Genomic DNA, 115343 nt, shown 5'->3' with positions numbered 1-115343 from the left:
TTTTTCCGAGGCGATATGGTACCGTTTTGAGGTCGAAAATAAAAGCGGGACCAGTGAGTGGTTTCTCGAAATCAAGGGCGGTTTCATGCACGAGCTTACCGTTTATCAGCTAAGTGCAAATGGGAAAGTGCAATCTTTGACACTAAGCGGGGACCACCGTTCCCGTAAGGCGCCCGTATTTTCTAACAATGTGATCTTTCCCATAACGCTGTCCGATGATGTAAAAAATGAAATTTACATCCGAGCCACGAGTAAAACCTTGATCAGGACTTCCATGCAACTGTGCACGATGCAGCAGTTGTATGAAGACACCTTGTTTGGGTCTTACGGGGACGGCTTTTTTACGGCCATTGCCGTCGCTTTGTTGTTGTACAACCTGTTTGTGTATTTTTCGCTTCGGGAAAAAGTATATCTCTATTATATTGGCTATATTTCTACAGCCATCTTGCATACGAATATCGTGGCGGGCCATCTGCAAATTTTTGTGCCTTGGGTCGATTGGATCAATACCACAACCATACTTCCGATAATTTCGGTGTTCAGTATTCTGTTCACCAATTCCTTTCTGCAAACCCAGCAATACGCGCCATTCATTTATAAAATACGAAAACCGCTTATGGTCATTTGTATGTCGCCGTTGTTCTGTTATGCTTTCGGATGGTACAAATTGGCCATCCTATTGGCGGCGATATTGATTTTCACTCTTTTTGTTTATTGGATTCTGGCAGGTTTCATCGCCTATAAAAATGGTTTTGCCCCTGCGGTTTATTACCTGATTGGTTTTGGGGCGCTGGTGGCGATGAGCGTGGTATTTGAATTCAAAATGAGGGGTTTTCTTGAAGAAAATTATTGGACCGATTCGTCTTTGTTTATCGGTGCGGCCATAGAAGCGGTCATATTGTCCTTCGCGTTGGCCGATAAGTTCAATTTTTATAAAAAAGAAAAAGAGCGGTTGCAGGAGGAAGCCTATCTTCAAGCGATTCATTTTTCGAGGGAGTTGATCAATATGCAGGAGGCGGAGCGCAAAAGAATAGCCTCTGAATTGCACGACAGCCTTGGGCAGAAATTGGTGCTGATCAAAAACAAAATTCTGCGCAGCACACCGTTTAAAGCCAATGCGCCGCAACAACCCGATGATACATTGAGCCACAATGTAGCAGAAGCCATTCAGGAAATCAGGAATATTTCGTATGCATTAAGACCCTATCAATTGGATTTGCTGGGACTGACCAGTTCGGTCAAAAGCATGGTGTCGGAAAGTTTCGATGTCGCGCAGATAGATTACACGATCAGTCTGGATAACATTGATGCCCTCTTTGACAATGAAGGGCAGATCAATGTTTACCGGATCATACAGGAATGCATCCACAACATCATTAAGCATGCGCAGGCAAAAAATGTAGCGATTGCCATAAAAAGTCAGGACAATGGTGTTAAAATAGCCATCAGCGATGACGGTATCGGTTTTGACACCAATGAAAACCATACAGGCTTTGGGCTCAAGGGAATCAAGGAGCGGTTACAGATATTGGGAGGCACAATGGCCATTGCTTCGCGGAAAAACGAAACTGCTTTTGAATTTCTGATTCCAGGCAAAAAATAATCAAGCCATGAACATCGAAAAAGTAAAAATATTAATAGCCGATGACCATCCCATTTTTTTAAAAGGGTTGCACGAAGTCATCGACGATGTAGAGAACCTGCAAGTGGTTTGCAAAGCAGACAATGGCATTGATGCGATTGCGGCTGCTTTGGCCAACGAGCTTGACATTGCCATCCTTGACATCGATATGCCCGGTGCAAACGGACTACAAGTGGCCGAACAAATTCTGGCCAAAAAGCCCGGTGTTGCAATCATCCTTCTCACAATGCACAAGGCCAAAGATACTTTTCTGAAAGCGTTGGAAATCGGGATATCGGGTTACGTATTGAAAGAAAATGCGGTCATGGACATTATCAACGCCATTGCGGCCGTCAATAAATTTCAGTCCTACATCAGCCCTGAAATGTCCTCATTCCTGCTCAAGAATCAAAATAGAAATCGCAATACTGCCGCTTCGCAACTCGAGTCGCTTACACCATCTGAGAGGAAAATAATGGAGAAAATTGCACAATACAAATCGACCAAGGAAATAGCCGAAGACTTATTCGTGAGCGAGAAGACCGTTTCCAACCACCGCATGAATATTGCAAAAAAGCTCGAACTCAGTGGGAAAAACAGCCTGCTCCGCTTTGCGATCGAACACCTAAACGCTTGAGATAAGCAATACTACCCATAAATTTAAGCAGCAGTGCCCATTGTGTCGTTGTCGCAATGGAAATAATTTTGTACCCAACAAAGAAGGGGTGTGAAATCAAAAAACGATTTCCAAAATTCTCCAAACTTTCAAATCTGACTGGTCCATTGAAGACAAAATGTGCTTTGATGATGCCCGAAATGTGCTGCGAAAACAGCAATCATAAGTTTAAATCTCAATCAACAACAGTTAAATATTTTAAAAATGAAAAAATTAGCAACAGTATTCTTATTATTGAATGTCCTCCTGGCTTCCTGCTCAGACGATGACAACCGCCCGACACCCGATGCGGCACAGCCGGGAAAACCGTACACGGTCAGCGGAACCGTCAAGGACGGATCGGGCAATCCCATTTCAAATGCCAGGATCAGGATCGAAAACCCCAACGGCAACAACATCCACTACACCACAACCAGCAATAATGCCGGGCAATACAGCATTACCGTCAGTGCGATTGGCGGATACAAAATATATGCATGGAAAGAGGCCACGACAGAAAACGCGACCTATCAGGTTCGGTTGGGAATGGAAAGTAATTCAGATTATGATGCTTTCAACGTTCCGGCCAGCGGCGTCACCAAAAATTTTGTATGGAAATTAAACGGCAGGATACCAGACAGGGTAGTGAGCAATGAAAACGGGAGTGGGTATTTTGGTGGAACGGTCAAGTTCATCAATTACAATTCTTTTTCCGACCAGATGGCGCCGGGAACAGAGGTTACCATTACATTAACTCCGGCGGCCGGTGCCAAATTCCTCGACGGCACATCTGCTGCGGGAAGAACCGTGGAAAAACGATTCACGATCGTCGACGGTGTCGGACAGGCTTATTACATCAACGATATTCCTGCAACCCAATACACCATTACGGCAACCTGCAGGAAAGACGGCAGCAACAAATTGGTATACATCGGCGCGGGGAACCCCGATGCTTTCACCCCGAATGCGGAATATTATTTCAGGCCGGAAAGCGGTTCGGGCTCTTATGAAAGCGGACTCGGTTCGCCCAACGAACATTATTTCTATATGAGAATGATGAGCAACTAACATTTTTTCTGATGATGGAAGCAGGTGGGCGTATCTTTACAACTGCCTGTTTTTTTTATTTTTTTTCCAGTCCGTTAGAAAATTTAATTAAAAATTGGTGGCAGTTTCACAACTTCCACGTACTTTGTGTGAAAAAACATGAAATTCGGACAAGTAGAAAATCCAGAAGCAATCGATTTCAAGTTGCCGGCAGATGCGCCACAAACCAGAACCATTTTAGGCAAACACAAGAACGAGGCGCCATTTGAAGCCTATGTCGGTTGTGCCAAATGGAACCGCACCGACCTCAAGGGGTTTTATCCGCGCGGTACGAAGGATGAACTCACCTATTACGCGACGCAATTCAACTCGATTGAACTCAATGCCACCTTCTACAAAATGCCCGACTGGCAGCAGGTCGAGACCTGGAAAAACAAAACCCCAGATGGTTTCAAGTTTTTTCCCAAACTCACCGATTTGATCAGCCATTACCGCCGTTTGATCGATGTGAAGGAGCCGGTCGACAATTTCTGTAATGCCATCAGCAATTTCGAGGAAAAGCTTGGGATGGCATTCCTGCAATTGCACGACAACTTTAAACCCAAAGACTTTGATCGGTTGGAAAAGGTCTTGAACGAATTTCCGAAAGGCGTTCCGCTGGGGGTCGAAGTGCGCAATGCGGAATGGTTTGCTGCGGAAAATCAAAACCGATTTTGTACGTTGCTCGAAAAGAACGAAATGTCCAACATCATTGTCGATACGGCCGGAAGACGCGATATGCTGCACATGCGGCTGACTTCGCCGGTGGCGTTTGTGCGCTATGTAGGAGCGAATCATCCGACCGACATCCAAAGATTGGACGAATGGGTTGCCCGAATCGAAAAATGGAAAGACGAAGGTTTGCAGAAACTTTATTTCTTCGTCCACCAGAATATCGAAGTCGAATCGCCCTTGTTGGCCGAGCATTTTATCAAAAAGATGAATGACAAACTCGGGTTGTCGTTGCACATTCCTGCGAGACAACATACACAAAAATCAATGTTCGATTAAATTATAAAGCCACAAATTCACGAATTTCAAATTGTAAAATTCGCGAATTGCTTTGCCCGTTCGCTGCGCTTGTGCCGTGGCCTTTATTTTTAAAATTAAACGGCGATTGAAGTCATTGCCTTGAGTTCGGCGATGGTTTGCGTCGGATTTTCGGCTTTAAAAACGAAGTTTCCGGCCACCAAAACGTCTGCGCCTGCCTCGACCAAAGCCACTGCATTTTTGCTGGTTACGCCGCCGTCAATCTCGATGATTGTATCGGCACCGTTGCGCGTAATGATTTCCTTGAGCTGTTTGATTTTCTTGTAGGTGTTTTCGATGAACGACTGTCCGCCAAAACCGGGATTGACGCTCATAATACACACCAAATCAATGTCGTTGATCACGTCTTCGAGCAAACCGACATTCGTATGCGGATTGATCGCAACGCCAGCTTCCATGCCTTCCGCCTTGATGGCTTGCAAGGTGCGGTGCAAATGCGTACAGGCTTCGTAATGCACGGTCAGTACATTGGCGCCCAAATCAGCGAATGTCTTGATGTAGCGGTCTGGATCGACAATCATCAAATGCACGTCGATGGTTTTCTTGGCGTGTTTGGTAATGGCTTCGAGCACGGGCATCCCGAAAGAAATGTTCGGGACGAAAACGCCGTCCATGATGTCGATGTGGAACCAGTCGGCTTGGGAATTGTTGACCATTTCGATATCGCGCTGGAGGTTGGCGAAATCGGCGGCTAAAACGGATGGGGCAATGATGGTGTTTTTCATGTGAGTTGTGTAGTTGTTGTAAATTTCATGATTCGAAATTCGTTAATCGGCATTCGACCTTGATTTTTTTTGCAAATATAAGTTTTTTGAATGATGCCCGACGAATAGTGAATTTAGAAGTTTTCTTTTGCGTTAGGGATAGAGGCAAGCACCGCGTGCAGCCGATAGCCCGGCCGAAGGCAACGCCCAAATTTTAAACTATGTTAAGTGGCATTAAGTCTTAATTTTCTTAATTTCTTAATTGGTTGAAAAAAGAAAAATGTTGGTTAGGGAAGTTGATAAAAAACAAAACTCCGGTAATCAGCCGGAGTTTCAATCATCAATCAAAAAACGAACAGTTAATCAGACTGTTGTTGCGGTTATATAGAAAATTCTGTGCCAGAATTTCTTGAAATCGTTTTCGTTCAGGTTCCAAACATAAACAATTATTTTATTTGTACCTACAAATTTTAAAAATTTAACCTAAATAAGTCTTTAAAATCTTACTTCTTGAGGTATGTTTGAGTCTTCGAATCGCTTTTTCCTTGATTTGACGGACACGTTCGCGGGTCAAATCGAAGGTTTCGCCAATCTCCTCGAGCGTCATCGGATGCTGGTCGCCAAGGCCAAAATACAAACGAACGACATCGGCTTCACGCGGAGTCAAAGTCTCCAAAGAGCGCTCGATTTCGGTACGCAAAGATTCGTGGATCAATTCGCGGTCCGGATTTGGTGATTCACCCGAACGCAATACGTCGTACAGGTTGGAATCTTCACCTTCAACCAATGGCGCATCCATCGACAGGTGACGCCCGGAATTTTTCATCGACTCTTTTACGTCATTGACAGTCATGTCAAGCTCTTTCGCAATTTCTTCGGCACTCGGTGGGCGCTCGTTCGATTGCTCGAGCAAAGCATACATTTTATTGATCTTGTTGATCGAACCGATTTTGTTGAGCGGCAAACGAACGATACGCGATTGTTCGGCGAGTGCCTGCAAAATCGACTGGCGAATCCACCAAACGGCGTAAGAGATGAATTTGAAACCGCGGGTTTCGTCAAATCGTTGTGCAGCTTTGATGAGACCCAAATTTCCTTCGTTGATCAAATCGGGGAGGGTGAGTCCCTGATTCTGGTATTGTTTGGCTACGGAAACCACGAAACGCAAGTTCGCCTTGGTGAGCTTTTCAAGTGCTCTTTGGTCTCCGGCTTTGATTTTTTGTGCTAATTCCACCTCTTCGTCAGCGGTGATAAGGTCGACTTTCCCAATTTCTTGTAAGTACTTGTCTAAGGATGCAGTTTCCCTGTTGGTTACCTGCTTGGTAATTTTGAGCTGTCTCATGTTTTTTTGTCTCCTTTGTTTAAAGTGTACTTGGCTTGTACGTAATGGTATGGTAAAAAGTTACAAAAAAATTTTTAAAGCGCAATTTTTTTAAAAAATACTACCGAACTTCGAAATAATCCCTGACATAAACCGGGTTGCCTGTTGCAGAAAACCCTTGAAGGATAATTTCATAAGTACCGGATACATCTGATGTATAATACGAATGTACGGATTCGCCATCGTTCAGTTTTATTTCGGGTTCCCAAAGCAATTGCGTACGGTAATCGGGGATGCGTTTGTTGGCATCGGCGGCATAATCCGGATTGAAATATTTTTTGGATTGAATCGGACGGAAAAGTACCGTGTTCTGGATGAACCCGCTTTGGGGTAAAGCAGGGAAATCGGCATTTCGGGTGGTAAAACTGATGATGCCGCCAAAAGTCTTCGGTCCGTAAATGTAAGGCGCATTGACCAGCGCCACCTTGGAGAAATGGGCGGCCGGAAAGTCAAAAAGCAAATTTAAATCTTGGATCAGTATGCCGTCTACCAGTACCAATGGCGGTCCGTAGAGCGCATTCTCGGTGTAATAATCCTTGAGAAACACCTGGTAATGGTCTTTTGTCTTTTTGTAGTTTACCTCCTCGAGGACTTCGGTAATGGTTTCCTTGATGGTCGGGAAACGGGTATAATTGTCCAGGATGTATTCTTTCTGCAAGGAGTCAAAGAAAGGAACCGTTGCAACCGGAAGCGGAACACTGTCCTTTTTTTGGTCGATGTAAGCGTTTTCAATTTGGCTGGCCACCATCCTTTTCTCGATGGAGTTGCGCCAAGCAGGGTTGAGTCGGAAGTTGTCGGGAAAAACCAATGAAGTCAAATCAATGCTCGGGACAGGGTCCAGGACAATCGCATACTCATTTCGGTCCTCTCCCACAATTTGCACCACACTGTTGCGGGCAGGAAGGTTCTTGTCGAGGACAAAAATAAAACCGCCTCGGGCATCGGTAGAGACCAATTTGAACGCAAATGATGCGCCTGGAATGGAAAGCGCCACCGTTTTATGGGACACACTTTTGCCATTGTTGGAGGTGATTTTTCCGGAAACGATTTCCCCGCGAAGTTCAGGCACAAACCGGGCACTGACCTGGGGTTTCTCGTTTGTATGAGCGGTAGCAAAAGTGACCGTGTTTTGGGATTGGCCGTATGGCAGCTCATCTACCTTTCTGACCGACAACGCATAATGGCCGATTGCGTCATGCCCGGTAATCTTGAGGTTGACTTTTTCCCTCAAACCATAGATTTTCTTTTCGGGATGCAGCGATAGCACTTCGGAGGTGACCACAGCGGGCAATTCCTTTCTGGACCGGGCGGTGTCGCTTTGGATCTGTACAGAAGCGGTTGCATACGGATTGATGATGGCGATATCGGTTTCAAAAAAACGATTCCCGTCGCCCAGCATCCATCGGGTAAAGGCAATCAATTTATAGGAGCCGCTTTTGAGCGTAGTGGGTATAAAGCAATCGCCGTTTCCAATGCCGTTTTCGAGCATTATTTTTTGGGTAGATACGACGTTTCGGTTCCGGTCGACCAATTGCAGATAGGCCACTTTGCTCAATGGACTGAATTGGTTGTTGTTTGCCTGGAGACAATACAACTGATAGTACAAAGTTTCTCCGGTTACCAATACCTGGGCATTGGTCTGTACAAACAGATTTTCCCGCCCAATCAAAGCATTGTTTTTTTGGGCCGAAAGCAGGTTTGCGGCAAGCAGCAATAAAAAGCCAAAATATCTCATCAGTCTTCCCAAAATGGAGGTATTACGTTAGACGAAAAAAGCGTACAGTCGCCACAAGGCGCAGCCGACATTACATAAGAAGGTTCGTCACCCGATACATAAATCAACGATTGCGTTTGCAACCCAGAAACCACTGCAGCGCCACGGCATTGCGGATTGCCGGGGCCAAAGCAGAAAAGATAAGTCGACGTCCCGCATTCCACCACATAAGGCGGTAAATCTTCCCCGGGAAACAAATCGGCATAATTGAAAAAAATTCTTTTTGAAGAAACCGAAGCCACCTCAAAAAAACCGATGATTTTTTCATCGGGATTGTCAACCGATTTTAAATTGCCGTAAAAGAAACCGGGCTGGTTTTGCGACAGGATGTTGCCACCCGAGCTTGAGACTTCCTTGAGCGTTTTGTAAAAAGTATAGGCGGCCAAGTTCTGCACATATTGGCGGACCAAAATGCTGTAGCGGTGCGAAATGATGTAGCTCTGGTCGCTGATGAACCGCACCGGAAAATCAACGCGGTCTTCGCTGAGTTCATTGGTGGAGGTCAATATAATGTCATCCGATTTTTTGGTGCTGTAGCAAATTTTGGTGTCGAGATTCTCGCGCGGAACAATGGTCACTCCGTAAGTCGATGGCGGCCCGGGCGTGGGCGGCGGCACGAGCACCAAACTGAATTCAGACCAGGTCGGGGCAATAATCTTGTAGGTTTCCTCATATTCGTACCGGTAATATTTGGAAGTGTTGTTCGGGTCAAAACTGTTTGTCCTGATTTCAACGCCCCTTTCGCCTTGGCTGTTGGTCACCACAGCAGCCTTGAGCTCCTGGATCGGGTTGACCGTCGTTAATGTTTCCGGAGTCGAACGATAGGTTTTTCCCTCACGGGTGATGATGGTCAATCGATAGGATTTTCCCGCAAGGGCTTGAAATGGCTCGACCGAGGTGTATTTTTCCCCATTTTCAACAAATTCGTATTCAACGCCATCGCTGTCGGTGACATAAACCACCGCATCCGATTCGACGGCCGCTTTGGTTTCCTCGAGACGGAAGGTGCGTGTGATCCTGATTTCCTGCGTTTTCAATTCATTGGTCACCGTGCCCTCGACAACCAAAGCGCTTTCAAAATTATTGGTCTGCAAGGCATAAGGGTCGGTACAGCCCACGAGCGTCAGGCAGCAGCATACCAAGAAAAATATATTTTTAAAGAAACTCTTTTCCATTGGACTAGAACTTAAAGTTGTACGTGATGGTCGGCACCGGAACTGCAAAAATCGAAGTCTTATACGCCTTGATTTCGCCGTTCTTGGTCACGAAATAAACCGAATACGGATTGTTGCGTCCCAAGACATTGTAAACGGAAATATTCCAGAAACTGTGCGCCAGTTTTTTGATTTTGTGGTTGCCCTCGATGTTGATGCCGATGTCCAAACGGTAATAATCAGGAATGCGGAAAGCGTTTCGGTCGCTGTACAAAGTGTATTCGGCGTTGCCGTAAACGTATTTCCCGATCGGGTAAGTGATCGGCCTGCCGGTCTGGTACACAAAATTGCTCGACAAACTGTAGCGCTTGGTGAATTTGTAATTGAGTACGACGCTCACATCGTGCGGTTTGTCGAAATTGGCCGCGAAATATTTGCCGTTGTTTACGGTTTCTTCATTGAATGCGCCCTTTAATTTGACGAAACTGCGCGAATAAGTGTAGCCAATCCATCCGTTGAGCCTTCCGATTTGTTTCTTGAGCAAAAGCTCCACGCCATAGGCTTTTCCTTCCCCTTGCAACAATTCGGTTTCTACATTTTCATTGAGCAGCAATTCGGCGCCCACCTTGTAGTCGAGGATGTTTTTCGATTGCTTGAAATAACCTTTCGAGACTGATTTCATACACATCATCGGCCAGATTTTGGTACAGGCCCAGTGAAAATTGTTGGGCGCGCTGCGGCTTGACGTTGGTGTCCGAAAGTTTCCAGGTATCGGTTGGCGATTGGGTCGTATTGCTCGATAAGAGGTGCAAATACTGGAATGTCTTGTCGTAACCGAACTTGACCGACAAATCCTCCATGAGGAAATAACGCGCGGCAATACGCGGTTCCAAACCGCCGTAGGTCTTCATGACTTCATTGTTGCCATAGGTTTTGGTTTCAACCACCGAAGCGTCGCTTTTGGGTTTGCCTGCTTCATACACACGCTGCTGCGAATCGCCCAAAGCCGCGTAGAACGAATAACGCAGGCCCACATCGATCAGCAATTTTTCATTGACTTTGTAACTGTCCGAAACATACAGGGCAGACTCGAGTGCCTTTTCCTTCTGGATGCGTATCGGTACCAGCAGTGTTTCTGGATGGATCGGATCCAGATCGCCGGGGTTGATGCCGTAGTATTTGGAAGAAAGCCCGTACGAAAACTTGTGTTTGGCGTTCATCTGGTAATTCATCTTGAGCATCATTTGCGTTTCGTTGACGCGGTAACCGAAATCGAACGCCTCGCGGCCATTGTTCTCATAATCGATTCCGAATTTGTACTCGGTATTGGTCAGGATCAGGGCTCCTTTGTTTTTGTCATTGAAGGCGTGGTTCCATTTGAGCGAAACCAATCGGTTGCTGTATTTGTACAACGAATCCGAACTGATGCTGAACGAGTCGTGGCTGTAATACACCGTCGATTCTATCGCGTTCTTGTCGTTGATCTTGTGGACGTATTTGAGGATTCCGTCGTAAAATCCGGCTTTGCTGTTTTTGAGCGACTCGTCGTCGAGTTGTTTGAGGATCCAATTCGAATAGGCCGCCCTGCCGCCTACAAGCAAACTCGATTTTCCCTTGACGATCGGCGTGCTCAAACTGATGTTGCTCGTCACCGGACCGATGCCCGCTTCGCCCATGAATTTCTCGGTGTCGCCATTTTTGGTCGAGATGTCAAAAACCGATGACAATCTACCGCCGAATTCCGCCGGAATGCTGCCTTTGTAAATATCGACTTTCTTGGTCGTGTACGGATTCAAGGCCGAGAAAAATCCAAAAAAGTGCGTCGGATTGTACAGCAAGGCGTTGTCGAGCAAAAACAAATTCTGGTCTTCCTTACCGCCGCGCACGTTAAATCCTGCGGCGCCTTCCCCCGCGGTTTTGATTCCAGGAATGGCGATTGCGACACGCAAAACATCCCTTTCGCCGAAAATCAGCGGTACATTTTTGATGCCCTCGGCCTCGATCGTTGTCACGCCGGTGACAGCAGTCCGGATGGCTTGGTTTTTCTTGCTCTTTACGTTGACTTCCTCGATCATGTTGACTTTTTCGGTGACCCCGAAGTGCAGCCTTCCGTTGCTGTATACGACAATCTTGCGCGTGACTTTCTGGTGTCCGACCGATTCTACCGATAGGGTATGGATGCCCGTCGGAAGTTGCAAGCTGTAGTTTCCATTGGCATCGGTGACCGTACTGATTTTCTTTCCAAGTACGCGGATGCTGATGTTGGCGACCCCTTCTCCCGACTGGTTGTCGGTAATCGTTCCAGATATAGTGTAGGATTTGCTTTCGTTCTTTTTGTTTTCCTTGCCGATGAAGGCGATGCGATTCTGCTGCCCGCTGCTGATGGAGTCATATTGCTGACGGAAAACCGGTTTGTTGATGCCTTCTTCCGATTCTTGGGCGGATGTGTCTTGTCCAAAAAACTGATCGGGCAAATGGTCATAAATGACGCTGTTGCGGGTCAATATCACGCGGTTCCCGTCGACATAAAAATTGAGCGTGGTATTGCTTACCAAGGTTTGCAACACTTCGCTGAGCGGTGCATCGTTGAAATTTCCTGAAACGGTTCCGTTGTCTTCCTTGAGCCAGTTTGGATCGAAATAAAACTGGACATGGGCCACCTGTTCGATTTTCTCGATGGCGGCCATTCGGCTTAGATTTTCAAAGGATGCCGTAATGCGTTGGTCATTTTCCTGCGCAAAAACAGGAAATTGGGACAGGACCAAAAGAAACAAAAGTATTTTCCTCATCGGTTTCCGTTTTGGGTCAGCGATTGCAGGTGCTGGATCAGGTTCTTCATGAATTGCTTCGGATCGGTGCTGCGCAGGTTGCCGTTGGCCTCGTAGAATGCAGCAATGTTCTTTTGAAAATCTGGAAAAACCGCAACCACAGAGCTTTGCGATTGGATGGCATACCAAACCCCGTTGCGTTGGAGTACAAAACTTTCAGCGGGTGTAAATTTGCTAAACGTCCCGTCGCTTCTTACAATTTCCTGACGCTCTTTCTGGTGTTTGACGTACAATTGACATTGTGCCCCCACGGCGACTTCTTCATAAAAACCTTTGGCCAGTGCCCGAGCCCCGTCATAGCGATTGAGGTTGACGAATTTTTTTCCATCCATCTCAAAATAATCCACCTTGCTGGTAATGAGGTTGATTCCCGTGTTGTTGTTCTGGCCGTCTACTTTGGCGATGAGATTGTCCAGGTAAAGGTCGTACTTGAGCGGGTGTCCGGGATACCATTGCCCATCATAGAAAACATTTCCAGCCGAATATTGGTCAAGCAGGTAACGGTGGGAATTGTTGGCAGGCTTAAAAAGATTGCTATGGATGGTTCCGTTATTGATTGCAAGATTTTTTTGGCCCACCTGATTGTCGAAAGTTTCAAACCACCCGGCACTGGGTTGGTTTTGGGCTGGCATTTTAAAAAAAACAAGCAGAAGAATGGAAATCCAAAGACCGTGCTTATGGATGGAGAATTTCATAGGGCAAAAACGTAATGTCTGATGGTATAACTTTGATTGCTGATGGCATAAAGATAAAAAAAAGACTACAAAATCAATCTGGATTGACTTTTTTAACATGGCCAGCAAAAGTTAAAAAACAAAAACCCGATTTAAATCAATAAATCGGGTTTTGCTATCGGAAGAAAATATTATTCCTGCGGGGTTTCGCCTGAATCTCTATTTTCATTGTTTTCCTTTCTTTCCGGACGCGGTCCACGGTCGTCACGACGGTCGTTGCGTGGGCCACGGTTGTCGCGGCGGTCGCCATCGCGTCTTGGTCCGCGGTCGCCGTCACGTCTTTCCGGACGCGGTGCGTTTTCATCGCGTGGCGGACGTGGCAAGAGCGCTTTTTTGGATACGCGTTCTTTTTTGGTCTTCGGGTCGATACCCATGTATTTCACTTCGAGTTCGTCGCCGAGGTTCACCAAATCGGTTACATTTTCGGTACGTTCCCAAGCGAGTTCCGATACGTGGAGCAGGATTTCGTTTCCTGGAGCGTCCATGTATTCTACGACCGCACCAAAATCCATGATCTTGATGACCTTCACTTTGTAAGTCTCGCCGATTTGCGGTTTGAACACCAAAGACTCGATTTTTCTGAGAACCATATCGATGCCTTCCGGAGAAGTACCGAGGATTTCGATCATACCCAGGTTGTCGGCTTCGGTCACTACAATCGTAGTTCCTGAATTCTTCTGCAACTCCTGGATTACTTTTCCACCTGGTCCGATGAAGGCGCCGATCAAGTCGGATGGGATAGAAGCCATGATGATTTTCGGAGCGTGACGTTTCACATCTTCGCGTGGCGTTTCGATCACTTCGGTCAATTTACCCAAGATGTGTAAACGGCCATCGCGTGCCTGCGACAACGCCTGTTCCATAATCTCATAACGCAATCCGTCGATCTTGATGTCCATCTGGCAAGCCGTGATACCGTCTGCGGTACCGGTTACCTTGAAGTCCATGTCGCCCAAGTGATCCTCGTCGCCCAAGATGTCCGACAATACCGCGAAACGCGCACCATCGGTGATCAATCCCATGGCGATACCCGAAACCGGCTTGGTCATTTTGACACCGGCATCCATGAGTGCCAAAGTTCCGGCACAAACCGTCGCCATCGAAGACGAACCGTTCGATTCCAAAACCTCAGAAACCACACGGACAGTATAGGGATTTTCTTCAGAAATCATGTTTTTCAAAGCACGTTGCGCCAAGTTTCCGTGACCGACCTCACGACGGGAAGTTCCGCGCAATGGCTTGGCTTCACCGGTTGAGAACGGCGGGAAATTGTAGTGCAGGTAGAATCTTTCTTCTCCTTGCTCAGACGGTGCGTCGATGATGTTCGCCTCGCGTGAAGTTCCTAAAGTGACCGTAGCCAAGGCTTGGGTTTCCCCACGTGTAAATACGGCCGAACCGTGTGCACGTGGCAAGTAGTCGATTTCGCACCAGATCGGGCGGATTTCGGTAGTCTTACGACCATCGAGACGCAAGCCCAAATCGAGGATGACGTTGCGAACGGCTTCTTTCTGTGATTTGTACAGATATTTCGAAATCAAGTCGCCATTTTCGAGCAATTCTTCTTCGGTGAATGCAGCGAGTACTTCGTCCTTCACGGCAGAGAATTTCTCTGAACGCTCGTGCTTGGCCGAAGCTTCCTGTGCGATGGCATAATATTGGTCATACGACATATCGTAGACTTTCTTCTTGATGTCGTTGTCTGTTCTTTCCTCTTCGTATTCGCGGATGTCTTTCTTTCCGAAAGCAGCCTGCAAACGCTTTTGTGCAGCGATTTGAACCTTGATGGCCTCGTGCGCGAATTTGATCGCGTCGACCATTTCTTTCTCTGAAATCTCTTTCATCTCGCCTTCGACCATCGCGATCGAATCTTCAGAGGCACCGATCATCATGTCGATGTCAGAAAGCGCCAATTGCTCAGGGCTAGGGTTGATGACGAACTGCCCGTCTACACGGCCAACGCGTACTTCAGAAATCAAGGTTTCGAATGGAATGTCAGACAAAGCCAGCGCCGTTGATGCAGCCAAACCGGCGAGTGCATCAGGGATTACGGTTTCGTCGTGCGACATGAGTTGGATCATCACCTGCGTTTCTGCATGGTAATCATCTGGGAATAAGGGACGCAAAACGCGGTCAACCAAACGCATGGTCAATACTTCCTTGTCGGAAGGACGCGCTTCACGCTTAAAGAATCCGCCCGGGAAACGACCCGCTGCGGCAAATTTTTCACGGTAATCTACCGTGAGTGGTAAAAAGTCCACGCCTGGACTTGCTTTACGGGCAGAGACTACGGTGCCAAGCAACATAGCGTCTCCCATGCGTACTACTACTGAACCGTCGGCTTGTTTGGCCAATTTTCCGGTCTCGATCGAGATGCTTCTGCCATCTCCCAAATCGATTACTTCTTTTGTAACTTGTGGAATCATAAGTTATTTTTGATGATTAAACAATGGGTTTTAGTTGTGTTGTAGTGTTGTAGTTGTTGTGTAGTTATCTAAAACCCAATGAAAAACCATTACTTTTTTCCGTTCCGGAATCCACTTTGGAAACCGGTGTATTTGTAAGAACGTAAAAACAAAAAGAGGCGCGTTTGCACCTCTCTTTGATTATTTTCTGATATTCAATTCTTTGATGATCTCACGATATCTGTTGATTTCAGTCTTTTTCAGGTAGTCGAGAAGGCTTCTTCTTTTACCTACCAATTTCACGAGCGAACGCTCTGTGTTGTAATCGTGACGGTTCTTTTTCAAGTGCTCCGTCAAGTGGTTGATTCTAAAGGTGAACAAAGCGATTTGTCCTTCTGCAGATCCTGTGTTTTCTGCTTTTCCTCCGTGTTTAGCGAAGATTTCAGCTTTTACTTCTGATGTTAAGTACATGCTAATATTTATTTAAATGATTATTATGTATCGAACTGGATTTTCCAATTCGTGCGCAAAGGTAATTTTATTTTTTGGAATTGCAAACGTTTTGAATGTCGTTTGTCGGATTTTGAAAATATTTTTTGTGGCGTTGCCGCAGTAGAAGTTTTTTCTTTCAATTTAAAATTTGATGGTTGCGGCCGCGCTATTCGCTGCAATCTTTTACTGCCTCCACTATGCTACGGCAGCAAAAGGATTTTCGCTGCTATCGCTAACGCGGTCGCTGCCGCGAGGGCCTTCTTTTGTCTGGCAACAAAAGAAGCAAAAATGCCGGGCGCACAATCGTTCGGCGACCAGCTCGTTTTCGATGGCTAAATCAAAAGAACTCGCTTCGCTCAGACAGCTTTTGATTTTACGCCATCTTCAAACTGCTGGTGCCCGCCTGCCACGATTGAATCGCGCTGACCTCACGAGGAACGTCTTGTTATAATTGAAAAATTGTAATCCGCTTTATAAGGGAATTGTGCGGTTTAAAAAGATTGTTATAAGAAAGATTGAAGCATAGCCCCGATAGCAACGGAAATCCTTTTGCAAAAAGGATTACCCGAAGCGCAGCGCAGGGAAATCTCTTTTTGTCAAAAGATTGCAGTGGAAAGCGGGAAACAGCTCCTTAGAACAATTTCGCAATACCAGCATTCACAAACTCCAGAAAACGCTCATCGGCTTCATCAAATGCGTCAATGAGGTGTGAATCGATGTCGATTTGCCCAATGTTCTGGCCGTCCACGAAAAGCGGCACGACGATTTCCGATTTGACGGTGATGCTGCAGGCGATGTAGTTGTCCTGCGCCATGACATCGGGAACGACGAAGTTCTGGTTCGAAACCGCGACCTGTCCGCAAATGCCTTTACCGAAAGGAATCACGGTATGGTCGGTGGGTTCGCCCGCATAAGGGCCGAGAATCAGTTCTTCTTTGTCGCCGTTGCGGAAATAAAAACCCACCCAGTCGTAATAGTCGATGTTGTCGCGCAACAAATGGCAAATCTGCAGCAATTTGTCGTCGCGCAATTGGTTTTTGTGGTGCAAAATATCGGTCACTTTGGGCATTAATTCTTCGAGCGTCATGATGTTAAATTTTATCCCTACAAAAGTAAACCATCGGCGCAACTTAAAATTATATAAATTTGTTAAAAAACCGTTTTGACCGCATACCTCACCAAATACAAACCTTTTCTGCTTTTCCTCGGGAAATTCCTGCTGACGTATGCGTTGCTGACGTTTGCCTACCAGATGTATTTGAACCAGTTCGATAAGGCGCATTTCGAAGTCGACGGTTTTACGCGATCGGTCGCTGGGCAAACCCAAAAAGTACTCGCTTTTTTTAATGCAGATGTGGCTACCGAACCGCATCCCGAACAGGCGAGCATCAAATTGCTGTACCAAGGGAAATTCGTCGCGCGCATCGTGGAAGGTTGCAATGCGCTCAGCGTCATCATCTTGTTCATCTCGTTTGTTGTGGCGTTCAGCGGAAAATTCAGGACGACGGTGCTGTTTATTTTTGGCGGCGGCATCCTGGTCCATGTGCTCAATATTGGCCGGATTGCGATTTTGGCTGCGGCGTTGCATGCGTATCCCGAGCACGAAGAACTGTTGCACGGTGTGGTGTTTCCACTGTTTATTTACGGTGTGGTTTTTATTTTATGGGTCGTCTGGGTCAATAAATTCTCGTTGTATGCTGAAAAACCTGTGGAAAAATCGGCTTAAGATCGGTATCGCGTTGCTGCTCGTTTTTTTACTTGCGCTCGTGCGTATTTATGAGCACGCATTGTTTTACGATCCGTTTGCGTATTATTTCGAGGGCGACTACCTTAATTTGACCTTTCCCGAATACGACGGTTGGCAATTGTTCTGGAGCTTGACCGAACGTTATTTCCTCAATACGATCATTTCGCTCGCGATTATTTTTGTGCTGTTCCGCGAGGTGCCCTTGGTCAAATTTGCGGGAATTTTGTATGCGGTATTTTTCGTGGTTTTGATGGCTTCGTTTTTCGGATTGATCACATTTTCCGGTAGCGAGAACAACTTTATTGTCTTCTACGTCAGGCGTTTCTTGATCCAGCCTTTGTTTGTTTTGTTGTTTGTTCCGGCGTTTTACTATCAAAAACGAATGGCAAAAAATAACATTTCTTAAACAAGTCTGTTTTGTTTTTTGGGTACATTTGCAACATGAAACTTAAAAAATGCACCAGTTTGTTATTGGCTTTGCTCGTGTTGTTCTCGAATGCGGGGCTGGCTTTCAACGTGCATTATTGCGGGGGTGAAATCGCCAAGATTTCTTCGGTCTATGCTTCGGATAATGCTTCCGCAGACGGGAATCCGATGGCCGAACGCGCCTGCTGCATCGCCAAGGCGAAAGAAAACAAAACCTGTTGCGACAACAAAATCATCCAATCCGAAAAGAAATCGGATGTCGTGGTCAAGACTTTTTCGTTCCAGATCGATGCGCCTTTCGTGCTCCACCAATGGAATCCGCTTGTTTTCGTTCCGGTAGCCGAAGTTACGATTCCGCAAACCACTTCTTATTACTGCGATGCGCATGCGCCGCCGCTGTATCAACTGTATTCCCAGCTTATTTTTTACGCCTGATTTTTAATGTTGTCTTAGGAACGGCCCGATTCGTTGCGGCCGAAATCAAGTTCAATCATTAAAAATCAAATTATGCATTATAGAATCACAGTGCTTTTGCTGTTGTTTTCGATGTTGGCCACCGCGCAGGAAGAAGTCAAACCCGACACCATCCAATCGGTCAAAATCGAAGGCTCGCGCAAAAGCCTCAGAAAATCCACCACGGTGACGGCCAATACGATGGTCATGACGAGCCGTGAACTGCTCAAGGCCGCGTGCTGTAACCTGGCCGAGAGTTTCGAGACCAATCCGTCGATCGATGTCAATTTCGCCGATGCGCTGACGGGAACCAAACAAATCAAGATGCTCGGGCTCACGAGTCCGTACCTCATGGTCACCGAGGAAAACATCCCGTCGGTGCGCGGCGCCTCGCAAGCCTACGGCATGACGTTTACGCCCGGCACTTGGGTCGAGAGCATCCAGGTGACCAAAGGCGCGGGTTCGGTGGTCAACGGTTTTGAAAGCATTTCGGGCCAGATCAACACCGAATTGCTCAAGCCGATGAACGACATCCCGTTTTTCCTCAATATGTACGGTTCGACCGATTCGCGTTTTGAGGCCAATGTGCATGCGAATCAGAAATTGTCCGACAAATGGGCTACTTCCTTGTTCCTGCACACCAACGCGCGGCTGTCCAAAAAAGACATGAACCACGATCATTTCCTCGACAATCCGCTCGGCAAACAGGTCAACGTGATGAACCGTTGGCAATATGCCGATCCCGAAAAAGGCTGGGTCAGTTTCATCAATTTGCGTTACATGAACGACGAGAAACAAACCGGGATGGTCGAATTCGATCCCGACCAGCACAAGTTTTCGACACACCACTGGGGCTCGGAAATCAATACCGAACGTTTCGATATTTCGACCAAAATCGGCTATGTGTTTCCCGATGCGCCTTACCAGAGCATCGGTTTCCAGAACGCATTCTCGAGCCACGACCAGGATTCGTATTTCGGGTTGAATGTGTACGACATCCGCCAGCAGAGTTACTATTCGAACCTGATTTTCAATTCGATCATCAACAACACGATGCACAAGTTTGCGACGGGACTCAATTTTACCTATGACCGTTATGAGGAGTTCGTCGGTGTGCCGAACATCAACCGCGATTTCGATCGCATCGACAATTCGATCGGGGCGTTTTTCGAATACACTTATGACAACAACGACAATTTCAGCCTGATCGCGGGCGGACGCGTCGACAACCACAACCGATTGGGGACTTTCGTCACGCCGCGTCTGCATTTGCGGTACAACCCGTGGGAAAAGGGAACCTTTCGCGCTTCGGCGGGCCGCGGGAAAAGATCGGCCAATATTTTTGCCGAAAACCAGCAGTTGTTTGCGAGTTCGCGCGTGTTCGATGTCTTGAATACGAAAGGAAAAATTTACGGACTCGATGCCGAGATTGCGTGGAATTACGGCATTTCATTCAGCCAACAATTCCTGCTTTTCGGTAAAAATGCCGATGCCGGATTCGATCTGTACCGCACCGATTTCCAAAACCAAGCCGTAGTCGATTTGTATGCGAGTCCGCAACAGGCGTTGTTTTACAACCTCGACGGCAAGTCGTTTGCCAACAGTTTCCAGCTCGATTTCAATTACGAACCCATCAAGCACCTGAACCTGCGCACGGCCTACAAGTATTATGACATCCAAACCGATTACCTGAGCGGCACCTACCAACGTCCGTTGCAGGCCAAGCATCGCTTTTTTGCCAATGCCGAATTCGCGACGCACATCGACGACAAAGGCCACCGTTGGAAATTCGATTTCACCTACAACTGGATGGGCGCGCAGCAGTTGCCGTACACGGCGACCAATCCAGAATCCGACCGACTGCCGGAATTTTCGGGTGCGTTTTCGCTCATGAATGCGCAAATTACACGTACCTTTTCCTCGACGTTTGAAATGTACATCGGCGGGGAAAACATCGGGAATTACAAACAGGACAAAGCCATTTTGGGCGCCGAAGACCCGTTTGGGAATACGTTCGATTCGTCGATCGTGTATGCGCCGGTTTTTGGGCAGATGTATTATGCCGGACTTCGGTTTAAGATAAAATAATTAGAAAATTAGAAAATTAGAAAATTAGAAAATTAGAAAATTAGAAAATGAAACATTTAATCATCATATTGCTCGTGTCGGTTTTTGGAATGTCGGCACAGGCGCAGGAAAAAAGCAAGAATGCCAAATATTCGTTTGAAGTCAACGGCAATTGCGACCAATGCAAAAAAAGAATCGAGAAAGCGGCCTATTCTGTTTCGGGTGTCAAAATGGCGGTCTGGGATTTGGAAACGCACCAGCTCAACGTGATCCTGAACGAAGAAAAAACCTCGGTTGCCGAAGTCAAGAAAGCCATCGCCAAAGTCGGCCATGATACCGATGAATTTAAGGCCACCGACGAAGATTACACGAACCTGCACCACTGCTGCCAATACGAAAGAAAGCCATGATGAAGCACACGTATACAGTCACCGGAATGACCTGCAACGGTTGCCGGATTGGGGTAGAAGACAAGCTCAGCCGTATTCCGGGCGTGGTCCAGGCAACGGTCAATCTCGAAAAAGGAGAAGCCGAGATCGAGATGAAAACACACATTTCTACGGGTGCGTTCCAAAATGCACTCGGTGACAAATACAAGATTTACGAAAAGAATGAGGCGCTTTCGCTGCCGATGGATTTTGGGATGGAACAGCAAAAGTCGGAGTGGCGGCAATTGTTTCCGCTGTTCCTGATTTTCGGCTACATCACGGCCGCTTCGGTTTTGATGAACTGGAAAACATGGAGTGGACATCATTTCATGCTCGATTTCATGGGACTGTTCTATATCGTATTCAGTTTCTTCAAGATGCTCGATCTCAAGGGTTTCCCGGATTCGTTCCGGATGTACGATCCGCTGGCCAAGAAAATTCCGGTTTATGCGACGGTTTATCCGTTCATCGAAACCATTCTTGGCCTGATGTTCTTGATGCATTTTGAGATAGCAATCGCGCTGTATGCCACGGTTATCATTCTGGGAATCACAACGTTTGGCGTAACCAAAGTGCTGCTCGACAAGAAATCGATCCAATGTGCCTGTCTGGGTACGGCTTTAAAACTGCCGATGACCAAAGCCACGTTCATCGAAAACAGCATCATGATTGCGATGGCGCTTGTGATGATTTTGCAGACTTTTTAAGCGTTAAGAAAACCTAAAAGTCAAGCGATAAATTGCGGTTTGCGTAAATTATTCTTACTTTCACAGGCTCAAAATAAAACAAGCAGAAACCCATGGACAATTTCGAATGGACCCAATTATTGAATCCCGAATTTTACATCACTCTAAAAGTCGGGGGCATCGAATGGGGTCTGTACATCGTGACCTTTATCGTTTTTGCCGAAACCGGATTGTTCGCGGGATTCTTTTTACCGGGCGACAGTTTGTTGTTTCTTTCCGGAATCTACAGCCGTGATTTGATCGAGAATGTCGTTTCGATCCCGAGCGATTTGGTCAATGTGACCTTGCTTTCGACGATTATTGCTGCTGCGGGAATACTGGGCAACATGGTGGGTTATTGGTTTGGCGCCAAAAGCGGCTATTACCTGTTCAAAAAAGAAGACAGCTTTTGGTTCAAGAAAAAATACCTGTTGCAATCCAAGGATTTCTTTGAAAGATACGGCGGGAAAGCCATTATTTTCGCGCGTTTCCTACCGATTTTCAGAACCTTCGCGCCTATCGTGGCCGGCATTGTGACCATGGACAAGAAGAAATTCATGTTCTACAACATTTTGAGTTCTTTCCTTTGGTCTTTCGTTTTGGTTTTTTCAGGACATTATCTTTACGGGATGTTTTTGGAGAAATTCGGCATCGACCTCAAGCACCACATCGAGTACATCGTCATCGGAATTATTCTGATCTCTACGTTTCCGGTGTTTATGAAATTGATCAAGAAACAGAAACCGGCAGTATAAAAAAGAAATCCGTTAGTTCGCTAGCGGATTTTTTTTTTTAACATTAGACTGCTACGGAATTTCTAAAAGATGCGTTTCCGAAATCATGTTGCCATCCGCATCCATCCCTTCCATGACCACACAAACCGATTTCTGGTACAGGTTGGGAATCGAAAAACTGAAACTTCCATTCTCATCGGTATCGATCATCGGATTCCAAAAGATGGTTCCGAGTTTCTGGAAACCTTCCTCACGGACATTGTCGTATTTCGGATTTTGGAACGGCGTATGCCGCTGGAACCCATTCTTGATGACTAAGGCAGGAGAGCCTGTCGGTGAAACTTCGTAAGAAGAACCTTGTTTGGTGTAAACCTTAATCACGCCACTGGAACCGCCTACCGACACATCGTTTGAATGTTTGTTCAGGTAAATCTCATCGATGCGCGCCAGCGTATAATTTTCAAGGACATCAAAATTAGAAACCATTACATCATCTATAAAAACGACCGGACTCCGCGCCGGTGATCCTCCGGTTACGCCACCGCCGCTGGTGCGGACCATTACACTGCCGCCCAGGCCATAACCATTGGTTCGCCTGACGGTTTCTGTACGCGAGACCTGCGGACTTGTGGTGGTGCCCGGTATGCCCATTTGGCTGTAAATCATTACCGATCCTTCTGCGCGGCTTACCGAAAAACCATTGGCGCCGATGTAACCCAATAACGATTTGGGCGCATCGGCATCGGTAACCTTATAACCGCGGGCGGTCATATTGCCCATACGGTTGCGGTACTTGAGCTTGTTTTTTTTGTTTTCGATTGTGATGCTGTCCAGAAGAATTGAGTTTTCAATCTTGGGAAAAGGCAAAGAACTTTCATAAACAATCGGTGTTGCACAATGCTTGACCGGGGAAACAAACGCTTTAATCAGGCGGCGGTTGTTGTTCAGTATTTGGAAACCCATTCGTTGGCCCAATATTTTTCCGGTCTTGTCTTTGGGCAAAAAGTAGATCTTGGCAGAATCGATGGCCAGCAAATTCTTGAAGATGAATTCGTTTTGCGCATCCGGACTGGTAAATTCGTCAAAACCCAACGACGTCGATTTCATGTTGATCTTGAAAATATCGGTTTTTTTAGTGTCCGAATTGATGATGCCTTTGACGGCCAGGCCAAAATCGGAATCGTACTTTTTTTGCGGAGGCGCTGTCATTATCTGTTCCCAGTCGTATTTGGGCTTTTCGGTCAGTAGTACGTGGTCGAGTTCGTAATGCTTCTTTCGGTTGAAATCACGCAGGTAATATCCCAAGTGGCCCACAGGCTCCTGCAAGTAAGCATCGAAAGCCATGCCTGCTTGGATCGGTTTGTCGGGCGATTGATTGACCGAAGCCGCCGGGACCACTGAAATACTCATTGTTCCCGCCCGAATGCCGGACGCACCGGTAATCTTAATCTGGTCTTGATTTTTTGAGACAATGTTCAGCAGGCTCTTCTGCGGCACATCTAAAGGGTCATAAATAACGCGTTGGGCGAGCAGTTTCGCATTCGAATCCACGAGGAAAAAGGCATTGAGCCCGCCAGCTACCTCGCTGCGCTGGATGGCTAGGCTTTGCTCAAAAACACCGACAGGGAATTGCAAATCGATGAAATTGGCACCGCCGTTTTGCTGAATGACCAAGGTCAGTGTTTGGAGGGAGGTATGGGTAGCCGGGTTGGTCTTGACCTTGACCATGACCTTGTCCTGGACAATGCAGTTGTTGGCCGAAAAAGTAAAGCCGGTGGCCGACGGAAGCGGAAGCAATCGCTCTTGGCTAACACCGTTGGCCTTGAAACGGATGCGGTAGCGTTGCAGTTCGGCGTTGTAAACCTCAAAGCGGCCATAGCCGAACTGGTCGGTCGAAGTGGTGGCCAGCACAGTTCCTTTGGTGTCGATGACCTCAATACCGCCCAAGGCAATGCCCAGTCCGGAGCAGTCGGCCACGCGAAAACCGATGGTATTGGAAACACCGGCAAGAAAAACACCGCTTTCGGGAAAAAACTGTACGTCGATTTGATCGTAATTGATTTTTTGTTGCCAGCCGATGGTTTTGTCTTGTGTATTGAGCAAGGTAATGCGGTACACCGAAGATTCGTCTTCCGCAAAATTGTTCATATAATTTGTAAAGGCTTGGATAAAATATGTCCCCGATTTGATGTCGTCGGGAATGTTGAAGTAACCGTCGAATAAGCCGTTTTCAGCGAAATACAATTGCGAACCTACTTTCTGTCCATTTTCATCCAACAGGTTCAGGTAAACATTGGTGGTGTTGTGCGTCGGCTGGTTTTTTTTCTCGACAATATACCCTTTGAACCAAATACGGTCGTTGGTTAGGTAGATGTTTTTATTGAGATGCAAATGGATGTTTTCGCGGTCGAGCGCAAAATATGATTGGAGTGCGGTTGCCATTTTCTGGTGCAACGGATTCGGTGCCGGTTGTTGTGCGTATACGGACAAGGCAAGCAGGCAAATCATGGTTTGCATGTAGAATCGAAGACGGGTCATGTGTATTGGTTTGGTTGTGACGAATATAGTATTTCCCAGCCAAATCCAATACAGAAAATCTAGACTTAATGTTAAAAAAAATCCCGTTTCAATCGAAACGGGATTTTTATTTGTATCGGTTTTGATCTTACATCATACCGGGCATGCCACCGCCCATCGGCATTCCGCCTGCAGGGGTATCTTCTTTGATGTCGACCAATGCACATTCGGTGGTCAGGATCATTCCCGAAACCGAAGCGGCATTTTCGAGAGCCACACGCGTTACTTTTTTAGGATCGATGATGCCGGCCTTGAGCATGTCGACGTATTCATCGGTTTTGGCATTGTATCCGAAATCTTTCTTGCCTTCGGCTACTTTGGCCACGACAACCGAACCTTCGAGACCAGAATTCTCTACAATTGTACGCAATGGCGCTTCCACGGCACGCGATACGATTTGGATTCCGGTCGCTTCGTCGGCATTGTCGGTCTTGATCGAAGCCAATACGGTTTTGGCCCTCAATAAAGCCACACCGCCTCCGGCAACGATTCCTTCTTCGACGGCCGCACGGGTGGCGTGCAGGGCATCGTCCACACGGTCTTTTTTCTCTTTCATTTCCACTTCAGAAGCGGCGCCCACATACAATACAGCCACACCTCCGGCGAGTTTGGCCAGACGTTCCTGCAATTTTTCGCGGTCGTAATCAGAAGTCGTGGTTTCCATCTGCGACTTGATTTGGTTGATGCGCAGCTTGATGTTGTTGGCATCGCCGGCACCGTTTACGATCGTCGTATTGTCTTTGTCGATGGTTACTTTTTCGGCTGTTCCGAGCATTTCCAAAGTCGCGTTCTCCAAAGTATAGCCGCTTTCTTCCGAAATCACGGTTCCGCCCGTCAAAATAGCGATGTCCTCGAGCATGGCTTTTCTACGGTCGCCAAAACCAGGAGCCTTAACCGCGGCGATTTTGAGCGCACCGCGCAATTTGTTCACGACCAAAGTAGACAAAGCTTCGCCGTCTACGTCTTCGGCAATGATGAGCAAAGGTTTGCCCGATTGCGCCACCGGTTCGAGTACCGGAAGCAATTCCTTGAGCGAGGAAACTTTTTTGTCGTACAACAAAATGTAAGGTCTTTCGAGTTCGACTTCCATTTTATCGGTATTGGTCACGAAATAAGCCGACAGATAACCGCGGTCGAATTGCATCCCTTCCACGACATCGACGTAAGTCTCGGTTCCTTTGGCTTCCTCCACGGTGATGACACCTTCTTTGCCTACTTTGGCGAATGCCTTGGCAATCAATTCGCCGATGGTTTCGTCGTTGTTGGCCGAAATAGAAGCAACCTGCTTGATTTTTTCAGAGGAGCTGCCGACTTCCTTGGCTTGTTTGCCCAGATCGGTAACGATGGCTTCAACAGCCTTGTCGATACCGCGTTTCAAATCCATCGGATTCGCTCCGGCAGCGACGTTCTTGAGTCCTTCTTTGACGATGGCTTGAGCGAGAACGGTAGCGGTTGTCGTTCCGTCTCCGGCCAGGTCATTGGTTTTGGAAGCGACTTCCTTGACCATTTGCGCGCCCATGTTTTCGAGGGCATCCTTTAATTCGATTTCCTTGGCTACGGTCACCCCGTCCTTGGTCACGTTTGGTGCACCAAACGATTTGCCGATGATGACGTTGCGGCCTTTCGGGCCCAAGGTTACTTTTACTGCATTGGCCAATGCGTCCACGCCGCGCTTGAGTCCGTCGCGGGCTTCGATGTCAAATTTTATATCTTTTGCCATGTTTTATTTGTTGAATCGTTAATTTATTTTATACCGTTCGGTCTTTCGGCCTCGGGTGTTGCATCGTTTAATCGGTTAGATGATGGCAAGAATGTCATCTTCTCTCATTATTAAATAATCTTTGCCTTCGAGTTTGAGTTCGGTTCCGGCATATTTTCCGTAGAGCACGGTGTCGCCTACTTTTACGGTCATGGCATGGTCTTTTGTTCCATTGCCCACCGCTACGACAGTTCCTTTTTGCGGTTTTTCTTTGGCCGTATCGGGAATAAAAATACCTGAAGCAGTTTGGGTTTCGGCTGCGACAGGTTCGATTAAAACGCGGTCTGAAAGTGGTTTGATGTTTAAAGCCATAGGGTTTGTATTTTGTGTTAACTAATTTTCGGGTTCGCCTTTGTCAGAAATTGTGCCATCGGCCCAAAACTGACATTTTGTTAAAAAAAATGCCAGCGTGGTGACAAGCTGGCATTTTCTATGGGTATCGTTTACCGATTATTTTTTTTCGGTCTCTGCAGGTGTTGCTGCTGGTTCTGTAGTGGCAGCATCAGTTGTTGCAGGAGTAGCGGCAGCCGGTGTAGCTGCGGCAGGAGTTGCCGGCTTAGGCGCAGCAGTCTCGGTGGCGTCATTTCCAATTTTTGAACTGTTGTCGTTCAATGCTCCGGTAAAACTCAAGCTCGACAACATGATCAAAACGATCAGGATGGTTCCCAAGGTCCAAGTACTTTTGTCGAGGAAGTCGGTTGTCTTTTGAACACCGCCCAACATTTGAGATCCGCCCAAAGTAGAAGATAAACCACCTCCTTTAGGGTTTTGAACCATGATCACGACGATCAACAGGAAACAAACGATGGTGATGAGCACCAGAAAAATTGAAAAAGTATCCATTTTGTATTAAGTATTATTTTGTTGTAAATTCTTGATATCTAAAATTCGGTCTGCAAAGAAACTACTTTTTTCCGGATATTTCAAAATTAAAATTTCATAAGCTTGAATTGCCTTGTGATATTTTTTTTGTTCGAGGTATACCCGTGCCAAAGTTTCGGTCATCAAATACGAATTGTCAGCACTGCTGGGCTCTACAATTACACTCGGTGTCAATGGCGCGTCGTGTTTGACCGGTGAGATTTTTGGACTGGTTTGGATAAAACGGTCAATCAACTCGTTTTTTTTTTGTTTCTCCAGGTCGGTTTCGGAGAAATTTTCTGCTGCGGGAATCAGGTTTTCGATTGCCGTCTCTGCTGCCGTTACAGCATTTTCCTCACGTACAATCGGTTTGAATTTCGAGAGTTGCAGCCACTCCTGGAACGAATGTCTTTCGTCCTTCGAAAACTCCAATGGTTTGCCGATTTCAAGGTTTTGTTCGGCCTGGGTTTGGTTGGGAATTTCTTCGGGAATGATGTCCGTTTGCGTTGTTTGCGCTGGTTCAGAAGAATCAATAACTGTTTCGGGCTGCATTTCGGAAGCCAGTTCGGCAGGAATGATCTCCGGGATTTCGGCTGTTTCATCTGTAACCGATGCCGTGATTTGATTGTCGGCAGCAATTTCGGTTTCTGAAAGGATTTCTGTTATGGCTTCTTCGGTCGTTTCTTGTGCCCATTCCTCTTTGGCATCCGTTTCGGTTGGTGCCGTGGTGCTTTCTTCCGATGCAACTGCTGGCCCGGCCGGTTCGCCATCGGTACCGGTTACCGGAATCCAATCGTCTGCCGACGGAACTTCTTCGGTCGTGGCGTTCATGCTCGAATCTACGACCATTTCTTCCTGTCCCGCTTCTTTGATCGAAGACAAGATCGATTGTTCGACGGTGTTTTCGCGGATTTCCAACTTGGGTTCTACGAGTTCAATTTCCTTGACCGGAATCGCCGCGATTTCAGACAATTTCTGGTCGAGTAAATCGTTCTGGATCGAGGTAAAACTTTCCGAAGTGATGAAATCGAACAACACGCTGCGGTCGGCCGTATGCGCGGCGGTGACCTTGAGTACGTAATTGTACTTGAAGCTGTTCTGGTTGTAAAGTCCTTTGAGGTAAAGCGCGCGCGCACTTTGGAAATAAGGGAATTCCTGGACGATTTTTTCCAATACCGCCGTCTGCTTTTCATTCACAGCATCGGGCTTGTTCATCAAATAAATATATTCTGTTATATTCAAAATGTGATCGGTATCGGGTTAGTGAAAGCAAATTAACGAATAAAGTTCGCCAATTCAAAATTTACCATTTGGCAAATGATTCGTTGAAAATATCCTGCGTAATCCGTTCGAGCACCTCGTCGATGGCTGAGTTGAGCGGTGCGCCAACCAACTGGGTCGTGCCCGAATAATCGTAGAAAAAAGAGAAGCGTTTTTCAAAATCATCGGCTTCCTTGTTCTTGTTGGTGTAACGCACATTGACCGTGATGATCAGTTTGGTTTGCGCCGCACGCTGGTCGGCCGTGGCCGTAGTCGGCTGGAACCGGTAATCGACAATTTCGCCTTCGTATACCAAATCGCCACCGGTACGTACCAGGTTCAGGTTGGTTTGGTTCTGGATCAAATCCTGCAATTTGAGCGTAAACGTACGGTCGAGCCCGGGTTCCACCAAAGGCGCATTGTTGAGGAAATAATTGACCTGGAAAGTTTTGGCGTCGATTTTTCCCGTCGTTCCGGTAAAGTTGTACACCCCACAACCGTTCAGGCTGATCGCGGCGACCATTAAAATCAGGAATTTGATGTGTTTCATAAGGTGTAAAGATACAAATGTGGCTTTATATATAGGTGTACCGAAATTACAAATCGAATTGTTTGATCTTGCGGTACAAGGTGCGCTCCGAAATACCGAGTTCGTCTGCCGCGGCTTTGCGTTTGCCTTTGTTTTTCTCGAGCGATTTCTTGATCATTTCGATTTCCTTTTGCTCGAGGCTCAGTGTTTCTTCTTCCTCGATGGTTTCGGCGAAAGAATAATCGTCCTCGGGTTCGTGCGTATCGATGATCGGTTGTTTGTTCTGTACCGGAAGAACCGACAATTCGTGCGGTTCGACAAAGTCGATTTCACTGTCGTCCTGTCGTCCGTAGATTTTCTGGATCAGGTGCGGATTGGTTTCCTGAACTTTCGACGCGCCATTTTTCATGAGTTCGAGCGTCAATTTTTTCAAATCATTGAGGTCGCTTTTCATGTCGAACAACACGCGGTACAAAATATCGCGCTCGGTGCTGAAATCGCTTTCCGATTTTTTGCCCGGAATCACCGAAGGCAGGTTCGAGCCTTCCTCGGGCAGGTAACTTTGCAAGGTCGTCCCCGAAATGTCGCGGTTGGTCTCGAGTACCGAAAGCTGTTCGGCCACGTTGCGCAACTGGCGGATGTTGCCGCCCCAACGGAATTTCTGCAACAGGTTCACCGCGTTTTCATCGAGCCGCAAGGGCGGCATTTTGTATTTGTGCGCAAAATCCGAAGCGAACTTGCGGAACAGCAAATGGATGTCATCCTGGCGTTCGCGCAACGGGGGCAGGTTGATTTCGACGGTACTCAAACGGTAATACAAATCCTCGCGGAATTTGCCTTTCTGGATCGCGTCGAACATATTGACATTGGTTGCGGCCACGATGCGTACGTTGGTTTTCTGCACCTGGGACGAACCCACCTTGATGAATTCGCCGTTTTCGAGCACGCGCAACAGACGCACCTGGGTCGTGAGCGGCAATTCGCCTACTTCGTCGAGGAAAATGGTGCCGCCGTTGGCTACTTCAAAATAGCCTTCTCGGGTGCTGGTCGCGCCCGTAAAAGCGCCTTTTTCGTGCCCGAACAATTCGCTGTCAATCGTGCCTTCGGGAATCGCGCCACAGTTCACGGCAATGTATTTCCCGTGTTTGCGGTGGGAGAGCGAGTGGATGATTTTGGGAATGCTTTCTTTCCCCACACCGCTTTCCCCGACGACCAATACCGAAATATCGGTCGGGGCAACCTGTATGGCCTTTTCGACGGCGCGGTTGAGTTTCGGGTCGTTCCCGATGATTTCAAAACGTTGCTTGATGGCTTGTACTGATTCCATAACTGTAATTGTAAAGTGTTCGGAGACTTACTTTAATTTGGTTTTGATGGGCAATGTGCCGAGAAGCCTGCGGATTTCCTTGTATTGTGTTGGATCCAAATCGGCTTTTCGGATCACGAGCGCTTTTCTGGAAGCGATAAACAATAAGAAATACGCGTTGGTTTCGGTAATTTTTTTCAAATCTTTCCAGAAATATTTGATTTCGAAACTTTCTCCTTTTTCCTGGAAATAGTCATTGGTGATGATGAAACGGATGTCTTCCTTAATCCGGGGTTGGTCGAAAATGGTTTTTTTGACATGTTGGTATACCGCGTAAACCATCATCGCCGGAAAAAGCAGCAGCCAGAGCAAGATGGGCCCGATGTCCGAAAATGTTGATTGGGGATCGAGCAAAACAACCAACAGCATGAGTACAAACGAAGAAACCAAGATCCAATAAATCGGGCGGTTCAAGACTAATCCGAGTGAAACCTTGAAATAATCCTTGAACAAGATTTGCGGTTTGATGACAATTTCTTCCATATTAATTCATTTCAGAATAGCCGACCGCTTTGCCGATCAAGGTGCCGCTGGTGCAACTGGTAATCTCGACGTTGACGAAATCGCCAATTTTGTAATTTTCCTTTGGGAACACGACCATAAGGCTTTGTGAATTGCGTCCCGACAAATCATTTTCGGATTTCTTTGACACCTTTTCAATCAGGACTTCTACCGTTTTACCGACATACATTTGGGTGCGCTGGCCTGAGTGTTTGCGTTGCAAATCGACGATTTCCTGCAAGCGGCGCAGCTTGGTTTCTTCGGGCACATCGTCTTCCATTTTCCTGCCGGCCAATGTGCCGGGTCTTTCAGAATAGGCATACATATAGCCGAAATTGTATTGGACGTATTCCATCAAATCCAAGGTGTCCTGGTGGTCCTGCTCGGTTTCGGTCGGGAAGCCGGCGATCATGTCCTGCGTGATTTCGACATCGGGAATAATATTCCTAATCTTATTAATGAGTGTAATGTATTCCTGGCGCGTGTGCAGGCGGTTCATCAGTTTGAGGATGCGGTCGCTGCCCGATTGTACAGGCAAATGGATGTGCTTACAAACATTCGGGTATTTCGCGATGACGTGCAAAACCGGTTCGTGCATGTCCTGCGGATTCGAGGTCGAGAAACGGATGCGCATTTTGGGGAATGCCACGGCCGCCATTTCGAGCAATTGCGCAAAATCGACTGCGGTCGCCTTGGCCATTTCGGAGGCATTGACAAAGTCCTTCTTGAGACCGCCGCCGTACCACAAATAACTGTCGACATTCTGACCCAATAAAGTGACTTCCTTGAATCCTTTGTCCCACAAATCCTTGATCTCGTCCATGATGCTTTGCGGCTCGCGGCTGCGTTCGCGTCCGCGCGTAAACGGCACGACGCAGAACGTACACATGTTGTCGCAGCCGCGCGTGATCGACACAAAGGCGGTGATGCCGTTGCTCATCAGGCGCACGGGAGAAATGTCGCCATAGGTTTCTTCTTTTGAAAGGATCACGTTGATCGCGTCGTTTCCGGCTTCGACTTCTTGCAGCAAATTCGGTAAATCTTTGTAGGCGTCGGGGCCAACGACCAAATCGACGATTTTTTCCTGTTCGAGGAATTGGCTTTTGAGGCGTTCGGCCATGCAGCCCAAAACCCCGACTTTCATTTTCGGGTTCTGGCGGCGCTTGACGGCATTGTATTTTTCGAGGCGTTTGCGGACGGTTTGTTCGGCCTTGTCGCGGATGGAGCAGGTATTTACGAGCACCAAATCAGCTTCTTCCAAAACAGAAGTTGTGTTGTAGCCGTTGGTCGCCAAAATGGAAGCCACGACTTCGCTGTCGGAAAAATTCATCGCGCAGCCGTAACTTTCTATAAAGAGTTTCTTTTTGTTTTCGGGATTGTGTTCGAGAACGAGGCTTTCACCTTGTTTGCTTTCTTCAATAATCTTTTCCATAAACACTTTTAAAGCGGGATTTCGTCAGTGCGCAAAGATAAGACTAAAAATCAAAATCTGACAAGATGGCAGTTTAACATTAACAAACTTTAAATTATTTTGCTAGATTTGGAATGCCAAAACAAACGCTATGAAGTTAAATTACTTAAAGTTACCGTTGTTGATATTGCTACTCAATGTCTTCAACGTTTCCGCCCAAAATGTGGAATGGGCCAAAATGATGACCGCGACAGGTACCATAGGCTTGCATGCAATTGCCGCAGACCATTCCGGAAATTCTTATGTAGGCGGAAATTTCCTGGGATCGGCTAATATTGCGGGTATTGCCTTGGCCAATTCCAATGCTTCCGGACTCGACTGTTTTGTGGCCAAATTCAACGCATCTGGTCAGCCGATATGGGTCAGTCGAATAGGAGGAGATATCAGTCAGGAGACTAAATTTGTCAAGACGGATGCCACGGGAAATGTTTACATCGCGGTGACTTCAAACGGATTACAGACCACTATTGGTGGCGTGGTTTATAACAATGAAGCCAATTCAACCGATTCTTATATCGTGAAATACAATACTGATGGCGAAATCCAATGGGTACGGTCTATCAATACAGTGTCCAGTGAAGTGATTTATGGTTTTGATGTGAGCGCTGAAGGCAAGGTTTTGCTTGGATGTTCGAGCGGTGCGCCAAGCCTCACTTTGGGCGATTACACCGTAGTTGCGCAAAATGGATTTACCAGATTGATGGCGGCCCTTGACACCAATGGAAATTATCTTTTCGCAAAGCCATGTGTTTTTGGGAAATTTAAATTTTGCCCTGATGACAGTTTTTATTTGTGTGCCACCTTTCAGGATTCGGTTACCATTGAAGGGCAGACGCTACTCACGAATGACAATGCAGGCGTGAACCAGCCTTATGGCGATATTTTTTTGGCGAAGTTCGATTCGGAGGCCAATCTCATTTGGCTTAATCAATACGCAGGAAATAAGGAGGACAGCCTGCGTTCATTCGATGTTGACAGCGAAGGGAGTGCTTATTTGCTTGGAAATTTCACAAGTGATAATCTGACGTTTGGCTTTACGGCACTCAACAAGATCCAGCAGCATTCTGATTTCATGGCCAAGATTAACAGCGATGGTTCGACCGTATGGGCTAAAAATATTTGCGGCAACGGGATTTACTTGTTTACCTACACTAATTCTGTTGATGCTGCGGGGAATATCTTTATTTGCGGGACGTATGATGGAGACTACGATTTCGGGAACGGTGTTTCGCTTGCCAATTATGATGAAGTCGGTGTCAATTCCACGCATTTCGTAATCGCATTCGACAATAATGGAACGCCCAAATGGAGTAAATCGGCCAATTATACAGGCGTATATGGTTGGAATTTTATCACGAGTAATGATTCCGGCGATGTATTTTTCACGGGGAATTTCAACAGCACGTCCATTTCTTTTGACGCCGTTACGCTTGCGGGAAGTTCAAATCCCGGGGTTGATGGTTTTTTGATGAAGGCACATGACAGTGCGTTGGCTGCTGCTTCCTTCGATAGGGCATCGACAGGACTTTTCCCGAATCCGGCAGCGCATCAATTGTATGTAAAAAACCTGGATTTGGAAAAAAATACGAAGTACCAAATAATCGATATGCAAAGCCGAATAGTGCAATCGGGGATGCTTTTGGATAACAATACAGGACTCGATATTAGTGAATTGAATGCGGGTTTCTATGTTCTATCGATTGGTGGAAGCGCCTGGAAATTCATCAAGAAGTAATGTTTTTTGGACGGTTGACTTTAATCGAGGAGCAAGCCAATTGCCATTCGATCGCCACGTTGAAACCAAATAAAAAAACAACTATAAAAAAAAATCCCATACTTTTGCGGCACGCAACCGAGCGAAAACGAATCGGACTTGCGTCAAAAAACAATTGAATATGGCAAAGAATTTAGTGATAGTGGAGTCGCCTGCAAAGGCAAAAACGATAGAGAAATTCCTCGGCAGTGATTTCCAGGTGGAATCGAGTTACGGGCACATCGCCGATCTTCCGTCGAAGGAAATCGGGGTTGATGTCGAGAACGGATTCAAACCCAAATACGAAGTCTCGCCCGACAAGAAAGCACTGGTCAGCAAACTCAAGACCTTGTCCAAGAATGCCGAAACGGTTTGGCTCGCGAGCGATGAGGACCGCGAAGGGGAGGCCATTTCTTGGCACCTGGCGGAAGAACTCAAGCTCGATAAGAACAAGACGAAAAGAATCGTTTTCCACGAAATCACCAAAAGTGCCATTCTTAAAGCGATCGACAACCCAAGGGAAATCAATTATGACCTCGTCAATGCGCAACAGGCGCGCCGCGTACTCGACCGATTGGTGGGTTATGAACTCTCGCCGGTGTTGTGGCGCAAGATCAAAAGCGGATTGTCGGCCGGACGTGTGCAATCGGTGGCCGTGCGATTGATTGTCGAACGCGAACGCGAAATCCAGGATTTCAAACCGGTGGCGACTTATTCGGTCGTGGCCGAATTCACGAATGAAACCGGAAAAGCGTTCAAGGCCAAACTGCCCAAAAACTTCAATACGAAAAAAGAAGCCGAAGATTTTCTGCAGAAAAACATCGGTTCTATATATAAGGTGTCGGATCTTGAAACCAAACCGACCAAAAAATCGCCTGCCGCCCCGTTTACGACCTCGACCCTGCAACAAGAAGCCGCGCGTAAATTGTACCTTCCGGTTGGCATTACGATGCAACTCGCCCAACGTTTGTACGAGGCCGGACTCATCACGTACATGAGAACAGACAGCGTGAACCTGTCGAACGAAGCGATGAAAGCCGCCGAAGACGAAATCGTCAAGTCATATGGCAAGGAATTTTCCAAACCGCGCAACTTCGTGACCAAAAGCAAAGGCGCACAGGAAGCGCACGAGGCGATCCGTCCGACCGATATGGGAAGGCACAGTGTCAACATCGATCGCGACCAGGCGCGTTTGTACGACCTGATCTGGAAAAGGACGCTGGCTTCACAGATGAGCGACGCCGAGTTGGAGCGTACCAACGTCAAGATCGAAGCCAACAACCACGGCGAATTGTTTACCGCAACCGGCGAGGTGTTGCTTTTTCGAAGGTTTCCTCAAAGTCTACCTCGAAGGGCACGATGACGATGAGGAAGAACAGGAAGGCATGCTCCCGGCACTCAAGGTCAACGAAAGACTGCACAATAATTATATTACGGCCACCGAGAGGTATTCAAGACCGGCCGCCAGATACACCGAAGCATCGCTCGTGAAGAAACTCGAGGAACTCGGTATCGGTCGTCCGTCGACTTATGCGCCGACGATTTCGACAATCATCAACAGGAATTATGTCGAGAAAGGCAACCTCGACGGACAAGAAAGAAACTACACCCAACTGACTTTGGAATCTGGGAAAGTAGGCGAGAAAGTACTCACTGAAAATACCGGTTCAGACAAAGGGAAATTGGTGCCGACCGACATCGGTTCGATCGTGACGGACTTTTTGGTCAAGAATTTCGAGAACATCCTCGACTACAATTTCACTGCGAAAGTGGAACAGGATTTCGACGAAATCGCCGAAGGCAACCGCGACTGGGCCAACATGATGAACGACTTTTATGCGCATTTCCATCCGAATGTCAAAGAGGTAGAGGCCAACGCCGAACGCGAAAGCGGCGAACGAATTCTCGGAACCGACCCGAAAACGGGTAAACCGGTCAGTGTGCGTCTCGGGAAATTTGGACCGATGGCACAAATCGGTGATGCCGAAGATGAAGAAAAGCAATTTGCGAGTTTGCGTACGGAACAGAATATCGGGAACATTACTTTGGAAGAAGCACTCAATTTGTTTTTGCTTCCGAAAAATCTCGGTACCTATAAAGGAGAAGAAGTCGAAGTCAACAATGGTCGTTTCGGGCCGTATGTGCGTTTCGGGAAAATGTTCATTTCACTGCCCAAAGGCGAGGATCCGTTGGATGTGACGATGGTCCGTGCCCAGGAACTCATCGATGAGAAAGCCAAAGCCGATGCGCCGATTGCCAATTACAAAGGCGAAGGCGTGCAAAAAGGAGTGGGACGTTTCGGGCCATTCATCAAATGGAACGGGCTGTTCATCAACGTGAGCAAGAAGTACAATTTCGACAACCTTTCACAATCGGATATCGAAACCTTGATCGAGGAAAAATTGCAGAAAGACATCGACAAGGTCATCCATAACTGGGAAGCCGAAGGCATTGTGGTCGAGAAAGCGCGCTGGGGCCGTTCGGTGATTTCCAAAGGAAAAATCAAGATCGAGCTCAGCAAGGATGTCGATGCGGCCAAACTGACCCTGGACCAAGTCAAGGAAATTATTGAAAAGAAAGCGCCGGCCAAGAAGACCGCAGCCAAAAAAGCACCCGCAAAAAAAACAACCGCCAAAAAGAAATAACCCATGGGATTTGATTTCCTTGCCCCTTTAGAAGAAGAAACCGTTTTGTTTATCGAAGGATTGTCGTCCCAGCACTTGGGCAGCAAAGTGGTGTTGCATACCGAAAGCGACTTTCCTGATCTGGACCAGGTCAAGATGGCTATTGTGGGCGCGATGGAGAATCGCGGGCAAAATAAAACCGAAGCCGTCGAGTTGTCGTATATACGGCAGGAATTGTACCGTCTGTTTCCGGGTAATTGGCATGTGTCGATTGCCGATTTGGGCAACATACTCCCGGGAGATTCAGCCGAAGATTCTTATTTCGCGTTGCAGCAAGTGGTGGCCGAACTGTTGAAAAGAAACATCATCCCAATCGTTATAGGCGGTTCGCAGGATTTGACGTATTCGCTTTACCGCGCCTACGACAACCTCGAGCAGATGGTGAACCTGGTTTCGGTCGACAGTAAATTTGATTTCGGCAAAGAAAGCGAAGGGATTTCGGCCGCGTCTTACCTGACCAAGATTGTGATAGATGAACCCAATAATCTATTCAATTATTGCAACATCGGATTCCAAACCTACTATAATTCGCAGGAAGAAATCGATTTGATCGAAAAGCTGTTCTTTGATGCCTATCGTTTGGGCGATGTGTCCAATAACATTGTGATATCGGAACCGGTTTTCCGCGATGCCGATATCGTGAGCATCGATTTAACATCGGTGAAATCATCCGACTCGGGAAATTTCACTACTTTTACGCCTAACGGCTTCAATGGCAAGGAGATTTGTTCGTTGTCGCGTTATGCGGGAATCAGTGACAAGGTTTCTTTGCTCGGGATTTTCAACCATGACAATTCCCGACAGGAAGCGGTTTTGATCGCGCAGGTGATTTGGTATTTTATCGAAGGCTATCATTTCAGGTCGAATGAGTATCCTTATGGAAGCAAGGAAAACTACCTGAAATACATCATCCCGTTTGAAAACGACGAACTGGTGTTCTTCAAGAGCAACAAGACCGATCGTTGGTGGATTGAAATACCATTTATTTCAAGTGTTAATAATAAACTAAAGAAAAGTACGTTATTACCTTGTTCTTATGAGGAGTATCTCGCGGCCTGTAATCAGGAAGTGCCCGAAAGATGGTGGAAGGCGCAGCGTAAGAACATTATTTAAGGCTTTTCGCAGTATTTTCGTATTTAATGGACTTGAAACAATGTTTATAAGTTTATTTTGGTAAGAAAAAACGTACGATTAAATGAATTTTAGGTATTTTATCGATGTTTTTTGCACTTTGTCGATAAAAATATTTTTTTTATTCGATTTAAATTTTAATTTTGGTCAGTAAAATAAATTTTACGACAAATAATTGCTTTTTTGAAAAATAATAAATAGGTTTACGCCCTTAAAATTATGAATACATACATAACCCAAATTTATATGAAGAAATTCATCGCATTTACAGCAATTACAGCCCTATTGGTGAGCTGTAGCGGGTCTGGTGACAAAGGTGAACTGGTAGGTGTTAAAGGACGCAAATGGCATCCGGAAAAACCTTACGGAATGACATTGGTTCCGGGTGGTTCATTTATTATGGGTAAATCAGATGATGATTTGGCCAATGTACAGGACGCGCCGACTAAAACTGTTACAGTTAGGTCTTTCTATATGGATGAAACGGAAATCACCAACAGTGAGTACCGCGAATTCGTAGAATGGGTAAAGGACTCAACAATGAGGGTTCGTTTGGCTATCCTTGCTGATGAAGTAGGTGGTGGCGGAACCGCCGGGGCTGGTGGGAAAAAGAGTGGAAAAGGTGGCAGTATTGGCGACTTTGCGTTCAACGATGCCGATCCTGCAAAAATGACCGCGTACGATAAATATATGTATGAAAACTACTATAGTGTTGGGACGGATGACGATCCTTACGCAGGTAGAAAACTCAACAGAAAAGTAAAGTTGATCAAGGATACTTCTAAATATCCGGATGAGTATTACACTGAGGTTATGGATAGTATGTATATCCCTGTAGCTGAAGCGTATAACGGTTTGCGTACGGTTGATGTAAGCAAATTGAAATTCCGTTACTCATGGATGGATATCCAGGCTGCGGCCAAAGCCAAAGTCGGCAAAAGAAAAGACTTCATCAAAACCGAGCAGGTTAAAGTGTATCCAGATACCACTGTTTGGATCAAAGATTTCGCCTACTCTTACAATGAGCCAATGCACAACGATTACTTGTGGCACCAGGCTTACGGTGAATACCCGGTTGTGGGTGTGAACTGGAAACAGGCCAAAGCATTCTGTGCATGGAGAACCTTGAAGAAAAACACTTACATCAAATCGAAGAAAAAAGGGAGAGACCTTGTGAACTCTTTCCGTTTGCCAACCGAGGCTGAATGGGAATATTCTGCAAGAGGTGGTCTCGAGTCGGGTGCTTACCCTTGGGGTGGTCCTTACACGAAAAACGACCGTGGCTGTTTCTTGGCTAACTTCAAACCAAACCGTGGAGATTATGCTGCGGATCAGGCTTTGTACACTGTTGAGGCTAAATCTTACGAGCCGAATGGTTACAACCTTTACAACATGGCGGGTAACGTTTCTGAATGGACTGATTCTTCTTACGACGCAGGTGCTTACGAGTACGTGTCTACGATGAACCCGAATGTTCCGGACAACAAGAATATGCGTAAAGTGGTAAGAGGCGGTTCTTGGAAAGATGTGGCTTACTTCCTCCAAGTAAGTACACGTGATTTCGAATATGCCGACACGGCAAGAAGCTACATCGGATTCAGGACAGTTCAAGATTACATGGGAACTGTGATTACCGGTAAGGCACCTAGAAGATAAAAATTGACCAATTTTATTATATTAACTTAACTAACTAAAAATTATTATTATGGCATTTTTAAGCAAAAAAGCAATGAATTTCGCTTACGGTATGGGAGCGGCAGTAGTAATCGTCGGAGCACTCTTTAAGTTGATGCACTGGCCGGGAGCAAGTATAATGCTTATTGTTGGACTTGGAACTGAGGCTTTGATCTTCGGACTTTCAGCTTTTGACCCGGTAGATACTGAACTGGACTGGTCATTAGTATATCCTGAGCTTGCGGGCGGTGAGGCCAAAAAGAAAGAAGCTAAAGAATCTCCAAAAGATGCTGAAGGGTTGTTGTCACAGAAATTGGACAACATGTTGAAAGAAGCTAAAATCGATGCAGATTTGATGGCTAGCTTAGGAAACAGCATCAGAAACTTCGAAGGTGCTGCAAAAGGAATTTCTCCTACAGTTGACGCGATTGCTTCTACTAAAAAATACAGCGAAGAAATGAACGTAGCTGCTGCGCAGATGGAGTCATTGAACAGCTTGTACAAAATCCAGTTGGAAAGTGCTTCTAGAAACGCACAAATCAACAATGAAGTTGCTGAAAACAACCTTAAATTGAAAGATCAAATGCAATCGCTTACGTCAAACTTGTCTTCATTGAACAATGTTTACGGCGGTATGCTTTCTGCAATGGGCAACAGAGGATAATCCTGACTAATTTTTAATATTAACTTAACTAACTAATTAGAAATAATGGCAGGAGGCAAATTAACCCCTAGGCAGAAGATGATTAACCTGATGTACCTGGTTTTCATCGCCATGTTAGCATTGAACATGTCAAAAGAGGTCCTTTCCGCTTTTGGTATCTTGAATAATAAAATCGTTGAATCAAATAGATTGACTGACCAAAGAAATCAGACTTCATTCGAGCAATTGGCTCAAAAGGCGCAAGATCAACCTTTGCAGTACGGTCCTAAGAAAGAAAAAGTGGACAAAATCCGCGCACTTTCTAAAGATTTCAATGATTATATCGAATCTATGAAGACTGAGTTGACCAAAGAGTATCCAAAAGATGCGAACGGAAATTATCCTTTCGAAGCGATGGACAAAGGCGACAAGGTTGACGAAAAATGGTTTGAAGGAGACAAACCTTCTAAAAAAGGAAAAGAGTTCTTGGACAAGATTGCAAACTATGTTTCGCAAATCAAGCAAACTGGCGGAAGCGCTATCGTTGCTGCCGAGATGACTAAAATTGAAAACCGTTTCTCAACCAAACCAGTTTTCTCTAAGACTGAAAACAAAAATATCGAATGGCTCGAGTACAACTACAAAGGATTCCCTTTGATTGCTACGGTAACCAAGTTGTCACAAATCCAGGCTGATATCAAAACAACTGAAAGCGATATCATCAGCGGAATGTTCCAGTCTGACCTCGTTGCTGCAGCGTCATTGACCGCTTACCAGCCAATCGTTGTTCCTGAAAAAACAGCTTTCTTCCAAGGTGAGGCCGTTAAAGGTAAAATCATCCTTGGTAAATTCGACCCGAACCTCGTGGCTAAGTCAGTTATCGTTAATGGATCTGCTGTGAAAGCTCAAGCTGGACAAGCTGAATTCTCTTTCGGCGCTGGTGCAGTAGGAGAGCATGACATTACCGGTACGTTCAACTTCGACGAAAACGGAAAAGTAGTAAGCTTGCCAATCAAAGGAAATTACGTCGTGGTTCCAAGACCAAACTCTGCTACCATCTCGGCTGATAAGATGAACGTAGTGTACCGTGGAGTTGTCAACCCAATGACCATCTCTTTTGCTGGTGTATCTGACAATAACGTTACGGCTTCGGCTCCTGGTATGACCAGAGGTTCTAAGCCAGGTAAATACGAAATCCGTCCTGGTCAAGGTACCGAGTTGACGATCAACGTTACCGCTAAATTGCCTGATGGAAAACCAGTTTCTGACAAGAAGACATTCCGTATCAAAGGTATCCCTGCACCGGCTGGAACCATCCGTGGTGAAATGGGTGTAGTAAAAGGACCAAAATCAAGCTTACTCGTTTCTTCGGTAGGTGCAAAATTGGTTGACTTTGATTTCGAAGTAGGCTTGGACGTTGTAGGTTTCAACATCAAAGTAGCAGGAAAACCAACTGTGGTTGTTCAAGGAAACAAATTGAACTCACAAGCACAGGCAATCCTTTCTACGGTTTCAAGAGGTGACCAAGTGACCATCTCTGAAATCAAGTGTAAACTGGTAGGTGCAGGTAGCTACATGTTGCCAAGAACCGCTCCGGTTATTTTCGAAATACAATAATAATTTAAGTTAGCCGTTAACCTACTTAAATAACTTATAATTATAACAAGATGAAGTGTAGAAATTTTTTATATGTTATTGCTTTAGCTGCCGGAACTTTTTCCGCAACCGCGCAATCTAATTTGCTCAATGCAAAGACGCCGGATGAAATCGGAAAGAAAACGGCCGCCCAGCTAATTTCTGACAACGACAAACCGTTGCCATACGGTTATGTGCATGACAGAGACGTTTTGATGGGAAAAACCACATGGGAAATCATCGACCTCGATGAAAGAATCAACTTCCCGATGTATTATCCTATCGACAGCGCCAACATCGGAAAGGACAGACGATCATTGTTTGATGTGTTGACCAAAGCGATGAAGGAAGGCAAAATTACCGAAGTATATACCGATAGTTATTTCAACACTAAGAAAACCTTGAAAGACATCGCGTCGGCCACTACGCGTATCGATACGACCGACCCGGGTAGAGAGCAATTCAACGCCGGGATTCCAATCGATCCGCAATACATCGTAAGAACCGATTTGGGTGCGATTGACGTGTCGGATTATAAGATCAAAGGGTATTGGTATTTTGACAAGCGTCAGAGTGAACTCAAATACCGTCTTTTGGGACTTTGCCCGGTAACGCCAGACGTTTATACCGTGGGTAAGGAAGAACAGGATTACATCGAATTGTTCTGGATTTACTTCCCGGCAGTGAGAGATGTACTGCACGAAGCCAAGGCGTTCAACGACAGAAACTCGGCGATGCCGATTACCTTCGACCATTTGCTCAACTCCAGACGATTCAACGCTGTGATTTACAAAGAGGAAAACGTATACGGTGACCGTGAAATCGCCGAATACCTCAAGGAAAACTCACAGATGCAGCTCCTCGAGTCGGAAAGGGTAAAAAGCAAGATCCGCGATTTCGAACAAGACATGTGGAACTACTAAAAGTTTCATTTAATATAGAAAACTCTCACCATTACGGTGGGAGTTTTTTATTTTTGTGCCATGATAGATTACCTCATTGTGGGCAGCGGCCTGGCCGGAATCGCCTTTTCAGAAACGGCATTGCAGCACGGCAAGTCCATCCGTGTTTTCGACAACCATTCCCAGCAATCTTCCTCGGTGGCGGCGGGCTTGTACAATCCGGTTATTTTAAAACGTTTTAGCGGATTGCAGCAGGCGCAACAGCAATTGTATGCGATGCAGCGATTTTATGAAATTCTGGAGCCTAAAATTGGTGTTGTGGTCAATCACCGCATGCCGATCCTGCGCAAGTTCTTTTCGGTGGAAGAACAGAACAATTGGTTCACCGCTTCCGACAAACCCAACCTGTCCGCTTTCCTGTCAACCGAATTGATCCACCAACAGTATCCCGGAATCGAGTCGCCCTTTGGTTTTGGTGAGGTTCTGCAAACCGGGTATGTCGATACGGCCAGACTGGTTCAAAGTTACCGCGAATACCTTTCCAGCCATAATTGGTTCGATGGTTCGGGTTTCGATTACAGCCAACTCGAAATCACCGCCGATTTTGTGCGTTACAAAGACATCGAAGCCAGGCAGATCGTCTTCGCAGAAGGTTTCGGGATCAAGCACAATCCGTATTTCAACTATTTGCCGCTCAATGGGACCAAAGGCGAATTGATGATCGTACGCGCTCCCGAATTAAAACTCGATGCTATCGTCAAAGGCAATGTGTTCGTGTTGCCGATTGGCAATGATTTATTCAAAATCGGAGCGACCTACAATTGGGAAGACAAAACCAATGAACCGACTGCGGAAGGCAGAAAGGAACTGGTCGAAAAAGCCAACGAAATTTTGCATTGTGACTACGAAATCGTTTCGCACCTGGCGGGAATCCGTCCCACGGTGAAAGACCGAAAGCCTTTGCTCGGGACGCATCCGCAATACCAAAACCTGCATGTGTTCAATGGGCTCGGCACACGTGGCGTCATGCTCGCGCCTTTGATGGCACAAATTCTTTTTGAAAGTATAGAAGAAGGAAAGACGATCGATCGCGAACTCCGCATCGAAAGGTTCGGTTGATTACTTGCCGGCCGTCGGATCGTAACTGACAAACATATTGATGTACAACGTCCGCGACCAACGCAGGATGACGGGCATCAAAACCACCAAAACGATAAAAATCCAAACGAAGGCCGATACCATACCCGTACGGAACACCAGATTGGCGATCAGAAAAACAACAATCCCAAGCGCTACGTTGACCGCATAACTCACATACATCGCCCCAAAAAAGAAAGACGGTTCCATGTGGTACTTGAGTCCGCAATGGCTGCAATGGTCGTGCATCTTGAGCGTTTTGCCAAAGGTGTATGGGTTTTTGGCCACATACATGCTTTCGCTATGGCATCGGGGGCAACTTCCTGTTAAAATGCTATTTAGTTTGGATCCTTTTTTTAACATTTGCAAAAATTTTTTGTGCGGATTTTTCGTCCGTAAATTTACAAATTCGATTACAGATAAATCACAATAAATGCTTAACATCCACAATTTATCGGTTTCTTTCGGCGGTACTTTTTTGTTCGAGGAAGTCACGTTCCGATTGGGCGCCGGTGACCGTGTCGGGCTCGTCGGAAAAAACGGCGCAGGCAAGTCGACCATGCTCAAGATTCTCGCAAAAGATTTCGCCCCTGATTCGGGCAGTATCGCCACCGAAAAAGAAGTCAAGATCGGCTTCCTGCGCCAGGACATCGATTTCGAACACGGAAGAACGGTGTTGGAAGAAGCCTACCAAGCCTTTACCGAAATCAAGGCCGTGGAGAAAAAGCTCGAGCAAATCAACCACCAACTCGTCACGCGCACCGATTACGAGAGCGAGGAATATTCCCAAATTATTGAAGATTTATCCGATTACACGCACCGTTTCGACCTGCTCGGCGGTTACAATTATGTAGGTGACACCGAAAAAATTCTGCTGGGGCTCGGTTTCAAACGCGAAGAATTCAACAACCAAACCGATACGTTTTCGGGCGGTTGGCGCATGCGTATCGAACTCGCCAAATTGTTGTTGCAATCCAATGACATCCTGCTTTTGGATGAGCCCACGAACCACCTCGACATCGAATCGATCATCTGGCTCGAAAGTTTCCTAAGGAATTTCCCCGGAGTCGTCGTTATTGTCTCGCACGATAAGATGTTCCTCGACAATGTGACCAACCGTACCATTGAAATCTCGCTGGGTAAAGCCTACGATTTCAACAAGCCGTACACCCAATATTTGGAACTGCGCAACGAGATTCGCGAAAAGCAACTCGCCACGCAAAAGAACCAACAGAAGAAAATTGAGGAAACCGAAAAGTTAATTGAAAAATTCCGCGCCAAAGCTTCCAAAGCCTCAATGGCGCAATCGCTGATCAAGAAACTCGAAAAGGTCGAACGCATCGAAGTCGACGAAGAAGACACCTCGGTGATGACCATTTCGTTTCCCGTATCCAAAGTGCCCGGAAAAGTCGTCATCGAAGCCGAACACGTGACCAAAAGCTACGGCGACAAAACGATTCTCAAAGACATCAACTTACTCGTCGAACGTGGTTCCAAAATCGCCTTTGTCGGACAAAACGGCCAAGGCAAATCGACTTTCATCAAAGCCATCGTACACGAATTTCCATTCGAAGGCACGATCAAATTAGGCCACAATGTCCAGGTCGGCTATTTCGCCCAAAACCAGGCCGAATACCTCGACGGCGAAATCACCCTGCTCGAAACGATGGAAAATGCCGCCAACGATACCAACCGTTCCAAAGTACGCGACATGCTCGGTGCCTTTTTATTCCGCGGTGATGATGTCGAAAAGAAAGTCAAGGTGCTTTCGGGAGGCGAACGCAACCGTTTGGCGTTGTGTAAACTGTTGTTGCAGCCCATCAACGTGCTCGTGATGGACGAACCCACGAACCACCTCGACATCAAATCGAAAAACGTTCTCAAAGCTGCGCTCCAGAAATACGAAGGTACGTTGTTGCTCGTCTCGCACGACCGTGATTTCCTGCAAGGCATGTCGAGCATCGTCTACGAATTCAAGGACCAAAAGATCAAGGAATATTTGGGCGATATCAATTTCTTCCTCGAACAGCGCAACCTCGAAAACATGCGCGAGGTCGAGAAGAAAGACGTGGTCAAAAAAGAAGCGCCCAAGGAGCAGCCCAAACTGTCCTACGAAGACCAGAAGAAAAACAAGACACTGCAAAACCGCCTGAGCAAAGTCGAAAGCCAAATCGCCCAGCTCGAAAAGGACATCCAGAACGACGACAAAATGCTCGCCTCGAATTACGACAAGCACATCGAGGACGCCCATTTCTTCACGGCCTACAACAAGAAAAAGCAGGAGCTTGAAAAACTGCTCGAGGAGTGGGAAAATGTGCAGTTAGAAATAGAAAATTCATAAATAAAGATGGCCACGAATTCACGAATTTTTCTCAAATAATTCGTGAATTCGTGGGTTAACTTTTGGGCGCAATCTGTTACAACCAAACCCCGTTCAAGGCTTTCGCCTCGATGTCTTTCGCAAACAAAGGCGTTTCCTCGGCGTTGTGGAGGGCGACATTGCGTCCCATGCGCATTTTGACCGAAGCCAGATCGGTCGCATTGACCGCCACAAGCATTTGGGCGAATTGTTCGGTCTGTAAGATCACAACGCGGTTGCTCAATTCACAGCTTCGGTCGGAAACGGCTTTGACGCTCACTTCCCAAACCACGCCCAAGGTCGTATTGCCCATGGCCGAGAACGAATCTGAAACCGATTGCACGCGGCACAATTGTTTTTCGCTGATGTCTTCCACATAATGTTGGATCAACAACGTATCGGCGACTTTTTCGACATTGAGCGACATGCGTTTTCCATCCGGCGTGAAACTGCTGCCTGCGGCCAAATGCGATTTCGAGCACGAGCGGTATTCGTCGCTTTTGAGCGTAAACAACCATTCGGTCAGGTTGATGTGGCCAATCGGTGCGTGGATGAGCGCCTTGGCGGTACTTTCTGCAAGCATTTCCATAATCAGGATTGTATTTCGTTGATGAAAGCCTCGGTCGAAAAAAGTGCGTGGCCATAGGCCGGAAAATTGGTCTCGACAGTCACTTCGATTTCTTTCCAATTGAAGGCCGCGATGCCGTCCTTGATCAAGGTCACATGATAGCCGAGCTCGACGCCATAACGCGCCGTCGAATCGATACAGGTATTGGCACGCATGCCTGCAAGTACAATGTGCTCGATGTCGTGCATGCGCAACAGGAAATCGAGATCGGTGTTGGCAAACCCGCTGCCGGTCCAGTGGTTTTGCGCAATCAGGTCATTGGGTTGCGGTTGGAGTTCGGGATGGAATTCGGCGCCCCAACTGCCTTTTTCGAAAAGCGTGGTGTTTTTGCTGCCTTCGTGCGAGGGCGAACGGAATTTCCAATTCAGGTAATCGCCCGCGGTGGTGTGGTGGTGCGGCGCGTAGATGATCTGGATGTTGTGTTGGCGTGCGGCAGCAATCAAATTTTTGAGGTTCTGGACCAGTCCGATTCCTTCGACCGTTTCTTTGGTCACGGGATACAATTTTCCGCCTTCGGACAGGAAATCATTGAACGGGTCGACCAAAACCAAGGCTGTTTTTTTGAGGTTGTAAATGCTCATGGGATTTCGTTTTAAGATGATTCCAGAAACGATTCCAAAGTGTGTGCCTTTGCAGCAATGCCTTTGATGGTAAGGGTTGGTTAAAAATAGACTGTCGGTATTTCGCTGACGGGATACCGAATCGCGAAATATCAGGAAATTAAACCGATGCGTTTCGAATGCGCGATCGCTTCGCTGCTTTCGGCAAAATAACAAGTCGCCACGTTGAGGCTTTCCATGTTCTGCAATGCCTTGATGGCTTTTGGTTTCTTGTGGCTACCGGTTTGGCGGATGTACACCGCCTTGACGTTGATCGGAAAGATCTTGCAGATGTCTTCATACAAAAACGGGTCGGCCTGCGAATCGTCGCCGAGCAAAGTGTAATTGAGGTGCGGGTAAAACTCGAGGATGTGCTTGATTTTTTCAAACTTGTGGTTGTGGTCGCCCCGGCCGGTGATGAAGAAATCGGTCAGGCTCGTCTTGATGTCCTTCAAAAGCAACACCGCGCGCGGCAGATCGTGCAGTTCGGTAAAATCGATGATGAAACGGTACAGGTTCCATTCGCTGCTCGACACGTAGAAAAAAGCATTCTGTTCTTCTTTGTTGTTACGTCCGGCCGTACTCAAGGCTTGGTAATGCGGGACCACGTTTTCGAAGATTTTTCGGCCACGCAGGTTGCGGAACAGCAAAATGTAGAGCTTCTTGAACGGATTGCGCGTATGCGAAACCAAAAAAGTGTCGTCAATATCCGAAATGAAACCCAGATTGCCTTCAAACGGCCGGATGAAACTGCCTTTGCCGATGATTTCTTCCTTGTTGTGGAACAGGATCACGCGGTAATCCACCCAGCCGTGGGCGGGCTCATTCTTGAGCGGGATCGTAAATTTGAAATAACCGTCGCTGAGCGTTTTGGTATGGATCCGTTGTCCGTTGAGTTCAAGGTACACATCGGCGTTGGCCTGCGTCTTGATGCGGAACATCCGGATTACGGAGCGCGCATTGCGGAAATTCTTCTTTTGGAAATCGTATTCTTCCTGTGTCGTTGGCCGAAATACATGTCCCATCACAATCAGTTCTTCTTCGTTGGCATAACCGCGGTATAATTTGAGTATGGGCTTCATGAAATGTTAAAGGATTTTGTACTGACCTTCTAATTTAGCTAAATTTAAACAATAAAAGAAGCGATTCCGTGAAAAAGAATGTCCTCATGGTGGTCAATCCCATTTCGGGCGATGTCGATAAATCGGCCATGGTTGACGCGGCCCAATTTTTTGCCGAAAAAGAAAAGTACAGTTTTATACGCTATGAAACCACGGGAAACAACGACTGCGACCAAATCAAGTCACTTTACCAGCAACACCATCCACAACGCGTACTCATTGCCGGTGGGGACGGGACGATCAAAATGGTCGCCGAAGCGCTCGAGGAGCAGGATGTCATTTTTGGGATTTTACCGGCAGGTTCGGCCAATGGCCTATCGGTCGACTTGAACCTGACCAACAACCTCGAGGAAAATCTCGAAGTCGCTTTTGGCAAACAGTTCATGGAAATGGACATGGTGTGCATCAACAACAAGAAAAGCCTGCACTTGAGCGACCTCGGGCTCAACGCACAGCTCGTCAAGAACTACGAAAACAGCGAGACGCGCGGGATGCTCGGTTATGCGTTGCAGGCCATCAACACATTGCAGGAACAGGATCCGCCGTTCATGGTGACGGTCGAAGCCGACAATCGAAAACTGGAATGCGAGGCACGCATGGTCGTTGTTGCCAATTCACAGAAATATGGCACTGGCGTCACCATCAATCCCAATGGACTTATGAACGATGGCAAGTTCGAAATCATTCTCCTCAAGAATCTCGATGTCATTGTTTTCGGCAAAATCATTACCGGGAATATGCCTTTGGATACCGGCGATGTCGAAATTTTAACCGCCGAAAAAGCCACAATTACAACCAATGTTCCTGTACATTTCCAGATCGATGGCGAATATGTGGGCGAAGAAACCCATCTCGACATCCATATTTTGCACCGTCAGATGAAGGTTGCTGTTCCTTAAACCTTGAACGGATGGCGTTGCTGCCAAACCATTTCGGGTTCGAAATACTGGAACAGTTTCGATAGGAAACGATTGGCCAACGGATTGCTGTGCTGGATGAAACCAAACATCGGAACCGGCTCGGCACCGACCGAACTTTTGATTTCCAATGCCGTCCGTGCAAAAATAATCCGCGAAAATCCTTTGTTGATCGAGTAGGCGATCATATCGTAGAGCATGTTCAGGTAGAGCATTTTCTCGCGCTGGCAATTCTCGGCATAACCGAGGAAGTAAGTGTCGATGTCGTCGCCGTTTTTGATCAAGGTATTGAAACCCACCAATTGGTCATTTTCAAAATAACCATAAAATAGGAATCGATCGCCGAGCTGTTTCTTGAATTCCGTAAAATGATTTTTGGGCAGATAAAATGTGTTGAACGGCGCATTCTGTGCGACAGTCAGGTACAATTGGTAGATCGTTTCTTCGTATTGGACAATGTCCTCGAGCGGCATTTTTCTCTTGGCCAGACCTTCGGATTTCTTGCGCGCGCGCTTGTATTGGTCGCGGTATTTCTTGAGCAGCGCATCGATGTAATGGTCGAACGATAACCAATCTTTGCGAATATTGAAAACCATATTGGGTTGGGTGCTGAAGCGATAAAAGGAATCGAATTCGTGTACTTGTGATGTCGCAAATTGTGGCGCGTAAAAATCTTTCCAAACCGTCAAATGCGTCTGCAATCCTTGTTGGCGCAATTCTTTCTTGATTTGGCGTGCCGCTGAATGCAGTGTTTTAAAACCATCGACTTGCGCTATCTTTTCAGAAAGCAAAAACGCATTTTGTCCCGTCAGCATATTGTTCCCGATGAACAAGACCTTTCGAGCTGAAATTCTTGAAAACCACATTCCTGACTTTGGTCTTGAGACACGAATCGCGGTCTCCAAACGATTCCACTTCGCTCAAATCGAGAAATTGCGAAAGCGCGATTCCTACAAGTTCATTATTTTGAAACAACCCGATGAAATGGCAACGCATGTTTTCGGGCGCGGCATTTTCAAGGACTTTGAGGTAAGACCGGCTTAGGAAAATATTCTTTTCGGCCAATGCATCCCAATCGGCCGGAAGTTGGTCGGCCCTAGTGAACAGGGTAAAGGATAATGTGGCGTCCAATGGCGGTGGATTTTTAGCTGTGTGCGGCCAGTCGGCCTGGTGTCAAATGTAATCAAATAAAAACCAAAGAAAATCATAAAAAAAACCGCCCTGAAAGCGGTTTTGACTGTTTTTCGGTTCGGTGCTATTGCCAGGCACAAACGATACCGCCCATGAGCATACAGCACACTACCCAATAACCGCCCGAGACCAAAGTGTATTTCCAGCTTCTTCTTTCAAACAAGGCGCCGGTGCCCACGACGGGAAGTGCAAAAAACAACCCGGCCATGAATCCGTGTAGCATGCCGTGTTTGAAGGTGCGATAGGTCTGGCCGTATGCCTGCATGTAGTTGTCAAGCACCGATGGATCGACGCCCTTGATGTCAAAAGCCGCCGAATAAGCGCCTACTTGGTGAATCACGAAAGCCTGCAATACAAAGGCAATCAGGAAACCGTAAACGACGGTCATGCCAAAGGTAAGCGCCATGTTGGCTCCCCGGGCTTTTTCTTCGGTCATGCCCGATTCGCGCATCCAGATGTTGCCGAAAACTTTCGGATTGTACCAAATGAATCCGACCACCAGCGTAGACAAAGCCGCTGCGATGAGTGCGTAAAAATTGAAATGCATAGTTTTAGTTTTTAGGATTAGTGTACCAAATATACTAAAATTTAAAAACCCTAAACGCTTAATTATTAGTAGGATGAAACTGCACCAAAAAACCATCGACGAAATGCGTGTTTGTAGGAAAAGTATCTAATAAAAATCATAAATAATGCATTTCATCGATTTTATTTGCACATTATCGACAAATATACCTACTTTTACCCCGTAGAATTTTAATAACCCCTACTTATGAAAAATATTACTACACTACTGATGTTATTTCTTGCGACTTCTGCCGTAATGGCAAATGTATCTCCGTCTGAAAAGGAGGCTTTGGTTAAATTATACAAATCGACCAATGGCGAGCAATGGAAAAACAAATGGGACCTCAATACACCGGTTACTTCTTGGTACGGTGTGAAGGTACAAAACGACAAGGTAATTGGTTTGGATCTTTCAGACAATAAACTCGCAGGAGAATTGCCGTCTGAAATCAGCAACCTGGCCAATTTGCAAGACCTCAAATTGTTCAAGAACGGTTTGACCGGAAATATTCCGTCGACCATCGGAAATATGAAAGCATTGCGTTCGTTGAACCTCGCGTTCAATAAATTGACGGGAACGATTCCGGCTTCTATCGGCAATGCAACGAACCTGCAAACTTTGGAATTGTACATGAACCGATTGACAGGCGAAATGCCGGCTTCACTCGGAAACTTGAAGCAACTCAAAGTATTGTCTTTGTACAACAACGAAATCTCAGGAAACATCCCGGCTTCGGTTTACGGCATGACTTCCTTGAAAGTGTTGTTGCTCAACAGCAACAAGATCACAGGCAAATTGAGCAAGGAAGTAGCCAACCTTTCGAACCTCGAAAACCTGAGCCTTTTTGAAAACAACATGGACGGACAAGTGCCGTTCGACCTTGAAAAAATCCACGGACTCAAAGAAATGAACATCTCTTACAACATGTTCAGCGGATTGGTTTCAAGAAACCTCGCGCAACTCGACACGCTCAACATGACGATGATCAACGAGCAAGGCGTAGCCGCGGTACTTCCGGTGCAGGCAGACAAGAATTCTGCTCTGGCCGCTGACGACGAGTAATAATTTTTTTCATAGAATAATCGGCAAGAGCCCTGCTTTCCTGAGCGGGGCTTTTTCTTTGGCTTAAAAAAAAGAAACCCGGGCTCGTCTCACTTCGGAACCCGGGATTTCTCCATCAATCAATCATCAATCTAATTCATGCGCGCCTGGGCGCACAATCATCATTATTGTTTAATAAACTGCAATTCGATGAGCAGTTTCACTTCTTCTCCTACCAAAACACCACCGGTCTCGAGTGCCGAGTTCCAGTTCAGGCCCCAGTCCTTGCGGTTGATTTTTCCGCTCAAAGCAAACCCGGCTTTGGTGTTGCCCCATGGGTCTTTCATCTGTCCGCTGTATTCGGCAGCCAAAGTCACTGGTTTGGTGAAACCGTGCAAAGTCAAGTCGCCTGAAATTTGGTATTCGCCTTCATCTTCTTTCTTTACAGAGGTCGCTTTGAATTCAATGGTTGGATATTTCGCCGCGTCAAAGAAATCAGCGCTGAGCAAATGCCCGTCGCGGTCGGCGTTTCCAGTTGAAATCGAATCGATCGCTCCGGTGAATTCGATGTCGGCGTTTTCAAAATCATCGCCTTCGGCTACAATAGCGGCATCAAATTTTTGGAATTTTCCGGAAACGTTGGTAAACATCATGTGTTTTACTTTAAATCCGATTTCTGAGTGTGTCGGGTCGATGACCCATTTTGTTGTTGACATAATATTCGTTTTTTTAATTAATAAGTATTCAATAATTTTTACAGTACAAAGTTCGGTCGGGATTTCTCGCTGTGCATTGAACTAGGACAAGAAATGATTTGGAGTACCTGGGCGCCTGAGAAGCGGAGTGTCTGAGCTTTTTTTTTTGGGCGTGTCCCTGCGGGTCGGGCTGTCCGCGGTGCGCGGCACCTTGCTTCCATCCCTCACGCGGCCATCATGTAAGAACGACGTCCTGGTTCTTGGTCCTGGCAGCGCAGCGGTCTTTGCTCTCAAAGCATCATCGGCACGTCCATCAGCAAAATCTCCGCATCGGCCGAATCGGCTTTGATGGATAATTTATCCGTATCCCAAATGCCCAAACCGTCGCGCTGGTTGAGCGCAATTCCATTGATAGTGAAATCACCTTTGATCACAAAAGCATAAACGCCATTGCCAGTTTTCTTGATCGCGTAATCCGTCCCAAAATTCTGGTCGAAATGTCCCAAATGAAACCACGCATCCTGGTGGATCCAAATGCCTTCGTCATCTGCACTCGGCGAAACGATCTGCTGCAATTTGTTCTTGCGGTCGTTGTTGTTTAGCGTAATCTGGTCGTAACGCGGCGATACATTGCGTTTGTTCGGGTACACCCAAATCTGCAGGAACTTGGTCAATTGGTCTTTGTTCTTGTTGTATTCGCTGTGGTAAATCCCCGTCCCGGCGCTCATGCCCTGAATGTCGCCCTTGCGGATCACGGCCGTATTGCCCATGCTGTCCTTGTGCTCCAAATCGCCCTCGAGCGGAATCGAAATGATTTCCATATTGTCGTGCGGATGCGTCCCGAAACCCATCCCCGCATCGACACGGTCGTCGTTCAAGACGCGCAATACACCAAAATGCATGCGGTCGGGGTTGTGGTAATTCGCAAAACTAAAAGTATGGTGCGAGTCGAGCCAGCCGTGGTTCGCATGTCCACGCGTCGCTGCCTTGTGCAAAACCGTATTTTCGGTAACCTTCGAATCGGTCGCAGGCAAATGATTAAAACCGATCGGCTCGGGCGCCTTGATCTCGTCGATGTCATTTTTGAGTACATCGCCCAGTGCGGCCGCAGTGACAAACATCCCGGTTCCCATGAGGCCTTTTTTGAGGAATTCTTTTCTGTCCATGTTGTTTCTTTTTGTTGAGACAAAGTTCGGACAGGAATTTTCGGTGGGCATTGAACTAGGACAAGAAAGATTAAAGACCGTTTTGCTGATAGCGCCAAGAGCAAAGACCGCTTCGCTGCAAGAGTTGGTCAATATAATTGTTTGGGCGTGCCCCTGCGGGTCGGGCTGTCCGCTCTATCTTTTTTGTTTTGCAAACAAAAAAGGATGTCGCTTCCATCCCTCACGCATTCCGGCACACATCAGAAAATCGAAATCCACCGAAACAATTTTGTATATTTGAATGTAAGTATTTAAAAATTAGTAATATGCGATTGATTTTTTACTTTGTACTGTCGGGCTGCCTGTTGTTGGGCTGTCGGAAAAAAGAAACTGTCGAGCAAAAGCCGGAAGTCAGCTCGCGCTACCATTGCCGGCCCCAAACCAGTGACAAAGACTGGTATACCTCTGGAAAGAAGGCGCCCAAGTTCAAAGGTTTGGAAGGCATTGCCTTTCCCATTTCGACTAAGAATCCGGAAGCACAAACCTATTTCAACCAAGGTCTCATGTTGGCTTATGGGTTTAACCACGCCGAAGCCGCGCGTTCTTTTTTCGAGGCGACCCGCATCGACTCCACCTGCGCGATGGCCTTTTGGGGTTATGCCTATGTGCTGGGCCCGAATTACAACGCCGGAATGGAAAAAGACCATTTCGAACGCGCCTACACCGCAGCACAAACTGCTTTGCGTTTATCCGAAAAGGCGACACCCAAGGAAAAAGCACTGATCAAGGCGTTGTCGTTCCGTTATGCCAAGCCGGCACCCGAAGACCGCAGCGCACTGGACATCGCCTATTGCCAAGAGATGAAAAAGGTTTACGAGACTTATTCATCCGATGCTGATGTCGGCGCGTTGTATGCCGAGTCCTTGATGGATTTGCATCCGTGGGATTTGTATGAAAAAAAGACCAAAAAACCCAAACCTTGGACGCCTGAATTGCTGGCCGTGCTCGAACATTTGATGCAACTGCACCCCAAACATCCAGGTGCGCACCATTTCTACATCCATGCCGTCGAAGCATCGGCACAGCCCGAAAAAGGATTGCCAAGTGCGCGGTTGTTTGCCAAACTGGTACCCGGTTCGGGACATCTGGTGCACATGTCGTCGCACATTTACATCAATACGGGCGATTACCATTTGGCGACCTTGGCCAACCTGGAGGCGGTCAAAATCGACAGCACTTACATCACAGCTTGCCATGCGCAAGGTGCTTATCCGCTGGCTTATTATCCGCACAATTCCCATTTTTTGTCGGCGACGGCCACCTTGGAAGGCGATTCGAAACACGCGTGGATGGCGGCCAAACAGGTCCAATCGAATACCGCCAAAGACATCATGAAACAACCCGAATGGGCCACTTTGCAGCATTACTATACGATTCCGTATTACGTGGGCGTCAAGCTCAAGATGTGGGACACGATTTTGGCGATGCCAATGCCTGAAAAGCAATTGATTTATCCGAGGGCCGTGTTGCATTATGCGCGAGGCATGGCTTATCTGGGCAAAGGCAATCGGGCAAATGCGGTAAAAGAACTAGACGCCTTACAAAAGCTTTCCAAAGAATCTGAATTGAAAAGCCTCACCATCTGGAACATCAATACCACTTACGACTTGATCCAAATTGCCGCCAAAGTTTTGGCCGCCGAAACCTTCCAGCAAGCCAAACAATATGAAAAGGCACGCGCCTTATTTTATGAAGCCATCGCGCTCGAAGACCAATTGAATTATGACGAACCGCCTGATTGGTTTTTCTCGGTGCGCCACGAACTGGGTGCGTTGTTGATCAAAACCGGAAAATATGAAGAAGCCGAAAAAATCTACCGCCAAGATTTGCAAATCTGGCGCGAGAACGCTTGGGCATTGGTTGGTTTGTACCACGCGCTCGACAAACAAGGCCAAAAGGAGGAGGCCGGTAAGGTCAAGATCAGATTCGATAAAGCTTGGCAGTATGCCGACATCCGTATCGATTCTTCAGGCGCGTTGTAGCGAACTTTTCTTAATGTTTGGCCATCTTGGCGCGCACCTTCGATAAGAACTCGGGCGAAATGCCCAGATAGGAAGCGATGTAATGCTGTGCCACGCGTTGCGGAATCGTTGGGTATTGGTCGAGGAAATCCTGGTATTTTTCCATCGCCGATTTGGCAATGGTGCTGAACAATCGGTTTTGCGTCACGGCCAGGTTGCGTTGCATCAAGATGCGGAACGCACGTTCGAAACGCGGCGCACGCAAAAAAAGCGCTTCCTTGGTTTCGGGCGTAAAAGTGAGTAGCTCGCAATCTTCGAGGGTTTCGATAAACACACGGCTGGGTTTGTTCTCGTAAATGCTAAAGGAAATGTCGCTGATCCATGAATCTTCGACGGCAAACTGCAGGATGACCTCAAAACCGTTTTCGTCGATGTAATAACGGCGCAGGCAGCCCTTGACGACAAATGCCTCGAAGTTGCAGACTTCGCCTTCGTGCAGCATAATCGTTTTCTTGGGGACGAATTGCCGCTCGAGCAATGAATTGAGTACATCGAGTTCTTCTTCGTTGAATGCGACGTAACGCGAAATGGCTTTATTGATCTGGTCAAACATGGCTTAAATTTTTACCGCAAAGTATGCGAAGTTCACGCAAAGTTAAGAAGAATTCTTTGCAGGTCTTTGCGAAAACCTTTGCACGCTTTGCGGTTAAATGAAAATTATTTTTAACTATCTTTGCAGTGCGATAAATCGATAGTGCGATGATTTTCGAACAACAGCCCAATAACCCATTCCAGATCCAGATTTCCTTCAACAAACTGATCGAAAACCTGGAAGAAATTGCACGGTCTGGCGTCGACTATCGCGTACAATATGCCGAAGGACTCATCAGGGCCGTCAATGAAGTGCCTGAACTGCGTACCGGCATCACCGATGTCAATCAGATCGAGCAGCACAAGACGCTGATCCGTTACCTGCTTTCCGATTTGTTCCCGACTGCGTTGACGCGCAATGAAATCAAGGCGGTCACGATTCCGTTCAACAACATCACTTTCAATTATTCCGAACGTTTCCAGCACATCCTCAACAACGCGGGGCCCGATTTCGACATGGTCATCCGTGATTTCGACGACGACCAGTTCTACATCATGAGTTGTTGCTTGATCCTCAATGTGTATTACGGTTATAAATTCGATTTCAGTCGCCCGTTCCTGTATGACATTCCCGATGAGGAAGGCATCATGAAGCACTACCGCATTTTGTACAATGGCGATTTTCTCGAGGTTTTGCCTACCGAAAGATCGATTGATATTACCTCAAGCGATGTCGAAGTGTTGATCGAAAACTTCCACGACATCGATTTATGGAAGCAGAAATTCCCGATGCAGAGTTGGATCCTCAAAGGTTTTGGCATCATGTCGTTGTATGACGCGACGACCGAAAGTGCGGTGTCAAACCTCAAGACCACTTTGCTGACCAAACCCGACGATTCGTATTCGCTGTCCGACAGCTTCGAAAAGATTTTCCGTTCGATTTTCCGCATACCGGATTTGCGCATCGGATATACCGCGCTCAATCCCGAGGAAAAGAAATTCGTGGTGTCGCCTTTTTCACGAAATATCGGCAGTTTTATTTTGGGCGATGTGGAGGAATGCAAATGCGAGGACATGGTGTGCAACGATTCGCTCGACATGCTCATCAAGGAGCGCACTTATGTGAGCATCGCCGATGTGCGCAAGTTTGCCAAAGATACCGGGGAGGAGATTTTTGCCCAACACCTGCTCGACCAAAATATCCAGAGTGCGATTTTTGCGCCGGTAATCAAGAACGACAAACTGCTCGGGATTGTAGAGGTCGTTTCGTCCAGAAATAAAGAACTCAACAGCATCAACGCCCAGAAAATGGACATCGTGATGCCATACATCATCGATACGATCGACCGCTATTATTCGGATGTGCAAAACATGGTCGATGCGATGATCCAGAACGAATACACGACAATCCATCCGAGCGTGTACTGGAAATTCCGCGACGAAGCTTTGCTGCACATCAACGATACGCGAGAGACGGTATTCCACGAAATTGTGTTTTCCGATGTGTATCCGCTCTACGGCCAGATTGACATTAAGGGTTCGTCCGAAATGCGAAACACCACGACCAAGGAAGACATCGTGCTACAGGTCAATCTGCTCATCGAGATTTTCGAGGCGATTTTCAGGGCCAAGAAACTGCCGATTTTCGAACAGAAGATATTCGAATTGCAGGATTTGGCAAGTACCATCGAATCGCGCATCAAAGCCGACAGCGAACAGTTGGTGCTCAATTACATCAAGTCCGACATCAACCCGATCCTCAAGAAATACAAGGCAGCGGACGAACATACGAACGACCTGATCCAGACCTATTTCCAGAAACTCGACCTCAATTCGGGGACGATTTACGAATCGCGCAAGAAGTTCGATACGAGTTTGTCGGTCATCAACAAAAAGATGTCGGCCATCCTCGACAAGAAACAACTCGAGGCGCAGTCGTTTTATCCGCATTATTACGAGCGATTCAAGACCGATGGCGTGGAGCACAATTTGTACATCGGCAAATCGATCACGAACCAGTCCGATTTCGACATGCTGTACCTGTACAATTTAAGGTTGTGGCAATTGCAGGTCATGTGCGACATGGAAAACCAATACCACGCGCTTAAAACTACTTTGCCGTACCAGATGGAAGTCACGTCGCTGTTGCTCGTGTTCAACAACCCGATCACGATTCGATTTCGTATGGATGAAAAGCGTTTTGACGTCGACGGTTCCTACAACGCGCGTTATGAGGTCGTCAAGAAGCGTATCGACAAGGCCAACATCAAGGGCACGAAGGAGCGCATTACGCAAAAAGACAAAATCACGATCGTCTACACCCAGCAAAGCGAGGAATACGAATACAAACGCTACATCAGTTTCCTGCAACACAAGGGACGTCTCGGGGAAGAAGTGGAGTTTTTCGACGTCGAAGATTTACAGGGTGTTTCCGGACTCAAGGGCATCCGTGTACAGGTCATTTTTGATGAAGCCTTCGACCCGAAAGTGTACAGCTACCAAGAACTCCTCAAAGAAATCGAGCATTAAGCCGTTACCGAACGGAACGCCAGCACAAACGCAATTACCGAAACAATGATTCCGGTCATGAACACGTTGTATGTGATGCGCAGCATTTTGTATTTGCGGTTGAGCACGATGCCAAGGTAATACAAATCCTTGATCATCGAATCGTACAAATATTCTTTATCCTTCATCATTTCGTTCATCGCCCAGACGTATTCGTCCACAGGCATTTTGTAGAAATTGCCAAAGAACAATAAGTTGATGCCTTTTTCGCCAATTTCCTTGCGCGTAAACGAACCGCGCGTCACTTTGGGTTTGGTCGAAAGGATGGCAAAAATAATCGAAACGACGCTGAACATGATCATGATAAACGTAGGGATGACCAGATGGATGTTGCCCGGGCTGTCGAGTTTCGGGATTAAGGTCGAGAGCGCGATCGAGATGATGATCGCATTGACCGAAAGCAGGATGTTGGCCTTGCTGTCGGCGATCTGGCTCAGTTGTGTATGGTTGTTGAGTGTGACGCGGAACATGGTTTCGATGCCGCGTTCGGGCGTGTCTGCCTTGTCCGCTTTTTTCTTTTTCCCGGCATTTTTGATCGCGTCGGCTTCAAGCAACTTGATCTGTTCCTGGATCAAACCAATGTTCTTGTCCTTGAGCGGCTGCCATTTGCGCTTGGCGTAATCGGTGTAATAGCGATGTGAATTGGCGAGCATGTTGCGGTTTTCGACGGCCCATTCCAAATCGGTGTAGTTTTTTCCGGAAATCTGTCGCCATTCTTCGCGCAGCAATTCACAGATGGACAGATAGCTTTCTTCGGCAAAATGGCTCGTATCGGCATCGCGGATGATCGATTCTGCCTTCGAGTTTGGCGCCTTGCAGAATTCGGTCACACGGATCAAATCCTCGGCCAATGAAAGGGTTTCGGAATCTATCGTTTCCTTTTTTGCAAAATCTTTGAGAAACACCACACTTCTTTCCTCGTGTTTGTCGGAACCTTCGATGTAGCCCGTGTCATGGAACCAGGCAGCCAGCAACAAAGCCGTTTCTTCCAACTTGGTCACATTTTCCTTTTCCATCAATTTGGTCACCGCATTGACTACGCGCAAAGTGTGGTTAAAATTATGGTAAGTATATGCCGGAGAAAGTTTATCTTTGAAGAGGGCAAAAACAGTTTCTTCTGCTTTTTGAATGATATCCATGGTCAAAATTTTATATAGCCAAATTATGAAATTATTTTATGATATGACTGCAAAACTACCCATTACTATCTTAAAATACGTGTTGATTGGTTTGATTTTCCAGTCATGCGCGACCAATTATTCGCAATTCGGAAGCAAAAAACCGTCTATCGTTTCGGATGACTTTGACAATCTCAAAACGCATTCGCACAGTTTTTACCTCATTGGCGACGCCGGGAATGCAAACGAGGAAAACGCCAAAAAATTGTTTGCGATGCTCGAACAGCGTTTGGCCAAGGCCGATTCGTCGAGTACGCTCATTTTCCTGGGCGACAACGTATATCCGGCGGGTATGCCCAACAAAGGCAGCTCGTTTAGGAAAGAAGCCGAAGAAAAGCTCAACCTCCAGCTCGCCTTGTCCAAGAAATTCAAGGGCAAAACGATTTTCATCCCTGGAAACCACGACTGGTACAACGGGGCCGAAGGCTTGAAGGAACAGGAAAAATACGTCAACGATTACCTCAAGAAAAAGAAATCATTCCTGCCCAGAAAGAATTGCGGTATCGACCATGTCGACATCAACGACGACGTGGCGCTGATTGTCATCGACAGCGAATGGTACCTCGAGGACTGGGACGACCACCCGACGATTAACGAAGATTGCGACATCAAGACGCGCGAGGCTTTTTTCCTCGAACTTGAAAGCGAGATCAACAAAAACCAGAAAAAAACCACCATCATCGCGATGCACCATCCGCTCATGAGCAGCGGGCCGCACGGAGGGCAATATTCGCTCGAAAAACAGATCTTTCCGTTCAAGAAAAAGATTCCGTTGCCCGTGATTGGAACCATTGTCAATGTGTTGCGCAAAACTACCGGGGTGAGTCCGCAGGATTTGCAGAACCGCAAGTACAATGCATTCATCAAACGCGTCAAGACGCTGATCCAGGACAAGAGCAATGTGATTGTGGTTTCGGGGCACGAACACAATTTGCAGTACATCGACAACGAGAACATCAAGCAGGTCGTGAGTGGTTCGGGCTCGAAAATGGAAGCGGCGCGTGCCATCAACCCCAATGATTTTTCTTTCGGACGAAACGGGTATGCGGTGCTCGATGTGCTCAAAAGCGGCGCCTCGAAAGTGTCGTTTTACGGCATAGACTCCAAAGGCCAGGAAGGGTTGCTGTTCAAGGCCCAGCCTTTGTTTGCGCGTCCGGTACCAAACCTCAAAAGTTTCCCGAATAAGTTTGCGGCCTCAAAAGACACCGCCATTTACACCGCCAAAATGACGACCAAAGGCGCGGCCTACCGTTTCCTTTGGGGCAACCATTACCGCCGTTATTACAGCATGCCGATCCGTGCCAAGGTGGTGAGCCTCGATACAATTTACGGCGGGCTCAAACCGACAATCGCGGGCGGCGGCCACCAATCGTTGTCGTTGCGTCTCGCGGATAAGAATGGTAAGGAATACGTGATGCGCGCGCTCAAGAAAAGTGCGACGCGTTTCATCCAATCGGTCGATGCATTCAAGGACCAGTCGGTCGAAAAGGCATTCCGCGACACCTATGCCGAGAATTTCATCATGGATTTTTACACGACCTCGCATCCGTATACGCCGTTTGTCGTGGGTAAATTGGCCGATAAGGTGGGCGTCAACCACACCAACCCGATGTTGTATTACATCCCCAAACAGAATACGCTCGGTTTGTTCAACGAGGATTTCGGAAACGAATTGTACCTCGTCGAAGAACGCCCGACGGACGACTGGAAAGATTTGCCAAGTTTTGGCAAACCGCAAAAAATTGTCGGTACCGATGATGTATTGGCCAACCTCAATGCCGATGAAAAATACGAAGTAGACGAGCAGACCTACATTCGCGCACGCATGTTCGACATGCTCATCGGCGATTGGGACCGCCACCAGGACCAATGGCGTTGGAGCGAATACAAGGAAAATGGCAAGGTCATTTACCGCCCGATTCCGCGTGACCGCGACCAGGCTTTTACCAAATACGATGGGAATTTGTTGTTGTTGCTCATGAAAATGCCGCCGTTGCGCCACATGAAGAAATTCAACGCCGACCTCAAGAACGTCAAATGGTTCAACAAGGCGGCGCACAACCTGGATCTGGCGTTTGTGACCAAGGCCGAGGAAAAGGATTGGGTCAAGCAGGCCCAATACATCGTCGATAATTTATCGGATGACGCCATCGACAAGGCGTTCGAGAGTCTGCCAAAGGAAGTCAAGGACAAAACCGTCGACAAGATCAAGTCGCAGCTCAAGACCCGCAAAACGCACCTGACGCGTTATGCCCGCGAATACTATAAAATCATGATGAAAACGGTGCTGCTGGCCGGAACCGAAAAGAAAGATAAATTTGTAGTGACGCGTATCGGCGATGCCACACAGGTTCAGGTTTACCGTATGAAAAAGGAAGGCGAGGAGCTCATCCACGACCGTACCTACCATTGTCCGCAAACCAAGGAGATTTGGCTGTACGGGCTCAACGATGAGGACTTTTTTGAAGTCAAGGGCAGCGGAAGCAAGAAGATCAAGATCCGTTTGATGGGCGGACAGGACAACGATACGTACTATGTTTCATCGGGCCAGAAAGTCAATATTTACGATTTCAAATCCAAGACCAATACCATCAACAACCCGGGTCATGCCAAGGAAATGTTGTCCGACAAATACGAAATCAACAACTACGATTACAAGAAGCCGGCCTACAACGTTTTTGCCGGTTATCCTTTGATCGGTGCCAACCCTGACGATGGCATGAAGGTGGGCGGCATCATCAATTATACCGTCAATGACTTCAACCGCTTCCCGTATTCACAAAAACATACGTTCCGCGGCAATTATTATTTTGCGACCAATGGTTTCGAATTGGCCTACAAAGGCACGTTCCCACACGTGATCGGCAAATGGAATTTCATTGTCGATGCATTGTATACGAGCCCGAATTTCAGCGTCAATTATTTCGGCATGGGCAACGAAACCCCGAACGACGACAAAGACCGCGGCAAGGATTACAACCGCGTCAAGGTGCGTACGCTCAGGGTCACGCCGGCCGCGCAATGGATTGGCGAAATCGGCGGATCGTTTACGACCAAATTGTCGTTCGAGCGCATGCAGATCGACAATACGCCTTGGCGTTACGTGACTTCGGGCGTGGTCAACCCCGATGTGTTTGATTACAAGATGTTTGCCGATGTCAACGCCGAATACAGTTTCGAGAATTACGACAACGTTTCAAATCCAACGCTGGGCATCACCTTCTCGATGCTCGGCGGATTCAAGATGAACGTCGAGGAAACCGAAAGAAGGTTCCCGTATGCCGAGGCGGCACTCGGGTTCAATTACCGCATTTCTTCGGATGGTACTTTGGTACTGGCGACAATCGCACGTGGCAAGGCATTGTTTGACGACCAATACGAATTCTATCAAGCGCCAACGGTGGGCGGCGATATGGATTTGCGTGGGTTCCGCAACCAGCGTTTTTCAGGCAAGCATACCTTTTACCAAAGCACCGATTTGCGCTACAACCTGGGCAAGCTCAAGAATGGTTTCGTGCCGATGAGCTATGGATTTTTCGGCGGGTTTGATTACGGACGCGTGTGGCTCGAGGATGATTTCTCCGACAAATGGCACCAGTCGGTCGGTGGTGGTCTATGGCTCAACGGCGTCAACCTGATCACGGCCAAGCTGTCTTATTTCCAATCGAGCGATGGCGGCCGATTGTCTTTCGGTCTCGGATTCGGGTTCTAGGCTATTTGCTAAGGTCGAGTGCATAAAGGTTCCCGCCATTGTTTTTCTTTCTTTCGTCGCTGATGAGCAGTTTGTTGTTGCCCGAAAAGCACATCCCTTCTTTTTGGGAAAAGTGGTCGAGGTCGATCTGGCGCACCGTACCGCCAAAGAAATTGTTCCCTTTGAAATGGGTGAAAACCCACACATGGCCCGAAGAAAGCAAGGCGACTTTTTTACCGTCCGGGCTCATGTCGGCACTCGTTACGGCACAATTGTTAAAGCTGCCGCAGGTCGTAAATTTGCCGATGCGTTTGGCGGCGTGGTTTCCGGCCTTGTTCGGGACGAGATAAAGCACGGTTTCCCCATTGAATTTGGAACTGCGGTTTTTGGTAAACAGGTAGAAATTATTTTGGTGGATGAAGAACGATTCGACATCGTACACCATTTCTGATTTCTTCGGCGGGAAAGACTTTTGTTCGGGGAAATAAAACTGGATTTTGGCCGAAGCCGCTACCTGGTTGTTCTTGAGCTGGCCGGCATCGACTTTGTAAATGGCCAAATCTTTCCTTTCATTGTCGTTGTTCCCAAAATCGCCGATGTATAGGTTTCCTTGTTCGTCCGACGAAATGTCCTCCCAATCGTTGTTCTTGGCATTGGTGATCGTAACGGTATGGCTAATGTTGCCCTTGCCGTCGAGTGCATAGATTTCGGCTGGATTGCCGCTGTCCTGCAAGGTCCAGATGACTTTTGATTTCGGGCTGATTTCGATGCCCGAATTTTCCTTAAGCTGTTTTGGGAACGAAAAAACCTTGTGGAGCACATCGCTTTCTTCGCAGGAGAACAAAAGCACGGGGAGCAGGAGGTAGTGTAAATTGAGCATGATTGTTGGATTTTCTGAGAATCTGACATTCCGAAAACCAAAATTAGCGAACCTTGAACAAATCCTAAAACGGCACGCGCTTTTTTCACAAACTATTAGCAGAATACTAACAGTCGGCGCGTTTTGGCGTTCGTAAATTTGGGTATAAATCCTGCTAAAAAACCAAATATTATGATTGCAACGATCCAGAATTTACCCAGCAATATGGTCGGATTTCGCGCCTCGGGCGAAGTGACCAAGGACGATTTTGAACCCGTGATGGCAGCGGTCGAAAATCTCGTCCAACGCACCGACAAACTCAATTATTTGTTGGTGCTCGACAACGCTCCCCAAGATTTTACCGCCGGAGCCTGGCTGCAGGACGGGCTTTTGGGCATCAAGAACATTACCAAATGGAACCGTGCGGCGATCGTGACCGATTCCGAGGAAGTGATCCAATTCACCGATGTGTTCAGTAAACTGATGCCGGGTGAATTCCGCGGTTTCCATAAAGATGAGTTGCAGCATGCGATCGATTGGACTTCCGAGAAAACCATCTAAAGCCAAAGCCATGTCAACACTCAAAAATTTATCCGACCAAAAAGCCATCGACAAACTCAAGGAAATTGCCGAAGCGGTAGGCATCTGTCTGTTTGCGACCGAATTGACCCAGTTGCCGATCCACTCGCGCCCGATGGGCCTCAGCGAAGTGGATGCGAGCGGCAATCTGTGGTTCATCAGTTCGCGCAGCAGCAACAAGAATTTTGAAATCGAAAAAGACAACCGCGTGCAACTGTTTTTTTCGAAAGCAGCCGACAACCATTTCCTGTCGGTTTACGGAACGGCCGAAATTTATACCGACCCGCAAAAAATAGAAGCGTTGTGGCAACCGTTGGCCAAGGCTTTTTTCGAGGAAGGCAAGAATGATCCCGAGGTGACCGCGATCTGCGTCAAACCCGAAGAAGCCTACTATTGGGAATCCAAAAACGGCAAGCTGGTGTCGCTGCTCAAGATCGGCGTGGCGGCCTTGACCGGCATTTATTCGGATGGCAGCCGCGAGGGCAACATTCATGTCTAGCCTATAATTGTATAAGCAAATAACCGTTTGATGTAACGCTTTTGAAAGAGATTGGCAGTAAATTAATAGACTCATTCAATTTACTCCGCCATGAAAAAAACCTTACGAAAATCGCTGCGTCGGCAAAAACGCAGCCTCGAAAACCTAAGTGAAATGCTTACCGGAATCGATTACGATAAAATCCGGCTGCAACAAAAACAATATTTACACAATCTGTTGGCTACCAATCGCATCCTGCTCCAGGAGTTCAGTGTAGACAGCATCATTCTTTTTTGACCATGGAACATATTGATCGAAACCAGTCCAACCGTCGCCACACTGACGACGCCGAAAATTACGACAGCCAAGGCTATGCCGATGACACCAAGTACACTTCACCCGACAAATACCTTGCGCTCGAACAACACGGCGTGAGCTATACCGGCGGCGAACATCCCGAAAGCAATTCCGATTATTTTGAAATCTCGAACGAAGAAGGTTCCGAAAAATGGAGACCGGCAGGAAGGAACAGCCACAATGCCAGGGCGTTCAACCAGGACGATTACATCCTCAAGGACAACCTCGATCTCGATGAAGACCAGAACCATTCGATTTCGGCCGATGAAGCCGAAGATCTGAATACGCTCGAAGACCGATAAAGTAAAAAGTAAAAGCCGTCTCGTTCCCACAAGGCGGCTTTTGTATTACCCTAAGTTCAAGTAAAGTAATTATTTTAACTGGCGGCGTCGAAATAAATCGACGACAGCCTGATTTCATTGAGTCGGGAGAAAGCGTTTTGTTCTTCCTTGATGGCCAACGCCAAGAATTCGGCGGCCAGGTCTTCGCCCAGTTTCACGGCCATTGCATGCAATTTGCCGTAAGTGGAAACCTCATGCTGCATCAATTGCTGCGCAAAGGTGATGATGGCGCTGTCGCGGAAATAGCCCGAATCGATCAGTTCTACATTTTCATGCAGGGCCATTATTTTTTCCCGATCTTCACAACGGTGCCCGGTAGCGCGTTCCCCGATGGCATCGAAAACGTGGATGAGCCGGATGATCTGGTTTTCGGTCACGGCCAGGTGTGCGAGAATGGCAGTGGTGAGTTCGTAGGAGGTGGCCAATTTTGACAAGGTAGGTAGTGATTCGGCCAATGTCCTTTCGCACCAGTACATTTGTCGCAATTGTTCTTCGAAATCGGCCCTGGTGCTTTCGGCCGACTTCCATTTTTCAGTTTTTGGGGCGGGTTTTCTTTCAGCGGTAAATAATCGTTTCATAGCTTTCCCATTTGTGTATATGCAAATGTTCAAAATCAGACTTACTTCTTTCTTACACAATCTTTTCCAAACTTTATATTATTCACATAGTTGTATAGACAATAAAAAACCACCGTGGTGGGCGGTGGTCTTTTAAGGCAATAGTTGGTTGTTGTAGTGTGTTTAGTATTTGATGATTTTAAAAGTTTGGGTGGCAGTTCCCGAAACGGCCTTCACGAGGTAATTCCCCGATGGCAAAGCCGACAAGTTTATACTGGCCGTAGCCGAATTCGTGTTTTTCGAAAACACTTCCTGACCCAGCACATTGTACACTGAAATCTTTTCGATCACTGCATCATTCGAGACCGTCAAGACCTCTTTGACCGGATTCGGGAAATGGCGCCAGTTGTTTTTGGAAAAACCGGTCGTTGCCAAGGCTTCGGAAACCGTAAGCGTATAATCTTCCACTTGACCGTAACCTGAACCGGGCGCGCAAGGGGCCTCGGCATAAGCATCGTAGGTTTTGACGATGCGCATCGTCGTGTTCCCGATTACCGCATCGGCGGGTACGGCTATCGACCCGATGGCTTGCTGGCCGTCGACACCGGTCGATTCGGTCACGCTGCCCAATTCGTAACGTTCGTTTGCACCACCAAAATCGCCGTCCTTGTTCCAATCGATGTAGGCGGTAAAGAAATCCATGTAAGGGCCGCCCGTGAATCCTTCCATCGCGGTGGCATAATCGGATTCGCGGTTTACGTTCCCGATCACATCGGTGAAATCCTCGAAGTTCTCCACGCTGTCTACCGCAGAGCTGTGGTCGATACCGGCCACGACCACACGCGTTATCGGCTCTATTGTACCGAAGGCTTCTGGCGAACAATATTGATCGGTAACGATTACATTGAATGTGCAGACATTGAGTACGGTGCCGTTTTCATCGACGAGCTGGTGTACGACTTCGGTCGTCCCGAAAGGAAATTCGGAACCCGAAGCCAATCCAGAAACCAAAACCAGCGAAGTGTTCGGATTCGAGTTGCAGTTCACATTCAGTTCATAATCGACAACCTTTGGCCCGTTCAAACTCACCGCCACGACATCCTGCGGACAAATGATGTAACAGCTACTCATGAGCAAGTCGTCGAAATTCACTGCCCATCCCGTGGCAAAGAAAAAGAACGAATTGTCCCAGCCGCACACATAATTCCCGTCAGGAGATATGGCGATGGCGGTACCCAATTTTCCGTCGAAAGTCGTCACCTCTATGCCGTGCGCACTCAGGATTTCCTTGATGAATATCGGTTGTGCGCCCAGATTTGGATGGTAGACGATCGCATCGCGGATCGGTCCATCCGGTGTCCAGATCTGCGCATAACCCACAGCCACACCCGTATCGGAAACGCTTGTGAAAGTGGCCGTCTCGTAAGGCGACGGTACTTGGAATTCGGTGTAGGTGTTGGCGGTTTGGTCGTACATAAACGGGACGCCCAAACGGTCGCCGACCATGACATTGTTGTTGTTGATGGCGCTGATCTGTCCTTCCGATTCGGGTTGGCCCGGTGGCAAAGAAGTCAACACCGAACCCGTGGTCATGTAGGCCGGAACCCGCAGCGTGCCCTCGGGCTGCGGATCGTACCAACCGCCCAAAATCCCATTGTTGTTGACGGTATAACCCGCGCCGTATTCATTGGCCGGATCGGCGATGCGTTCCAGTATGCCTGTTGTGGTGTTGTATAGAAAAGCCTGGTAGTCGCAGCAGTCGGGTGACATCTGCCCGGCGATGTAGGTGCCATTTTCGGAAATCTGTCCAAAGGAGAAGGCCGCATCGGTGGTCACATTCGGGAAATAGCCCATCGGGTGCCATATGCCGTCTTTCTTGTAGGCCGGCTGTGTCATGTCTTGCCCGTTGAACGAATACGGCATCGTACCGATCAGGTCGCCGTTGTTGTTGATGCCCGAAAGTCCATACACTTCGGCGTCGGCGGGTGTGGTGGTATCCGATTGGAAATCATAGACACCGCCATTTTGTGTTGCCTGCCCCGAATCATTGATGTCGGTCAGGGCCTGTCCGAAACCTTCGAGCTGGCGATAGGCCACCTGGGCGAAATGGGTTTGGCACCAAAGCAGCAAGACCAAAAAAGCAGACGCTTTTGAAAAGTAAGAAGTGTTGTTTTTTTTCATGGAAGTCGTTTTTAAATCAGCCGCAATGTAGGGGGAAATGGGACCGATTAAAAACGAATGCCTTTGCTATTTCGCGAAATTTGAAAGCAAAAAATAAAATTAAACGATTGTATTGCAGGGTGTTGTGGTTATTTTTCTCCTTCCGTTTCCAAAGCGGGTTTCGGATTGTTCTGCTGCAACTCTTTGATGGCTTTTTGCAGCAAAGCCACTTTTTTGCGTCCCTTTTTTTCAAAAAAGACAAATCCTACCACCGCTCCGAAAGCCAGAACAATCAGTGCTAAAATGGCCAAAATATACCAAGACTTGATTTGGGCGAGCTTGCCATTTTGGGTCTTTTGCTGTTCGTCGAGCGAATCGCTGACCGATTGTCGTTCGGAAATCTTGATTTGCTGCTGGGTGTCAAGGTAGCGCTGCTGGTACTTTTGGTAACTGGCCCATTGGTTGACCGCTAGATAATTCTCCGAAAGCCCTTTGTAGATGCCTTGGTTGAGCACCAAATCGCCCACATCGGTAGAGATGGCTTCGGCTTCGGTGAGCTGACCAATCGCTTCGTTGTATTTGCCTTCGAGCGTCAACACTTCGGCCAGACCTTTCTGGGCAAAGGCCAACAAACTCTTGGCATGGACACTTTTGGCAAAGGCGATGGACTGCGAGAAACTGTTCTTGGCCGCGGCATCATCCGACAGTTGGATGTAACAATTGCCTTTGTTGTAGGTGACGATGCTCAAGTTGGCATGCGTCATCGGGCTCTTGACCCGGGCGTATTGCGCGATGCTTTTGTCGAAATAAGAAATGGCGATGTCGCAATTGAGCTGGTCCTTGTAAATGAATCCGCGGATGGCATTGCAGTTGCCCAGCAAAAACCGGATCGAATCCTGGTGTGGATACGTCAAGCTGATGCGTTCGGCCTCGTCGAGGTTTTCAATGGCCTTGTCGTAAATCTTGAGCTGCTGGCATTGGGTCGCAGTTTTGGTCAGGATCTTGATTTGGATGACCCTGTTGTCGGTTTGCTGCGCCAATTTCTTGGCCTGCGTGGCATAATGCAGCGATTGTTGGTAATCGCGTTTGGACGAATACGCATCCGAAATCATGATCAGCGCATGGATTTGCTGCAACACGTCGCCCTTGGATTTTTGGTAAATCTGTTGGCCGATCCTGATCGAGACATCGGGATGTTCGTACACTTCGAGCGTACCGATTTTGTAAAGGCTGTCGATTTCCTTTTTGGTTTGCGCGACCAATGATACCGGGATCAAAATTCCGAAGACCAAAAGGGCGATATGAAAAAAACGGCAACGCATCAGGCGGAAGTGGTTTTACGGTTGGCGGCTTCTTCCTTGAGGAAATCGATGAAAGAGGTCGGCGCGATACCGGTAATCGATTTGAAAACCGTCGCAAAACTGCTGTGCGACGAGAAACCGCTTTCCTCGGCCAGGTAACTGATCTTGTAATTGAGGTAGGTCGGCTCCGATTTCATCTTCTCGATGATGTAATTGATGCGCAACTTGTTGATGTAGGTGTTGAAATTGTCGTGGTAGTGTTTGTTGATGATCTCCGACAGGTATTTGGTATTGGTGTCGAGTTGCGCGGCCAGCATGGCCAATGACATTTCCTTTTGCGTGAATTTGGACGTGGCCTCGAATTTCTTGAGTTTCGACAGGATGGTTTGTTCGGTTTCGGCCGGGATGATGAGGTTTTTCGAATCTTTCTTGACCGATGGCTGGATCACCGCACGCCTGCCATTTTCCAAATATTGGACAATTTCCTGATAGCGTCTTTGCTTGGATTGGCTGCGCCACAATTGAAGGATACCAAAAAACAAAATGAGTACAAAACAGGCCAATACCGCATAAAAAATGTTGGCAAAACGGTTCGCTTCTGCAGCCATGCGCTTTTCCTGTTCCTTTGAAATGAGATTGAATGCCGTATTGGTCGCGTCATTTTCACTGTTCTCGATTGCGCTGCCCAACTGGAGGAATTGTTGGTTGAAGCGGTGGTATTGCGTACGGTTGTCGACCGCAAGGTAATTGATGGCGAGTTGCTTGTTGATGTCGCGCCGCAATTTCGGATGCTGCAATTTTTTTGCCATCGCAAGCGCCTCGAGCAGCAGTGCGATTGCCTTTGGGTGCTGTTTTTGCTGAAAATACACCTGCGCAGATGCTTCCAAGACCTGTGCCCGTTGCAACAGGTTTCGCGAATCGTATTGCCTGAGTTGTGCCAACGCTTTCGAAAAATAATGGTGCGCAGAATCATTTTGCGCCATTGCGGTAAATATTTTCCCTTTGCTGAGATCGCGTTCGATTTCCATTTTTGTGCGTTCGCTTTCGCCAACGTTGGGCAATTCGGGTTGGATGCCGTCGAGCAAACGCAATCCTTTTTGCGGATTTTTTTGCTCAAAATCAGCCTGCGCCAAGGCCCAATGAATGGCCGCCTCGCTTTTGATCGTCTCACTGGCCTGCAATCCGGCCAAAGATTGCGCCATCGCCAGAAATTGCCGGGCCTGTTTGTCCAACTGCAAATCCTGTAAAATTCCAGAAAGAAACAGCAAAATCCGTACGGTCTTGATTTCGTTGCACGCTGCTTCCGATTCGTGTTTGGCACGAAAGCCCAATTGCAAGGCTTGGTTGCTGTTGCCACTAGCAAGGTAGCTTTGTGCCAGCAGGAAGTTGGCATCGGTACGTTCTGCTTCGGAATCGGCTATTTTTAGAAGATGGTGCCCGATTTTGAGCGCCTGCGCCGGATTTTCCCAAACCAACTGTTGTCCCTGCTCGAGCAATCCAGTCGTACTGCTCTGTTGCATTTGCGCCAAAGCACCGTAGCCGGTCAACAGCAACATTATGGAAATGAGGACACGCATGTCGGGGAGTTTGTGGTTCACACAAATGTATGTTTTTTATCGATTGCAGAAATGGAAAAGCTATAAAGGAATAGTGGAATTCTCGCAACGATTTTCCAAAATTGGTCTTTAACTTTAAAAAACAAAAATCATTCCCTTGAAAACCTACGATGTCATCATTGTCGGCGGCAGCCACGCCGGACTTTCGGCTGCTTTGTGTTTGGGCCGTTCACTGCGCCAGACGCTGGTCATTGACAGTGGAAATCCGTGCAACCAATCATCGCCGCAGGTGCACAATCTGCTGATCCAGGATGGTGAAATACCCCATTCCATCTTGGAAAAATCCAAAAGACAAGTGCTGGGTTATCCCACGGTTGCTTTTTGGGAAGATGTGGTAATTTCTGCCGAGAAAGGCGATGGTTTTTTTGCCGTCGGGACCCAGACCGGCAAAACATTCCGTTCCCAAAAACTGCTTTTCGCGACGGGGTTGACCGACATCATGCCCGACATTCCGGGATTTTCCGAATGCTGGGGCCAATCGGTTTTGCATTGCCCGTATTGTCACGGATATGAAGCCAAAGGCACAAAGACGGGTATTTTGGGCAATGGCGGCCTGGCTTACGAAATGGCCAAATCGGTGCGCCAATGGACCAATGATTTGGTCATTTTTACCAATGGCCGGCCGGTTTTCTCCGAATCGGAAATCGAAAAGTTCAAATTGAAAAACATCGCGATTATCGATTCTGAAATCAAAAGTATCGAACAGACGGATGGATGGGTCGAAAACCTGGTTTTCAAGGACGGAAAGCGTCATGAAATCCACACGCTCTACGCGCATCCGCATACCAAACAGCAATGCAACCTGATGGCCTTCTTTGGCTGCAAGACCAACAGCCATGGCTGTGTCGAAACCGATGTGTTCCAAAGGACAAACATTCCCGGGATCTACGCGGCTGGGGATTGCTCAAGCGTCGGACGGGCAGTCTCGGTCGCCATCGCGGCCGGAACCGTAGCGGGAATGTTCATCAACAAAGAAATGATAGAAGAAGCGTTCTAGCAGCAGCATTGCAACAACAGCAACAGCAGCAATGAACAATATTTGAGTACGGTTTGCATCAGTTCTGGGAAATGATTTTAAAGGTTTGTACGGCATCGGCTGTGGCGGCTTTGACCAGATAGAAACCGGGGCCGGGCACTTCGAAATCGGCAAGCGTTCCGACATCTTTTAAAGACTTCACACATTTGCCCGAAAGGTCATAGATGGAAATTTCGGTAACGGGGTCGCTGCCCTTGATCCAAAAGATACCGTCTTTTCGAAGGATTGGGATAAACCACCAAAGTATTTTGCTCCCGTTCGGGATGCCCGGTTCCCAAATGATTGCCTTTGTAATACAATCCCAGGTTGCTGCCCGCAAAAAGCGTGTTCCCGAATTCGCGCATCGCATAGGTGTAAAACGGCAATACTTCGGGGTCGGTGGCCCAACTGCTTTGGCTCGGTGCGTTGAGCGGTCTTTTTCGAAGAAAGGTCAGGTTGTCGTCACCGGTGAAAACGGTCGTCAGGGCATAAAGTGTTTGCTCGCCGGCATACAGGTAGCGGTTGTGCCCGTTTTGCAGCCCGACTTGGTCGTGCGTCCAATTGGCACCCGAATCGTCCGAGCGCAGCACCATATTGAAACGCGAGATGTAAATCGTGTTGCCCACCCGAAGGGCGTCGTCCACTTGCATGCCCGGACTGTAGCCCGCGAAATAATAGTCTTCATCCCAGTTGTGGGTAGCGGTATTCCAACGGTAAAAAGTCCCGTTGCCGCCTGCTGTGGCGATCAGTCCGTTTGGTGCCGAAATCACCTTGCTCACGTTGTTCGAGTAATTCGGCAATCCGTTCGAAAACCAATGGAATTGCCCGTCGCCATTCGAACGCAACACACCGGAACCTTCCGTTGAAGCATACAGGATGTTGTCTTTTTCGACGAACGAAGTGATCGGTACATTGTTGAGGTTTTGTGTCCAAGCGCCTTGAAGGTTGTTCATCGGAGCCGAATAAATCCCACGGTTGTAAGTCCCTACATACAATCGGCCACCGAATTGGATCATGCACATCGGGTCGAGCGTGAGGGCTGACATCGTGACCTGAGACCAATTGACGCCGTTGTCGTTGCTGTAATAAAGTGTGCTGCGGTGTGCGGCATATAAAGTGCCGTCGATGACTTCGAGCGCGCTGAAATCGGAATGCGGCAATTTGTCGATGCGCGTCCACTGTTGGGCATTGGTTTCGGTGTAAACGGTGACCGACAATACCCAGGCCAATAAAAAGTGAATTGTTTTCATGGTGATTTGATTTAATGGTTTGCATCCTGGAGATGCGTGATTGATGATTGAAACTCGGGACAAAGCTAAACCGACGCTTTCGCAATCCAATGGGCCGATGTAATGAAAGGGAATTTTTTGGCCACCAACGATTTAGAAATCGGTTTCGCGGTTTCATACGGCAGCAAGTCCATTCGTGACAGGATTTTGCACCTTCGTTACAAATCAGGACAACCCATAAGAAATACAATGATAGGTTTGCCTTAAGTTTCAATCATCACCATCATCATCATCATGAGAAAGTTAATCACCACTTCAATCTTATTCATCTTGGCCACCCTAGCGTACGCCCAGCAAGGAACTTTGGATGTCAGTTTCAGTACCGACGGCAAACTGGCGACCTTGCTGACCACCGGCAATTGTGCCGCCCGAAGCGTTGCCGTACAACCCGATGCCAAGATCATCGCGGCGGGTTATGCCCGTAACACCAATACGAGCAACGATTTTTCGCTGATGCGGTTCAATACCGACGGTACGCCCGATACGAATTTCAACGCCACCGGAAAAGCCTTTGTCGATTTTGGCGGACTCGACGATTTGTGCACCGGAATCGGTCTTCAGTCGAACGGTAAAATCATCGCCGGCGGATTCATCGATACCAGCAACGGTTTTGGTTTCGGGTTGACGCGGCTCAACGTAGACGGAACTTTGGATACTACTTTCGGTACCAATGGCAAGACCGTCATCGAACCCGGTATTACCAGTTTTTGCAGCGCATTGGCCATCCAATCGGACGACAAGATCCTATTGGCCGGGCACACGCTTTCGCCGTTTACCCAAAACAACGAATTTGTCGTGTCGCGTTTCAACGCCGATGGTTCCATCGACCAGGACTTCGGTACCAATGGTTTTACGAGAACCGCCGTAGGAAGCGGGTCTTCGGTAGCCAACGGCATGACGCTGCAGCCCGACGGCAAGCTTATTCTGGTCGGGCAAACGGCCAATAATGCAACATTGCGCTGGGAAACCGCATTGGTACGCTACAATACCGATGGGTCGCTCGATGGTTTTTTTGGCGACAACGGACAAATCATTACGGCCTTGCCTTTGCTCGATGGCATCCTCGAATCGGCGGCGGTGCAGCCCGATGGGAAAATTGTCGTGGCCGGTTATGCCGGAACCAGCCCGACGAACAACCAATCGTTGCTTTTGCGTTTCCTGAGTGACGGCACGCCCGATTTGGGTTTTGCCAACAATGGCCAATTGGTGACGCTGGCCGGGGCCAACAACAATATGATCCAATCGGTTTTGCTGCAAGGTGAAAATATTGTTGTGGCCGGATCGTCGACGCAGAATGGAGGCGATCGATTTTTGCTGGCCGCTTTCGATTCGGATGGAAATCCCGATACGGCATTTGGGAACAACGGTGCCACGCTGACCCATTTCGCCGACCACGACGGCATCAATGCGATGGCGTTGGCTCCCGATGGCAAATTGGTGACCGCGGGCGTTTCGTACGATAACAATGTTGCGCATTTTGCCTTGGCGCGCTACCACACCAGCACGAGTCTGGGATTGCGTGAAAACCATCCAAGCGATTGGGGGTTGGCCGTATACCCGAACCCATTGCGGCAGGATTCGCGGTTGCGTTTTGTACTCGAGGCGAATCAAACCGTTTCGGCGGATTGGTATGATGCGCTCGGGAGAAAAATGACCAGCGTACTGTCCTGCGAAAACCGATTAAAAGGAACACACGAAAAAACATTGGGCTTTGTCGATGCGCTGCCATCGGGGACTTATTATCTCGTTTTTTCGACGCCTGAAGCAAGCACCACTTTGAAATTGGTCAAGTAACCACAGATTCGACAGAAATAGTATCTTTAACTCGTTTATAATCCGCAGCGTGAAACCATTTTTTATTCTTTTCCGATGGGTTGCCTTTGGCCTGATTGTGCTGGGCGGTTTCCCTGCCGTGGCGCAAGTCAAGCAAGGTGATGTTTTCCGTCAAAAGGTCGATTCATTGAACCGCATTGCGTTCGACCAACCGGTTTCGGTGTTGCGTTCGGCAGATTCGATGGTCAAAATGGCATTGCACAACCAACGGTATGGCGATTATGCCTTGTTGCTCCAGGTACAGGGCGTGGCCGAAACTTCGCTCGGCAATAATACCAAGGCGCTTTCGCTGCACATGAAATCGTACCGGGTGTTCGACTCGATCCACAACAATGGCGGAAAAATCCTGGCGCTGATCAACATCGGTACGGTGTACATGAATATCGAGAACATCGGGAAAAGCAAGCAATACCTGCTCAAGGCACTGTCGCTGACCCAAAAGGGCGACTACAATTACCTCAAGACGATTTATGTGAACCTCGGCGTGGCGATGACCTACGAGGACGATTTCGACAAGGCGATCGGGTATTATCTCAAGGCGATTCCGTACCTCGAATATTGGAAAGACGAAAATGGGCTGACCATCAACTACCACAACATCGCGGCCTGTTATACCGAGATGGGCAAACTGGACCAGGCCATCGCTTACGAACTCAAAGCCTATGCGCATTACCAGAAATCGGGCAGCACGAGCTCGCTCGCGATGATCACGCTCGAACTCGGCAAACTGTACACCGACAAGGGCCAGCTTGACAAAGCCAAAAAATTCCTCGACATCGGCGGAAAGGCGGCGCATGACGTACAATCGCCTTACTACCGCGACACCTTTTACGAATACCTCGCGTATTGGTACAAGGAATCGGGCCAATACGAGCAAAGCACGGAGTATTTGCAGAAATTGATGGTGCTGCGCGATTCGATCCACTCGGATGAAACCCGCGAGAACAATGCGATGCTCGAAAACCAATTCCAGTCGAGCTTGCAGGCCAAGGAACTCGAATTGCTGCGCGTACAGAAAAAACTCGATGCGGCCAAGATCGAGCAGAACAACATTTGGCGCATGGTCTTTGCCGTCTTTGCCGTGTTTTGCCTGGCGTTGATTTTCATCCTGTACCGAAACTACAAGCTCAAACAGAAAGCCAATCGTCTGCTCAACCAAAAGAACGACGCGCTGACCGAGCAGAACCTGCGGCTCGAGAATGAAAATATCCTGGTGCAATATGAGACGCTCAAGAACCAGGTCAGTCCGCACTTTTTGTTCAATTCGCTCAATGCCTTGGCTTCCTTGATCAGCACCGATCCGCAGAAAGCGGTCAAGTTTACCAATGCGTTTTCCAAAATCTTCCGCAATACGCTCGAACGCAAGGACCGTCATTTGCTCAAGCTCAGCGAGGAATTGCAACATGTGAACGCTTATCTTTCGCTGCAGAAGATGCGTTTTGGGGACAACCTGATCACCGATATTGCGGTACCATCTGACCGCTTGGCTGATTACCTGCCGCCGTTTTCGTTGCAGATGGTCGTCGAGAACGCAATCAAGCACAACAGCATCAGTTCGAGCGAACCGCTCACGATCCACATCCGGGTCAAGGGCGATTTTCTCGTGGTGACCAACAATTTGCAGCCCCGCCAGTTTGTCGAGGATTCGACCGGAACCGGTGTCGAAAACATCCGTTCGCGCTACAAATACGTCACTGAACTCGAACCGGTTTTTGAAATCAGGAACCAGGAATATTATGTACAACTTCCGCTAATCCAAGAAGAATGATCAAAGCTGTAATTATCGAAGACGAAAAACCGGCGGCCGATTACCTGGCCTCGGTACTGCTGAAAGTGGCCCCCGATCTTTCGGTGGTCAAGACCATCGACAATGTCAAGGGCGCGGTGCAATGGCTGGCCGATAACCCGGTCGATTTGATTTTCCTCGACATCCATCTGGGCGATGACATCGGTTTTTCGATTTTTGACAAGCTCAAGATTGCGGTGCCGGTCATTTTTACGACGGCCTACAACCAGTACGCCATCCGGGCGTTCAAGCTCAACAGCATCGATTATTTGCTCAAGCCGTTTTCGGAGGAAGATTTGCAACAGGCGCTCGACAAGTTCCGTAGCCAGAAAAATCCCGCTTCGATCGACATTCAGGCGCTGATCGAGGCCATGAACAAGAAGCCCGATTACCAGGAACGCTTCATGGTGGTTTCTGGGCAGAAGATCAAGAGCATCCCGATTGAGGAGGTCGCTTATTTTATGTCGGAAGGCCGTTATGTGAAACTCGTCACCAAAGCCAACGAGAAATTTTTGCTCGACCAATCGCTTGAGAGCGTCGTGCACAAGACCGACCCGCATTTGTTTTTTCGCGTCAACCGGCAGTTTTTGGTGGGTTTTTCGGCCATCCAACAGATGATTGTCTGGTCCAAGAGCCGCATCAAGCTCGAACTCAAACCTGCCCCGGAAATCGATGTGATTGTGAGCATCGACCATTCGGGGGAATTCAAACGTTGGCTCAACCGTTAATCTTTCTGGGTTTTTTCGTGGATTTTTTCGAGTGTTTTCTTCGACGTCAATTTCAGGAACAACACCGTTGTGGCAATGGTTGCTGAAATGGCGTTGGCGATGATGACCGGCCAGTCGGTTTTCAAAATACCGTAGATGGTCCACAGAATTAATCCGGCGAGCAAGACGCAATAGGTGAGGGCCGAAACGTCCTGGGTTTTTCGCGTTCGGATGATTTTGACGAGCTGCGGGATGTTGCACAGGGTCGTAAAAAGTGCGGCGGTGAATCCGAGAATTGAAATGGTATCCATGATTTTGGTGTTTTTTCGGGACTTAAAATTAGCCTCCGATGGGTCAAAATTTGTTACTTAACCTCCACTAAATCATTTAGAATTGCCACCTGCAGGTTCGCAGATTGAAACGGCTTAACAAAACTTTTACGCAAAAAGGCTTGCATTTGCAGATTTCTGTTGTATATTTGCACCCGAACATCGCGGGATAGAGCAGTAGGCAGCTCGTCGGGCTCATAACCCGAAGGTCACAGGTTCGAGTCCTGTTCCCGCTACTAGAGCAAAAGCTTGAAATCAAACGGATTGTGTAACGCAATCCGTTTTTTTATGTCTTCGATTTCGTTACTTTTACTCAGCGTACATGAAAACGTACACGATTTCACTATGAAATTAAACTTTTCAGAACCCAAAATCTTTACTGGTGGCATTGCAATGGCCAATTGGGCTAAGCTTTCAAAGGAAGCCCAAAATGAAGCTTTGAAGAAAGATTGGTACATCTATTATTCTTTCCGCGATCCAAAAACCGGAAAATTAGTACGTCAGCCAAATATTAAAGCCGGAGCAAATAAATTCAAAAACTGCAAAGACCGTATTGCAGTATTGAAAACGTTGCAACGGAATTTGCTGATGCTTTTGCAAAAAGGTTTTAGCCCATATGCCGATAATACAGCACTGGAAGTGCAGTTGTTTCAAAAGGAAACGGCAGCAATAGAACCATTGCAATGTAACGTTGCAACGACCGTTGCAACGGCTTTTGCAAAACCCGATATGACTTTTGCAAAACCCGAGAATCAAGATATTTTAATTGGTGAAGCATTCGCTTTGGCCTTGAAAGTAAAGGCAAATGTGTTAAGCAAAACTTCTTTTCCGGGATTCAGCAGTAATGTAAAGCGTTTTGAAATTTGGCTCAATGAGAATGGTTTTGCACAATGCGCCATTGCAACGGTTACGAAGAAAGAGGTTATCGACTATTTGAATGTGGTTTTGGAGAGGACAAGTCCGAGAACGCGTAACAATACCAGGATTGATATTAGTACTTTATTTCAAACATTAGTGGACAATGAAATCATTAAAGAAAATTTCGTTGCAACGGTTAATGTTTTGAAGGCAACACCCGAGAGAAATAAAACCTACACGGCAACGTTGCAACGGGATATTTATGACTACATGGAACAGAATGACAAGATTCTTTTGTTATTCGTCAAATTCATTTCGTATAATTTCCTAAGACCGATTGAAGTTTGCCGATTGAAAGTCGACGACATTGATGTAATTGATAGAAAACTTTATGTGAAGGCAAAAAACAGCCCGGTTAAAACTAAAATCATTCCTGAGATTTTGATCAACGATTTACCGGATTTGTCAAAATTAAATAAAACAGATTTTTTGTTTACGCCAACTGAAATAGGAGGTGAGTGGAATACTGCAGAAAATGACAAACGGGATTACTTTTCCAAGCGTTTCAAAAAGGTCAAAGACCATTTTGGTTTGGGAAAAGATTACGGTTTGTATAGTTTTCGCCATACTTTCATTACTAGGTTGTATCAGGAATTTGCAAAAGTGATGACACCCTATGAAGCTAAGAGTAAATTAATGTTGATTACAGGGCATACCACAATGGATGCGTTGGAAAAATATCTTAGGGATATTGATGCGGTTTTGCCGGAGGATTATTCGGGGTTTTTATGAATACTGTTCGTAATTTTAATGATTTCGACAAAATTATCTAGATTGCCGATTTTTACAATGTCACCGACAGAATGGCCCAATAGTGAGGTGGCTAACGCAGATTTATAATAAATCTTTTGAACGCCTGAATTATCAGGCTTATTGTTTTCGGTCTCGACAAGTTGAACGTCAATATCTCTATTATTGTTCATGTATTTTACTTTTACCTTACTGTTGAGCTTCACTTCTTCGGTTGTAATCTTTATTTGACTTTGAGCGATAGGTTCAATTGCTTGTAAAACTTCCTTATCTCTATCGATAACTGCTGCAGAATTTTGATAAACATAATTTTCAATAGGAATTATATCATCTGTAAAAGCAGTTGAAGTTTCTGAATGGTCCGCGAAATTTTTAATCGTTGATTTCATTTGATTAATAAAATCAACCAGTTTAGTTGTTTCCCGATTCGGATTCCGCCACCAATTGGTGCTCCAAATTCGATGGAACACAAAACCATGATTTTCTAACATTTTTTGTCGATGCCTATCATACAAATACGCTTCTCGGCTGGAATGATATTTTGCACCATCACATTCTATTGCAATTTTTGGAGCGCCAATTATTTTGGGGTCATAAACAATATCTATTCTGAATTCAGCGAATTTCATTTGTGGAATTAGATGGTCAATTTCAAAATGGTCCATTAGTCTTTGATAAACTTCTTCTTCAAACGGAGATTCTAAATCACCTCCTGCCAAAGAATTGAAACTGGTACTTTTTGTTGTGTTTTCGGCTAATGCAGTCAAAACAGAAATGCGTCCTTCTTCATTAGCTTCACTCACTGATTTGCAATATGCCAAATAAGCATATAAAACCGCTCTTTTGTTATTTGATCCTTCCGTAATCAAATGCCCCTTATAATCCATGAAATTCTCTTCGGGAACAGATGTACAGATGTAAATTTTGTATTTCGCCCTTGTAATAATTACGTTTAATAACTTATAACCTTTCGTGTGATTGATGGGACCGAAACGCTGTGCAAACTTTCCGTCTTTACCTTTTCCGTAGGTTGTGGAAAGAATTATAACATCTCTCTCATCGCCTTGAATATTTTCCAAGTTTTTGATAAACATACCATTTTCAATAAGTTCTTGAATCTTCATATTGAATTGTTCAAATTTTGAAAATTTTTGGCGCTCGAATATCTTACGATTGATCAAATCTCTTTGAGCAATATTAAATGTAGCAATGCCAACAGTTGGATATTCACCATTGGGCAACCTATTAATATTATTTTCAATAATCGAAAGCACCATTTCCGCTTCTGCTTCATTAGTGTGATCTGAAAATGTTCCGTTTACTTGAATATATTTTATTGGTGTATAATCGAAATTGTTCGGCAATGGTTTTAATCGTTGATTGTAAAATGCATAATTGGAGAAATCGATTAAAAAAGGATGTCTCGAACGGTAGTGGAAGTCTAAATGTTTTTTTTGAAAATTTAATTCGGATGCAAAATCAAGCAGCGATTCGCAAGACAATAAAATGTTATCCTTGTCAACTACAATTTCGTCGTCTTCCTCTAAATCATCCTCATCTTCAATCGTTCCGTCGAAAACTTTACTGAAATAATTGGATGGAGGCATTTGGTGTTCGTCTCCTGCAATGACAATTTGTTTGCCTTTTAATATTGCAGGTAAATTGTCTTCGAGCCGTAACTGACTGGCCTCGTCGAACATCACAATGTCAAAATATCCATTCATGCCTTTAAAAAGGTTGCTGGCAACGTCTGGAGTTGTAAGGACGATAGGAAAAAATGTACAAAACAAATCGGCATCTTTTTGAACAATCTGTCTAAGTGATAACCTTTTAAACCTGTTGCTGCTGCGTTTGTTGTATAGATTCTCTACAGTTAGGCCGCCATTGATGTGTTCGAAATTCCGGGTTTCGTCAATCTGTTTTGAAAACCAAAATTCTTTGATGAACTTCAATTGCTCTTTTTCTAGTCCGGTCAATGCATCTTCCAATTCGGTGTGCTCTTGATCACTTGTTGGTAAGTCCAAATTGGCAGAATTAATCAATAAAGAATTTAGATAAAAAACCATGAACGATTTTTTCCAGTTGTTTTTTGTTCTTAATTCATGGATCAGTTTCTTGTCCGGTTCACTTAAACCATTGTAAAATTGAAACCATTTGAATTCGATTGCAAACAAATCCTCATTGGCATCAAAGTAATCATTTTTGTTTTTCATTAGTGATTCGACATCCAGAATAAATGAGTTCAAATCTTTGAGTTTTGGTTTGTTCATTACCCAATTATCAGATTTGATTTTTTCGGTTAATTGAGAAACCTTTTTTTGAAGTTGAGGAAGGATTTTGGCATCAATAACATTTTCTTTTAAAAGATCAATACTTTCAAACTCTTTATGGAGCTTGGTTTCAAATCCATCATCGATTGACGCAATTGTAGATTTGATTTCCGATAAAATCATTCTGTTTTCTTGAAATGATTTATCAAATGAATAGTTTAATTGTATGTCTTTGCTGTCAATCAAATTCTTTGCTAAATTTTGAAAAAGGAAGTTTATCTCGGAAAGATAATCTTTAAAAGAATCATCAATAGAAAGCAATTGCTTTTTAAATGTTGCTGAATTTTTGTCATTGTTTATTGCCGATTGAAGAGAATGAAAAAGTATTTTGGAGTTGTCTGTAGTTAGGATACAATCAAGTCCAAACAATGTAAATTCATTTTCAATTATTTCTGCGAAATTACTTTTGATGGTTTCGATTTCATTTTTAAATGCAGCGAGGTTGCTTTTCTGTGTTGTCAAATCTCCATTCAGACTAAGCGCTGCAAAATCTTTTGATTCAACAATTAGGTTTTCTATTTTTTTAAAATTATCCTGTAATGCAATTTGATTTGAAATCGTCTGTTTTTTTGTTCCAGAGAATATTGAAAGTAACTTGAATGTAAAACTGTTGACTTTTTCAACGTTTGTTAGGTCTTGATTATTGGGATTATTGTTAAATATTTCTTCAATATCATACAATATCGATTCAATCATTTTTAATTGGTCTGCAAATTCAGTATTTCTAAAATTGCAATAATCTTTTTTTGCATTTGATAGTAGAGACGTCAACTCGTGTTCTTTTTCAAAAATTTTGTCGAAGCAATCATTGATCAATGCGATTTGTTTTTTTATCTCTGATTTTCGATTATTGAAAAACTCCTTTTTGGTCGTTTCTAAATCCGATTTGATTAGGATAATTTGTTTGGAATAAAAATCAAAATCCTCATTTACAGTTTGTTCTATCAAGTAGAGATTGTCGCCTATTAGTTTGGTTGGATTGATAAACGATTTTGATTCAATTGGCAGATAGTCAGAGAAAAGTTTTTGCCCGTTTTCAATGATAATGAGATAATTATTTAATTCTGGTAGCGAATAATTAAACCGGTCTTTTTCGATATTGAGATTGTTGTCGTCAACATTGTTTTTGACTTCAGCTAATAAATCTCCAACAATGTGGGTCCAAGTCTTATCTCCAATCAATCTTTTGTCGAGTTTTTGGTGCTTGACATTGATGGTAGAAATTAAATTCTTGGCTTTATCTATTAAATTGCCTAGGGTCTCTTTTGAAAAATTGTATCGGTATCGCTTGTACTCAGAGTTATCTACCCTGTCTCTTACAGAATCGACAACTGTTTTCCTGTCTTTTACAATATCACGTATCAATACGCAATGGTAATTTAGCCCTTTTTCGATAAGTGCATTGTGCAAAACCTCTAATGCAGTTCTTTTTTCGCAGACTACAATTGTTTTCTTGTTATTTTCAAGTGCATTAACAAGAACAGCAGTTAGAGTTTGACTTTTGCCCGTTCCGGGAGGCCCCTGTATGAGTACATTCCTAGTAGACTCTAAAGAGTGCAATATGCTTTGTTGCGAAGGGTCGGTTTCAATGGAGGATATTGGTTGAAAATGATGTCCTTCTAAATCTTCAAGATTGATTTTCATGCCTTCCAGCTCCATGAGGTTGGCATAATCATTAATGATATTTTGTTTTTGTACCTCAAATATTGAAAACAACCCGCCAAATTCAATAAAAGAATTGGTAGAGTTGAGCGGTAATTTCTCATAATGGTTTTTATCGCCAATTGAAACAATGTTGTCCAATTTCTGCTTAAAGGTCTGTTCTAAATCGGCAGGCGGAGAGGTGTTTATATTCCGAATCAGATTGGAACATATTTCAATAACTTCCTCTTTACTGATTAACCCGTCATCGAGCATTTCGCTTGGAATCTTTTCTATATCTACACCGGAATCGTTTTGCAAATGATTAATCAATACCTCATTGATGTAAATTGGATCATCTTCATTGCGCAGGATTTCCCATGTATTGAACTCTTTTGTCCTTTTGATTTTTAACGACCAGATTAAAATTGGTGCGACGGTCAATTTATTGTCGGTTTTATCCCGACGTGCTAAAACAGGAAAACCGAATCCAAATGTATTGATGCCTTTTTCAGATTCTATTGCATCGGTTTGATTGATAAGATTTTCAAATGCCTTTGTGATTTTAACCAATTGAACCTGTTCTTCTTCGAAAAGGGAATTCAAATCAGGGACGTTGTCTTTCCAGCTTATCCTGAACTTCAATGGTAGTTCAGAAAGCAAAGCTGTGATGAAATTGTTTGGTAGGTTTTTGTCAATATGGGAAAGTCTGTTTAGGTCAAATTTATATCTGGAATTGGCCGGAATGGCATTTAGGTGGACGCCTCGACGATTACCGATTTTTAGACGTCTTTGTAATTCGGATAGTAGTTTTTCGGTTAGTTCCATCTTTCAGGCTTTAGTTATTGACATTTGAGCAGGCTCAGCTATTCTTTTTTAATCTTTTTTATTAATTCATCAAAAGCGATTGAAACCCAATCTTTTTTCCATTCAGTCCTGAAAAGGATATCATTAGAATCTGGCTTGTCCGACAAATCTTTTATCCTTACAATAGTAGGTATCGGAATACTATCGCCAATAATCAAAGCTTCTTGCCTTTCCAGAACCGGTAAAGTGTCGGTAATTGCACTTACGCTATCAGGCATCAACCTTTTTACGTATTGCTGATCTGTAGGATTGGTAAGTCTCATTGCTACGAAATTGTTGCATTGAGAGAAAATAGTTTCTGATATTTCGGAAGGTCTTTGGCTCACAATCATCAATGATAAGCCGTACTTTCGTCCTTCTTTGGCAATTCTTTCAATTGATTTTTTTACGGATCGATATTTTGCCCCATCGCTATGAGGAATATAATTATGAGCTTCTTCGAGTACTAAAAGAAAAGGTACTTCATCGGTATTTGATTTAATTGTCTTGTAATAAAAACAAAAATCGAATATCAGTCGGCTGATAAGCGATACAACAATGCTTAAAACTTCAAATGGAATTCCACTTAAATCAATAAGCGTAATGTTGTCTTTTTCCGAATCGGTATAGCCAATAAATTGTTTTAGAATTTCTGGGAAATCTGATGTTTGATATTCGGTTGTTGCACTTTTTTTAGGTTTGAGTAAAAATGATAACCGGTCATCGTTGATCTTTGATTCGAGTCGCATCACGAACCTGTCAAATTCACCATTGAATGGGCCATTTGATGCTTTTGTCGCAGCGGCAGTCGATGAGACCACGAATGATTTGACACCATCAAAGTAGTAATCACATCTATCGTCAACCAATGTGCCATCAGCAAGTTTTGGCCGCGCATTTTCACCATCTAGTTTTCCAACAACTTCATTGTTGAGATTGGTAATGAAATTATGAACTTCACCAAGGCTAAAATACAATGGCGAATCATAAGAGACGTTTTCAATTCCGGTGTTATGTTTCCTTTTGTTTTGGATTACAGCGTATCTGAATTGAGAAATTTGATTATGGGAATTGTTTTCATTACTTTCAATAAACATTTCTTCCAATTCTTCGGAATTCATTAGCCAATAGGGAAGTACAAGGTTGCCAACATCCAATTTTTTTGATTTTGGGAAAGCGGTTTTGTATTCACCATGTAAATCGAAAAGCAAAATATGGGTATTGTTTAGCACGGCTCGATCGGATTGATCTTGTGAAGGTTTGATACCTTCTTGTAAAATTCTTGCTACGGTTCCTGATTTTCCAGAACCAGTTGATCCAACTACGGCTAAATGTTTACTGAAAAACTTATCTCCATCAACTGCAATATCAATACTATTATTTTGTGCGAGACTGGAAAAAATAAATTTCTTATCGCTTTCAACTGATTCGTAAATAGTTTTTAATATTGTCTCATCGGCAATGCTGACTTGATTCGGCGGAATTGCAATTTGTTGTCCACCTCTTTTAAATTTTCCTGACTCATCCAAAAAACCGATTGGCTGCGCATCTAAAATAAATGTTGGCGACGTTACGGGTGTTTCGCCTCCAGTTGTCGTTTCACGAATTTTGAAGCTTTCTACTAATGCAATTATTGAAGTGTTAGAGTCGTCAGAAATTTTTAAATAACTCCCGATTGTAAAATCCGTTGTGTCTTGTTTGAAACGTTCGGCATCAAGAACTTCGATTTGAATTAAACTAGGTGCTACTGTCAGGATGCGAAAGATGTCTGATGTATTTGATGTTGTCATAATTTATGATGCTATTATTTTGAATGCGTCTTGGAGGTTTTCACAATATTTAAATTCAAAAAATTGTCCTGAGGAAAATCGCGTAGGGAAATCTTCATCTGAAAAACAAATAAATATGCTTGGAGAGTTGATGCCTGATATGTTTGTCATAAATGTCTCTTTTGAAATGAGTTTAACAAGGTAGGAGGCTTTCGATATTTTTGCTCCATTCTTACTGGTATTGATTATCGGTTCTATATTGAAAATAGTTGATGAAAATTCTAGTTCCTCATATCCATCGTTAAAAATAACCTCACGTTGTATCAGCTCTTTTTTTAAATTATGTAGAATTGCTTTATCTGCATCGATAATAAAAGTGAGTGGTTTTGCATTTCGCATAGATGAATTCGGTTTGTAAAATTTAGCTGTGGCATTTTCTATAAAAGCCGCAAGTGGAAGTTGGGTATTGTCTGCTGAAACCAAATTGTTTCCAACTAAAATGATTTTACTCCTTGAAGGTTCTAAAGCCCTCAATGATTTCAAACTTTGTGAGGACTGTTTTAAATATTCTTTTTTGTTGCGAATTGCAATAAACCATTCATTGAAAAGTTTTTTTCGAACATCTATTGCTGTAAAAAAATCTAATCGTGTTATTTTCCTATCGTTGATGTCTTTTTTGATAGCCTTGTCAACAACAACTCGCAATGCATTATTATAAAAATGGGTATCAGCTTCAAATTCGCTACATGAAAATGTGGTCCTAAATTTTTGAAGAATTTGGCTTTGCTGTGTGTAGAACTCTGTTCCGAAAATCAATTTGAATTGAGATAAGAAAACTTTTAGTTGATCGTCGGTTATGCCTTTTTCAATTTCGTAATGTTTTTCAACCTTATTTTCGGAATAGGTTAAAATATCTTTGAGTTTTGTCAGGTCAATATCAGGCTCATTTCCAGCAGTTTCATTTTCAAAATGGGTATATAAAACATATTTTAAATCATTTGGTGTTGAAGGATTTGTAAAATGGTCAAGCATTAATGAAATAGGTTCTCTTACCGCAGAATTAATAAATCTTGGTTTCGAGAGGTATTTGCATTGTACCGTTGTTGTCTCTGATGCGGATTCGATATCAATGTCTTCTATTCCTTCAATTACAATCGAGTCGGTATCAGACTTTAAATCGAGTAATTTTAAAATCGAAGTGTCAAATTGATAATAGTAGCCTTTGATAGTGGCATCTGCTGCTCTTGTTGCCATAATTATCAAGACTTAAAATCCTCAATTATATCAAAAAAGTCAAACTCATGTATTAATGTGATTGTATGACCTTCCTTTCTCATGCTCAATGCTTTTTCTACTTTCCTACCATAACAAGCAAATGCCCAGGCTGGGTTCCCATTATCGCCCACAATGAGATAATCGGTTTTTTTATTTACCGTATTGGTAGGAATGCCGCCCAACGCTTCTATGCGTTCTAGTAATTCCTGCCTTCCACAACTGTTGAGAACACCGGTTACGCAAAATGTTTTTCCGTCGAAATCTACATTCGGGTCACTAGTGCAGAGTCCAGATATATGAATATTTGCTGTTTCGTCTTTTACCTTTCGAAGCCATTTCTTGGTTGTTCAGCTTGACGAACTGATTGAAGTAGGCTTGCAATACCAATCGTTCCTCTTCATCCACTTTGTGGTCGCTTGTAATTGACAATAGTAGACTTCTCAATTCATCATAGGGATAATAAGTGGTAAGATGGTCATTTGCCTCAAGCCATTTGTTGAGCATGAAAATTTCCTCGTCGTTGATTATTCCATCCGACAGGATGCCATGACATAAGCCTTGCAACGTTTGGAGATCGGCGGTGACTGCATTATAATAGTAATTGCCTTGCTCATATTTTTGGCAAAGCCAATATAAATCTTCGATAACTTCGTTGTTAGGAATTCCATTGTTGATACTTTCCCTGATGATTTGCATGAATTCCTTGAATGGATTTTTGGAAACTAATGTTTCATGTTTTTCAACCCATTGGTTAAGCTCCAAAATTTCGCGGTCGTTTACTTCTCCGTCAAGATTAATTCCCGAAAGTAATCCTTTCAAGGAGTTGATGGCTTTGTCATTTTCGCTTTTGGTCGTGTAAATTCGATAGGTGAGGGTTTCTAAATTTTCCATTGGATTGAATTTTAGATTAACATGTTTTTGCGTTGGAACAGTTTATTTAAGGCACAGAAAATGGCAATGGCGTGTAAAAATATTTATTCATTCCCCAATGGGAAAAGTGCACCTGGCAGTGCAAGAATAGCCGGAGTGGTATTAGCTATGAATGTGTTTCAAAAATAGTAATTTAGATTAAAGTTGGTAATTTTCTATACGTTATTTTTAAAGTTGGATAAGATAATCTATGTTGTGCAAAATATGCGATGGCTTTTGCAAAATCAAGGTCAAAATAAATCCACCATTACGGTGGATTTTTGTTTAGATGAAGATTTTTTAATTTTCCAACAAAGTTTTACCGTTTTGAAACGCTATATTTTTTTATCCCAATGAGTCGCTTCTATATATTCCAGAATTACTTGATTTTTATCGTAAATGATAAACTCTAATTTATCGTTGGAAAAAGATTGTTGATTTATAAATTCTTTTGCTGAAACACTGTTGTCAAATACCCGATAAATAGCATCGTCAGTATCGTTTTTATAAAGTTCTAATTTATGGTTTAATATATGGCCGGTTGCTCCATCTGCAATAACTACTGCCACTTGATCGGCTATTAAAACAGGGTATTTACTAGTGGCTTTTACTGACATAATTCTAGTTTAATAAGTATATAATTTGTGCAAGAATAACAATGTTCCCATAATAACAAACAACCACCATTTGTTGTGAAAGTAGCCGAATTGTGTTTTGTTTTTTGAGAGCTTAATTGCTATTCCAGCAACGATAAGTCCTACAGGTGCGAGAAAATTACCAATAATTTCAAAAGACATATTAAAAGGATTTAATTAAATAGGACATTGAAAAAATAATGATTAGTATAATGATAACCCATAACCTAATTTTTTCAAATTTTGTGATTGGCGTTTCAAAAAGATCATTTTCTTGCCGGCCTTTTAACCACCATTTATAGAAGAAATACATTAGTGCAGCTCCAATGGCGCACAATATACCGATTGTTAGATTTTCATAGTTTTGAATCATTTACTGTTCTGTTACTTTTTTCACACCAGCTTTTGAATTATCGACCGCTGTGTTTTTTATTATCTCTTGAGTAGCTCTTACGGCTTCTTTTACCTCCTGTTTTACTGTTTCTTTAGATCCTGGAACAACTTTGCCAACTAGGGCTCCAACAACTGCCCCGGTTGTTTCTTCTGCGAGCTTTGCTCCACCTTCTTTATTGTCACCAACGATCAAATTAGTTGTAATTTCGACAACTGCTCCAATTCCAGATACGGCGCTTCCGGCTGCAGCAATTTCTAAGCCAGGTGCGGCACCAACCCCTTCGAAGATGGCCCCAACAGCTGCAGCTCCAAGACCTACTTTAGTGATTTTGTCTCCAACCTTTTGAACTATTTTTGCAGCTCCAAGAATTTGTCCTTTATGATTGGCAACAGTTTTTTGGGCTTTGACAACCGCCTTTGTAGCTGTGACTTTTACATCGTCTATAGTTTTATTTACGCTGGCTTTAAATGAATTGACCGTATTTGTAAACGCGGTCTTAAAACTCGCTGGAAAATCCGGCCAATTGCCATCAGGATCAATAAAATAGACAGGATTATTAAAAGAATACACATAAGGTGAATATTCTCGGCCTTTCTCTGCCAATGGGTCAGTATTCATCCACCTCCCCAAAGCCGCATCATAATTCCTCGCCCCGTAATCATACCAATTCAAAGACAACTCGTCCTGCCACTCCTTCCCATTGTATTTATACTTATACAACGGTACCAAAGCCACTTCCGGCGTACTGCCGCGCAACTTCATCACCGTTACATTGTAGTTGGTGTGTTTAAGCCCAAACGGATAGTAATGGTTTTGTTCCATGATTGTAGGCGCAGCGTTCGGGTCGGGGCTTTCGGTAAAACTCAAGCGCGTGTTGCCCAAATGGTCCTTGTAATGAAACACATCCTTGAACACATCCGTGTCGAAATTGACATAACCTTCAGCTGTTGGGAAGAACTGCAAGACACCGTTCTTGTATTGGAAACCGTCGAAATAGTCAGTCGTCGTAAGAACGTTTTGCGGCGAGGTCACCTTCTTTTGCATCTTCCTGCCCGCCGAATCGTAAATGTACGAAATTTTCTGTGGCAGTGAAGTGAAGGTAATTTCCGTCGGCAAATTCAAATGGTTGTACTTGATCGCGGCGATGCCTTTGTTGCGGTCGACGGTCATGTTGCCGAAATTGTCGTATTCGAAATCGGGCAATCCTGTGGCGTTGCCTTTTTTAAACCCGAAGGTACTGTTGGCTCCTGCCGCATCAGTGACCGAGGAAAGCACGTTGGTGCCGTTGCTGTTCGTGTAGTTGTAGGTCAGGTCGTCGATTGGGATAGCCTGTGCCGCATCGGGATGGTCGAAATCGCCCTTGCGTTTCATGGTCACGATGTTCCCGTTTTTGTCGTAGGTCGCACTTTCGTTGTATGCGCCGGTCACACCGTTGGCCAGGTTGGGCTTCATGTAAACGGCATCTTGTAATCTGTTGAGCGCGTCATAAAAATATCCGTATTTGCGGATGGTGTTGTCGGCGCTGCTGAGCCAATAAGTCTCTGAAATATTGCCGTTGTACAAAGCTTTTCCGGTATATCCGGTCTGGTTTTCGACGGTCGCGTAATTGATCTTGAACGAAAACAAATCTTTTTCGGAAACGTTGAGCACCGGATTGTTCGAGGCATCGGTATTGATCCCTGTGAGCCAGTCGCGGATGTTGTACGAATAATTGATCGTTTGCAGCGGATTGCCAACGTTGCGCCCCACTTTCTTGACGATCACTTTGCCGAGTTCGTCATAAGTATTGTCGGCCAACAACGTATGGTTGCCCCCGTTGATCGAATGCGTATGGGTCAGCAATCGCTCCTGGTTCGAGTACTCGAAATTGTCCACCACAGTGATTTCGGTATCGGCAGGAACCCGTTTGTGCTTGGTCCTGGTTAAAAGCGTTTTGCCCAGGAAGTCGTATTTGGTATCGACCTGGGTATAGCCGTTGAGGTAATTTTTGGTGTGTGTGCGTAAGTTGCGTCCCTTCTTATCATAAAGAGTATAAGTGAGGTTTCCATAAAATTGGCCGTCCAAGAGTACACGCGAAAAAGTCGCGGTAAGCAAGCCTTTGGGATTGGCCAACACGCTTTCTCCTTCGATTGAGGTGGGTAGTGTTACCCCGATTAACTCAGAAATGCTATAATTGTCATAATAATTTACATCTAGAAAATGGATGCCTCCAGAGGTTGGAAAGACCTGACTGGTGTAGCCGATGTCGACCCAGCCTACTTGAGAACCGCCACGCACTTCATTGATGTGTGTCGCCGTATTGTATGAATTCTGCAGGTTGTTTCTTCCCCAACTGGTCGCAGGCTGGCTGTTGTACCAGATGTGATACACAGGGCGATCGAATTGATCGTATTTCGTAATGTTCCAACCTTCAGAAGTGGCTGAGCTTCCGGTGTATGGGAGATAGGCCGGCCCTGTTGCCACCACACGATCAAATTTGTCGTAAACGATAAAATCCCAGCTCGTTTTTCCCGGAATCTTTTTTTCCACAAGACGGTTCCTGTGGTCGTAGCGGTATTGGTAACAAAGATTATCTAACGTAGGCACTGAAGTATCGCCATTTGCTTTCGGAGGAATAACATAACTAAGGTTACCGAATTGATCATACACGTAATAAGTGTCGTGCGAAGTATTGACCGGAGTACCATTGGCGGTCGAAGTACCATAAGCCCTTTTAAGTATAACTTGTCCGGCTTTGTTCTTGAATTCTTCGGTAGTATTGTCGGTCCCTGATGTCCAGTTTTCGTCCTTGACAATGGTTTTGTACAGTTCGTTTGCCGGATAGGTGCTGTTGCCGTTGTCCGAAAACGCAACGGTGTAGGTGCCGGAATTGGCATCCCAGGTGGCCACGGCCTTTATTTTTTTGACTTCGGAGGCGGCGTTGGTTTTGTATTCGTATTTGATTTCCTTCCCGTTGCCCATGGCCCAGGTGCTTCCGGGGGATGCTTGTTTGAGCACACGGTTGAGTGGGTTATTTTCCAATTGCTTTTCCGAATAGGGACTTTGACCTGAATATCCGGTGTAAGACAGGGTATTGTTTTTCGCGTTGGGTTCGAAATCGAGTCCTGTATTGGGGCTTTTGTATGGCAAATACTCTTTAACCAAACGGTCGAAACTATCGTATTCGGCGTGCGTCACGATGTTTTTTCCAGTTGCTGACTGTTGGCTGGCGATTTTTTGGATGGGGCGGCCAATGCCATCATAATATTCGATAGAGGAAGACACGCGTGGGGGGTTGACCGTTCTTGGATCCTTGTAGGTGGTGGTCAGAATATAATTCTCGGTATTGGTCTGTGCCGACGCAAATGAGCAGATCAGCAACAATAATACGATATGAAGTTTATTTTTCATGGCGTTGGGGTTTATGGCCTGTAATGGTATAATGTTGTGGAAAGTATGCTGCTGTCTGTATCCTTGACGCTAATGAGCCTGCCCAAAGCATCATAGGTGTAATATTTGGTTTCCCCTTTCGGATCGGTGATGCTGGTCATCCCTACACCAGGGTTATAGGTGTAAGTAGTCACTTGTGCATTTGGAAGCGAAGCACGTAACAAATCCAATTCATTTTTTACCAGTACCATATCTGGATTGGCTACGTCTGTTTTGATTCGTACAGCCGAAATCTTGTTGGGATCGATATCACTGTACTTCGCTCCAGAAATTTTGGCTACAGGGAGCATGTTGTTGTAAGCGAACACGTAGCATTCGTAAACATCGCTATTGGGATTGTTGCCGGGCTTTTTATTTTGCAGGATGTTCAGAGAGGCCGGATCATAATCAAAAAAGATCCTGTTCTCCGAAGTGCCGCCCGCTTTCGAGGTAATCACCGAGGTAACAAATTTGGTCGTGCCGAAATCACCATACACATTTTCGCGCGCAGTCAGTAATTCCTCGCTGCCATTGGTCAGTTTGTATTGGTCGAGATGGGTGATTTTTTCTGGATTTCTGTTGAAGTTTGGGTCGGTCATGTAAGTATACTTCGTTCTTAAACCATTGGTAATGGTTGTTTGCGGTGAAGTGCCGGTACCTTCTGTCGATTTTGTGCTTTCCGACAGCATATAGGGATAGGAAGTATTGTACTTGTATGTTTCGACATCCTCTACAAAATTGGTGGTGGTATCGTCGAAATAAGTGATCGTATTTTTCCGGATCAGGTTGCGGTTCCAAACTTCAATCCTCGATTCCTTTTTTACATAAGCGTTCTTGCCCAAAACCTCTTCTTTATGAAAAGACCCGGGCGCAATTGTATTTCCCCAATAATTTGAATGGTAAGGATTGAAAAAAGACTTGGGTATGCCTAAAATTTCTTGGTTTTGCCACGTATATTTTTCCTGGGAATGATATTCCATTACGATATTAGAAGTACCAAAAGGGATCGAGTGACAGTACAATTGGTCGGCCATGGTATAATCAACCGATGCACTGATGCCTGCCAAGTACTCGTAGATTTTTGTATCCTGATAGGTAAAAATGGTATGCTGTTTTAATTTTTCGGATGCGTCAAATATTTTAGTGGCAATTTCCCTTCCGAGTACTGGTTTTTTGAAAGAGGAAAAGTTGCCTTCCGATACAATTCCACCGGAGGTTTCTTTGGCAAAAATGTGTTCGGTATAACCATTTGTGGTGATGCCATTGGAATCGTATTCAAAAACATTGGTGTAAGCCACATTTGGACTGCTCGCATAACCCTGGGAATTCCTGATAATGTGTCTTTTCTGCCGAATTTGCCCTTGTTTTAATACATCTGAGGTATAAGAGGTGTAGTTGGGTTCATAAACCAGTCGGTATCCGGACGAAATAGGGGTAGTCGGTGTGTCGGTATACCGGAATATTTTTTTACTCGAAAGGTTGATGTTCGGGTTTTGTTCCGTATGTCCCTCGGCAGTATAGTTGCTGATCGATTTAATGCGAAATCCCTGAACGGTTGCGTCATTATTCGGATATTGGTGTACCCTGCGGTAAACTGATACACCGGCACTACTTCCTTCAGCTCCAGTATTCCATGCAGTAATTTGATACACTCCCGCCGGAATCCACAACAACCGGTCACTGTATTGATAGATTCCATTGGCATATTGTGCCGGAAAATCAGGATAATGGTGTGTATACAATTCGGTTGGATGAAAATTTGTCCAGGATCCACAAACAGGAACCGCATTGGCTACAGGGCCGCTTGGCACGTTTTGTCTATAAGTAGAAGAAGGCGTATTGTCCAAACATTTTGGACGGCTGATCATGTAAATAACACCCGGCGTTGTCTCGATGTAATAATTATCAGATTCATAGATAATCATTTCATTCGTGTTTACCCCAGTTGCTTCTGACATATAGGGATGGATCCATTCAGGACGATCATTGTAATGTATATAGCCTGCCCCGGCGCCTCCAACGACTTGTTCCACTTGTTCCGGATACGGATTCGAGGGTTTGGCTGTGTGTGGCTCAAATTCGAAACAGGTGTGGCCCTTGGTTGGATAGGTGATTTTTGATAGTGTCCCATTAATTGCCTGATCAAAATTAAAACTCCTATTGGCTCCGGTTATGCCCGAAGCAGATGGCACAAGGTGGGAATTGTTTGCGCCATTGTTTAACCCGAGAAAGTCCTGTCCTTTGAATCCAACAGGAGGAACTCCGCTGGGATTAAAATAATCAAATGAATAGGTTTGACTGTCGTTGGGACCATTTGAAATTCCATTGTAGATGATTAGGTGGTCCAATTTGAGTCTTTTGTTGAGATGGTTTCCGCCGGTAAAACTTCCAAAATAACTGTGGATAAAATAGACCTTTTTCAATACATCACTAGCAGTAGGGTTTGTAGGTGATGTATTGTATTTGTAATAGATAATTTCATTCAACGCATTGCCTTCGCCTGTTCCACCAAACAAAAGATCAATCCTGTTTTTATAGGTGAAACTTAAAACCAGTTTGCCGTTATGGATCAATTTATCAGGCATTAATTGTGTGGTGTGGTAACCACCGTGAAAGTTGTACTGGTAAACATCTTGATCATAAAAAGGAGTGCCAACGCCTATGGAACCCTCATTTTGGGAATTGGTTATTGAACTTACCGTTTGCAAAGGGACTAAATTCTGTTGCCAAACGAATTCTTTATATGAAAACTCATAGACATCCAAACCGTTCTTCGAAATAATTTTCTTTAACAGCCAAGAGGTGTCGCTGGTTCCCGCATTTCTTACACAAGTGTTGGATTGAGGGTCGTCTGTCCCTTCGATTGTTGTTTTTTCTACATAACCATTAGTGTAGCCAAAAATATATTGTGTACCGTCTTCGGCAATGACAACCTGGCCGACTCCCGGAGTATATGTAATTCTGATCCGTGGATTGATCAGGGTGCTTCCGCCGTCAGAATAATCGTTGAGGTCCATGACATTGATGCTGTAAAAATCAGACAGCATTTCCCTGCAGCCATCGCTGAGCCCTTTCCAAAGCGCGAAGTAAGTATCTACCTCAGCGGTAGAAGAAAGCATCAGCCCATCTGGGGTATGAAATTCATAGTAAGTTCCCCAATCCAATTCTTGTTGTACAGTATCTACTAAATCGTCGGGTTGCCCATTGACGATTCGCGTGATTCTGCCTCCAAAATTCAAATTCCAATTCAATCCTACAAAAGTGGCCAGCTGGTCTACTTTTACGCCGGTAGCGTCATAGCCAATTGAGATCGGGATATCCAATTCCCGTCCTTTTATTGAGGGTAATGGGACACTGATATTGGGAGTGCCCGTATGCAAAGTAACCGGTATGCTTCCGTATTTTTGAAAGGCAGTAGCTTCGGGACTTTGAGGGAACTTCAAGTGTGCCATTGCCTCCGAACCATACTGAAATGTAGCTACCCCAGAGGGCGGTTGTCCAAATGCATTAGGAGTAAATGCCAACAAAATCATCAAGAGAATAAAGATTTTTTTCATGTTTATCGGGTTGTGCTGTTTATTTGGTTTTGATGATGCGAATACCATCAGATTGTACATTGGTCTTGATATTGACGATGTAAATACCCTGCGGATATCGGCTCAGGTTGACCGGTACCGTACGGCTCGTAATCTCGAATTGCTGTAAAATATGCCCGGCCAAATCGACCACGGTAGCCGTTCCCGATTCGAACTCATAACCAACGATCACATTAGTGTAATCGGTTGCGGGATTGGGCATGGCTTCAATCGTTGCACGCTTTTTTTCCGGTTTTGATTTGTCCTTGAGTTTGACCACCCAAAAATCCTTGTTCCCGTAGTTGGTTTTCTTGTCGCCCGATGCTGGAAGATTGGTTTTCGGTCCGCCGAGACCCGACATCAATCCGTCGGCCAATCCGCCTGCAGCATTTTCGTTGCCGTCTCCGAGATTAAGCCCGTTTCCGAAAGCATTTCCTGTAGGCGTGTTCAAACCATAATGCAGCGAAGAATCTTTTTTGGAACCGACTGCCTCATTGATTTCTGACACATTTTCGGCCATTCCTTCATTAAAACCTTGGTTAAAATTATTGGTGGTTTCTTTGATCGCGTCGTTCGCTTTTGAAGTTTGGGAATCAATAGATTTTGTAGAGATGTTATTTTGGCTTCCATTCAAAGAGTTTGAACTGGGGTTTCCTTTTCCAGATTTAGTATCCGTATCGAACACCGGGTTAGAAGTGCCGGCCAATAGATATCCGCCGTCCCTTGTTTCGATTAGTTTGCTCATGGCGTCCTCGCCATCGCTTCCTACCGACTTGTCCCACAACACTTCTCCTTTGTTGGAGATTTTGAGTGCAATATAATCGGCAATGCCTTTTTTGTCTTTGCCATTGTTTTCAGAAGCAGCGTAACCGCCAATCAATATCGTCTGGTCCTGATTTTCAACAATCGATGCAAGCACATCAGAGTTGCCAAAATCATAAGTTTCCTGCCACATCATTGCGCCTTGATTATCCAATTTTACAACCCAAAAATCGGTTCCTTTGCCATTGCCTTTTTCTTTAGCGTTGGTTGCTTCCGAATTAGAATTTCCGCCAAGAATATAGCCGCCGTCATGAGTCTGTTTTGTAACTACAGGCTGGTCATCCTTATTGCCGCCAAGGACTTGCTGCCATTCGATATCGCCTTTAGAATCCAATTTAAGAACCCAAAAATCACCAGCGCCATTATTATCCTCAGTTTTGTTCCCAGAAGCTGGTGAGTTAGAATAGGCGCCCACGATGTAACCATTATCCCTTGTCTGTTCTATACTTTTTACTTCGTCGAAATAGATACCACCAAACAATTTCTGCCATTGGATTTCGCCATACTTGTCTAATTTGATGATCCAACAATCCATTCCGCCATGACCTTTCCCGATTTTTTCACCCGATGGATACGAATCAGAAGAAGCACCCAAAATATAGCCACCATCCTTGGTCTGCACGATACTTTGAACATTGTCTTGACCAATACCGCCGATGGTTTTCTGCCATTGCTCACCGCCGCCGGCATCAAGTTTGACAATCCAAATATCCTGGTTGCCACGACAACTGTCCATTTTGATGAGTCCTTTGGAGGAATTTGAATTTCCAGCCAAAATAAATCCGCCGTCCGTCGTCAAGTCAAGAGATCTCAAGAAATCAGAACCGTCACCACCAAAGTTTTTCTGCCATTCCATTTCACCGGTCTCGCTCATTTTCCAAAGGCTGTAATCCAGATTTCCATGGTTTTTTTCTTTCTTGTTTCCGGTTTTGCCGGAAAGGGAACTTCCTGCCAAGATGAATCCGTAATCAGCTGTTGGCTGTACATCGGTCAGGTATTCCGAATGTATACCTCCAAAAGACTTTTCCCAAAGTATGTCTTGTGAATAGGTCGTTAAAGAAATAATGCAAAAAGTACACACGGCAAGAAGATGCCGATGTAGTGAAATAGGGGTTGCCATAAAAATTAATTTAATTTTCGATTGTTTTACGCTAAGGCGACGAAAGAAAAAAATTGATATGGCGTATAAATAAGTCAGATATAATCTGCATTCAAAACCTTCTTTTACTCTCTGGCAAGATGAAAAAGGCTAAAGGCAATAGTGGTGATTTGCCTTGTTAAAATTTTGCCAAAAATAGGAATTAAAAATACGCTGACAAGCGCATCGTAAATTATTTTTGTGTTAAAAATTGCATGCCTATTTGATGCAAATAAAATGGCCTCATACTTCATTAGTGCGAGGCCATATGTATCAGTATTTAGGAAATAAAACGAAATTTGGAAACCTTATTTTTTTATAAACTTCTGATAAGAAACATTTCCTTGAGCCATAATTTTTAAAATATAAATCCCAGTTGGCAAGTCGCTGACATCAATTTTCTCAGTATGGTTTGTTTTGAAAATTTGCATTCCCCTAAAATCGTAAACTACCAACACATCAATATCTAAATTAGAATGACTCTTGATATTTAGCTCGCCGGCAGTAGGATTAGGATAAATTGCGAAGCGATTCTGGAAACCAAATTCTGCCGTCTTTAAAGCCATTGGGCAATCAATCACTATAGGCGAATATACTATATTAACCAAATCGGTCTGTCCCAATTGTCCGTAAAAATTCCAGCCAAATCCCCACAGGTCCCCATTGTTTTTAAAAGCAAATTCATGTTCGCCACCGCCGACGACCATCTGCCAGTCGGTATCCGCTGAAATTACTGTCGGCGACATTGGAGGCTCATCCGCAACGCCATCGCCCAATTGCCCACTTTGGTCACTTCCCCAGGTGTATAATTTGCCGTCGTCTTTGATGCCCAAGCTGCTAACGAAAGAAGCCGAATAGGAAAGCCATGTCCCGGAAATTGGTACCGGTGTCGGACGCGGGTCTGTGGTATTGTCACCAATAGCACCTGTGTCGTTGTAACCCCAGCCCCATAATGTACCATCTTCTTTTTGTGCAAGTGTATGGTTTGCACCACAACTGATGCTTTCCCAATTCTCGCCTTCAACAAGGATAGGCGAAGTCACTTCAAATGGGAAATAACCGATACCTAGTCCACCCATGAAATTTTCGCCCCAAGCCCATAACTTGCCATCGTTTTTAATACCGAAACTCTTATTATAGGCACAGGTAATCGATTTCCAATCGGTCTCATTGCTGACTTGTGTAGGCTGATATTTGTTGGTTTCGGTGCCATCGCCAAGCTGTCCATAATAATTGGCGCCCCACATCCAAAGCGTACCGTTGGTTTTGATTGCCGCACTCATCGAGGTTCCTGCAGATATTTTTGCCCAGTCATTTTCCGACCCAACTTGACTGGGAATACCTGACGGAACCGGTGTTCCATCGCCCAACTGTCCTGCTTCATTCGCTCCCCAGGCCCAAAGTGTCCCGTTGGTCTTTAAAGCCAATGTATGGAAGCCTCCACAGGAAATCTGCTGCCAGTCGTTGTCCGTACCGATCTGTACAAACACATATTTTCTTTCAAAAGTCCCGTCGCCAAGTTCTCCATCAAGGTTTTCCCCACAGCCCCATAAAGTACCGTCCGGTTTTATGCCCAATGTAAACCCATATCCGGCACTTAACGATTGCCAGCATTGGGAATAAGACATTAAGCTGATTTGTAAAAGAAGTAGGGTAAATTTTTTTTTCATTTTTAATAGTATTGGGATGGTTTAAATTAATGTTACAAATACTGTGTGTATGCAAATAATTTTTTCATGTATAAATTAGATGACCGCGTAAACGGTAAATTTTAAAGTTTTGCACACTGGCAAGTGCAGAAAATGGCCTGAAGTGGTGTCGGCGAAATTTCGAATCCAAAAATAATAATTAGAGCGTAGCTATTTAGATGAATTGATATTATTTTTCAATTATATTTTGCAATGAAGATTGCAATGATTTTGCAAAACACAATTCAATGCAAGACAGACTACAAATAACGGGCAACAACTAAACAAAACTAAATAAAACTAACCACAACCAGAGACAACTAACAAGTTCAAGAAACAATTATTCCAATTTTTGCAATTGCAAAACTTGTATATAAATGTTGTTTTTGGAATGGCTAATCAAATCCCACTAAATCCTACTAAATCAGATTAAACCCTGCTAATTCAGGCTAAATCCGACCAAATCCCAGTAACCTCAAAACATTAAATTTCAATACAGCAGTTTTGCATTTATAATCAAATTTAAATGACTGCCGAAAATGTATTTCAAATAGCCATCCATCTTTCCGAAAAGGAAATGGAAAAGCTATACGATATGCTCGGTAAAAAAGTCCTCCCAAAATTTCGACTTGCAAAGAAGAAAAGCAATCCACTTATCTCGAATGAGGAGGCGATACAATACCTGCTTAAAAATGTGTTTGGTCAAAAACGGAATCATTAAATCAGTATATTTGTTGTAATCAACAGTACACAATTTCGTACACGATTTTAAAAAAGTTAACCGCTTAAAGTATCAAAATACAGGTTGAAAGTTGGCAATGTTACAACTCATAACCCGAAGGTCACAGGTTCGAGTCCTGTTCCCGCTACTAGAATCAAACGGATTGTCTAATGCAATCCGTTTTTTTTATGCCTTTGTGGCTTTAAAAAATGAAACCATTGGAATGATCTAAAAATAAAAGGGCCAAGAAGAAAACTTGGCCCTTTTTTGTTAACCCTGACAATGACGTTACTCTTTGGTTGTATGGGATCGCGGTGCATTCGGGTCTGGGCTTTCGGTAAAGCTCAAGCGCAGATGGTCCTTGTAAGAACACATCCTTGTAAACGCCCGAGTCGAAATTGGCGTAGCCTTCCACTGTCGGGAAGAACTGCAAACGCCGTTTTTGCATTAGAAACCGTTAGCCGGGAATATTAGGCTACTGAATTGCCAATTGTTTGACCCAAATGTTTTCAACACCATTGTAAAAATCATTCAATCTGCTTTCAACATGCTCGGCTTCCCAAACTGCTGCGGGTTCTAAACCAATACATTGTGATTTTGTGGCAGGAGTTATTTCTCCGGTATTTGGATTGTAAAGTTCAAAGAGGTTTGGATTCAGTGAATCTTGAATAAATTTAAAAGGCAATACCTGTAGCTCTTCCTTTATTGGTATTTTACCAACTTTCAACCATTTTCCTTTGGTGATTGTACTATCGTAAACTTTTAGTATAAATAAAATGGGTGCGTCATATAAAAAATCGAAAGAATCGGGGCGTTTTTTTGAATGATAATCAAAGAATGCACAACCACCATTAAGTATTTGCGCATAGCCAAGGTATCCATCCTGCAATTGTATTTCAAGGATTGATCCGAGTGTTATTTTTTGTTTTTTCATGGTTATTGGGTAGGAAATAATTTATTTGCAGCATCTTGATATCGTTGCGCATTCGGATTATTTGGACTTACTTCATTTATGGCATTTCCAGATGTGCCTTTCATAGACTTAGCACCACCGTTTGCCTCAACATTTTGTTGAGCTCGTCCCCTTATCGCATCTGGATTGCTGGATGATTTGTCTAATTTGGCTGGACCACATCCTTTTTTATTCATATGGTGTTTAGAATCTCTTTTAGCTACATTAGCCAGTTCACGTATCCTTCCGCCGTCGGGAAAAATTGCAGTTTACCGCCCTCTTGGTACTGGAAACCGTCAAGGTAGTCCGTCCTTTTGTCATTGCTCGATTCGGTTACTGTCTTGGCTAGTTTCTTTCCTGACGCATCGTAAATGTACTGAATTTTGTTTCCATTGTAAAATGATATTTTCAAAGGCAGGTTCAGGTGGTTGTAGGTGATGGTGTGCCCCTGCGGGTCGGGCTATCGGCTGCACGCGGTGCCTGCCTCTATCCCTCACGCGGTCGTGTAACGTTTCGCGATTTGATAAATGGCGAAACGTTTTTTTATTCTTTCTTCTTCTTTTGTCTTGAAACAAAAGAAGCAAAAATTCAAGGCGGGCTTTCAGGATGCGGCCATTTCAAAGACCCCGCTGCGGCCACGGCAACCCAAGCCGCTCGCCTTGCAGGCTCGACTCCAGGGTTGGCCTTCCTTCTCCCAAGGGCAACGATGCCTTGAAATTGCTGCGTATCCTGAAAGACGCCGCAGGCCCAAGACGGACGGGGAGTGGTTATTTCGATGATAGTTAGTTATAGAACGTTTTGTGAATTACCAATTCGGAACTATTTTCAAGCCATGGGTAAAATACAAGTCCCGCCGTTGAAATCATATTTAGTAATTGAGTATTTTTGTTCAACATCAAAACCATCAAACCATGTCAACACAAGCCAAACCACGCCACATAGGGCGAAATATCAGCCGCCTGCGCGAACTTCGCGGCATGAAACAGGAAGCCTTAGCAATCGCTATAGGCGTAAGCCAGCAAACCATCAGTAATTTGGAAAACAGCGAAACGATAGAGGAGGAGAAATTATTTGAAATTGCAAAGGCATTGGAAGTGAGTGTTGAAGCGATTAAAAACTTTAGTGAAGAGAATGTGATTAACTATTTTAATAATTTCTATGACCACAGTTTAAGCAATGGGGCTTTCAATGCAAACAATTGTACGTTTAATCCTTTGGATAAATTAATGGAAGTCGTTGAAGAAAATAAGAAGTTATACGAACGTTTATTGGAAAGCGAGAAAGAGAAAATAACATATTTAGAAAAAATGATAAAATAAAAGCCTTTCATAACGAAAGGCTTTTTGATAATGATTTGATGTTGTGCGTCATCGTCAATTTTTTTTAAGCATATGTTGATATGCTCTAGATGACATATAATATACCTCGCATGTATTTTTTGAAATTATAAAATAATATTCGCTCTCAGTTATTGAGTGAGAAAATTTGCAATAAACGAACCATAGTTTAGTTGACTTATCTTCCTCAACTTCAAAACTGATAGGTTCCAATTTTGAGATATCTTTGAAAGTAAGCTTTAAAACTGTCGCAGCAAATTCTTCGGCCTTTGCTTTATTGTTCAAAATATTAAAAGTTAGAGGATCTTCTTTTGCTAGGTTCAAACGATTTAATTTTTCTAAATTTTCCGTTACAGCTTGCAAACGTTCTTTGAAAGAAGCAATCTGATTGTCATTTAGAGACTGTTGTGAATTGGCTTTGCTGGCGCAAGAAAGCAACAGAAATGATGTAAATAAGAAAACTATTTTTTTCATGATAATTAATGGTTAATTTTTATCTCCGAAGGGAGGACCGCATCAAGCCTGTTTACTCTATCATTTAAGCCTTTTTGGCTTGGTAATTGAGTGTATATTGGCTTATTAAATCCATAATTCGATTCGATTTGCTGGTACTTGTATTGAATAGACGGATCAAACATAATCAATGCGCCTGTTGGGACACCCGCGTATGATCTTATTGGCCTTCCAAATGCATTTTGTATTGCTCCGCGCTGTAATTTATATCTCCATCTGTATTTCTATTGTTGTAATAGCCGCTAAATTACTTACTTTCCGACCCAAATGGAAGTCTATTTGCAAATTCGACATCAGATTCAGGTATATGGGTATGTCCTTGTGCAGTAATCTCGGCACCTTCAGGAACAAGCTTAATACTTCTCTTGGCTGTGTCATCGCTACACATACCGCCACAATCGAAAGGTACTGTGTAACTAAATAGAGTCGAATTTAACTCAAAAAGGAATAAACTATAAAAAACTGTAAAGGTTTCAGTGTTATTAATTATGGAGTAAGAATTATAAATTGTACCATAATCAATTGCCGCATCTTTTTCCTTCACATGTAAAGAGCCTGGGCCAGTTTTAGGAAATCCATTTGGAACATTTTCTTCATATATTGGAGTTATATTTGTTCTGGTATTGTCTTCGATTAAATTCCAATCAAGTGTAATTGTTATTCCATCAGCACCACTTGGATCAGCCCAAAAAACAGGGTTATTATCCATCCCCACATAAGGCGACATACTATGATGCGTCACGGGATCAATCCCCAACCACCTTCCAATTGCAGGGTCATAATCCCGCATGTCCATGTCAAACAGGTTCAATGCGGTCGTCCTGCCATTCCACGCCGTTGAACTTATACTTATAAGCTTTTATAGACCTCGCTTGATAGCTACATGCAAAGAATTTCTATATGTAAGAACGTATTTGTTTATCAGACGAAAATAGATTTTAATTGCCAATATTCCTATAATAAAAAAAGCCATTAGAAAACTAATGGCTCATTTTTTTTTTAAAGCATGATGTATCGATTATACCGCAACTAAATTTCGGTAATCGAATTTTTGATATTCTGCCATGTTCTTTTCTTCTTTCTTTAGTTCAATAAGTTCATTCTTTACCTGAACCCTATACCAATATTCGGGCTTGGTATGTGAAAATGCGCTAAGCTTTAATGCAACCTTAGCATTAAGCTTTCGCTCTCCCGATAAATACTTATGCAAATTACTGTCCTTCATTTCAAAATAAGATGCAAGTTCCCTCTTGGTAAGATTAAGGACTTTCAAATACATCTTTACGAAATCCAGAATTTTAAGCATTTCCTTGTCTTCATCCTCTTTTCGGATGTAATCCTCCAATTTGTACTGGATAGCAAGTAGCTTATTGGTAAGCAACCGTTCTTTTGACTGCTTGGCCGATTGTGTGGCGATAAACTCTTTTAATCCTTCTTTTTTCTTTTCGTTGAATACTTCTTCAAGTTTAACTTCTTTTCTTGCCATACGCCTTTAATTTAAAAACTCGTCTATTAATTTCTGCCCTCCGTCTGGTGGAATGACCATCGAGGTTTCCCCAAATTTTAGGGCTTTATATTTTTTGGAATACATTGCCATCAATTTTACTTCATCTTCCTTTTGTTCCTCCAGAACATCAAAGGCCAGCCATCCCCTGTAAACATCGTCGCCTTTCATAAAACTGAGCCTACAGGCAAAAGCAATGAGACAACCCGCGACCCTTTCATATTCTTTTTCTTTTCCCTGATTGTGCGGTGCTATCTCAACAAAAGCCATATAAGGTTCTGTCTTATTTTTCATCTCGAAAATCAAGCAGCCTTCTATTATATTCGGGGTGTCTTCCTTTACAAGAACATAGGTTTCAAAACCTGCGGACTTGGAATGTTTTTTAAAATTGAACCTCCAACCGTCTACAACAGAGGGAAGAGTTGCACCGACCGCTTTTGCGTCTAAAATATCGGCATCAACAAGGACGTTCCCATTTAATTTAAGTATCTTTACCTTCATTGCAAGACATCTGATTCAATACAAAGATACAAATAAAATTATACAAATCGTATAATTTTTTTATCCTTCATAAACTATGCTAATTCTGCAAATAGAAGATAGGATTTGCACGTTTTATATTTTCATTATTTTTTCCATACTTACGGAAAACCATATTTTTAGCTAAAAGATTCTTTTTATCTTTATAGATTATAACTCATTTATTTCTTTAATTAAAAACCAGAACAGACATGGGAAAATTCGTAATCAAAAAAAGAACAAATGGCGAGTTCCAATTTAATTTACACGCCAATAATGGACAAGTCATTGGGTGAAAGAGAATAACGGAATATCTAAAATGGAATTCAAATCCTTAAACGATGCTTTTGCCAATAGCTTCATCAAATCATTACCACACCTAACCAGACTTGACCTGACGGCCAATGAAATCAAAATCATCGAGTTGGTATTATCCTATACCCGAAATGGCCAAGACTTCTACATGAACCATAAAACCCTTGCCGATTATTTGGTTTTGGGTAACACAAAATCGAAGGCCAAGTCGGTAGGCAACATCATCGCCAAGCTCCGTAAGAAGTGCTACATCGAGACCGTAACCACGCACAACTATAACGGTAAGAATGGCGGCTCATCGACAACTATCACCGTAAACGAAACGTTCCTCGAAGCGCAGTTTAATGCGGTTTTTAACCCTGTTGAGGTCTTAGACCAAAACACGCCGCAAGCCTTACCAGTATTGGACTTAGAGCCAATTATAACGCAACTTCCAAATGCGACCCCGTCAGGTTCTACAAATGCGGAAACCTTGCCGTCCAACTCAAGAGATAAAGTACAAACCGCCGCTGAATTCGTGGCTGAATTGGAAGCGATGGATGATGAACCGAGTAATATCCCAGATTTACCTTGTCTTGCCAATTGGGATAGCTTAGATGAGGTTGAAGACGAAGCGAAGTTGGAAGTAGAAGACTTCGGTTATAACGAAATCGAGACCGCGAGCGAGTTCAAAGCATTGCTTTACCGTTTGCTTCGTTTGGATGGAATGGATTCCAAGCGTAGCGCGTTATTGCATTTGATAGATAATAAGAGCAATTACGACTTAGGGAAACTCAAAGGTGCATTCGAGGCTTTGATTTTGACTGTGTAAAATGTGGTAATGCTCGAAATATAAAAGACAGCGCAATGGCTGTCTTTTTTTTAAATGAATACTTTGATAAAAAGATTTTTTAAGGCAATGAAATCATCTTTACAGGAACTTTGTTAGAACGAATGATACCATCAAAAACGGTATATCCATTTTCCTCAATTTCTTTTAATTGATTTATTGTGATGTTTTTTCGTAATCCCTGTGCATCATTCTTAAAACTTAATTGACAAGTATAATTCTCATTGCTTTTGAAATCATATATATAGAATTGGTGCATACTTTCTTCAAAAATTGGTAATGTTTGATAATAGCTGAAAAATTTGCTTTCTCCAGGATGAATAACTATATAGTTCATTTCTCTTTGAAATTTAATCTTTTTCATATCGATTTTCTCTTTAAGATACTTTTCATTTAGTTCTTTTTTTATAGAATCACTTTCAATAATATTCATTTCTTTTCTAACGCTAAATCCTTTCATTGTAGCTTGAACTAAGAATTTTAAATTAGTCGGCTGAAAGATGTCATTATTCTTATATATAATTAATTTTATATTGTCAGAGTCAGAATCTTCAATTTCATCGAGTTCTTTTTTTAAAAAAAGTACATACTTTTTAGTCCCTGAATTTGTTATCTTGATATTAATTTTATTAACTGGAACACTGTCATATATATAATTGTCAAATCTAATAACATTTCGAGCATCTTTGTTGCTGATATTTGCTCGGGAAAAAAATTCTGTGTTTAGAATTTCCAATTTTAAATCTTCTTTATCAAACTTATTTGATGATGAACAGAATAAAACGACTGCAAAAAGTAAACAAACTATATATTTCATAAATATTTGAATTAATGTCTTAGCAAATTATCAATTAATCTTTGATACTGTATTTGTTGCCATGCGCCTATTACGTCTCCTAATCGTTCATTCTGTTTCCATGCTTTTAGTTCTGATTGATATGCTCTAAGGTTATTTTTATCTTTGGGACTCCATAAACCATTTGAATAATCAATTTGATGAACACCTTCATGAGGAACAGTCATTGCCAATCTTGCCCAAGTTGCAAATGCAGTTGGATAAATGTAAGAAATCAATTTTCCTCTATCAGAATCCCAAACAGTTTGTCCGTAAAACTCTTGAGTTTTAGCCTTAAAGTCTATTATTAAGTTATCGCCTTTCACAAAATTCGCACCTTTTACAAGACTACTAATGTTTTTAGACTGAAATATTTTATCAATGCTTGCATATGACAGAGGGGCAGGAGAATTAGCGTCAACTCCAATTGATTGCATATCTTTATAAATTTGTGATGTTGTTGATACGAAATCATTACTTCCAGGGGCGGTTTCAGAATTAGTTGCGTATGACCCGTAAGTCAACAAAACATTCAAAATTTCACCAGCGTCAGTAGTGGTCATAAAATCTTCTTCATGGTATCCATGGTCGTTTTGTCTTGAGTCCTCAAATCCACCAAAAATTGCACTTAGCCCAGTATTCCCATAACCATTATATCCATGTGATGAACTCATTCCGAATGCATTGATATAAACATACCCACCGTTCCCATCACTTCTTACGCTATCAGACCCACTTGGGTCTGCAAAACTCACAGGATTATTGTCCATCCCGTTATAAGGAGACATACTATGATGCGTCACCGGGTCAATGCCTAACCACCTACCAATCGCAGGGTCATAATCCCGCATGTCCATGTCAAACAGGTTCAATGCAAGGTCGTCCTGCCATTCCACCCCGTTGAACTTATATTTGTAACTGCTTGTTGCCACCGGGTTGCTCGGTGCGGCTTCCCTCAGCAATACCTCCTCGCTTGGCAGTTCAGTCCCCCATTCCTTGATGGTCGGGTTATAGTTGGTGTGCTTGAGCCCGAAGGGGTAGTAGTGGTTCTCCTCCAGTATCGTCAGCTCCTGTTCCTCGTTGAGGCCATAGCACATCCTGATGTTGCCCAAGTGGTCTTTGTAGTGGTACACGTAGCGGTAGTTGTTCCCGCCAGATGTCGGGATGCAGCTTACGTAGCCTTCGGATGTTGGGAAGAATTTGATTTCCTTCTTTACATACTGGTAACCGTCGAGATAATCCGTGTCGCGCATTGCGCTGCCGTCGTGAACGTCCTTTCTGATTTTTGTGCCTCCTGCTGTGTAAATATAGGTAATATAGTCGCCGCCCTGGAAATAAATTTTGGTAGGAAGGTTCAAATGGTTATAGTGGATAGAGTCGATTGCTTTGTTCGCATCCGAGATCATGTTGCCGTTGGCATCGTAGGCGTAGTCGGTTGGGCCGGGTTCGTCCTTGAATCCCTTGGGGCTGTTGGTGTTGTCGCTGACTGCCGTTAGCTTGTTGGTGTCGGGTTCGTAGTTGTAGGTCAGGTCGTCTATGGGGTTTACCAGGCCCATCAGGTCGAAGTTTCCGGTTCTTTGTACGTCGGTGATGTTGCCGTTGAGGTCATAGTGGGCGTGCCCCTGCGGGTCGGGCTATCGGCTGCACGCGGTGCCTGCCTCTATCCCTCACGCGGACGTGTAACGTTTCGCGATTTGATAAATGCCGAAACGCTTTTTATTTTCTTTCTTCTTCTTCTTTTGTCTTGAAACAAAAGAAGCAAAAGTTCAAGGCGGGCTTTCAGGATGCGGCCATTTCAAAGACCCCGCTGCGGCCACGGCAACCCAAGCCGCTCGCCTTGCAGGCTCGACTCCAGGGTTGGCCTTCCTTCTCCCAGGGGCAACGCGGTCTTGAAATTGCTGCGCATCCTGAAAGACGCCGCGGGCCCAAGACGGACGGGGAGAGGTTGTTTCCACGATCGTAGGGTATAGAACGTTTGTCCATTTACCGATTTGGGACTATTTTCAACCCATCGGTAAAATACAAGTCCAGTCATTGAAATCATATTTACTAATTGAGTATTTTTGTTCAACATCAAAATTATCAAACCATGTCAACACAAGCAAAACCACGCCACATAGGAATAAATATTAGCCGCCTGCGCGAACTGCGCGGGATGAAACAGGAGGCACTCGCCAATGCGATAGGTGTCAGCCAGCAAACTATCAGCAATCTGGAAAACAGCGAGACGATAGAAGAGGAGAAATTGGTTGAGATTGCAAAGGCTTTGGAGGTGAGTGTGGATGCGATTAGGAATTTTAGTGAGGAGAATGTGATTAACTATTTCAATAGCTTTAATGAAGAAGTGCATAATAGTCATTTTGGGAATAATAACTATTGTACATTTAATCCACTTGATAAGCTGATGGAAGTTGTTGAGGAAAATAAAAATTTGTATGAACGGCTATTACAGGCTGAGAAAGACAAAATTGTTTATTTAGAGAAATTGATAAAATAACAGACTTTCTTTTTATCAAGTGTGTTCTTCACTTATCTTGAAGATGTCTATGGCTCGGTGTATTACCCAATTGCGTAATTAAAAACTTATTCTTGTTTAAAGTTGATATTTAAAGATGATAAAAATTCTGCCAGTAACATTTATTTTGACCATAAGCTTTTTAATTCCTAATGCGCTTTTTGCTCAAAGCAGTTGGCCTTTAAGCGAGAATGATTCTCTATATGTCAAGACTATACAAGAATACATTGTCGAGCACGAAAAGCGTCCATATAAATATATCCCGAAAAATCATGTCCAAAAAACACTCTATATTGATGTCGAAGACTGGACACCAAATTTACCTAATTTCATTAGTGATTATAAAATTATAATTGTAACTCCAAAAAACCGAGCAACCCATTACAAAAAAAACAAAAACAAACTTCTGACATTATCACTATTTCCTCTGTCGATAGAGAACAAAACATTTGTTATCGGTATAAATGAATTTTACTCACAAATGAAGGGTAAGTCACCAAAGTATCTGCGGATCGGCATGTGGACCAGGACATTATTTACATACGAAAATGGGAAATTACGTTATTTGAAAAGCGAATTTGGTGGAGTATATTAGCATATGACATATTAAAATAATTATTCAGGACAACAAAAGTTATTTAGAAATAAAATTTCCCCGTTGTTCTTAATCATTATCATATAAATATCTCCATCAAGAGTGTGCGGAATAGACATGTAAATAAACCATAGTTTTTTAGTCTTGTCTTCACTCATCTCAAATTCATATGGGCTATTCTTTATTTCAGGATATTTATTGTAGATTAAAAATTTCGCATAAGTTTCGGCATCCGAAGTTTTTGCGAAAAGGTCTACCGCATGTAAGTATTCCTTCTTCAGGAATAACTTTTTTCCTTTAATGAATAAATCCACTGTTTTTTGCAAACGAGTTACATAATCTACCTTTACCGTATCATTTAAATTGTGGGGGCAGAATTCAACCTTATTTTTTGCAAGAGCAGAAAGGAAAAAAAGACTAATAATAATTGTTGTTAAAATCTTCATAGCTTACCTTTTCTTAGGAGTTACAATTTTTCGATAATATTTGTCAGCAGGTAATCCAGAATATACGGGTTTATTGAACAATTCATTCGCCCAATATTTTGGGTCCTTCTCAAGAGGGTTATATAATCTTAAATTTCCATCAGCGGACGCGACATATACTTTCATAGGTTTATGGTATGGATTTCTATTGTTAGGATCAGTACCCCATGCAAATGTTTTGTCTGGTTCACTAAACCCATTGTTATAAGGAGCCATAGTTCCATCCAACACAGATGGGTCGACTTCGCCGCCATGCGTATGAATCCAGGCTTCAGGCTTTGCCCCTGGACGCTTATTCACCCGTTCAGCTACGGTACCAGTATTAGCATCACCGCACAAACCGCCACATATTTCTGGCTCGACATAACTATATGTTTTTACCGACCCTTTCATCACGCTATATATTAAAGAAACTATTTCAATTGGATTACCGATCGTCGATTTCTGATAAGATACCGTGTTATATGTCATCGCAAATCCCACAGCAGCCCCAAGTTCAGAACTAAATGGGGCACCAGGGCCATTTTTAGCGTTTATAGCAATTTCTTCATCTGATTCAAAACCTTCAGGTGTAAAACCACCATCTCCATCGCTTGAAAAAGTACTAACTCCATTGCCAACCATACTCATGTCAATAATGATAACATTAGCTCCACTTGGATCGGCAAATAAAACCGGATTATTATCCATACCCACATAAGGTGACATACTATGATGTGTTACCGGATCAATCCCGAGCCACCTACCAATCGCAGGGTCATAATCCCGCATGTCCATGTCAAACAGGTTCAATGCAAGATCGTCCTGCCATTCCACGCCGTTGAACTTGTACTTGTAACTGCTCGTCGCCACCGGGTTGCTCGGTGCGGCCTCCCTTAGCAATACCTCCTCGCTCGGCAGTTCCGTTCCCCATTCTTTGATGGTCGGGTTATAGTTGGTGTGCTTGAGCCCGAAGGGGTAGTAGTGGTTTTCTTCCAGTATCGTCAGCTCCTGTTCCTCGTTGAGGCCATAGCACATCCTGATATTACCCAGATGGTCTTTGTAATTGTACACGTAGCGGTAATTGTTCCCGCCAGATGTCGGGATACAGCTTACGTAGCCTTCGGATGTAGGGAAGAATTTTATTTCCTTCTTTACATACTGGTAACCGTCGAGATAATCCGTGTCGCGCATTGCGCTGCCGTCGTGAACGTCCTTTCTGATTTTTGTGCCTCCTGCTGTGTAAATATAGTCAATATAGTCGCCGTTTTGGAAATATATTTTGGTCGGCAGGTTCAGGTGGTTGTAGTGATGGCGTGCCCCTGCGGGTCGGGCTATCGGCTGCACGCGGTGCCTGCCTCTATCCCTCACGCGGACGTGTAACGTTTCGCGATTTGATAAATGCCGAAACGTTTTTTATTTTCTTTCTTCTTCTTCTTCTTCTTCTTTTGTCTTGAAACAAAAGAAGCAAAAGTTCAAGGCGGGCTTTCAGGATGCGGCAATTTCAAAGACCCCGCTGCGGCCGCGGCAACCCAAGCCGCTCGCCTTGCAGGCTCGACTCCAGGGTTGGCCTTCCTTCTCCCTGGGCAACGCGGCCTTGAAATTGCTGCGCATCCTGAAAGACGCCGCGGGACCAAGACGGACGGGGAGTGGTAATTTCGAGGATTGTTGGTAGGATATCGTTAAGTGGATAGAAGTTTCCGGCTATTTTTTAGAATGGGTCGAGATTAGCAGTTCCCTGACGTCGACTTCCAATACCTTGGCAATTTGAAACAAGGTTTCAACCCTTGGCTGCATATCATTCCTGCACCATTTGGAGATGGTTGTCCGGTTCATTTCGAGTTGATCGGCCAACCAATTGTTTGTTTTTTCTTGGCAAGGACTGCCTTTATTCTATTGAAAGCCTGTTTTTTCATAGCGTGATATTTGCTTTTGTAACAAATATAAGCACTGGAAAATAATCTTTATTTGCATAAAAATATGCTTTTAAGAAATATCATATATTTTTTATATATTTGATATGCTTTAAAAGCATAAAATTATACCTAAAAATATTTTTAATAATTAAAAATATCAGCCATGAATGCAACGAAGAAAAATTATTAGAAGACGTTCAAAGATTTCCAAACATCTTTTCCATGCTGACCGTCGAGGAAAACAACCGCATGGTCGCAAAAATCAATGTAGCAGGCTACACCGGGTTGGTTTACCTCGTGATGGACATATTGAAGGCGGCACTTCTCGCATTGGAAAATGAAGAACCTTACCCGTCGATTGAAATA

Annotated in this window: 99 protein-coding genes, 1 tRNA gene and 1 pseudogene (1 of these 101 running past the window's edge); 42 read left to right on the top strand and 59 right to left on the bottom strand. The window is 44.9% G+C overall.

What is annotated here, in order from left to right; translation table 11 throughout:
* From QM717_RS01495 to QM717_RS01480, 4 genes are all read left to right on the top strand, one after another.
* A protein-coding gene (locus tag QM717_RS01495) for a 7TM diverse intracellular signaling domain-containing protein (RefSeq protein WP_415034125.1) crosses the window boundary here: on the top strand, nt 1-1603 show its 3' portion. 212 nt of this gene lie to the left of the window's left edge; 1603 of the gene's 1815 nt are visible here — the last part of the coding sequence; its start codon lies off the left edge, out of view; its stop codon occupies nt 1601-1603.
* 7 nt (nt 1604-1610) lie between these two features.
* Nucleotides 1611-2258, top strand: coding sequence for a response regulator (locus QM717_RS01490; protein ID WP_415034123.1), 648 nt, complete (start codon nt 1611-1613; stop codon nt 2256-2258).
* A 243-nt stretch (nt 2259-2501) separates the two neighbouring features.
* Nucleotides 2502-3344, top strand: coding sequence for a carboxypeptidase-like regulatory domain-containing protein (locus QM717_RS01485; RefSeq protein WP_415034121.1), 843 nt, complete (start codon nt 2502-2504; stop codon nt 3342-3344).
* 138 nt (nt 3345-3482) lie between these two features.
* Nucleotides 3483-4373, top strand: a complete 891-nt coding sequence (locus tag QM717_RS01480) for a DUF72 domain-containing protein (protein WP_415034119.1) — start codon at nt 3483-3485, stop codon at nt 4371-4373.
* Between the two features lie 95 nt (nt 4374-4468).
* On the opposite strand, the gene rpe is transcribed toward QM717_RS01480, so the two are convergent.
* The 9 genes from rpe to rpsO form a co-directional block, all read right to left on the bottom strand.
* The gene (gene rpe, locus QM717_RS01475; protein WP_415034117.1) at nt 4469-5137 is read right to left on the bottom strand and encodes a ribulose-phosphate 3-epimerase; all 669 of its coding nucleotides are present in this window, start codon (nt 5135-5137) and stop codon (nt 4469-4471) included.
* Between the two features lie 457 nt (nt 5138-5594).
* Nucleotides 5595-6458, bottom strand: a complete 864-nt coding sequence (locus QM717_RS01470; RefSeq protein ID WP_026707723.1) for an RNA polymerase sigma factor RpoD/SigA — start codon at nt 6456-6458, stop codon at nt 5595-5597.
* Nucleotides 6459-6558: 100 nt separating this feature from the next.
* The gene (locus tag QM717_RS01465) at nt 6559-8232 is read right to left on the bottom strand and encodes a hypothetical protein (RefSeq protein ID WP_415034113.1); all 1674 of its coding nucleotides are present in this window, start codon (nt 8230-8232) and stop codon (nt 6559-6561) included.
* Nucleotides 8232-9446 carry a DUF4249 domain-containing protein gene (locus tag QM717_RS01460; protein ID WP_415034111.1) on the bottom strand — a complete coding sequence of 405 codons (1215 nt, stop codon included), beginning with the start codon at nt 9444-9446 and terminating at the stop codon, nt 8232-8234. The genes QM717_RS01465 and QM717_RS01460 overlap by 1 nt, the downstream gene beginning before the upstream one ends.
* A gap of 4 nt (nt 9447-9450) precedes the next feature.
* Nucleotides 9451-10107 carry a hypothetical protein gene (locus QM717_RS01455; protein WP_415034109.1) on the bottom strand — a complete coding sequence of 219 codons (657 nt, stop codon included), beginning with the start codon at nt 10105-10107 and terminating at the stop codon, nt 9451-9453.
* Nucleotides 10025-12214 carry a TonB-dependent receptor gene (locus tag QM717_RS01450; protein ID WP_415034107.1) on the bottom strand — a complete coding sequence of 730 codons (2190 nt, stop codon included), beginning with the start codon at nt 12212-12214 and terminating at the stop codon, nt 10025-10027. Before QM717_RS01450 ends, QM717_RS01455 begins: the two co-directional genes overlap by 83 nt.
* Nucleotides 12211-12885, bottom strand: a complete 675-nt coding sequence (locus QM717_RS01445; protein ID WP_415034105.1) for a hypothetical protein — start codon at nt 12883-12885, stop codon at nt 12211-12213. Before QM717_RS01445 ends, QM717_RS01450 begins: the two co-directional genes overlap by 4 nt.
* Before the next feature lie 233 nt (nt 12886-13118).
* Complete coding sequence (locus tag QM717_RS01440) at nt 13119-15410, bottom strand: polyribonucleotide nucleotidyltransferase (RefSeq protein ID WP_415034103.1); 2292 nt, start codon at nt 15408-15410, stop codon at nt 13119-13121.
* Nucleotides 15411-15590: 180 nt separating this feature from the next.
* Entirely contained in the window at nt 15591-15860 is a 270-nt protein-coding gene (gene rpsO, locus QM717_RS01435; protein WP_091143045.1) for a 30S ribosomal protein S15, read from the bottom strand.
* Nucleotides 15861-15911: 51 nt separating this feature from the next.
* Between rpsO and QM717_RS01430 the strand changes: the two genes are divergently transcribed.
* Nucleotides 15912-16217 carry a hypothetical protein gene (locus QM717_RS01430; protein WP_415034101.1) on the top strand — a complete coding sequence of 102 codons (306 nt, stop codon included), beginning with the start codon at nt 15912-15914 and terminating at the stop codon, nt 16215-16217.
* 295 nt (nt 16218-16512) lie between these two features.
* Here QM717_RS01430 and QM717_RS01425 read toward each other — a convergent pair whose 3' ends face one another.
* Nucleotides 16513-16968 (bottom strand): GAF domain-containing protein, encoded by a 456-nt coding sequence (locus QM717_RS01425; RefSeq protein WP_415034099.1) that lies wholly within the window; start codon nt 16966-16968, stop codon nt 16513-16515.
* Nucleotides 16969-17043: 75 nt separating this feature from the next.
* Between QM717_RS01425 and xrtF the strand changes: the two genes are divergently transcribed.
* The 7 genes from xrtF (at nt 17044) to QM717_RS01390 (ending at nt 22482) form a co-directional block, all read left to right on the top strand.
* The gene (gene xrtF, locus QM717_RS01420) at nt 17044-17607 is read left to right on the top strand and encodes an exosortase family protein XrtF (RefSeq protein ID WP_415034097.1); all 564 of its coding nucleotides are present in this window, start codon (nt 17044-17046) and stop codon (nt 17605-17607) included.
* Nucleotides 17576-18034, top strand: coding sequence for an exosortase F system-associated membrane protein (locus QM717_RS01415; protein ID WP_415034095.1), 459 nt, complete (start codon nt 17576-17578; stop codon nt 18032-18034). The genes xrtF and QM717_RS01415 overlap by 32 nt, the downstream gene beginning before the upstream one ends.
* A 35-nt stretch (nt 18035-18069) precedes the next feature.
* Nucleotides 18070-18489, top strand: coding sequence for an HYC_CC_PP family protein (locus tag QM717_RS01410; protein ID WP_415034093.1), 420 nt, complete (start codon nt 18070-18072; stop codon nt 18487-18489).
* Nucleotides 18490-18561: 72 nt separating this feature from the next.
* The gene (locus QM717_RS01405; RefSeq protein WP_415034091.1) at nt 18562-20595 is read left to right on the top strand and encodes a TonB-dependent receptor plug domain-containing protein; all 2034 of its coding nucleotides are present in this window, start codon (nt 18562-18564) and stop codon (nt 20593-20595) included.
* A gap of 47 nt (nt 20596-20642) precedes the next feature.
* A complete protein-coding gene (locus tag QM717_RS01400) occupies nt 20643-20984 on the top strand; it encodes a heavy-metal-associated domain-containing protein (protein ID WP_415034089.1) in 342 nt (113 codons plus the stop codon).
* Nucleotides 20984-21709, top strand: a complete 726-nt coding sequence (locus QM717_RS01395; protein ID WP_415034906.1) for a heavy-metal-associated domain-containing protein — start codon at nt 20984-20986, stop codon at nt 21707-21709. Before QM717_RS01400 ends, QM717_RS01395 begins: the two co-directional genes overlap by 1 nt.
* Before the next feature lie 92 nt (nt 21710-21801).
* Nucleotides 21802-22482 carry a DedA family protein gene (locus QM717_RS01390; RefSeq protein WP_415034087.1) on the top strand — a complete coding sequence of 227 codons (681 nt, stop codon included), beginning with the start codon at nt 21802-21804 and terminating at the stop codon, nt 22480-22482.
* A gap of 51 nt (nt 22483-22533) precedes the next feature.
* Here QM717_RS01390 and QM717_RS01385 read toward each other — a convergent pair whose 3' ends face one another.
* From QM717_RS01385 to miaB, 9 genes are all read right to left on the bottom strand, one after another.
* Nucleotides 22534-24999, bottom strand: coding sequence for a hypothetical protein (locus tag QM717_RS01385; protein WP_415034085.1), 2466 nt, complete (start codon nt 24997-24999; stop codon nt 22534-22536).
* 127 nt (nt 25000-25126) lie between these two features.
* A complete protein-coding gene (groL, locus tag QM717_RS01380; protein ID WP_415034083.1) occupies nt 25127-26758 on the bottom strand; it encodes a chaperonin GroEL in 1632 nt (543 codons plus the stop codon).
* 75 nt (nt 26759-26833) lie between these two features.
* On the bottom strand, nt 26834-27109 hold the full coding sequence (locus QM717_RS01375; protein WP_415034081.1) for a co-chaperone GroES: 276 nt from the start codon (nt 27107-27109) through the stop codon (nt 26834-26836).
* 138 nt (nt 27110-27247) lie between these two features.
* Nucleotides 27248-27640 (bottom strand): preprotein translocase subunit SecG, encoded by a 393-nt coding sequence (secG, locus tag QM717_RS01370; protein ID WP_415034079.1) that lies wholly within the window; start codon nt 27638-27640, stop codon nt 27248-27250.
* 6 nt (nt 27641-27646) lie between these two features.
* Nucleotides 27647-28873, bottom strand: a complete 1227-nt coding sequence (locus QM717_RS01365; protein ID WP_415034077.1) for a hypothetical protein — start codon at nt 28871-28873, stop codon at nt 27647-27649.
* Nucleotides 28874-28961: 88 nt separating this feature from the next.
* Nucleotides 28962-29468, bottom strand: coding sequence for an LptE family protein (locus tag QM717_RS01360; protein ID WP_415034075.1), 507 nt, complete (start codon nt 29466-29468; stop codon nt 28962-28964).
* Between the two features lie 46 nt (nt 29469-29514).
* Nucleotides 29515-30774: a sigma-54 interaction domain-containing protein gene (locus QM717_RS01355; RefSeq protein WP_415034073.1), complete on the bottom strand. Its 1260-nt coding sequence runs from the start codon at nt 30772-30774 to the stop codon at nt 29515-29517.
* A 27-nt stretch (nt 30775-30801) separates the two neighbouring features.
* On the bottom strand, nt 30802-31296 hold the full coding sequence (locus QM717_RS01350) for a YcxB family protein (protein WP_415034071.1): 495 nt from the start codon (nt 31294-31296) through the stop codon (nt 30802-30804).
* A gap of 1 nt (nt 31297) precedes the next feature.
* Nucleotides 31298-32746 (bottom strand): tRNA (N6-isopentenyl adenosine(37)-C2)-methylthiotransferase MiaB, encoded by a 1449-nt coding sequence (gene miaB / locus QM717_RS01345; protein WP_415034069.1) that lies wholly within the window; start codon nt 32744-32746, stop codon nt 31298-31300.
* A gap of 130 nt (nt 32747-32876) precedes the next feature.
* Between miaB and QM717_RS01340 the strand changes: the two genes are divergently transcribed.
* From QM717_RS01340 to QM717_RS01305, 8 genes and pseudogenes are all read left to right on the top strand, one after another.
* Entirely contained in the window at nt 32877-34520 is a 1644-nt protein-coding gene (locus QM717_RS01340) for a T9SS type A sorting domain-containing protein (RefSeq protein ID WP_415034067.1), read from the top strand.
* Between the two features lie 160 nt (nt 34521-34680).
* Nucleotides 34681-37183 (top strand): annotated as a pseudogene (gene topA, locus QM717_RS01335) (type I DNA topoisomerase).
* Between the two features lie 3 nt (nt 37184-37186).
* Nucleotides 37187-38335: a formimidoylglutamase gene (locus QM717_RS01330; protein ID WP_415034065.1), complete on the top strand. Its 1149-nt coding sequence runs from the start codon at nt 37187-37189 to the stop codon at nt 38333-38335.
* Between the two features lie 264 nt (nt 38336-38599).
* Nucleotides 38600-40009 (top strand): gliding motility lipoprotein GldK, encoded by a 1410-nt coding sequence (gldK, locus tag QM717_RS01325; protein ID WP_415034063.1) that lies wholly within the window; start codon nt 38600-38602, stop codon nt 40007-40009.
* Nucleotides 40010-40058: 49 nt separating this feature from the next.
* Nucleotides 40059-40691: a gliding motility protein GldL gene (gene gldL, locus QM717_RS01320; protein ID WP_415034061.1), complete on the top strand. Its 633-nt coding sequence runs from the start codon at nt 40059-40061 to the stop codon at nt 40689-40691.
* A gap of 45 nt (nt 40692-40736) precedes the next feature.
* Entirely contained in the window at nt 40737-42287 is a 1551-nt protein-coding gene (gene gldM / locus QM717_RS01315; protein WP_415034059.1) for a gliding motility protein GldM, read from the top strand.
* A gap of 50 nt (nt 42288-42337) precedes the next feature.
* Nucleotides 42338-43228, top strand: coding sequence for a gliding motility protein GldN (gene gldN, locus QM717_RS01310; protein WP_415034057.1), 891 nt, complete (start codon nt 42338-42340; stop codon nt 43226-43228).
* A 60-nt stretch (nt 43229-43288) separates the two neighbouring features.
* Nucleotides 43289-44326 (top strand): NAD(P)/FAD-dependent oxidoreductase, encoded by a 1038-nt coding sequence (locus QM717_RS01305; RefSeq protein WP_415034055.1) that lies wholly within the window; start codon nt 43289-43291, stop codon nt 44324-44326.
* On the opposite strand, the gene QM717_RS01300 is transcribed toward QM717_RS01305, so the two are convergent.
* Entirely contained in the window at nt 44327-44707 is a 381-nt protein-coding gene (locus QM717_RS01300; RefSeq protein WP_415034053.1) for a DUF983 domain-containing protein, read from the bottom strand.
* A gap of 70 nt (nt 44708-44777) precedes the next feature.
* Here QM717_RS01300 and QM717_RS01295 point away from each other — a divergent pair, with 70 nt between their 5' ends.
* A complete protein-coding gene (locus tag QM717_RS01295; RefSeq protein WP_415034051.1) occupies nt 44778-46685 on the top strand; it encodes an ABC-F family ATP-binding cassette domain-containing protein in 1908 nt (635 codons plus the stop codon).
* 76 nt (nt 46686-46761) lie between these two features.
* On the opposite strand, the gene QM717_RS01290 is transcribed toward QM717_RS01295, so the two are convergent.
* From QM717_RS01290 to QM717_RS01280, 3 genes are all read right to left on the bottom strand, one after another.
* Nucleotides 46762-47292, bottom strand: a complete 531-nt coding sequence (locus QM717_RS01290) for a hypothetical protein (RefSeq protein WP_415034049.1) — start codon at nt 47290-47292, stop codon at nt 46762-46764.
* 2 nt (nt 47293-47294) lie between these two features.
* Nucleotides 47295-47912 carry an isochorismatase family cysteine hydrolase gene (locus QM717_RS01285; protein WP_415034047.1) on the bottom strand — a complete coding sequence of 206 codons (618 nt, stop codon included), beginning with the start codon at nt 47910-47912 and terminating at the stop codon, nt 47295-47297.
* Nucleotides 47913-48043: 131 nt separating this feature from the next.
* On the bottom strand, nt 48044-49012 hold the full coding sequence (locus tag QM717_RS01280) for an App1 family protein (protein ID WP_415034045.1): 969 nt from the start codon (nt 49010-49012) through the stop codon (nt 48044-48046).
* 68 nt (nt 49013-49080) lie between these two features.
* On the opposite strand from QM717_RS01280, the gene QM717_RS01275 reads away from it, so the two are divergent.
* On the top strand, nt 49081-49950 hold the full coding sequence (locus QM717_RS01275) for a diacylglycerol/lipid kinase family protein (protein WP_415034043.1): 870 nt from the start codon (nt 49081-49083) through the stop codon (nt 49948-49950).
* On the opposite strand, the gene QM717_RS01270 is transcribed toward QM717_RS01275, so the two are convergent.
* From QM717_RS01270 to QM717_RS01260, 3 genes are all read right to left on the bottom strand, one after another.
* Nucleotides 49947-50783, bottom strand: a complete 837-nt coding sequence (locus QM717_RS01270) for an 8-amino-7-oxononanoate synthase (protein WP_415034041.1) — start codon at nt 50781-50783, stop codon at nt 49947-49949. The genes QM717_RS01275 and QM717_RS01270 overlap by 4 nt on opposite strands.
* Nucleotides 50749-51099 carry a hypothetical protein gene (locus QM717_RS01265; protein WP_415034039.1) on the bottom strand — a complete coding sequence of 117 codons (351 nt, stop codon included), beginning with the start codon at nt 51097-51099 and terminating at the stop codon, nt 50749-50751. The genes QM717_RS01270 and QM717_RS01265 overlap by 35 nt, the downstream gene beginning before the upstream one ends.
* A gap of 124 nt (nt 51100-51223) precedes the next feature.
* Complete coding sequence (locus QM717_RS01260) at nt 51224-51706, bottom strand: DUF1761 domain-containing protein (RefSeq protein WP_415034037.1); 483 nt, start codon at nt 51704-51706, stop codon at nt 51224-51226.
* 225 nt (nt 51707-51931) lie between these two features.
* On the opposite strand from QM717_RS01260, the gene QM717_RS01255 reads away from it, so the two are divergent.
* The gene (locus QM717_RS01255) at nt 51932-52789 is read left to right on the top strand and encodes a Two component regulator three Y domain protein (RefSeq protein ID WP_415034035.1); all 858 of its coding nucleotides are present in this window, start codon (nt 51932-51934) and stop codon (nt 52787-52789) included.
* A 164-nt stretch (nt 52790-52953) separates the two neighbouring features.
* Here QM717_RS01255 and QM717_RS01250 read toward each other — a convergent pair whose 3' ends face one another.
* Nucleotides 52954-53484 (bottom strand): YceI family protein, encoded by a 531-nt coding sequence (locus QM717_RS01250; RefSeq protein ID WP_415034033.1) that lies wholly within the window; start codon nt 53482-53484, stop codon nt 52954-52956.
* Nucleotides 53485-53753: 269 nt separating this feature from the next.
* Nucleotides 53754-54629 carry a pirin family protein gene (locus QM717_RS01245; protein WP_415034031.1) on the bottom strand — a complete coding sequence of 292 codons (876 nt, stop codon included), beginning with the start codon at nt 54627-54629 and terminating at the stop codon, nt 53754-53756.
* Between the two features lie 305 nt (nt 54630-54934).
* Between QM717_RS01245 and QM717_RS01240 the strand changes: the two genes are divergently transcribed.
* A complete protein-coding gene (locus tag QM717_RS01240; RefSeq protein ID WP_415034029.1) occupies nt 54935-56650 on the top strand; it encodes a tetratricopeptide repeat protein in 1716 nt (571 codons plus the stop codon).
* Nucleotides 56651-56660: 10 nt separating this feature from the next.
* Here QM717_RS01240 and QM717_RS01235 read toward each other — a convergent pair whose 3' ends face one another.
* Complete coding sequence (locus tag QM717_RS01235; protein ID WP_415034027.1) at nt 56661-57242, bottom strand: Crp/Fnr family transcriptional regulator; 582 nt, start codon at nt 57240-57242, stop codon at nt 56661-56663.
* 146 nt (nt 57243-57388) lie between these two features.
* Here QM717_RS01235 and QM717_RS01230 point away from each other — a divergent pair, with 146 nt between their 5' ends.
* Nucleotides 57389-59749 (top strand): GAF domain-containing protein, encoded by a 2361-nt coding sequence (locus tag QM717_RS01230; RefSeq protein WP_415034025.1) that lies wholly within the window; start codon nt 57389-57391, stop codon nt 59747-59749.
* Here QM717_RS01230 and QM717_RS01225 read toward each other — a convergent pair.
* Nucleotides 59746-60927, bottom strand: a complete 1182-nt coding sequence (locus tag QM717_RS01225; protein WP_415034023.1) for a Pycsar system effector family protein — start codon at nt 60925-60927, stop codon at nt 59746-59748. The two genes, QM717_RS01230 and QM717_RS01225, sit on opposite strands and share 4 nt — an antisense overlap.
* 43 nt (nt 60928-60970) lie before the next feature.
* Here QM717_RS01225 and QM717_RS01220 point away from each other — a divergent pair, with 43 nt between their 5' ends.
* Complete coding sequence (locus QM717_RS01220; protein WP_415034021.1) at nt 60971-64678, top strand: metallophosphoesterase; 3708 nt, start codon at nt 60971-60973, stop codon at nt 64676-64678.
* A 1-nt stretch (nt 64679) separates the two neighbouring features.
* Here the strand turns inward: QM717_RS01220 and QM717_RS01215 are convergent, their stop codons facing one another.
* Nucleotides 64680-65537, bottom strand: coding sequence for a hypothetical protein (locus QM717_RS01215; protein ID WP_415034019.1), 858 nt, complete (start codon nt 65535-65537; stop codon nt 64680-64682).
* Nucleotides 65538-65708: 171 nt separating this feature from the next.
* Between QM717_RS01215 and QM717_RS01210 the strand changes: the two genes are divergently transcribed.
* The 4 genes from QM717_RS01210 (at nt 65709) to QM717_RS01195 (ending at nt 67232) form a co-directional block, all read left to right on the top strand.
* The gene (locus QM717_RS01210; RefSeq protein ID WP_415034017.1) at nt 65709-66077 is read left to right on the top strand and encodes an STAS/SEC14 domain-containing protein; all 369 of its coding nucleotides are present in this window, start codon (nt 65709-65711) and stop codon (nt 66075-66077) included.
* Nucleotides 66078-66087: 10 nt separating this feature from the next.
* Entirely contained in the window at nt 66088-66594 is a 507-nt protein-coding gene (locus QM717_RS01205; RefSeq protein ID WP_415034015.1) for a pyridoxamine 5'-phosphate oxidase family protein, read from the top strand.
* Between the two features lie 90 nt (nt 66595-66684).
* The gene (locus QM717_RS01200) at nt 66685-66870 is read left to right on the top strand and encodes a hypothetical protein (protein ID WP_415034013.1); all 186 of its coding nucleotides are present in this window, start codon (nt 66685-66687) and stop codon (nt 66868-66870) included.
* Between the two features lie 2 nt (nt 66871-66872).
* A complete protein-coding gene (locus tag QM717_RS01195) occupies nt 66873-67232 on the top strand; it encodes a hypothetical protein (RefSeq protein ID WP_415034011.1) in 360 nt (119 codons plus the stop codon).
* A gap of 74 nt (nt 67233-67306) precedes the next feature.
* On the opposite strand, the gene QM717_RS01190 is transcribed toward QM717_RS01195, so the two are convergent.
* From QM717_RS01190 to QM717_RS01175, 4 genes are all read right to left on the bottom strand, one after another.
* Nucleotides 67307-67849 (bottom strand): ferritin-like domain-containing protein, encoded by a 543-nt coding sequence (locus QM717_RS01190; protein WP_415034009.1) that lies wholly within the window; start codon nt 67847-67849, stop codon nt 67307-67309.
* 162 nt (nt 67850-68011) lie between these two features.
* Nucleotides 68012-70009 (bottom strand): GEVED domain-containing protein, encoded by a 1998-nt coding sequence (locus QM717_RS01185; RefSeq protein ID WP_415034007.1) that lies wholly within the window; start codon nt 70007-70009, stop codon nt 68012-68014.
* A gap of 128 nt (nt 70010-70137) precedes the next feature.
* The gene (locus QM717_RS01180; RefSeq protein WP_415034005.1) at nt 70138-71310 is read right to left on the bottom strand and encodes a tetratricopeptide repeat protein; all 1173 of its coding nucleotides are present in this window, start codon (nt 71308-71310) and stop codon (nt 70138-70140) included.
* The gene (locus tag QM717_RS01175; RefSeq protein ID WP_415034003.1) at nt 71310-72887 is read right to left on the bottom strand and encodes a helix-turn-helix domain-containing protein; all 1578 of its coding nucleotides are present in this window, start codon (nt 72885-72887) and stop codon (nt 71310-71312) included. The genes QM717_RS01180 and QM717_RS01175 overlap by 1 nt, the downstream gene beginning before the upstream one ends.
* A 115-nt stretch (nt 72888-73002) precedes the next feature.
* Between QM717_RS01175 and QM717_RS01170 the strand changes: the two genes are divergently transcribed.
* Nucleotides 73003-73902, top strand: a complete 900-nt coding sequence (locus tag QM717_RS01170; RefSeq protein WP_415034001.1) for an NAD(P)/FAD-dependent oxidoreductase — start codon at nt 73003-73005, stop codon at nt 73900-73902.
* Nucleotides 73903-73960: 58 nt separating this feature from the next.
* Here the strand turns inward: QM717_RS01170 and QM717_RS01165 are convergent, their stop codons facing one another.
* Both QM717_RS01165 and QM717_RS01160 read right to left on the bottom strand, forming a co-directional pair.
* Nucleotides 73961-74083 (bottom strand): hypothetical protein, encoded by a 123-nt coding sequence (locus QM717_RS01165; RefSeq protein ID WP_415033999.1) that lies wholly within the window; start codon nt 74081-74083, stop codon nt 73961-73963.
* A 16-nt stretch (nt 74084-74099) separates the two neighbouring features.
* A complete protein-coding gene (locus QM717_RS01160) occupies nt 74100-75170 on the bottom strand; it encodes a hypothetical protein (RefSeq protein ID WP_415033997.1) in 1071 nt (356 codons plus the stop codon).
* A gap of 273 nt (nt 75171-75443) precedes the next feature.
* On the opposite strand from QM717_RS01160, the gene QM717_RS01155 reads away from it, so the two are divergent.
* Genes QM717_RS01155 through QM717_RS01145 form a run of 3 tightly spaced genes read left to right on the top strand, consistent with a single transcriptional unit; the run spans nt 75444 to nt 79556 of the window.
* On the top strand, nt 75444-77003 hold the full coding sequence (locus QM717_RS01155; protein ID WP_415033995.1) for a T9SS type A sorting domain-containing protein: 1560 nt from the start codon (nt 75444-75446) through the stop codon (nt 77001-77003).
* A 49-nt stretch (nt 77004-77052) separates the two neighbouring features.
* Complete coding sequence (locus QM717_RS01150) at nt 77053-78810, top strand: histidine kinase (protein ID WP_415033993.1); 1758 nt, start codon at nt 77053-77055, stop codon at nt 78808-78810.
* Complete coding sequence (locus QM717_RS01145; RefSeq protein WP_415033991.1) at nt 78807-79556, top strand: LytR/AlgR family response regulator transcription factor; 750 nt, start codon at nt 78807-78809, stop codon at nt 79554-79556. Before QM717_RS01150 ends, QM717_RS01145 begins: the two co-directional genes overlap by 4 nt.
* Here the strand turns inward: QM717_RS01145 and QM717_RS01140 are convergent.
* Nucleotides 79553-79846: a SemiSWEET family sugar transporter gene (locus QM717_RS01140; RefSeq protein WP_415033989.1), complete on the bottom strand. Its 294-nt coding sequence runs from the start codon at nt 79844-79846 to the stop codon at nt 79553-79555. The genes QM717_RS01145 and QM717_RS01140 overlap by 4 nt on opposite strands.
* A gap of 181 nt (nt 79847-80027) precedes the next feature.
* Between QM717_RS01140 and QM717_RS01135 the strand changes: the two genes are divergently transcribed.
* Both QM717_RS01135 and QM717_RS01130 read left to right on the top strand, forming a co-directional pair.
* Nucleotides 80028-80100 (top strand) — tRNA-Met (locus QM717_RS01135).
* Between the two features lie 109 nt (nt 80101-80209).
* Entirely contained in the window at nt 80210-81514 is a 1305-nt protein-coding gene (locus QM717_RS01130) for a tyrosine-type recombinase/integrase (RefSeq protein WP_415033987.1), read from the top strand.
* Here the strand turns inward: QM717_RS01130 and QM717_RS01125 are convergent.
* The 12 genes from QM717_RS01125 to QM717_RS01070 all read right to left on the bottom strand — a co-directional run bounded on the left by QM717_RS01125 (nt 81496) and on the right by QM717_RS01070 (nt 103832).
* Nucleotides 81496-86331, bottom strand: a complete 4836-nt coding sequence (locus QM717_RS01125; protein WP_415033985.1) for an AAA domain-containing protein — start codon at nt 86329-86331, stop codon at nt 81496-81498. The two genes, QM717_RS01130 and QM717_RS01125, sit on opposite strands and share 19 nt — an antisense overlap.
* Before the next feature lie 38 nt (nt 86332-86369).
* Nucleotides 86370-88139, bottom strand: coding sequence for an ATP-binding protein (locus QM717_RS01120; protein WP_415033983.1), 1770 nt, complete (start codon nt 88137-88139; stop codon nt 86370-86372).
* Nucleotides 88140-88142: 3 nt separating this feature from the next.
* The gene (locus QM717_RS01115) at nt 88143-89372 is read right to left on the bottom strand and encodes a DUF4297 family anti-phage-associated protein (RefSeq protein WP_415033981.1); all 1230 of its coding nucleotides are present in this window, start codon (nt 89370-89372) and stop codon (nt 88143-88145) included.
* Between the two features lie 5 nt (nt 89373-89377).
* Nucleotides 89378-89689, bottom strand: coding sequence for a BRCT domain-containing protein (locus QM717_RS01110; protein ID WP_415034904.1), 312 nt, complete (start codon nt 89687-89689; stop codon nt 89378-89380).
* Entirely contained in the window at nt 89670-90284 is a 615-nt protein-coding gene (locus tag QM717_RS01105; protein ID WP_415033979.1) for a hypothetical protein, read from the bottom strand. The genes QM717_RS01110 and QM717_RS01105 overlap by 20 nt, the downstream gene beginning before the upstream one ends.
* Nucleotides 90285-90637: 353 nt before the next feature.
* Complete coding sequence (locus QM717_RS01100) at nt 90638-90919, bottom strand: hypothetical protein (RefSeq protein ID WP_415033977.1); 282 nt, start codon at nt 90917-90919, stop codon at nt 90638-90640.
* A 391-nt stretch (nt 90920-91310) separates the two neighbouring features.
* The gene (locus tag QM717_RS01095) at nt 91311-94721 is read right to left on the bottom strand and encodes a DUF6443 domain-containing protein (RefSeq protein ID WP_415033975.1); all 3411 of its coding nucleotides are present in this window, start codon (nt 94719-94721) and stop codon (nt 91311-91313) included.
* Nucleotides 94722-94732: 11 nt separating this feature from the next.
* Nucleotides 94733-98296 (bottom strand): RHS repeat domain-containing protein, encoded by a 3564-nt coding sequence (locus QM717_RS01090; RefSeq protein ID WP_415033973.1) that lies wholly within the window; start codon nt 98294-98296, stop codon nt 94733-94735.
* A 19-nt stretch (nt 98297-98315) separates the two neighbouring features.
* The gene (locus QM717_RS01085; RefSeq protein ID WP_415033971.1) at nt 98316-100256 is read right to left on the bottom strand and encodes a T9SS type A sorting domain-containing protein; all 1941 of its coding nucleotides are present in this window, start codon (nt 100254-100256) and stop codon (nt 98316-98318) included.
* 326 nt (nt 100257-100582) lie between these two features.
* Nucleotides 100583-101944, bottom strand: coding sequence for a T9SS type A sorting domain-containing protein (locus tag QM717_RS01080; RefSeq protein ID WP_415033969.1), 1362 nt, complete (start codon nt 101942-101944; stop codon nt 100583-100585).
* A 1214-nt stretch (nt 101945-103158) separates the two neighbouring features.
* Complete coding sequence (locus QM717_RS01075) at nt 103159-103617, bottom strand: immunity 26/phosphotriesterase HocA family protein (RefSeq protein ID WP_415033967.1); 459 nt, start codon at nt 103615-103617, stop codon at nt 103159-103161.
* A gap of 2 nt (nt 103618-103619) precedes the next feature.
* Nucleotides 103620-103832 carry a hypothetical protein gene (locus QM717_RS01070; protein ID WP_415033965.1) on the bottom strand — a complete coding sequence of 71 codons (213 nt, stop codon included), beginning with the start codon at nt 103830-103832 and terminating at the stop codon, nt 103620-103622.
* Between the two features lie 714 nt (nt 103833-104546).
* On the opposite strand from QM717_RS01070, the gene QM717_RS01065 reads away from it, so the two are divergent.
* The gene (locus QM717_RS01065; RefSeq protein WP_415033963.1) at nt 104547-104954 is read left to right on the top strand and encodes a helix-turn-helix domain-containing protein; all 408 of its coding nucleotides are present in this window, start codon (nt 104547-104549) and stop codon (nt 104952-104954) included.
* Nucleotides 104955-105008: 54 nt separating this feature from the next.
* Here the strand turns inward: QM717_RS01065 and QM717_RS01060 are convergent, their stop codons facing one another.
* The 4 genes from QM717_RS01060 to QM717_RS01045 all read right to left on the bottom strand — a co-directional run bounded on the left by QM717_RS01060 (nt 105009) and on the right by QM717_RS01045 (nt 107490).
* Nucleotides 105009-105446 (bottom strand): hypothetical protein, encoded by a 438-nt coding sequence (locus tag QM717_RS01060; RefSeq protein ID WP_415033961.1) that lies wholly within the window; start codon nt 105444-105446, stop codon nt 105009-105011.
* Between the two features lie 286 nt (nt 105447-105732).
* A complete protein-coding gene (locus tag QM717_RS01055; protein ID WP_415033959.1) occupies nt 105733-106281 on the bottom strand; it encodes an RHS repeat-associated core domain-containing protein in 549 nt (182 codons plus the stop codon).
* A 222-nt stretch (nt 106282-106503) separates the two neighbouring features.
* Complete coding sequence (locus QM717_RS01050) at nt 106504-106971, bottom strand: helix-turn-helix transcriptional regulator (protein ID WP_415033957.1); 468 nt, start codon at nt 106969-106971, stop codon at nt 106504-106506.
* A gap of 6 nt (nt 106972-106977) precedes the next feature.
* Nucleotides 106978-107490 carry a hypothetical protein gene (locus QM717_RS01045; RefSeq protein ID WP_415033955.1) on the bottom strand — a complete coding sequence of 171 codons (513 nt, stop codon included), beginning with the start codon at nt 107488-107490 and terminating at the stop codon, nt 106978-106980.
* A 230-nt stretch (nt 107491-107720) separates the two neighbouring features.
* Here QM717_RS01045 and QM717_RS01040 point away from each other — a divergent pair, with 230 nt between their 5' ends.
* Both QM717_RS01040 and QM717_RS01035 read left to right on the top strand, forming a co-directional pair.
* Entirely contained in the window at nt 107721-107804 is an 84-nt protein-coding gene (locus QM717_RS01040) for a YegP family protein (RefSeq protein ID WP_415034902.1), read from the top strand.
* A gap of 23 nt (nt 107805-107827) precedes the next feature.
* Complete coding sequence (locus QM717_RS01035) at nt 107828-108634, top strand: hypothetical protein (protein ID WP_415033953.1); 807 nt, start codon at nt 107828-107830, stop codon at nt 108632-108634.
* A 79-nt stretch (nt 108635-108713) separates the two neighbouring features.
* Here the strand turns inward: QM717_RS01035 and QM717_RS01030 are convergent, their stop codons facing one another.
* Complete coding sequence (locus tag QM717_RS01030) at nt 108714-109469, bottom strand: hypothetical protein (RefSeq protein ID WP_415033951.1); 756 nt, start codon at nt 109467-109469, stop codon at nt 108714-108716.
* Nucleotides 109470-109480: 11 nt separating this feature from the next.
* Complete coding sequence (locus tag QM717_RS01025) at nt 109481-111043, bottom strand: RHS repeat domain-containing protein (RefSeq protein WP_415033949.1); 1563 nt, start codon at nt 111041-111043, stop codon at nt 109481-109483.
* 533 nt (nt 111044-111576) lie between these two features.
* Here QM717_RS01025 and QM717_RS01020 point away from each other — a divergent pair.
* Nucleotides 111577-111984, top strand: coding sequence for a helix-turn-helix domain-containing protein (locus QM717_RS01020; protein ID WP_415033947.1), 408 nt, complete (start codon nt 111577-111579; stop codon nt 111982-111984).
* A gap of 115 nt (nt 111985-112099) precedes the next feature.
* The gene (locus tag QM717_RS01015) at nt 112100-112597 is read left to right on the top strand and encodes a hypothetical protein (protein ID WP_415033945.1); all 498 of its coding nucleotides are present in this window, start codon (nt 112100-112102) and stop codon (nt 112595-112597) included.
* A 20-nt stretch (nt 112598-112617) separates the two neighbouring features.
* Here QM717_RS01015 and QM717_RS01010 read toward each other — a convergent pair whose 3' ends face one another.
* Nucleotides 112618-113043, bottom strand: a complete 426-nt coding sequence (locus QM717_RS01010; protein ID WP_415033943.1) for a hypothetical protein — start codon at nt 113041-113043, stop codon at nt 112618-112620.
* 3 nt (nt 113044-113046) lie between these two features.
* Nucleotides 113047-114432 (bottom strand): RHS repeat domain-containing protein, encoded by a 1386-nt coding sequence (locus QM717_RS01005; RefSeq protein ID WP_415033941.1) that lies wholly within the window; start codon nt 114430-114432, stop codon nt 113047-113049.
* Nucleotides 114433-114462: 30 nt separating this feature from the next.
* On the opposite strand from QM717_RS01005, the gene QM717_RS01000 reads away from it, so the two are divergent.
* Complete coding sequence (locus QM717_RS01000) at nt 114463-114717, top strand: hypothetical protein (RefSeq protein ID WP_415033939.1); 255 nt, start codon at nt 114463-114465, stop codon at nt 114715-114717.
* Nucleotides 114718-114765: 48 nt separating this feature from the next.
* On the opposite strand, the gene QM717_RS00995 is transcribed toward QM717_RS01000, so the two are convergent.
* Nucleotides 114766-114897: a helix-turn-helix transcriptional regulator gene (locus QM717_RS00995; RefSeq protein ID WP_415034900.1), complete on the bottom strand. Its 132-nt coding sequence runs from the start codon at nt 114895-114897 to the stop codon at nt 114766-114768.
* Nucleotides 114898-115343 lie beyond the last annotated feature (446 nt).

Origin of the sequence: Flavobacterium sp., from assembly GCF_047602195.1 — a bacterium.
Lineage (GTDB): Bacteria > Bacteroidota > Bacteroidia > Flavobacteriales > Flavobacteriaceae > Flavobacterium.
This window is presented reverse-complemented; position numbering and strand designations above follow the sequence as displayed.

Bases quoted from the DNA above. Each gene is read 5' to 3' on its own strand.
- QM717_RS01340 (WP_415034067.1), top strand. From the start codon at position 32,877: ATGAAGTTAAATTACTTAAAGTTACCGTTGTTGATATTGCTACTCAAT.
- QM717_RS00995 (WP_415034900.1), bottom strand. From the start codon at position 114,897: ATGAACCGGACAACCATCTCCAAATGGTGCAGGAATGATATGCAGCCA.
- secG (WP_415034079.1), bottom strand. From the start codon at position 27,640: ATGGATACTTTTTCAATTTTTCTGGTGCTCATCACCATCGTTTGTTTC.
- QM717_RS01000 (WP_415033939.1), top strand. From the start codon at position 114,463: ATGCCGAAACGTTTTTTATTTTCTTTCTTCTTCTTCTTCTTCTTCTTT.
- QM717_RS01415 (WP_415034095.1), top strand. From the start codon at position 17,576: ATGCTGAAAAACCTGTGGAAAAATCGGCTTAAGATCGGTATCGCGTTG.
- QM717_RS01090 (WP_415033973.1), bottom strand. From the start codon at position 98,296: ATGAAAAAAATCTTTATTCTCTTGATGATTTTGTTGGCATTTACTCCT.
- gldK (WP_415034063.1), top strand. From the start codon at position 38,600: ATGAAGAAATTCATCGCATTTACAGCAATTACAGCCCTATTGGTGAGC.
- QM717_RS01115 (WP_415033981.1), bottom strand. From the start codon at position 89,372: ATGGCAACAAGAGCAGCAGATGCCACTATCAAAGGCTACTATTATCAA.
- QM717_RS01480 (WP_415034119.1), top strand. From the start codon at position 3,483: ATGAAATTCGGACAAGTAGAAAATCCAGAAGCAATCGATTTCAAGTTG.
- rpsO (WP_091143045.1), bottom strand. From the start codon at position 15,860: ATGTACTTAACATCAGAAGTAAAAGCTGAAATCTTCGCTAAACACGGA.
- QM717_RS01245 (WP_415034031.1), bottom strand. From the start codon at position 54,629: ATGGACAGAAAAGAATTCCTCAAAAAAGGCCTCATGGGAACCGGGATG.
- QM717_RS01205 (WP_415034015.1), top strand. From the start codon at position 66,088: ATGTCAACACTCAAAAATTTATCCGACCAAAAAGCCATCGACAAACTC.
- QM717_RS01085 (WP_415033971.1), bottom strand. From the start codon at position 100,256: ATGGCAACCCCTATTTCACTACATCGGCATCTTCTTGCCGTGTGTACT.
- QM717_RS01180 (WP_415034005.1), bottom strand. From the start codon at position 71,310: ATGCGTTGCCGTTTTTTTCATATCGCCCTTTTGGTCTTCGGAATTTTG.
- QM717_RS01220 (WP_415034021.1), top strand. From the start codon at position 60,971: ATGACTGCAAAACTACCCATTACTATCTTAAAATACGTGTTGATTGGT.
- QM717_RS01385 (WP_415034085.1), bottom strand. From the start codon at position 24,999: ATGACCCGTCTTCGATTCTACATGCAAACCATGATTTGCCTGCTTGCC.
- QM717_RS01035 (WP_415033953.1), top strand. From the start codon at position 107,828: ATGGAATTCAAATCCTTAAACGATGCTTTTGCCAATAGCTTCATCAAA.
- QM717_RS01200 (WP_415034013.1), top strand. From the start codon at position 66,685: ATGAAAAAAACCTTACGAAAATCGCTGCGTCGGCAAAAACGCAGCCTC.
- QM717_RS01240 (WP_415034029.1), top strand. From the start codon at position 54,935: ATGCGATTGATTTTTTACTTTGTACTGTCGGGCTGCCTGTTGTTGGGC.
- QM717_RS01215 (WP_415034019.1), bottom strand. From the start codon at position 65,537: ATGCTCAATTTACACTACCTCCTGCTCCCCGTGCTTTTGTTCTCCTGC.
- QM717_RS01015 (WP_415033945.1), top strand. From the start codon at position 112,100: ATGATAAAAATTCTGCCAGTAACATTTATTTTGACCATAAGCTTTTTA.
- QM717_RS01130 (WP_415033987.1), top strand. From the start codon at position 80,210: ATGAAATTAAACTTTTCAGAACCCAAAATCTTTACTGGTGGCATTGCA.
- QM717_RS01280 (WP_415034045.1), bottom strand. From the start codon at position 49,012: ATGAAGCCCATACTCAAATTATACCGCGGTTATGCCAACGAAGAAGAA.
- QM717_RS01305 (WP_415034055.1), top strand. From the start codon at position 43,289: ATGATAGATTACCTCATTGTGGGCAGCGGCCTGGCCGGAATCGCCTTT.
- QM717_RS01450 (WP_415034107.1), bottom strand. From the start codon at position 12,214: ATGAGGAAAATACTTTTGTTTCTTTTGGTCCTGTCCCAATTTCCTGTT.
- QM717_RS01025 (WP_415033949.1), bottom strand. From the start codon at position 111,043: ATGGGCCTGGTAAACCCCATAGACGACCTGACCTACAACTACGAACCC.
- QM717_RS01375 (WP_415034081.1), bottom strand. From the start codon at position 27,109: ATGGCTTTAAACATCAAACCACTTTCAGACCGCGTTTTAATCGAACCT.
- QM717_RS01070 (WP_415033965.1), bottom strand. From the start codon at position 103,832: ATGAATAAAAAAGGATGTGGTCCAGCCAAATTAGACAAATCATCCAGC.
- QM717_RS01190 (WP_415034009.1), bottom strand. From the start codon at position 67,849: ATGAAACGATTATTTACCGCTGAAAGAAAACCCGCCCCAAAAACTGAA.
- QM717_RS01040 (WP_415034902.1), top strand. From the start codon at position 107,721: ATGGGAAAATTCGTAATCAAAAAAAGAACAAATGGCGAGTTCCAATTT.
- QM717_RS01390 (WP_415034087.1), top strand. From the start codon at position 21,802: ATGGACAATTTCGAATGGACCCAATTATTGAATCCCGAATTTTACATC.
- QM717_RS01010 (WP_415033943.1), bottom strand. From the start codon at position 113,043: ATGAAGATTTTAACAACAATTATTATTAGTCTTTTTTTCCTTTCTGCT.
- gldM (WP_415034059.1), top strand. From the start codon at position 40,737: ATGGCAGGAGGCAAATTAACCCCTAGGCAGAAGATGATTAACCTGATG.
- QM717_RS01460 (WP_415034111.1), bottom strand. From the start codon at position 9,446: ATGGAAAAGAGTTTCTTTAAAAATATATTTTTCTTGGTATGCTGCTGC.
- QM717_RS01295 (WP_415034051.1), top strand. From the start codon at position 44,778: ATGCTTAACATCCACAATTTATCGGTTTCTTTCGGCGGTACTTTTTTG.
- QM717_RS01055 (WP_415033959.1), bottom strand. From the start codon at position 106,281: ATGGACATGCGGGATTATGACCCTGCAATTGGAAGGTGGTTGGGGATT.
- QM717_RS01020 (WP_415033947.1), top strand. From the start codon at position 111,577: ATGTCAACACAAGCAAAACCACGCCACATAGGAATAAATATTAGCCGC.
- QM717_RS01425 (WP_415034099.1), bottom strand. From the start codon at position 16,968: ATGACGCTCGAAGAATTAATGCCCAAAGTGACCGATATTTTGCACCAC.
- QM717_RS01050 (WP_415033957.1), bottom strand. From the start codon at position 106,971: ATGGCAAGAAAAGAAGTTAAACTTGAAGAAGTATTCAACGAAAAGAAA.
- QM717_RS01455 (WP_415034109.1), bottom strand. From the start codon at position 10,107: ATGAAATCAGTCTCGAAAGGTTATTTCAAGCAATCGAAAAACATCCTC.
- QM717_RS01230 (WP_415034025.1), top strand. From the start codon at position 57,389: ATGATTTTCGAACAACAGCCCAATAACCCATTCCAGATCCAGATTTCC.
- QM717_RS01125 (WP_415033985.1), bottom strand. From the start codon at position 86,331: ATGGAACTAACCGAAAAACTACTATCCGAATTACAAAGACGTCTAAAA.
- QM717_RS01145 (WP_415033991.1), top strand. From the start codon at position 78,807: ATGATCAAAGCTGTAATTATCGAAGACGAAAAACCGGCGGCCGATTAC.
- QM717_RS01300 (WP_415034053.1), bottom strand. From the start codon at position 44,707: ATGTTAAAAAAAGGATCCAAACTAAATAGCATTTTAACAGGAAGTTGC.
- miaB (WP_415034069.1), bottom strand. From the start codon at position 32,746: ATGGAAAAGATTATTGAAGAAAGCAAACAAGGTGAAAGCCTCGTTCTC.
- QM717_RS01120 (WP_415033983.1), bottom strand. From the start codon at position 88,139: ATGACAACATCAAATACATCAGACATCTTTCGCATCCTGACAGTAGCA.
- QM717_RS01405 (WP_415034091.1), top strand. From the start codon at position 18,562: ATGCATTATAGAATCACAGTGCTTTTGCTGTTGTTTTCGATGTTGGCC.
- QM717_RS01080 (WP_415033969.1), bottom strand. From the start codon at position 101,944: ATGAAAAAAAAATTTACCCTACTTCTTTTACAAATCAGCTTAATGTCT.
- QM717_RS01095 (WP_415033975.1), bottom strand. From the start codon at position 94,721: ATGAAAAATAAACTTCATATCGTATTATTGTTGCTGATCTGCTCATTT.
- QM717_RS01410 (WP_415034093.1), top strand. From the start codon at position 18,070: ATGAAACTTAAAAAATGCACCAGTTTGTTATTGGCTTTGCTCGTGTTG.
- QM717_RS01140 (WP_415033989.1), bottom strand. From the start codon at position 79,846: ATGGATACCATTTCAATTCTCGGATTCACCGCCGCACTTTTTACGACC.
- QM717_RS01360 (WP_415034075.1), bottom strand. From the start codon at position 29,468: ATGAAACACATCAAATTCCTGATTTTAATGGTCGCCGCGATCAGCCTG.
- QM717_RS01030 (WP_415033951.1), bottom strand. From the start codon at position 109,469: ATGAAATATATAGTTTGTTTACTTTTTGCAGTCGTTTTATTCTGTTCA.
- QM717_RS01485 (WP_415034121.1), top strand. From the start codon at position 2,502: ATGAAAAAATTAGCAACAGTATTCTTATTATTGAATGTCCTCCTGGCT.
- QM717_RS01440 (WP_415034103.1), bottom strand. From the start codon at position 15,410: ATGATTCCACAAGTTACAAAAGAAGTAATCGATTTGGGAGATGGCAGA.
- groL (WP_415034083.1), bottom strand. From the start codon at position 26,758: ATGGCAAAAGATATAAAATTTGACATCGAAGCCCGCGACGGACTCAAG.
- QM717_RS01065 (WP_415033963.1), top strand. From the start codon at position 104,547: ATGTCAACACAAGCCAAACCACGCCACATAGGGCGAAATATCAGCCGC.
- QM717_RS01445 (WP_415034105.1), bottom strand. From the start codon at position 12,885: ATGCCAGCCCAAAACCAACCCAGTGCCGGGTGGTTTGAAACTTTCGAC.
- QM717_RS01235 (WP_415034027.1), bottom strand. From the start codon at position 57,242: ATGTTTGACCAGATCAATAAAGCCATTTCGCGTTACGTCGCATTCAAC.
- QM717_RS01100 (WP_415033977.1), bottom strand. From the start codon at position 90,919: ATGTCAGTAAAAGCCACTAGTAAATACCCTGTTTTAATAGCCGATCAA.
- QM717_RS01490 (WP_415034123.1), top strand. From the start codon at position 1,611: ATGAACATCGAAAAAGTAAAAATATTAATAGCCGATGACCATCCCATT.
- QM717_RS01400 (WP_415034089.1), top strand. From the start codon at position 20,643: ATGAAACATTTAATCATCATATTGCTCGTGTCGGTTTTTGGAATGTCG.
- gldL (WP_415034061.1), top strand. From the start codon at position 40,059: ATGGCATTTTTAAGCAAAAAAGCAATGAATTTCGCTTACGGTATGGGA.
- QM717_RS01395 (WP_415034906.1), top strand. From the start codon at position 20,984: ATGAAGCACACGTATACAGTCACCGGAATGACCTGCAACGGTTGCCGG.
- QM717_RS01255 (WP_415034035.1), top strand. From the start codon at position 51,932: ATGAAAAATATTACTACACTACTGATGTTATTTCTTGCGACTTCTGCC.
- QM717_RS01105 (WP_415033979.1), bottom strand. From the start codon at position 90,284: ATGGAAAATTTAGAAACCCTCACCTATCGAATTTACACGACCAAAAGC.
- QM717_RS01290 (WP_415034049.1), bottom strand. From the start codon at position 47,292: ATGGAAATGCTTGCAGAAAGTACCGCCAAGGCGCTCATCCACGCACCG.
- QM717_RS01470 (WP_026707723.1), bottom strand. From the start codon at position 6,458: ATGAGACAGCTCAAAATTACCAAGCAGGTAACCAACAGGGAAACTGCA.
- QM717_RS01195 (WP_415034011.1), top strand. From the start codon at position 66,873: ATGGAACATATTGATCGAAACCAGTCCAACCGTCGCCACACTGACGAC.
- QM717_RS01330 (WP_415034065.1), top strand. From the start codon at position 37,187: ATGGGATTTGATTTCCTTGCCCCTTTAGAAGAAGAAACCGTTTTGTTT.
- QM717_RS01210 (WP_415034017.1), top strand. From the start codon at position 65,709: ATGATTGCAACGATCCAGAATTTACCCAGCAATATGGTCGGATTTCGC.
- QM717_RS01075 (WP_415033967.1), bottom strand. From the start codon at position 103,617: ATGAAAAAACAAAAAATAACACTCGGATCAATCCTTGAAATACAATTG.
- QM717_RS01465 (WP_415034113.1), bottom strand. From the start codon at position 8,232: ATGAGATATTTTGGCTTTTTATTGCTGCTTGCCGCAAACCTGCTTTCG.
- QM717_RS01270 (WP_415034041.1), bottom strand. From the start codon at position 50,783: ATGCTGACGGGACAAAATGCGTTTTTGCTTTCTGAAAAGATAGCGCAA.
- QM717_RS01365 (WP_415034077.1), bottom strand. From the start codon at position 28,873: ATGAACAAGCCCGATGCTGTGAATGAAAAGCAGACGGCGGTATTGGAA.
- QM717_RS01355 (WP_415034073.1), bottom strand. From the start codon at position 30,774: ATGGAATCAGTACAAGCCATCAAGCAACGTTTTGAAATCATCGGGAAC.
- QM717_RS01185 (WP_415034007.1), bottom strand. From the start codon at position 70,009: ATGAAAAAAAACAACACTTCTTACTTTTCAAAAGCGTCTGCTTTTTTG.
- QM717_RS01350 (WP_415034071.1), bottom strand. From the start codon at position 31,296: ATGGAAGAAATTGTCATCAAACCGCAAATCTTGTTCAAGGATTATTTC.
- QM717_RS01155 (WP_415033995.1), top strand. From the start codon at position 75,444: ATGAGAAAGTTAATCACCACTTCAATCTTATTCATCTTGGCCACCCTA.
- QM717_RS01160 (WP_415033997.1), bottom strand. From the start codon at position 75,170: ATGAAAACAATTCACTTTTTATTGGCCTGGGTATTGTCGGTCACCGTT.
- QM717_RS01225 (WP_415034023.1), bottom strand. From the start codon at position 60,927: ATGGATATCATTCAAAAAGCAGAAGAAACTGTTTTTGCCCTCTTCAAA.
- QM717_RS01060 (WP_415033961.1), bottom strand. From the start codon at position 105,446: ATGAAAAAAATAGTTTTCTTATTTACATCATTTCTGTTGCTTTCTTGC.
- QM717_RS01250 (WP_415034033.1), bottom strand. From the start codon at position 53,484: ATGTCAACAACAAAATGGGTCATCGACCCGACACACTCAGAAATCGGA.
- QM717_RS01285 (WP_415034047.1), bottom strand. From the start codon at position 47,912: ATGAGCATTTACAACCTCAAAAAAACAGCCTTGGTTTTGGTCGACCCG.
- rpe (WP_415034117.1), bottom strand. From the start codon at position 5,137: ATGAAAAACACCATCATTGCCCCATCCGTTTTAGCCGCCGATTTCGCC.
- QM717_RS01045 (WP_415033955.1), bottom strand. From the start codon at position 107,490: ATGAAGGTAAAGATACTTAAATTAAATGGGAACGTCCTTGTTGATGCC.
- gldN (WP_415034057.1), top strand. From the start codon at position 42,338: ATGAAGTGTAGAAATTTTTTATATGTTATTGCTTTAGCTGCCGGAACT.
- QM717_RS01260 (WP_415034037.1), bottom strand. From the start codon at position 51,706: ATGCATTTCAATTTTTACGCACTCATCGCAGCGGCTTTGTCTACGCTG.